We start from the raw sequence: 115,343 nt of genomic DNA, 5'->3' as shown, positions 1-115,343 counted from the left end.
GTACCCCAGGTACGACGGCCACAACGCCCCGAGGCCCGGCAGGAGCCGTCCGAAGTCCTTCGGCGGTTGGATCTCCAGCACGAGAAGCGTGACGGCGATGGCGAAGACACCGTCGCTGAAGGCGACCAGCCGCCCCGGCCGGCGCGTGAGCCGAGGAGCGCCAGGGCTGGACGACATGCCCTCCAGTATCCGATCGGAAGACGATTCGTTACCGCAAAATCCGTAATCAGCGGGGCCGGGTCGCCTGCAAGGAGTTAAAACAAAATTAAGGCTGCGTGGGCGAAAAACTGTTATCCGAAGCCGGGACGACGGCTACCAGGAGACCTGCCCACCGCCCTCCTTAATTCTTTTTCCGCACGTTGATGCAGGCTCTGGACGTGCACATACTTCACCCGACAGGAGCGTTATCGCCGACTAGAAGGAAACCACTGGTAATGCGGACTCCCCCCGCGCATGTCGCACTGCCGGACCGGGCGCGAAAGCGCCGTCGCCTCGCCCGCGTCACGCTCGCCTGCGCGGTCGTCGCCGCGTTGGGCGGCAGTGGCATCTACCTCGCCGGCGCCCAGGCCGAGGAGGTCGCCGTGCACGGCCGGGTCCAGGCGGAGGCCTTCGCGGCGCAGTCCGGTGCGCAGACCGAGAGCACCGGCGACGCCGACGGCGGCAGGAACGTCGGCTGGCTCGCCAACGGCGACTGGCTGCGGTACGACGGCGTCTCGATAACCGGCGCGGAGCTGACGGCCCGGGTCGCCGCGCACAACACCGACGGCGGGGCCGTCGAACTGCGCCTCGGCACGCAGACCGGCACGCTGCTGGCCAGTTTCCCGGTCGCCCACACCGGCGGCTGGCAGAAGTGGACGACCGTCACGGCCAGGGCGTCGAGCGCGCCGGCCGGCCCGCAGACCGTCTTCGCCGTCATGAAGAGCACGTCGACGTCGGACTTCGTGAACCTGAACTGGTTCACGTTCGGCCCCCCGACGGCGACGTCGCCGAGCGCGTCGGCGGCACCGACCACGCCGTCGGCACCAAGTTCCACTCCGTCGGCGTCCCCCTCCGCGTCCGCGTCGGTTCCTCCGAGCGCGCCGGCCGGCGGCTGGGTGCCGGTCGACCAGGCCGCGTGGAGCAAGGAGTTGGCCGCCTTCAACGCGATCAAGCCGAAGGCGTGCCGCCGGGCACCACCCGCGTCCCCGAGTTCCACACCGACTGCGAGGTCGCCAACTCCGCCCCGGACGACCCGATCGTCCTGCCCGGCCTGTCGGGCGCCTCGCACCTGCACACCTTCTTCGGCCCCAAGGTCGACGCCTTCACCACGACCGACAAGCTGCTCTCCTCCAAGACCACCTGCAACGCCCCTGGTGACCTGAGCGCCTACTGGGTCCCGGAGTTGCGCAAGGACGGCAAGCCCGTACCGATGAAGAGCTTCCGGGTCTACTACGGCTCCCGGGTCAAGGACCCGTCGACCGTCAAGCCCTTCCCGCCGGGCCTGCGGGTCGTCGAGGGCGACGCCAAGCGGCAGGTGGAGACCCCGAAGAGCAGCGGCAGTAACCAGTTCTGGTGCGCGGGCAGCGCCGAGATCGGCCGCAGCGCAGACGGCAACTGGCCGGTCTGTGCCGCCGGCGGCAACCTGATCTTCCAGCTGGTGTTCAAGGACTGCTGGGACGGCAGGAACATCGACTCGCCCGATCACAAGTCGCACATGGGTGACCCCGTGAACGGCGTCTGCACCGGCAGGTACCCGGTGGCGGTGCCCGATCTCTCCTTCATGGTCAACTACGAGTCGCTGGGCGGGGACGGCCTCAGTCTCTCCTCCGGCAAGCCGTCCTCGATGCACGGCGACTTCATGAACGCCTGGGAGCCCGGCCACCTGGGTGCCCTGGTGAAGTCCTGCCTGAACCAGAACGCCAAGTGCGGAGTGGAACCGACGTTCGCGGGCGGCTGATCCCCGCCGGCGCGCTCCTGGACGGCCCTCTCGCCCCGGCGAGGGGGCCGTCCGCCGTTCACCGCACCGATCGGCTCGGTCCCGGGTGGCCGACACCCGACACCGGAGCACGCGGTAGCCGACTGTGACCATCACGTCACGACAAGCACACTCCTCCCCGACATGTTCCCGTCGAATGGAGGAACACATGCGTCTCCGATCGTTCGTCACCGCCGCGCTTGCCGCCGTCCTGGCCGCCAGCGCGCTCGCACCACCGGCACCGGCCGCCGCGGCCACCGCCGACCGCTGGGGGTTCGCGTACGTGCAGGACCCCACGGTGCCGGTCTGGACCGTGCTGGACACCAGCCGGCAGTGGGGTAGCTGGAAGACCGCGTTCCCGGCCGCCTGGGCGGACGGCGTCAAGCTCGCGCCCGGCCGGTTCCAGGTCCGCTTCCCACAGGTGGGCGCCAGCTCGCGGGGCGTGCCGCACGTGACCCCGGTGAACCGGACCGGGCACTACTGCGAGGTGGTTCGCTGGTTCCAGTCCGGCGCCGACGAGATCGTCGACGTGCAGTGCCACAGGCCCGGCGGCACGCGCGAGGACACCCCGTTCACCGTGCTCTGGACGACCAGTTCGGGCGTACTGCCGGCCGGCCCCTCCCACGCGTACGTGCAGTGGGGCGGCGGCGTCGTGGTGCAGTCGTACAACTCGACGGGCGTGGTGAACACGGTCGGGCCACTGGGGGTCGGGCAGTACCTGGTGCGGCTGCCCGGGGTCGGGCTGGCCGGAGTGCTCGCCGGCGACGTGCAGGTCACCGCCGTACAGCCCAACGCCGGCCCCCGCCGGTGCAAGGTCTACTCCTGGGCCGCGGTCGGCAGCGACGTGCAGGTGTACGTCTTCTGCTACGACCAGGCCGGCGCGCTCACCAACACCGACTTCGCCCTGTCGTACCACCGCCGGCGGCCGGTGATCGGCTCCCTCGCGCCGCCGTCGTACTTCGGTTACCTGGGCACCGCCGTCGGTGGGCCGACCAACGACAACTCGGTGCTCGGCGTCGGCGCGAACACGGTGGCGCCGCTGGTGCCGGCCGGCCGCTACCTGGCTACCTTCCCGCAGATCGGGCTCAAGGAGACCCACGTCCAGGTGGTGGCGCAGGGCGCGGGCAGCAACTACTGCCACCTCACCCAACCGTGGACGTACACCACCAACGCCGACGTCGACGTGATCTGCTTCGACAACGCCGGCGTCGTCACCCCGCACCGCTTCCTGGCCACCTTCACCTCCCGACTCTGACGCCACAACCGCGCCGGCGGTGGCCGCTCGCGGTCGCCGCCGGCAGGATGAAGCCGGCCATCCGCTACCGGGCGGAGAGCAACGGCGCCGACGACCTGCGCCACCTCATCAACGAGGCCTCCGACTGACCCGACGTGCGGTCCCGCGCTGGTCAGTCGGTGCGGTGGCCTGGGCCAGGGTGAGCGAGCCGTCCCGGATCGCCGCGGCTACGGAGCAGACTCGACGGTCTCCCGGCGCTCGTCCCTGCTGACCAGGATCTTTCTGCCCGACCACCGAGCGACGCGGCCACCAGGGCGCAGGCCCACGAAGGCGACCACACCGGAGGCCAGGTACAACGCGGCCTGCACGTTGAGGACGAGCACGACGCTGAGCGCGTCGCCGAGCAGACCGGCCGCCACCATGCCCAGGCCCTGTGCCGCGTTGTAGATCGCGTAGTACGCGCCGAAGGCCCGGCCGAGATCGGTGTCCGGCACGCTCTGCTGAATCTGCGCGAACGCCCCGCTGCTGTAGGCGACGCCCGGCACGCCGACCAGGATGAACAGCAGGACGTACCACCCGGGTTGACGGGTGACCGCCGGCCCGTTCCAGATGACCGCGCTGATCAGGCCGAACGTGGTGGCGCCGAGGCTCATCAGCAGCCGGGAGCTGAGCCGCGTCCCCAGCATGCCGACGATGAGCCCGCTGGCCACACCGCCGATCGCCTGCACGCCACGGAGCACGCCGGTGAGCGTGCCGTCGGCATGCAGCGCGCGGCTGACGAAGACCACGAAGAGCACCACGAACAGGCCCTGCGCGATGCCACCCAGCGCCACGCTCAGCATCGTCACCCGCACGGTGTGGTTGCGCAGCATCGCCGCGAGGCCGGACCGCCAGGTGGCGAAGAACGACGACGTACGCTCCGGTGGGTTCGACGCCGCGACGCCGCGACGCGCGGCCCGGCGGCCGACGACGATCAGGGCTGCCGTGGTCGTGAAGGCCACGACGGCGCCGATGGCGAGGTAACCGGTGCCGGCGCGGGTGATCGCGAACCCACCGAGCGAGCCTCCGATGAGCCGTCCCACACTGATGTTGAGCGCCACCATGCTGTTCGCGCTCACCAGGTGCGCGGGCTCGACGAGGCTGGGCAGCGCCGCGTTGCGGGCGGAGTCGAACGTCTGGGTCAGCACGGCCTGGGCGCCAGCGATCAGGCAAATGATCCACAGATGGTGGCCGGGTTCGGCGAGCAGGGGAAGCACCGCTGCCGCCTGCGCCACGGCGGCGCAGCCCATGAGCCGGAACCTGTCGTAGCGGTCGGCCAGGGCACCGGCGAACGACCCCAGCGTGATGCCGCACAGCAGCTCGACGAGGAAGACGGCGGAGGTGGTGAACGCCGACCCGGTCACACCGAACACGTAGATCGGCAGCCCGGTGAGCAGCAACCAGCTCGCCACGCTCGAGCAGAGCCCCGCGGCCCAGATCACGACGAATCCGCGGTGACGCAACAGCGTCACCATGTCAGACGAATTCCGGTGTGGGGTAGGCCTGCAGGCTGAGGCTGACCGGTCGGGCGTCGCTCGGGGGCGCGTTGCGCAGGGGGCGCAGGTACGGCCGGATGACGGCGTCCAGGGTCAGCGTGAGGTGTCGCAACTCCTCCGGGGTGAGCGACAGCGTGTAGTTGTGGAAGGTCGCGCTCCCCCGCCACTCGTCTGTCAGCTTGTGCTGCCGGTTCTGGTAGCGCTGCAGCGACCGGAACACCTCGTCGAACTCGAGCGCGGTCAGTGCGTCGTTGACCTGCTGTCCGTCGGCGTCGTCGGAGTCGGGGAGGTATTCGAGCCCGGTGGCGGCGGCACGCCAGGGCCGGTCACGTCGGTTGGTCCCCTCGGCGGGGGCCCGTTCGATGAGGCCGTGCCGGGCCAGCTGGTGCAGGTGGTAGCTGCAGTTCGAGCCCGTGTCATCGAGAGCCTCGGCGCACTGGGCGGCGGTTCGCGGGCCGGCGGCCAGCAGGTAGCGCAGCAACCGCAGGCGCAGCGGGTGAGCGAGCGCGCGCAGCGTGGTGGCGTCGCGTACCCGCACGCGACGCTCGGACCCGGTCGGTTCCATGGAGTGACACTCCTAATCGAAAGACTCCTTTCGTTTATACGCCCCTGGAGATAGTTTTCGCAATGAGTGTTTCGCATCAGCGATGGGTCCGTGTCCGCCGCCAGCAGGGCGCGGCCTCGTGGCGGAGATGACGTGGCCGACGACCCGCGCGCATCACCGGATGCGAATAGGTGAGTGCATCGCTACTATGGGTCAGCAATCCAGAGGGAATGGGGTAGTGCCCGCGTGCGAAGTCCCGTCAACGGAACCACGACGATGTCTGCGTCGAGCCGGTCGGCTGCGCCCGTGGCCGGCCGACTGCGCAGGCTCGCCCGGCGGTTGGTGCTGATCGCGGCTGCCGTCGGGGCCGGTTTCCTCCTGGCCGCCCTGTTCCAGGGGCCGGCCGCCGCCGACGGGATACGCAGCGACCCCGGCAACGAGCCTCATCGGCAGATCCGCGCTCTGGTCGAGCCGATCGCACGGCTCACGGTCGCGGAGCGCTCCGCGGGTGAACGCCCGCGCGTCGTGCGGGCCGACGAACCCCGCCCTGATCGGCCCCGCGCCCCGCTGGCCGGGGCCATCGGTAGCGTCGTCACCCCCCGCGACGTGACACCCTCGACGCCGCCTCGCCGGCCCAGGGCCGCGTCGCCCGGGTCCGTGCCGCTGCCTCGAGTCGGCGCAGCCGTCCCGCCCGGCGCTGCCGAGCGCGCGAGGCTCCGGCCCGCGTCCCCAGCGCCCGCGGCTCATCGTCCAACTCGCCATGGGCACCCGTCCCGGCCGGCCGCTGATCCGGCACCGCGGCCGGTCCCCGCCGCGGCCGAGGCACACGCGCTGCCCGTACCGGCCGGTTCTCTCGCGGTGGGCCTGATCACCGCCCCACTGCCGCATGTCGTCGCCATCGTACGGACAGTGCCGATCCAGTCTGTCATCGTGGCGCTTCTCCGTGTCACCGACGCCGTTCTACCGCCCGATCTCAGGGCGGTGATCCCTCCGGCGACACCTCCGCTGACCGCTCCCCCAGCGCCCGGGCCGGCCACCGTGCCGATGACCGACTCGCCTCCCGTGGCGGCCGCGCCGACACCACCGGCGGATTCGGCGGTGTCGCCCGTCCGCGCCGCGCCGGTGGTCGTATGTGCCACGGCAGCGCCGCCTCCCGCCGCGCCGCCGCCGATGTCCGTCGCCGTCCCCACGCGTCCCACGGCCTCGAAGGGGCACCTCGCCGCACGCCCGGCCCCGTTGGCGGTGGCCGCCGAACTTCCCGGCCGACCCGTCGCGCCGGTCGACCAGGAGGCCGCCGGCGTCGACAATGGATCGACGGCGGGGCCGGGTCTGATCCGGCCCGTCGACCGGCAGTCGCCCCTCGCCTCCGGGGTGCCCTGCGAACTCGTGCCACTCCTCGTCGAGAGCCACGCTCCGTCTGCGATCGCCCGCCCGGGCTGAGGCGCGTCGACCGACCCGGATGCCGGCCGACACGCTCGGTCCCATCCGCTGGCCTGGTCGATCAGTGCCCGTGCCCGTCTGCAGTGACGGTGCCGCGGGCCCATGCCTATCCGTCCGTCGCGCACGACCGCCCTGACCAGCCCGTGGACGTTCCGGGATCGGTGGCCGGTGTGACGCGTACCTGAGATCGGAGAAACGTGGTGATCCACGTTGTCGTCGCCGAGGACATGGGTTTACTGCGCGGTGCGCTCTGCGCCGCGCTGTCAGGTGAGGAGGACATGAAGGTGGTCGCCGACGTCGAGGGTGTCGGCGAGTTGTTGACGGTGGTACGCCGGTGCAGACCCCAGGTGGTGGTGCTGGCGCTGACACCGGAGTCGCCCGACCCGGTGGAGATGGTCACCCGGATCAGCGTCGAGGCGCCGCACGCCGCCGTGCTGGCGATGAGCCCTCGGTGGAGCCCCGCCCTGGTGGAGGCCGCGCTGGCGGCCGGCGCACGCGGCCTGCTCGGGAAGGACAGCTCCCTGGTGGAGCTGGTGCGGGCGATCCGCGCGCTCGCCGCCGGGGAGCGGGCGATCGATCCGGCCGCCGCGGTGGCGGTGCTGAGCCCTCCGGAGATCCCGTTGACGCCTCGGGAGATGGACGTGCTGCGGATGGCCGCCGAGGGTCTGCCCCTGAAGGAGATCGCGGCCCGCCTCTATCTGGCACACGGGACGGTGCGCAATCACCTCTCGGTGATCCTGCGCAAGACCGGTGCGCGCAACCGGTTGGAAGCGGTGTGGCGCGCGCGGAGTAACGGCTGGTTGTAGCCGTCGAGGGCGGGGCCGGTGGACGTGTCCGGCCCCGCCCCCGTCGCCGTGCGGGCCCAACGGATGCGTGTTTGAATATCGACGTAGTGTAATCGCCTTCGGAGTGCGGAAAGGTTCATCGTGATCCGTACCCTGCTCGCTTTGGACGGTGCCCTGGTGCTGGGCGCGCTGTCGTTCGTCCTCGCCGCCGAGGACGACATCCGCGTCGTGGCGGAGGTGGATCGCGGCGACGCGGTCTCCGCGGCCGTCCGCGCCCAACGCCCCGACGTGGTGGTGGCCGACCTCGACGTCGTCGAGGGAGTCGACCCGAGCCGCTTCGGTCGGTGCCCCGTCCTGGTGCTGGCCCACCCACATCGGGCACGGCGGCTGCGCGGCATGCTCTGCCCGACCCGGACGGTCGGCATCCTGCGCAGCGACGCGGGCCCCCAGCGGGTCATCGACGGGATCCGCCGGCTCGCTCGCCGGGAGCCGGTGCTCGACGCGGATCTCGTCGTCGCGGCGCTGCGCTCGGACAGCCCGCTGACCAGCCGCGAGACGGAGGTGTTGACGCTGACAGCGGCCGGGGCGCCGGTCGCCGAGGTGGCGGCGACGCTCGGGCTCAGCCGGGGCACCGTCCGCAACCACCTCGGTCGAATCACCCGCAAGGCGGGTGCGCGCACCCGGGTGGAGGCCGTGCGGATGGCAGGCGAGGCAGGCTGGATCTGACGGCGCCGTCGGCTCGGGGCGCGGAGGTCAGCTCAGCCGGGCCCCCGTCCGGGACAGCGCCACCGGATCATCCCAGCAACCGACGAGGGCCCGGTACGTGGCCGATCGGGCCATCAACTGCTCGTGCGTTCCCACCACGGGCTCGTCGCCGTCGAGGACCAGCACCCGATCGGCCCGCAGCGCGGAACTGATCCGGTGCGCGATCACCACGAGACTGCCGTGCCGCCGGGCGAAGGCACTCTCGACGGTCGCCTCCAGCGCCGGGTCCAGGTGACAGGTCGCCTCGTCGAGGACCACCAGCGGGACGGGCGCCAGCCAGGCCCGGACCGCCGCGATGAGCTGCCGTTCACCGGCGGAGAGCAGAGCCGGCACGACCGGCGCGTCCAGACCGCCGAGGCGGGTCGCCAGGGGGCGCGCACCGAGCGCGGCGAGGGTGACCTCCAGCAGGTCGTCGTCGGCGTCCGGCCGCAGGTAGCGGAGGTTGTCGGCGAGGCTGCCGGTGAAGACGTACGCCTCCTGAGGCACCAGCACTCTCATCCGGGCCAGGTCGGCCGGCTCGGCGTCGGCCACCGTCGCGCCGGCCAGGCGGACCGTGCCCGCCTGCGGCGGCACCAGACCGGCGAGCAGGGCGGCCAGTGTGGACTTGCCCACGCCGCTCGGGCCGACCACGGCGAGGTGATCCCCGTCGGCCAGCGTCAGTGCGAAGTTCCGGAGAACGGGCCGGGCGCTCGGGCCGTAGCCGAAGGTCAGTCCGCGGACCTCGACGGCCGGTGAGCCGTCGACCGGACGGGCCGGCGGGCGCGAGCGCGGCGTCCGGGTGGTGGGAGTGGGCAGGTGGGGTCCACCGGACACCGGACCGGCCCGCAGGATGTTCTCCAGGGTGACCGCGTACCGCAGCCCGCCGCCGCCGATGCCCTGCACCAGCGTGTGCAGGGCCGGTTGCAGGCCGGTGGAGACGTAGATCAGCGCCCCCAGCACCGCGCCCGCCGTCAGTCCGCGTTCGACCAGCCACGGAGCGGCCGAGAGCAGCACGACCAGCGGCAACCAGCCGCCGATGCCGAGGCTGAGGCTGCGGATCACCGCCATCCGGGCGAGGGCGCGTTCGGCGGCGGCCTGTGCGGACACCTGCCGTTCCACGTCGGCCGTGACGCGTGCCTGCGCGCCGCAGGCCAGCACGTCACGGTGACCGGCCAGCGCGGCCGACGCCGACTGGCCGAGCTGTTCACCAGCCCGGACGTACGCGCGCTGGTGCCCGGCCATCGCCGGCAACGCGGCGAGGAACACGGCCAGACCGGCGACCAGCGGCGCGGCGGCCAGCGCCGCCACCACCGGCGCCAGGGCGAGCAGGCCGAGCAGGGCCGCGCCGGCGGAGAAGAGGAAACCGCGGGTCACCATCAGCAGGCCCGCGAAGGTGTCGCGGACGATCTCCATCTGGTGGGTCAGCCGGGTCACGGCCGCGCTGTCCGGGCGGCCACCCGCCCGGGTGGCGTCGCGCAGGGCACCCCGGACCACCTGAGCGGCCACCTCGTCACGGAACGGCTCGACCACCGCGCCGAGGCTGCGGTACGTCCGACCGGTCGCCGCCGCGCCGACCAGCACGGTCACGGCGAGTACCCCCAGCCACGCCAGGCCGTTGAGGAGCCGCCCGGCCAGGAAACCGTCGTCGACGGCGCGGGCGACCAGGAGGCCGGCGAGCAGCGCGGGCAGCGACTCGACGAGCGACCAGCCGCAGAGCCGGGCGAGGTCACGCCGGCGGGCCCGCAGCGCCCGCCAGGTCACCCGTCGTACGCTGGGACGGCTCACGGCCCACCGCCGGCCGGCTGGAAGAGAGCACGGTAGTCCGGGTCGGCCCAGAGTCGCCGGTGCGGCGCGAGGCCGCGCAGCCGACCGCCGTCCAGCCAGGCGACGAGGTCGGCCGCGGCGGCGGCAGCGGTCCGGTGGGTGACCACCAGTCGGGTGCGCTCGCCGCCGCGTCCGAGAACCGCCTCGGTGATCCGGTGCTCGGTCGCGGTGTCCAGACTGGACATCGCGTCGTCCAGGATGAGCAGCCGCTCGGCGGCGAACGCGCGGGCCAGGCCGAGGCGTTGGGTCTCGCCTCCGGACAGCGGCGTGTCCGCCAGTGGGGTGCGGTAGCCGTCGGGCAGACGGTCGATCACGTCGGCGACCGCCGCCCTACGGGCCCCCCAACGGACCGCCGGCGTGGCCGGGCTCCCGTCGGCCGGCGGCGTGGCGGACTCGACCGGCAGCGCCAGGCCGATCGCGTCATGGACGGTCGCGCCGATCAGCACCGGCTGGTCGAACGCATAGCCGACGGCTCGGCGCAGCGTCGCCCCGTCGAGGTCGCGCAGCGGCACACCGTCCAGTAGCACCTCACCGCCGTCGGGGTCGTGCAGCCGTCCCGCCACGGCGGCCAGGGTCGACTTGCCGGCACCGGACGCGCCGACGACGGCCACGATCGCGCCGGCCGGTACGTCCAGGTCGATGCCGTCCAGGATGGGCCGGCCGTCGTCGGCGTGCACGCGTACCCGGTGCAGTCGCAGGGCCCCGCCGCCGGGTGGAAGGGGTCGCGCGCCCGCCGGTGCGGCGGGCTGTTCCAGCAGCTCGGCGACCCGGTGTGCCCCGGCGCGGCTGCGGACCAGGTGGTTCAGGGTGGCGAGCACCCCACCGAGGCCGGCGCCCATGGCCGCGTACCGGACGGCGGCGACCAGTTGGCCCGGCGTGAGCCAGCCCGCGGTCAGGGCGTACCCGCCGACCGCGATGACGCTCAGGTGCAGCAGCGGCGCCACGGCGGAGGTACGCGCACTCGCCCGGGCCAGCAGTTCCCACGCGCGCCGGCCGTGCAGGCCCAGCTCCGGCAGGGCCGCCAGCACCCGGTCCTCCTCGCGGCGGACGGTTGCGGCGGCGGCGATGGTCCGGGCACCGGTCAGCGACTCCAGCAGTCGGCCGGCGATGGCCCCGAGCACCCGCTGGTATCCGGCGGTCGCGGCCGAGGCGTCGGCCACGAAGGCGCGCATGAGGACGGCGAGCAGGCCGAGGCCGGCGAGCAGGGTGATCCCCAGGACCGGTTCCATGATGGCGAGCGCGACGACGCTGCCGAGTGGTGGAAGCACCGCCACGATGGCCAGGACGACTGCGTTGCCGGCCTGTCCCGCGTCGGCGGCCTGGCCGACCAACCGGCCGACGAGATCACCCACCGGATAGCGGCGTGTGGTGCGGACATCCACGGCGAACAGGTGACGCAGCAGCCGCCGGCGCAGTCCCGCGGTGGCGCGTGCGGCACCGAATCCGCTGGCCAGGTCGGTGAGGGTGTCGACGCAGACGAGGACGACGACCAGGGCACCGGCGGACACCGCCCACCAGCCGGAGCCGCCGGCGAGGGCGGCGTCGACGGCACGGCCGAGGGCCGCGGGCAGCAGCAGTTCAGCGGCCGCGCCGAGCAGCGCGACCGCCGCGAGTCCTCCGGTCCAGCCGCCGCCGGCCAGAACCGTCCGCCTCAGCAGCCGGTCCCCCGCCTCGAACGTCGGCATCGGTCCTCCCAGTGCTACGCGGTCGCCCTGGGTGGGCACGTCTGCCCGCCCAGGGCGACCGCGTTCTGCGATGGATCAGTTGCAGGTCGTGACGGAGAGCGAGCTGTCGCCGCAGAGCAGCAGGCTCGCCCGGCTACCGCCACCCGTGCGGTCGGCCGGAGCCATCTCCAGGCCCTGGAGGTCCAGAAGCGCCATGTCGTTCACCTCCCTTCCATCCGTTCGTCGATCCGGTCGCCCCCGCTGTCGCGAGGGAGTCTCTGCGCGCCCGACAGGGGCGCGAGGAAGGGCAGCACCGGCGGCTCGTCGTGTCGCGCACAGGCCAGCGCGTAGAGCACGCCGGCGGTGCCGGTGCCGAAGTCCATGGAGAGCCGCAGCAACTGCTCGCCGGGGAACGCGGTCCCGTCCCGGTACGGCAGCGCGTGCCAGGCCAGCCGGTCCACCTGTGCGGCGAGTTCCCGGCGGTCGGCATCGTGGGCCGAGGCGGCGAGGTAGGCGATGATGCCGGCACGGCCGGCGAAGAGCCCGGACTGTGCGTAGAACGGTGACCGCGCCGCGCGGCGGATCCCCGCGCTGGCCTCGGCGAACCGGTCGTCGGCCCGGTGGCGCAGGTACGCATCGAGGACCAGCCCGATACCGACGCTGCCGTGCGCCAGGTACGGCATCGTCCGCCAGCCCTCGTTGACCTCCAGGGCGCCGTCCGGCCGCAGCACACACCGGCGCAGATCCTGGCGCAGTGCCGTGGCGGCGTGTCCCAGCAGTTCGTCGTCACCGCTGAGCTCGTAGAGCCGCAGCAACATCAGCGCCGGTCCGGTCCGGCCGCGCAGCAGCCCGGCGTACGGATTGCGTCCGCCGCTGACGTCCGGGCCGGGGTCGTCGGCCAGTTGCCCGATCACCCGCTCGGCGGCCCGCCAGGCGGCGTCGCGCAACGACGCCTCCCCGGTGCGCCCGGCCAGCTCGGCCAGGTTGAGCGCGATCCCGGACAACCCGCTCGCCAGGCTGTGGTCGAGCCCATCCAGGGGCTCGCGCAGGCAGATGTCGAGCACGTCCAGCGCGTCCTGGCGGCGTCCGAGGTGATCGAGGGCGTACGCCACGCCATGCAGGCCGTCGTAGAAGCCGCAGCGGGTGCCGGACGGTGGCGCTGTCGCCCGCCGCACCAGCCAGTCCTCGTGCTCGGGCCACCGCCCGGCGCCGCTCTTGTCGAGCGCGTACAGCACTCCGGCCGCCCCGTGGGCGAGGTTGAGGCCGCCGCTGCGGAACTGCTCGATGTCGCCGGGGAAGAGCCGGTCGTCGCGCTCGGGGGTGGCGCTCGCCAGGGTCGCCGTGGTCAGTCGGTCCCGCGTGGTGGGCCACTCATCCGCGCCGAGAGCCCCGTGCGGGTCGGCGGCGGCCTGGGGGCCACCGGTGATCTCCTCGACGGCCGGGTCGAGGAAGGACCTCGGCACCGGGAAGTTCGCGGCGATGATGTCGGCCAGGTGAGCCGCCTTCGCCGGCGCGAGCCGCACCAGCTGGGTCAGTGGGAGGAACAGCGCCAACCGCAGGCACGCCAGGGCGTACCGGTCGACGGCCGGGCCGGTTCGGTCCCGCGGTGCCGCAAAGCCCTGGTTGCGCAGTCCGGGCCGGCGGTGCCCGGCGATCGGGGCGGCCACCTCGAAGTCGACCAGGGCGACCCGGTCGTCCGGCCGGATCATGATGTTGAACAGATGCAGGTCACCGTAGACCAGGCCGCGCTCGTGGATCGCCGCGACGAGGGACTCGACCTGCTCGTGGATGTGCCGGGCCCAGCGGGCGTACTCCGCCCGGTCGTCGTCGGTCGCGTCGGCGTCGATCAGCGGGTACCGGTCGACCAGCACCTTGTTCAGCGGCCGACCCTCGATGAACTCGAGCGCGAGGAACCGGTGCTCGCCGAGGGCGAACTCGTCGTGCACCCGCGGCACCTGCGGCAGGTCGGCCAGTTGCCGCAGGGCCTCGGCCTCGCGGGCCAGCCGGGCGACGGCGTCGGTGCCATCCGCGTCCAGGCCGGCGTGCGGTCGGGCCTCCTTCAGCACCACCTGGGTGTCGGTACGCAGATCCCGGCCCACGTACAGCCCACCGCCGTTGGAGAAGTGGATCACCCGTTCGATGCGGTACGGCACCTGGTTGGTGCTGGTGTCGTTGCGGGCGGCCAGGTGCGGGCCGAGGAAGTCGGGCAGGGTGATCCAGGGCGGTACGTAAAAGACCGGCTCACGGCGATCCGGCACCAACGTGCCGGAGTCGTCCTCGATCGCCGGCACCACCTGACCGTCGGGCGAGTGGCAGTAGCGGGCGGCGAAGCCGCCGTAGCGCACGTGGACCGGGCCGTCGCCGTAGCGGAGATCGCTGAGGATGTACGGTCCGGTCTCGCCGGTGAGCAGCTCGTCGAGCTCCTTGCAGACCAGCTCCAGCTCCGCGTCGTCGCGCGGGTAGACCGTGATGAACTTGCCGCTGGCGGCCCGCGCGGCGTATTTGGAGTTGCGCAGCAGCAGCGTGCGGGGCCCGCGGAGGAACTTGAAGGACAGGCCGCGGGGGACGCAGTAGTTCCAGACGGCGTCCAGCACCCGCTCGGCGTTCGCCAGGCCCGCCGACACGTGGATCTTCCAGCCCTGCTGCGGCAGCGAACCGCCGTCCGGCGCGTAGATCAGCCAGTCGTCGAGCGGCTCGCGGCGCCAGCCGGTCGGGATGGGGCGCTCGGCGGCCGGGAAGACGGGCTGCGCGACGGCGCTGCCGAGCGAGTCGTAGAACAGCCGATCCGCCGCGCAGTAGCTGTCGTAGCGTTCGTCCACCGTCCCGCCTCCTCTCGAACTCGGCCGGCTGTTGTTCCGGCGTTGAATCGAGTTTCGTCGACGGGAGGCGGTGGGCCCCAGTGCGCTTAGTCACGGACTTCGATGCAGGGCGCATCGGTACTCATGACATTAGTCAGGCCCATGGCGCCGGCTCCACGGATCACCGCCCACCGGCCCGCACCCGAGGCCGCCCGCGAACCTCGTCGGCGCTGTTGCGGCTTGACGAGCCCCTGACCTGGGACTATTCCGACCGGATCGGTGAGGCAGCGCGTTCTTCCGCTCACCGACGTGCTCGTTCTTGGCCCCTCGAGCGGGCGGAACCCAGACCCCGGTGATCGCTGGGTTAACAGTGACGTCACTCAATCGAAATCGGAGAGGTCATCGCCACCGGAGCCACCGTCACTCTCGGTAGCGACGCCTGGCCCGAGGCGCTCGACGTGGGCGAGCACGCTGAGGGGCCCGGCCACGCGACCCGCGCGAGCTCAGCCGGGTGGCTGCTCCTTCGTCAGGTGGAGCAGCCACCCCTCGCCGGTGCGGATGAGCGCGTACCGCCGGCGGCCGGTACGCCCGTGCAGCGTGAACAGCATCCGGCGGTCGGTGCGGTCGTGCTCCTCCCACGTGCCGATGTCGGCAATCGACTTGTCGGCATCCTCGTAGGTGAGGTGATCAAGGTGGTGATCGGGCACCGCGATCGCGAGCCGGTTGTCGCCGGGACTGTCCGGCAGACCACGGGGAACCGCCCACGAGCGCAGCACACCGTCCTCCTCGAGCCGCAGGTCGAAGTGCGGTCGGGGCTTGCGGTGGTGGTGCAGGACGAAGGCGGGGTCCACCCTTGCCATTGTCGACGACCTCCGCCCCCGGCCGCCGGTCAAGCGCCCGTGAGCAGGAAACCGTGCAGGCCTCGCAGGTCAGCCCAGGTACTTCTCCCACGGGCCGGTGATGGCCAGGGTGAGGCCGGGGTCCTGCATGTTGACGAAGAGCACCTTGCCGTCGGCGGTGAAGGTCGGCCCGCAGAATTCCGAATCGTTGAGCTGGTTGCGGGCGATCGCGTACGTCGGCCCGCCCGGAACCGTGCTGAGCACGTGGGAGGCGCCGGCGCCGTCCTCGGCGAGCACCAGGCTTCCCCACGGGGTGACTGTCACGTTGTCCGGGCCGTCGAAGGTGAGGTCGGTGTACTTGACCGGCGCCCCCTCCTCGGACTGGGTCTGGTGCGGGAAGTACGTCACCAGCTGGATGGTCTGGTCCTTGAAGTTGTAGAACCAGACCATGCCGTCGTGCGGCGCCGCGTCCGCCGGCAGGTCACCCTCGTCCCAGGCGTACGAGTTGACCACGTACACGCCCTCGTCGGTGGCCCACACACCCTCAAACTTGCGTCCCCGGGTGACCTGGCCGTCGGCGAACTGCTCGCGTACGGACGTGGTGCGCGCGTCGCGGTCCGGCACCTCGATCCACCGCACCGGGAAGGGGCGGCCCAGCTGAGCGGAGGTCAGGTAGGCGACGTCCGGCAGCACGGAGCCGTCGTCCATGATGATCTGCATCGCGGCGAGGACGCCGGCGTTCGGCGCGAGGCGGGTCAGCACGCCGGGGCCCAGCTTGACCCCGGCCGGGGCCGCCCAGCGGTAGAAGAGACCGTTGGGCTCGTCCGCGTCCTCGGAGAGGTAGACGTGGGTCCGGTCCTTGTCGACCGCCAGGGCCTCGTGGGAGTAGCGGCCCAGGCACTTGATCGGCCGCGGGTCCGCGCTGCCGTCGGCCCAGACCTCGAAGACGTACCCGTGGTCCTTCTGGAAGGCGCCGGTGCGGCCACCCTCCTCCCACTCATCGCCGGCCCGGTCCTCGGTCTCCTCGCAGGTCAGCCAGGTCCCCCACGGGGTTGGCCCGCCGGCGCAGTTGGAGACGGTGCCGGAGAGGGCGACGAACTCGCCCAGGTTGCGGCCCGCACGGTCCGTCGTGATGACTGTGCAGCCACCGGCGTCGACGGCACCCGTGTCGTAGACCGTTCCCTTGACGTGCGGCACGCCGAACTCGGCGCCCGGGTCGATTTCGTGGTTCTGGATCAGGGTGTAGCGCCCGTGGCCGGCGTCGTAGACGGCCATGCCGTCGTGGTCCGACGGGGTCGTGCCCTGGCCGCGGTCGAGTCGGGTGACGCCGGTCCGGGTGACCACGGTGTAGCTGAAGCCCGCGGGCAGGGCCAGGATCCCCCTGGGGTCGTCCACGAGCGGCGGGAAGGGCACGGGACCGCCCAAGCCCTGCGAGTGGGGCCGACCGGGGCTGGCCTGCGCCAGGGACGGCAGGCCACCGGCGACGGCAAGGCCCACACCGGCGGCGGCGCCGCCAGCGAGGAAGGTACGACGGGAGGAAGGCACGCGTATCAGCTCCTGGTCAAGGCAAGTGCGACGGCTGACAGCCAACTCCGGCCGACGGACACGAACACGTCACCCGGGGGGTCGCGTGGTGACATCGGAGTGAAGAATCAGGGCCGCGCGCCACCCCGCCGAGCCGACGGTGCGGTCCCTCGCCCTACCGGGCCCGCCGCGGCGATGTCCAGCCCTGCTGGTGCAGCCGTTCGATGCCGTCGAGCAGCAGGTCCAAAGCGAACTCGAACTCGAACTGGTCATCGCAGCCCTGCCCCACGACCGACTGGTCGTCGTGGGACGCCGCCCCGGCGATCTCCGCCAGGTGCGGGAACTGGGCGGCGAACTCCGGCGGTAGGGCGGCGGGCGGCTCGGGGCTGGTGGCTCCGGACCGACCGGCCTGGCGGGAGGCGTCGAACAGTTCCTGGCTGAAGCCCAGAACCCGGCTGCCCATCGTGTGCATCACGTGGTGGGCGAGGTTGGCGGAGAACCCGCCGGCCTTGAAGGTCGCGACCACCGAGTCGAGATAGGCGAGGACGGCAGGCGTCGCCATGCTCCGGGACTCGATCGCGAGCGGCGCCCAGGGGTGCCGGCGCAGCACCTCCCGCGCCGAGAGGATGCGCCGGCGGATGGCGTCCTTCCAGTGGGTGTCGGACGCGGGCGGGTCGATCTGGCTGACGATCACGTCGATCATGCCGTCGAGGAGTTCGTCCTTGTTGGCCACGTGCTTGTAGAGCGCCATCGGCACGACGCCCAGATCCTGGGCGAGGTTGCGCATGCTGAGGGATTCGATACCGGCCTCGTCGGCGAGCGCCACGGCGGCACGCAGGACGCGATCCCTGCTCAGCGGCGTCCGGCGCAGCGTCTCAGCCTGCTCAGCCATCTCGTCCTCGTCCTGTCCGGCGGTTGTTGAACCATAACCGCCTTGACAGGTGTACGGCGTACACCTACCGTCAGTGTACGCCGTACACCCTCGGGAGGGATCATGAAGGCGATCGTTCAGGACCGATACGGCCCACCGGAAACCCTCGCGCTCGCCGAGGTCGCCACGCCGACGCCCGCCCCGGGCGACGTGCTCGTACGGGTCGAGGCGGCCTCGCTCAACGCGTACGACTGGCATGCCATGCGGGGTGATCCCCGGATGGCGCGGTTGGTGATGGGCCGGACGCGGCCCCGGGCGCGCATCCGTGGCCGCGACTTCGCGGGCCGGGTCGAGGCCGTCGGCGCCGACGTCCGGCAGGTACGGCCGGGCGACGCGGTGTTCGGCGACCTCGGCGAGGCCAACGGGGCGTTCGCCGAGTACGTGTGCGTGCCCGAGACGTTGGTCGCGGCGATGCCGGCGAACCTGACCCCGCAGCAGGCGGCGGCCCTGCCGCTGGCTGGCATCACGGCGCTCATGGGGCTGCGCGACGCCGGGGGCGTCGAGCCCGGCCACCGCGTCCTCATCAACGGCGCCTCGGGCGGCGTCGGCACTCTCGCCGTGCAACTGGCCAAGGCGCTCGGCGCCACCGTGACCGGGGTGTGCAGCACCCGCAACGTCGATCTGGTCCGCTCACTCGGCGCCGACCACGTCGTCGACTACCACCGCGACGACTTCACCCGCGGCACAGACCGCCACGACGTCGTGTTCGACCTGGTCGGCAACCGCTCACTCAGCGAGCTGCGGCGGGCGCTGACACCGACCGGGACGCTGGTGCTCTCCGGTGGCGGCGTGTACGACGGCGGCAGCCTCCTCGGACCGGTCAGGCTGATCGCGCGCGGACGGCTGCTGGCCCCGCTGGTCCGACACCGCATCGTCACGCTCACGACGACACCGGGCCGGCAACACCTCGACACGCTCCGCGGCCACGTCGAGGCCGGCCGTCTCACCCCGGTCATCGACCGTACGTATCCCCTCCACGAGGTGCCCGCGGCCATCCGGTATCTCGAAGGCGAGCACGCGCGGGCAAAGGTCGTCATCACCATCTGACGGCCGGCATCGCCGGCGGATCGCTGCTCGGCGGCGCCCTCCTGCCCACCTCGGGGCACGCCCGCTGGCACTCATCGGTGGATTGCTGACGCTGGCCGCCCTCACACTGCTCGCCGTGGACACGCGGCTGCGCCACAGTGGCGGGTCCGCCCCGACCATGGCCCGTCCCCCGGCCAGCCCCGCGGTTACGCCGTAGCCGGACCGCAGTAGTTCCTCCGCTGTCACCACTGACGGGTCTCTTGCGTCGTGTGCCCGATTGTCCGCAGTGACCGCCGCCTATACCGTGATCCCCGTGTTCGGGGAGGCCGTACAGGAGCTTCGGCGTCACAGCGCGCTGACGCAGGAGGATCTGGCCGCGAAGACAGGGCTGTCGGTTCGGCATCTCCGGGATCTGGAGGCGGGGCGGATCGCGCGGCCGCGACCCGCGACGATGCTGTTGCTGGCCGACGCCTTCGGCCTGCAGGGGGCGAAGCGGGACCGGTTCCTCGCCGGGGCACCGACGCCGGTCGCCTCGAACGGTGTTCCGGCGCAGCTGCCCGCGGACGGCTTCGGCTTCGTCGGTCGCGCCGACGCGCTGGCCCGCCTCGACGGGATCCTGGTCCGAGCGGCGGATCAGCCGACCGCGATGGGTCTCGCGATCGTCTCCGGCACCGCCGGGGTGGGCAAGACCGCGCTCGCGGTGCACTGGGCTCATCGCGTCGCCGCGCACTTTCCCGACGGCCAGCTCTACGTCAACCTGCGCGGCTTCGACCCGGGCGGCGTCCCGGTCAGCCCGAGCACGGCGCTCGCCGGATTCGTCAACGCGCTCGCGGGACCGGGCGCCCGTCCGCCGACCGCACTGGATGAGCAGGTCGCTCGATATCGCAGTCTGCTGGGCGGCCGGCGGGTGCTTGTCGTCCTCGACAACGCCGGCGACGCCGACCAGGTACGCCCGCTGCTGCCGGGCGCGCCGGGCTGCTTCGTCCTCGTCACCAGTCGGGACCAGTTCCTGGGCCTGGTCAGCGTGAACGGCGCTGATCCGATCACCCTGGACGTCATGTCCGGGGCCGACTCCCGTGAACTGCTTATCCGACGCCTCGGCGCGGAACGCGTCACCGCCGAGCCCGAGGCCGTCGACGCCATCGTCAGCGCCTCCGCCGGGCTGCCCCTGGCGCTGTCCGTCGTCGCCGCCCGGGCGGCCATCCACAGTGGGTTCCGCCTGATGGACCTGGCGGCGAGTCTGCGCCCGGTGGCCGGGCGCCTGGATGCCTTCGACGGCGGCGAACCGGTCACCGACCTGCGGCTGGTCATGTCGTGGTCGTACCGGACCCTCGAGGGGCCCACCGCCCGGCTGTTCCGTCTGCTGAGCGTCCATCCGGGCCCGGACTTCGCCGTCGCGGCGGCGGCCAGCCTCGCGGGGATCACGCTCGCGCAGGCCCACCGCCACCTGGCCGAGCTGACTCGGGCACACCTGCTCACCGAACACCGTCCCGGGCGGTACACGTACCACGATCTGCTGCGCGCGTACGCCGCTGAGCTGACGGCGGCGGAGGACAGCGACGCGAGCCGTCACGCCGCCCGGTCCCGCCTGCTCGACCACTACCTCCTGGTCGCGTACGCCGCCGACGAGCTGGTCTATCCGCAGCGGGACCGGCTGCCGATCGACCCGCCGGGGCCCGGGGTCGCGCCGGTGGCGCTGGCCGATCGCGACGCGGCCCTGTGGTGGTTCACCGACGAGCACCCGGTGCTGCTCTCGGCCCTGCGGCTGGCGGCCAGCCACGGGTTCGACCGCCACACGTGTCACCTCGCCTGGGCGATCACCACCTACCTCAACCAGCGCGGCTACTTCCAGGACTGGACCAGCAGCCTGCGGGCGGCGCTGTCGGCGGCCGTCCGGCTGGCCGATGACCGGGCCGAGGCGTACGCCCACGGGGTGCTCGGCTTCGCCGACATCGCGCTCCAGCAGTACGCCGACGCGCAGCGCCACCTGGAGCTGGCGTACGACCGGTACCGGCGGCTGGGCGACCTTGCCGGGCAGGCCCGGGTCGAACTCAACCTCGGGTGGATCTGCGACCGGACCGAGCAGCCCGAGCAGGCCCTCGCCCACGCCCTGGAGGCGCTACGCCTGCACCGGCAGGCCGGACACGTCACCGGCCAGGCCTTCGCGCTGAACGCGGTCGGCTGGTCCCACAGCCAGCTCGGTGACCACCACGCCGCGATCGAGAGCTGCGAGCAGGCACTGACCCTGTTCACGTCGGTCGACAACGTCCTCGGCCAGGCGATCACGTGGGCCAGTCTCGGGCACGCCCACCTGCAGCTCGACGCCTTCACGGAGGCGGTCACCTGCCACGAGCACGCCGTCCGTCTGCGCCGCGAGATCGGTCATCGACGGTTGGAGGCGGACGCGTTGGTGAGCCTCGGCGACGCTCACCTGGCCGCAGGCGACGCCGGTTCGGCCCGCGTGGCCTGGCAGCAGGCGCTGGACATCCTCGTGTCGTTGCGGGAGGCCGACACCGGCGCGATCGAGGCCAAGCTCGCCTCGCTGCGCTGAGGGGCCCCGAAGTGCCGGTCAATCTCCGGTCCGGCTCCTGTCCGGGCACCGCGGCGGACGAAACGATGGTGAGGCAAGCCGCGCACCGCAGCGTTGCGCGTGCGACCCACACCTCGACCTGGGGGTTCCCATGCTCCGACGTCTTTCTCGCCTCGGCCTCACCGCCATGCTCGCCGTCACCACCGTGGGCGGCGCGGTGGCGATCTCCTCGCCCGCCCAGGCCGCCCTGCCCCACTGCAACGGCGCGGGCGTCTACACCTCCACCTGGTCCGGCGCCCCCGGGAAGACGGCCTGGATCCCGGCGTACGTCAGCAGCACCATCAACTTCAACTGCCTGCTGATCCGCGGCGACCACAGCTCCGGCGTCGGTGAACTCCAGCGGACGTTGACGGGGATCTACGGGAGGTACCTCGGCCCCAACGGAGTCGACAACGACTTCGGCGGCTACACCCAGAGCGCGTTGCGCAGCGTCCAGGCCGACCTCAGAATCTCCGCCGACGGCGAGTACGGGCCACAGACCCGCGACCACCTCTGCTGGCGGTGGACGGGCAGCGACAACTCCTGCATCTGGCTCAACAACAACCACTGAGGACGCGCGGGGCGCGCCCACGGGGAGCGCCCCGCGACCGACCGCCCCGGCTCCGGCCGGGGCGGTCGCCGTGGCCGAGGTACGACGATCGAGGACAAAACCACGAGCATTGACGATCGGCAATTGACTGAGTGTCCAGGGTGCCTCTATAACGTTGTACGGGTGGTGATGGATGTCAATCGGATCACCATCGCCCGTAGGTGGAGATCCCGCCGACATCCGCCGTCCGCGTTCGAGAAGCCACCCGATGCCCACCGCCCGCGCGCTGCGGGCTCAGCTGCACGGCCCGCGGCGACCCGCCCCTCGGAGACGGCATGACACGTCAGGTCCCCGCCCGCCCCGCCCTGCCCCTACTGCTCATCCTCGCCCTCGTCGTCGGCGTGTTCGCCGCACCGACCCGACCGGTGCGGGCCGCACCGGCCAAGACGCCGCCACTGACCACCCCGTGGACCAGCCAGGCGCTGGCCGGGACGCCCCTGCCGGAGTACCCGCGACCGCAGATGACCCGACCGGACTGGCTCAACCTCAACGGGGAGTGGCAGCTGCGCCAGTCCGGCACCGACGACGCCCCGCAGTTCAACACCGACCTGCCCGAGCGGGTCAACGTGCCGTTTCCCGTGGAGAGCGCCCTCTCCGGTGTCCAGCGGGCCGCCAACGACAACCGCAACTACCTGTTCTACCGACGCACCGTCACCGTCCCGCCGAACTGGTCCGGCCGACGGACCCTGCTGCACTTCGGCGCGGTGGACTGGCAGAGCACGGTCTGGGTCAACGGCGTACGGGTCGGCGCGCACACCGGCGGCTACGACGCCTTCACCTTCGACGTGACCCCGCAGCTCAGCGGCGGCGTGAACGAGATCGTGGTGAAGGTGTGGGACCCGACCGACACCCGGCAGAACGGCAGCCTGCCCCCGATCGGCAAGCAGACCAAGCAGCCCGGCGGGATCTTCTACACGCCCAGCTCCGGAATCTGGCAGACGGTGTGGATGGAGCCGGTGCCCGCGGCGTCGATCAGCAGCGTGGACGTCTACCCGAACCTGGGCACCAACACCCTGCGGATCCGGGTCTTCACCCGGGGCGACGTGAGCGGGCACAGCGTGCTCGCCGAGGCGCTCGACGGCGCTACGGTTGTCGGCTCCGCCACCGGCGGCTTCACCGACTTCAGCGTCCCGGTGCCGAACGCCCGCCGCTGGTCACCCGACGACCCGTTCCTCTACAACCTGCGGGTACGCCTACGCAGCGCCGGCGGCGCGACGGTCGACCAGACCGTCCACTACTTCGGCATGCGGGAGATCACCACCGGCATGGTCAACGGGGTGCTGCGACCGAAGCTCAACGGCCAGTTCGTCTTCCAGGTCGGCACCCTCGACCAGGGCTTCTGGCCGGACGGCCTGTACACCGCGCCGACCGACGCCGCCCTCGCCTTCGACCTGCAGAAGCACAAGGACCTGGGCTTCAACATGGTGCGCAAGCACATCAAGGTCGAACCGCAGCGCTGGTTCTACCACGCCGACCGGCTCGGCCTGCTGGTCTGGCAGGACATCCCGTCGCTGACCGCGCAGAACATCGACCCCACCGATGCCCAGCAGGCGCAGTTCGAGAGCGAGGCACGCGAGATCGTCGACGAGCACCGCAGCTCCCCCGCGGTCGTCGCCTACACGCCCTACAACGAGGGCTGGGGCGAGCGCGCCCTGGCCGACACCCGCCGCGTGGCGCAGAACATCAAGAATCAGGACCCGACCCGGCTGGTCAACCCGCACAGCGGGCACAACTGCTGCCAGTCCCTCGGTGACCCCGGCAACGGCGACATCGACGACTGGCACGTTTACCTGGGTCCGGACTCACCCTCGCCATCGAGCGGCCGGATCGCGGTGCTCGGCGAGTTCGGCGGCCTGGGCCTGCGCACACCGGGCCACGAGTACAGCCCGAACGGGCAGTTCTTCGCCTACGAGTGGCAACCCACCTCCGCTGCCCTCACCGACCGGTACGTGGGGCTGGTGGAGGGTGCGCAGAACCTGATGCTCGGCAAGGGACTCAGCGCCTCGATCTACACCGAGATCGCTGACCAGGAGGGGGAGTTGAACGGCTTCCTCACCTACGACCGGCAGGTGGTCAAGATGGACCAGGCCCGCGTCCGCGCGGCCAACACCGCCCTCGTCAACGCCTCCCGGACGATCGGCAGCTCCGCCCCCGTCGCCCTGCCGGTCAACACCCGGCGTTCACTGCAGGTGACCACCCCCGGCTACACCAACCGGTACCTGCGCCACCAGAACAGCCTGGCGTACACCGAGGTGGTCGACGCGGGCAGCTCGGCGCTGCTCAAGAACGACGCGACGTACACCATCCGGCCCGGCCTGGCCGACAGCGCCTGCTACTCCTTCGAGTCGGTCAACTATCCCGGTCAGTACCTGCGGCACCAGGACTCCCGGGTCCGCAACTCGCCGAACGACGGGTCAGCGCTCCTGCGGGCCGACGCCACCTGGTGCGCCCGGGTGGGGCTGACCGGAAGCGGCGTCTCGCTGGAGTCGTACAACTTCCGCGGGAAGTACCTCCGGCACTACAACTCGGAGGTCTGGCTCAGCAACGGCACGGGCGGTGACGCCTACAACCGGCCCACCCTCTGGGCCGCCGACAGCACCTGGAACATCGCCGCCCCCTGGGCCCCCTGACGGCGGCGGACCGTGCTCTGACCAACGGTGCGGGCCGGCGGAGAGCCGCCGGCCCGCACCGGGTCACTTCTTCCAGTCGTTGACCGGAGTGAGCGGAACCGGTGCCGGCCGCTGCGCCACAGTCGTCAGCTCGATCCGCCGGCCTCCGGCCGCCGAGACGAGCAGCGAGGTCATCGTTTCGAGTACGTGCAGCGCGACGTCGCCGCTGGCGCGGGGCGGGCGCTGGCCGTCGGCGGTGACCAGGTCGATCAGCCCGATGCCGCGGGAGCCCTCGACGTAACCGGCCAGTGGTTCGAGAACGCGCCATTCGGTGCCGCCCAGCGGAAAGACGCGCACGTCCCCGTCGAACATGTTCGGATCGGGTACGGCGAGCGTGCCGGTCTCCCCGTGCACCTCGATCGGCGCGGCCGTCGTCGCGACGCCGTCGAAGCTCGTGGTGATGGTGGAGAGAGCACCGTTGGCATGCTCAAGCACACCGGTCACGTGGGTGTCCACCTCCGCCGGGACGCGCTGGCCGTTTCGCGGGCCCGAGCCGATGACACGCTCGGCGCGCAGGCGGCTGGCGGCTCCGACGACCGCGCGAACCGGCCCCAGCAGGTGGACGAGCGCTGAGATGTAGTACGGCCCCATGTCCAGCAACGGGCCGCCGCCCGGGGCGTAGTAGAAGTCGGGGTGGGGATGCCAGCGCTCGTGTCCCGGTGTGACCATGACGGCCGTCGCCGACAGCGGGCGTCCGATGAGCCCGCCGTCGATCGCCGCCCGTGCCGTCTGCGTACCTGTGCCGAGGACGGTGTCCGGCGCGCACCCGACGTGGACGCCAGCCGCGGAGGCCCGTTCGATGATCGAGCGGCCGTCCGGAAACGTCACGGCCAGTGGCTTCTCGACGTACACGTTCCTGCCCGCCTCGATCGCGCCGAGTGAGATCTCGGCGTGCGCCGCGGGGATCGTGAGATTGAGAACCGTCTGCACCTCCGGACGGGCGAGCAGACCCTCGACGCTCAACGCCTCGCTGCCGGGAATCGTGGCCGCGACCGCGGCCGACCGGGAGGCGTCGAGGTCGGCCAGCGCGACGATGCTCACCGCGGGGTGGTTCGCGAGGGTGTCGAGGTACGCGCGGGAGATGACCCCGAGACCTACGATGCCGACGCGGTGCGGGTCGCCCACACCATCCCCCTCTCGATGACGGTACGGACGTTCGCGTCCTCCAGCACGTCGAGGCTGTGCCCCGGTGTCGTCACGACGATGCGCCCGGCACCCCAGCGTCGCGTCCAGATCGCCGGCGAGGTGACCGGCCGGTGCCATGGATGCCACGCCTGCGTGGGATGGGTGGTGACGGCCAGGATGTCGATCAGGTCGTCGTGCAGCACCCAGTACTGCTCGGTGACCAGGTCGAAGTCCTCGATCCCCGCGGTGATCGGGTGCTCCCGGCCGAGGTCGGTGATGCGCACCGTGTGCGGCAGGAAGTTGTCCTCCGGGCCGCCGTGGCGCTCGCACGGCTCCTTACCCGGGTGGGTCGCGAACTGGCCGCCCACCAGATGCAGGTACTCCGACGACGCGCGGAACGCGTCCACGATCCCGCCGTGCCAGCCGGTGAAACCCGTGCCGGCGATGACCGCGGCGCTCAGGCCCGCCACCTGGTCAGCGGTGATCTCCGACATCGTCATGCACTGCACGACCAGGTCGGTGTCGGCCATCTCGGCGGCATCGGCGTAGATCTGGGTCGACTCCTCGACCCGTACGGCATAGCCGCTTCGTTCGAGGAAGGGGATGAACAACTCCGTCGCCTTGACCGGTTGGTGCCCCTCCCAGCCGCCCCGAACCACGAGTGCTCTCGGCTGCGCCACCCTCGCTCCCCTCCACGCTCCGTCGCCACCGGGCCGGACGTTCCCGCCCCGGCGACATGCCGTCGGTGCCCGTACCTGTCGAGCACAGAAACCGTACCCGTGGTCGCGGGCCGGGGCCGGAGTCGCGGAGCAGTCGCGGGGGGCGGACGGGCGGACGCACGGTCATCGGGGTCGCGCCGGTTCGGCCGGGGCCCCACGTCGGGCCCCGGCCGAACCTCAGATCACGGACGACACGACCACCACCATGGCCGGCAGCAACGCCGTGGCGACCGCCGCGGACTGCACCAGCCGCCGTGGCCCGGGACGCCCCAGGTCACTCACGCTTCCATGACCGGCGAGAATCGCCACGACCAGTGGACCGGTGAACGCGCCACCGAACACCAGCCCACTCCACTGCGGAGTGACGTTGAGCAGCGCCGCCACCAGCAGCACCCAGGTCGTCGCCGACACCCGGAACGTGCTCCACATGAGCCCGGTGTCCAGACCCCAGATCATCGGCGGAACCCACCACGGGATGTTCTCCCGATGGCCCAGTTCCTTGGACGTCTGTCGGCGCAGCCCCGGGGCGTACGAATCCGTCCGGATCGCGTGTACGTCGAAGGCCGCCGCCACCAGTGCCGCCACGAGACACAGCCCCACGGTGAGCTGGGCATCGAGCCGCCCGGCGAACAGGGTGCCGACCTGGTACAGCGACGCGGTGACGAAGCCCGCCATGGCGATGTGCGCGACGGACAGTACGGCGACGAAGCGCAGACCGCTTCGGACGAGACGGGACGAGTCCCCTTGCACGAAGGGGCGGATGACTCCGATGAAGGATTGGCCTCAAGGGCTGAAGAGCTGGGCGAAGCCCGCCACCGCGGCGAGCACGATCGTCCACAGAACTACCATACGTACCAGATCGAGCAGGCGAACGGACCGGACCAGCACGAGGTCTTGCTCTTGCTGCACTCACCGCAGCCGTACGTGCGGCTGCCGCTGGTGCAGGTCCAGAACGTGCGGTAATAGCCCGACGGGCAGGTGTAGCGATCGGGTTCGACCGCGTAGTGGCACCGGGTGCAGCTGGCCAGCGAGCAGCAGGGCGACCCCAGGCAGTCGGCCACCGCCGGGGATGCCTTCAGTACGGTGGCCAGGCCGGCGACGACCGCGGACGCCGCGCCCATGAGCGCGAATCGGCGGCTACGACGGCGGTCGGTGAGCACCGCCGTCTCGGTCGGTGTCACGCACTCCATCTGATTGGTCATAGCCGTACGGTTCCTTCCTTGGCGACGGGCAGGCGGGACGGGACGGTGCGGGCGTTCAACAGCGGTTGCAGTTGCCGGAATGACGGCAGTGTCTGGGCCAGGAAGGCCTCACCCGAGCGGTAGAGGACCACCGACGGGACGGTGTCGATGCCGATCGCCCGCGCGACATTTTCCTCGACATCGATGGTCGCCCGGTCGATTGGTATGTTCAGTCCTTCGAGCCAGGCGCGGCCCTCCTGCTCGGAATGCGCCTGCTGCAGGACGATCCACACCAGTTCCAGGTCTTTGCGGCGCAGGCCCTCCGCGATTGACCGGCAGGTCGTGCAGGACACGGACAGGAAGAGCAGCGCGAGATGCGGCTGCGCGTCGAGCCGTGCCGGGAGCCCGACCAGGGAGGGCCTGATCGAGTCGTCCATCGGGATCGGGATCGGCGACGGGTTGTCTTCGAGCTTGAGGGACGTACGGATCAGTTCGAGGGTTTGATATTGGTCGATCAGCGCCAACACGCAGATCCCCATCAGCACGCTCAATGCGGCGACGACGACCCAGAGGAAGCCCATTGACTCTCCAACACTTTGAGGTAGCTCCAGCTCCGCAGGGCCAGAGGCAACAGCTGACGGACGACGGTCGCCAGGCACAGCACCAGCGCCGTCACCGCGACGGCGTCCGGGCCGACGAGCAGATCCGATGAGTCGCGGTGCGCCGTCCAGGCGACGGCGAGCCAGATCGGGAGCAGCGCGAGCTGCGTCCAACCCAGCTTCGCCTCGGACGTGCCGCCGAAGCAGGCACAGCGCACCGAGGCGCCCCGTGCCAGAGCGATCGACGCCGCACCTGCGAACGACGCGCCGAGCGCGATCACGAGGCCCGCTGTCACCCAGGCGCGCGGTGCGGTCAGCAGGAGGACCGCGGTGACCAGCTCCACGCCGCTGACCAGCAGGGCCAGGACGCGCGGACGCGGCATCCTGAGCGCGACGAGCGTGCGGCGAAAGGTAATGGGCGCGGCGAGCTTCTGACCCGCCGTGTAGAGCAGGACTGCTGCCGCGACGATCCGCACCGTCGCGTCGATCATCGGCACCAGCTCAGGCCGGGACGACCGCGAGGACCTGGGCGTCGGCCAGTTCCGTGTCCAGGACGCAGACCCGCACCCGCCGTGCAGTCCGCTTGTCGAGCAACGGCGAGGCGACCAGCCGCTGGCCCGCGACCGCATAGCCGCTGCCGTCGCGCTTCGGCACTCCGGTCACCCAGTGCACCACCGGCACGGCGGCCACGGCGAGGCCGGGCCACAGGTCGGTCACGGTGACCAGGTCACCCGGTCGTGGGGCGATCCCGTCCGGGAAGCCGGCGAACGGAACCTGCTCCGCCGCACGGATCGCGGTGCGGTTCGCCACCTTCGGCGTACCCACCACGGCGCCGCCGGCCGCCACCGCTGACACGCGGGCCAGCTCACCGCGCGAGCCGGCCTGTGCCGCATCCGTCCCCGGGTCGGCCGATGCCGACTCGCCCGAGACAGCCACCACGGCGACGGTCGATCCCACCACGGCACCAACGCGGAGGATCTGCCGCCGCGATAGTCCCTTTTCCTGGTTCATGCGTACTCCTCGGATCTGGTCCATGAGGACGATCTACCGGTATCGGCGCCCGAATCGAGCGAGAACCCGCGGGTCCGGAGCGACGCCGCGGCGGACTGGGGCTGCTCGGTCGACCACCCCGCGGGGGTCGCCTCGACCGTGCTGCTGATCGACCCCCGGCGCGCCCCAGTGCGCTCCGGATGGTCCTGACACGACGGTGCCTCCCGAGGTGGTGACGACGGCGTCCGGACGATGGAGAGCATCGATGTGTCTCCGGACATCGACGCTGCTCTGGATCACTCCCATCACCGTTTCAAGAGAACAATTCAGGGGTCCAGGTCCCAGCGATGTTCTTGAACAGATCTTGACCGAAGCAGCCACGACAAGTGACGGCCGCACCGCGCCGGGCTTGTCCGTTGTGGACTCCAGGTCCCGGAGGGCGTTGAGACGCCTCGGCAGGAGCGTGACCGACGACACGGACGGCTGATTCAGGGGTGGGCGCCGATGGGCTGCCGGGGGCATGTCGATGGTGAGATCATTTCCAGCGTCGTGGATTCCTACGGATCGGACCGGGCGTGGACCAAGTGGAGGACGGCCTGCAGATCCGGCTGCTGGGTCCGGTCGGCGTGTGGCACGGCACCCGTTGGCTGGGCCCGTCGGCCGCGCAGCAGCGCACCGTGCTGGCCATGCTGGCGTTGGAGTGCGGAAACATCGTTCCCATCGACCGCCTGGTGACGGCACTGTGGGGCACGGCACCGCCCGCATCGGCTCGTAACGCGGTACAGGGCTGCGTCTCCCGACTACGGGCCCTGCTCAACTCGGTTGACCCGCCGCCACGCACAGCCGAGCTGGTGGGGGTGGGGACCGGCTATCGGCTCGCCGTCGACCGGTCCGCGGTGGATCTGCACGACTTTCGGGACCTACTGCGGTCCGCGCGCACGTGCGAGCCGCAGCAGGCTCGTGAGCTGGTCGACCGCGCTCTGCGCCGATGGCGGGGGCCGGCGTTGGCGGACGTCGCCGGCCCGTGGCTGGACGAACTCGTCGCCCCGCAGCTGAACGAGGAGCGGTTCGCGGCGGTTGAGCTGCGAGCCGACCTCGACCTCCGGCTGGGCCGGTACGGTGACATCGTCGACGATCTGTCCGACCTCATAGCCGACAACCCGGCCCGGGAGCGTCTGGCGCTGGCGGTGCTCATCGCGCTGCACCGGTGCGGCCGTCGGGTCGACGCGCTGACCCTGTTCCGTCGGGTCCGCGAGAACCTGGTCGAGAGGCTCGGCATCGAGCCGGGCGAGGAGCTCCAGCGGGCCTATCGCGCAATGCTCGCCGGCGCCGAGCCCGCCGCGGAACCCGCGGGGCAGCGGGTGCGGGATCCGACGGGCGTGGTGCCGCGGCAACTGCCGGCGGCCACCCCCGGCTTCGTCGGCCGCCGACGCGAACTGGCCCTCCTCGACGAGGTGCTGAAGGAGCGGGCGGCACCGGTCGCCGTCGTCTGCGGCCCAGCGGGGGCAGGGAAGACCAGCCTGGCGGTGCGGTGGGCCCACGACGTCCACCACCATTTCCCCGACGGACATCTGTTCGTGGACATGCGCGGGTTCCACAGTCGTCCACGCCGGACCCCCGGTGAGGCGCTGCCGCTGCTTCTGGACGCGCTGGGCGTCACCGCCGACCGGATACCGGCCGAGCCGGACGCGCAGGTCGCGCTGTACCGTTCGACGCTCGCCGGTCGACGCGTTCTGCTCGTACTGGACAACGTCGCCGACGCCGACCAGGTGCGGCCACTCATTCCGGGCGGCCCGGACTGCCTGGTGGTGGTGACCAGCCGGGACCGGCTCAGCGGCCTGGTCGCCCGGGACGGTGCCGCTCGGCTCACTCTCGACGTCCTGCCTGCCGCCGACGCGGTGGAACTGCTCGTCGGCACCGCGGGGGCCGAGCGGATCAACGCCGACCCGGCCGCTGCTCGGGAGTTGGCCGAAATCTGCGGGCACCTGCCGCTGGCCCTGCGCATCGCCGGCGCCCGCCTGGCCGACCGGGCGCACGTGAGCGTGCGCAGGCACCTCGACGAGCTGATCGCGCGGGGCCGGGTCGCGCAGCTGCGGGTCGAGGGTGACGACAGCACCGCCGTCCGGGCCGCGTTCGAGCTGTCGTACCAGGCGCTCCCGGCCCCAGCGGGTCGGGTGTTCCGGCTGCTCGGACTGGTGCCGGCACCGTCCGGCCTCGCCGTACCCGCGGCCGCGGCGTTGACCGGCCTGCCCTGCGACGATCTCGAACCGCTCATCGACACCCTCGCCCGACTGCACCTGATCCGAATCACCCGGGCAGCCCGGATCGTCAGCCACGACCTGCTGCTCGAGTACGGAGCGCAGCTCGCCGCCGAACATGGCGACGCGGCCGACAATGCCGCCGCCGTGCACCGGCTGCTGCACTTCTACCTGCATGCTGTCGCCCGGGCCAGCGCCGCGCTGAACGGCCCGTCGCGGCTACGGCTGCCGCCGGATCCACCGCCGACCGGCGTACGGATCCCTGAGCTCGACGATCAGGCACCCGCCCGCGAATGGCTCGGTGCGGAAACGGCGAATCTGGTGGCGGCGCTGGAACACGCGGCTGCCGACGGCCGAGACCGGATGGCGTGGCAACTCGCCCACGCCCTGTACGACTTCCTCCGCATGCGGACGCCGCTGAGCCAGTGGCGGTCGATCGCCCGGACCGGGCTCAAGGCGGCCCGCCGCGACGGCGACCTTCGCGGCGAGGCCGTGATGCGACAAAGCCTGGGACTGCTGAACTGGCGTACCGGCGATCTGCGCGCCGCCCGCGCCGAGTACGAGGCGGTCGCGGCGCTCGCCGCCCGAGCCGATTGGCAGGTCGGCGCCTCGGCGGCACACTGCAGCATCGGTATCGCACTGGCTCAGCTGGGCCGGCCCCGGGCCGCGATCAGCCGGTTCGAGCAGGCCCTCGTCATCGATCGGGAGATCGGCGACCGCCGAGCCGAGGCCGGCACACTGGCAAACCTGGCGGCCGCCTGCGAGGAGGTGGGCGAGCTGGCTGCGGCCGCACGGCACGGCGAACTGGCGATGGGGTTGCTGCGGGCGACCGGCCAACATCTGGGCGCCGCCGTGGCCAGCGAGAACCTCGCGCTGGTGGCCAGGGAGCTCGGCCGGCTCGACGAGGCGCGGACGGCAGCGGAGGAGGCGGTGCGCGTCGGCCGGACGATCGGCGCCCGGCACGAGGAGGCCGCTTCGCTCACCACGCTCGGCCGCGTGCACGGTGACGCGGGACGCTACGCGGAGGCCGAGGAGGTGCTCCACCTCGGCCTCGACATCGTCCAGGGACTGCCGGACGGCCGACTGGAGGTGGTCACCCAGACCGCGCTCGCCGAGGTACTGCTGCGGCAGAGCCGACTGGCGGAGGCGGGCCGCCGGCTCGATCTGGTGCTTGACCTGGCGGATCGGACCGGCAACGAGCGCGCCCGGGTCGAGGCGCTGATGCTGCTCTCCGATCTCAGCGCGGCCCGCAAGGAGTTCGACAGCGCCCACGAGCACGCCACCGGTGCGATGGCGGCGGCCCGCGCCGGTGGGTACCGGCTGGTGGCCGGTCAGGCGCGCAGCCGCCTCGCCGCCGCGAGACTGGGCCTCGGCGATCCCGCGGGGTGCCTCGTCGAGGGCCGTCCGGCGCTGCGCGTCCAACGCCGGGCAGGGCAACGTCTCGCGTACGCCCGCACGTTGATGACCGTCGGCGGCGCGTACGCGGCGCTGGGCCGTCCGTCGGCGGCTCAGACCCGATGGCGGGCGGCACACGAGCTGTTCCGGGAGATCGGCGCCGCCGAGGCGGCACCGCTCGGCTAGCCGGGACGCCGGTCAAGACTCTCTCAAGTTCGATCGCGACGCCTCGACCGCGAGTCCCTCACCGACCAGTATTCCGGGCGGAGCAACCATGCCTCGCGCCCTCGACGTCCGCCCGTCCGATCGCCGCCTCAGCCAGAAATGGTCACCGAACGGGGCGAGGAGCGCGGCGGCATCGTCGGCCTGCGGATGGGCGCCGACGACTACGTCGTCAGGCCGTTCGCGATGGACGAGCTTCAGGCGCGCATCGAGGCGTTGCTGCGGCGAACAGCACGGCAGGGTCGGCGACCGTCCGACGTCATCGACGTCGGAGGGTTGCGGATCGACCTCTCGGCCCGCACGGTCCACGTGGACGCCCGGCCGGTGTCGTTGACCCGCAAGGAATTCGACATCCTGGCCTCGCTCGCCCGTCGACCCGGTCTCGCGCTCACGCGCGAGCGCATCATGCTGGACGTGTGGCAGACCACCTGGTCGGGCCGGCACACCCTGGCGGTCCACGTGGCGGCGCTGCGCGCCAAACTGGGTCGGCCCGAGTTGATTCAGACGGTACGGGGACTCGGCTATCGCCTCCCCGCCGAGTGAGGCCGACCGGTCACCGAGGATCGGGAGTTACCCGATCGTCGGGTGAGTTGGGCACCGGCGACCATTAGTTTGCGTGGCACGCATATTTGCGTGGCGCGCAACTAGTGCTAGGGTGGTGGCATGACGGGGCTGCGGGAGCGCAAGAAGGCCGAGACGCGGGCGGCGCTCGGCTGGGCCGCGATCCACCTCACCGCGGAGCGCGGTTACGACAACGTCCGCGTCGAGGACATCGCCGAGGCTGCCGGCGTCTCGCCGCGCACCTTCAACAACTACTTCTCCAGCAAGGCCGAGGCGATCGCCTCCCGCCACCTCGACCGCAGCCTGCGCACCGCCGCCGCGCTGCGCGAACGCCCCGCCGACGAGCCGCTCTGGGCGGCGCTCACCCAGGCCTCGCTGGAGCAATTCACCCGCGGCCCCGAGGTCGACGCCATGCCGTCCCCCGCGCACCCCCAGTGGGTGGCCGGCGTACGCACCATGCTCGCCGAGCCTGCCCTGCAGGGCGAGCGGCTGCGCGCCGTCGCGATCGCCGAGGCCGAGTTGGCCGCCGCGGTCGCCGAGCGCACGGGCACCGACCTCGCCACCGACATGTATCCGAGGCTCGTCGCGGCCGCCGCCAGCGCCGCGGTCGCCGTCGCCATGCAGCACTATCTCGACAGCCCCGACCCGCCCACCCCGATCGAGCGCCTCATCACCGACGCGTTCACCCAGGTCGCCGCCGGCCTCCCCGCGCCGCCCCGCTGAGGCCCGCCCCTCGCTCACGGCACCACCCCAGCCACTTCTTGTCCGCGTCACACCCCACGGCGGGCCGGCCGCGTTCCGCGCCTGCCGCGGCGATGACGCACACCCCGAAGGGATCACGATCGTGATCGATGTGCTCATCGTCGGAGCCGGCCCCAACGGCCTCATGCTCGCCTGCGAACTCGCTCTGGCCGGCGTCCACCCCGTCGTCCTCGAACGCCACGCCGCGCCCGGAGGCGAGCCCCGCGCCAACGGCCTCGTCGGCCAGGTCGTCCGCCTGCTCGACCGGCGCGGCCTCTACGCGCGGCTCAGCGGCGAGAGCACCCCGCCGTCCCCCCAACCAGCCTTCACCTTCGGCGCGTTCCCGCTGGATCTCACGGTGCTCGCGGAGAATCCGCACTACGTGCTCGGCGTGCCGCAGGCCCAGCTGGAGGCCACCCTCGCCGCCCGCGCCGTCGAGCTCGGCGTCGACCTGCGCCGCGGCCACGAGGTCGTCGACCTCCGCCAACGCCCCGACGCGGTCGAGGTTCACCTCGCCGACGGTACGCAGCTCACGTCCCGTTTCCTCGTCGGCGCCGACGGCGGTCGCAGCGCGGTGCGCCGCCTCGCCGGCATCGACTTTCCCGGCGCCACGTTCGACCGGTCGGTCTCCCGCACCGCCACCGTGACCGTCCCCGCGTCATCCCTCGACCCGGAGACCGGCGGGCTGTGCGCCCCCGGCTACGGCGTCGTCCCGCCGTTCCAGCACACCCGCACCCCGCGCGGCCTGATCGCCTGGGCGCCGTTCCCCGGCCGGCCGGCGATCCTGAGCACGACGGAGTGGCCAGACGCGCCGACGAGCGACGAGACCCCCATGACCCTGGCGGAGCTACGCGCCAGCGTCGCCCGGGTGCTCGGCGTCGACGTCCCCTTCGGCCCACCCGACGGCCCCGGCCTGCTGCGGCGGCTGACCGGTCGCAACACCCGCATCGCCGCCCGCTACCGCGCCGACCGGGTGCTGCTGGTCGGCGACGCCGCGCACGTGCACCCCGCGATCGGCGGCCCCGGCCTCAACCTCGGCCTGCAGGACGCCGTCAACCTGGGTTGGAAGCTGGCCGCCACGGTGCGCGGGTGGGCGCCGCAGGGCCTGCTCGACACGTACGAGACCGAGCGCCGTCCCGTAGCCGAACGGGTCGTCATGTCCACCCAGGCGCAGTCGGCGCTCATCGGGCCTGGCGACGAGATCACCGGCCTGCGGGAACTCTTCGCCGAACTGCTGCGCATCACGGAGGTGACCGGGCACATCGCGGCGCTGATGTCCGGCGCGGACATCCACTACCCCGCCGACCCCGCCGACCCGTTGGCCGGCCGGTGCGCCCCCGACGTGGTCGTGCACGCCGACCACGCCGCGGTACGCCTCGCCGAGCTGACCCGCACCGCCCGGCCGTTGCTACTGGACTCCACAGGTGTCTACGCCGAGGTGGCCGCGCCCTGGCGAGACCGGGTCGACGTCGTCAGCGGCGCGTTGCGGGGCACGACCGCGACCGCGTTGCTCGTACGCCCCGACTGCTTCGTCGCCTGGTCCGCCGGGGATGCGGACACCCTGCGCGCCTCGCTCACCCACCACTTCGGGCCGCCCCGGTGACCGGAGGCGTCTCGTGGACGCCGCTGGCGTCCGTCGCGTCCGTCCATCGACGAGTCCCTGATGGACCCCGCAAGGTGGGACATGGCCGGGTGCCGGCAACACTGTCGGGCACTGGTTGCCGGCCACCGACCACACCGACGAAGAATCAGTCGGTGATCACCGGCCAGGCGTAGGCGAGCAGGGCGCAGGCGGCGCCCAGCAGCGCGAACGAGACACCCCGAGTGGGCAGTGGCAGTGCGGCGAGCACGATCAGGATGACCGCGATGACGTAGAGAAATGCCTGGACCGACATGGGACTCTCCTCAATCAGGGAATTGATGGGAACCGACGTTGACCGCCGGGGTGACACCCCGCTCATGCGCGAACGCCGCACGCGCGGGTCGGGCGCGCGGGCTTGATCAGCCGTCCGGCGTGAAGAGCCCCTGAATACCGACGACGATCGCGATGAGACCGAAGATCGCGAGCAACAGGCGGACTCCGGTCGCGCCGTCCGACCGCTCCTCGCGCGACGCCGGCCGACCGGTCAGCCGGCTCCACAACAGGGCGAGCCCCACACCGATCCCCACCACCTCGAAGTGGAACACCCGGGGGCCGGACACCAGGTGGACGATGAGGTGGTAGCCGCCGGTCACGAGCGCCACGAGGCCGACCACCCACGCGATCGGGGCCGCCCGACCGGCGAGGCGGCCCAGGTCGTCACCGACGCGTGGCAACAGCCGCAGCACCGAGCCTGCGAGCAGGAAACCCCCGACGATGTTGGCGAGGTCGAGCAGCAGAGCCATGATCACGAGGGTCTCCGTCGATCGGATGATCAGCCGGTGGGAGCGTACCCACGGAGCCGGTCGGTTGAAACGAGATCTGGCGGCCGATGGCGCGCCGTCGGCTGTCTGCGGTCGAGGGATCCGCGGCGAAAGGCCCCGGTACGATGGGTTCCGGTGCGCCGGGAAGTCTGGTCGGCAGATGGTTCCGACCCGTCTTTCGAAAGTTGGCCTGCTTGTGACGTCGAACCCTCAGTCGCCTCCTCGTGTTCTCGGCCGTGGTTCCTGGGCTGAGGCACGTCGCATCGCCGACGTACTGCGCAAGGAGACGATCGGCGGCGCGTTGCTGCTGGTCGGTGCCGTCGTGGCGCTGATCTGGGCGAACTCGCCGTGGGCGCACCGCTACCAGGCGATGACGGCGCTCACCGTCGGGCCCCACGCGCTGCACCTTGACCTGTCGCTGGCGACGTGGGCGGCTGACGGGCTGCTGGCGATCTTCTTCTTCGTCGCCGGTCTCGAACTCAAGCGCGAGTTCGTCGCCGGTGATCTGCGTGATCCCCGCCGGGCCGCGGTCCCGGTCGCCGCCGCGGTCGGCGGCGTACTCGTGCCGGCCCTGCTGTACGCGGTGGTGAACTGGGGCGGCGCGGTGAAGGGCTGGGCGGTTCCGACCGCCACCGACATCGCGTTCGCCCTCGCCGTGCTGGCGGTGATCGGCCGGCATCTGCCGAGCGCGCTGCGCACCTTCCTGCTGACCCTGGCGGTGGTGGACGACCTGCTGGCGATCGTCATCATCGCGGTCTTCTACACCGCCCACCTGTCGCTGCTGCCACTGCTGGCCGCGGTGGTGCCGCTGGGCCTGTTCACGCTGCTGGTGCAGCGTCGGGTGCGCTCATGGTGGCTGCTCCTGCCGCTGGCGTTCGCGACCTGGGCGCTGGTGCACGCCTCCGGCGTGCACGCCACAGTCGCCGGGGTGCTGCTCGCCTTCGCCGTCCCGGTGCCGCGCTCCACAGGGGCCGGCCCCGGACCCGGCCTGGCCGAGCACTTCGAGCACCGATTCCGGCCGATCTCCGCCGGTGTTGCGGTGCCGCTGTTCGCGCTGATGGCCGCCGGGGTGGCCGTCGGCGGGCTGGACGGCCTGACGCAGGCGCTCACCGACCCGATCGCCGTGGGCATCATGCTCGGCCTGGTCGTCGGCAAGCCGATCGGCATCCTGCTGGCAACCTGGCTCGTCGCGCGGTTCACCCGGGCCCGACTGGACTCGGGGCTGGCCTGGATCGACGTGGTCGGCCTGGCCGTGCTGTCCGGCATCGGGTTCACCGTCTCGCTGCTGATCGGCGAACTCGCCTTCGGTGTCGGCACCGACGCCAACGGCCGGGTCAAGATCGCCGTGCTGGCAGGCTCCGTGATCGCCGCCGCGCTCGCCACGACCATCCTGCGGGCACGCAATCGCGTGTACCGGCAGATCTACGAGGCCGAGCACGTCGACCATGACGGTGACGACGTTCCCGACGTCTACCAGAACCAGGGCGTGGACGGGCTGCCGCGCCGCACCGACGACAACTGACGTGGGGCGGCGACCCGGAACGTCGTAAGAGTGCCGAAAGGGTTGGCGACCCGTTCGACGGCTGCGGGGCTCGTACGCTGCGGGGGTGGGAAAATGGATCTTCCGGTCGCGAGTGGCCTGGGCCGGTCTCGCCTCCGCTGTCCTCGTGACGGCTCTGGCCCTCTACTGGTTCCAACCGTGGAAGCTGTTCACCGACACGTACGTCGACGAGGCGGTTCCCCCCGTGGTGACGACGTCGACCGCGCCCACTCCCGCGTCCGCGGTTCCGGTGGCGACACCAGCCGGGAACGCGATCCTGACCGCCGGCGAGTTCGTCACCCATGAGCACCGGACGACCGGCAGGGCCGAGATCCACCGGCTCGCCGACGGGCGCCACCAGCTCGTCATCCGGGACCTGAATACGTCGAGCGGGCCGGACCTGCGAGTGTGGCTGACCGACCAACCGGTCACCCTCGGCAAGGCCGGGTGGCGGGTGTTCGATGACGGCGAATGGGTCGAACTGGCCAGGCTCAAGGGCAATCAGGGCAACCAGGTGTACGAGATACCGGCATCGGTTGACCCCCGCGACTTCCGGAGCGTCTCCATCTGGTGCAAGCGATTCGCCGTCTCCTTCGGCGCGGCCGACCTCAAGGCCGTCTGACGTCGCCGGGCTGCCCGTTGCGACGCCGGCATAGGCGGCGTCGCAACGGCGCACACCCCCGGCGCCGGTCACCAGCTCGGTACCGGGAGGTGCGGGCCACCGTGGATCGGTCGTCGCGGCGAGACGAGCGTCAAACGGCCGTGCGCGACCACTGCTGGTTGGCGCCGGTGTTGCACGGATACTGCTTGAGGATCGCACCGTCCGCCGTCGACGCGGCCGGTACGTCCACGCACTTGCCGCTGTGGCGGGCGCGGAGTTGGAAGTAGCTGCCGTTGGTGACCATCTGGAACTGCTGGTTGGTGCCGGTGCCGCAGGTGTACTGGACGAGTTCGGCGCCGTCGGCGGTCGAAGCGCTCACCACATCGAGGCACTTTCCGCTGTGTCGGCTGATGATGCGCCAGTAGCCACTGCCGGCGTCCTGGAACTGCCACTGCTGCCACGCGTTGCCGCCGTACGTGTACTGGCCGACCCGCGCGCCGTTGTCGGTGTTCGGTTGCTGGACGTCCATGGCCTTGCCACTGTGCCGCACGGTGATCCGGTAGAACGTTCCCGTCGTGGGCGGAGGCGTCGTCGGACCACCGCCGATGGTGTCGCCCCACCCGTACCGGATCCGGTCGGCGCCGGAGGTGTTGCGAACGGTCAGGCTGAGGTTGGTGCCGCTGCCGCCGAGGGCGAACATCGAGTACCAGTCGTATCCGATGGTGCCCGGCTTGCCGCCGAGGGCGGGCCAGTAGGTGCCGCCCATCTGGTTGTCGCGCATGACCTGGGCCATCGCGCGGATGTAGCGCACGAAGTTGTCGGTGCTGCCCGCGTCGGCGTAGTTGCGGCCGTCGTTCATGGGAGCGCCGAACTCGGTCGCGACCGCGCGGGAGGCGCAGTTGCCCAGGCGGGTCTGGATGTGGCTGCGGAAGGCGTCGTAGGTCATCGCGCCGTAGAAGAACGCGTAGTAGTGGAAGGACAGCAGGGTCGAGTTGAAGCGGGTGTCGTTGCAGATGTCCCGCAGATCCTGGCTGAAGCCGGTGCCGCCGATGAGCACCCGGCCGGGCATCGCCGAGTAGTGGTAGCTCAGCCAGTTCGCCGCGACGTCGCGCCACTCCGCCGAGCTGTAGCCGTGCGGCTCGTTCATCGGCTCGAAGTAGACGTTGGTGTTCGAGCCGTACGTGTTGGTCACCGTGGACCACATCGCGTTCCACGCGGCGAGGTTCGTGATCCTGCCGCCGGAGGCCGCACCGTCCTCCCAGTAGGCGAGGATGACTTTGAATCCGCGGGCGGTCGCGGCGTCGATGGCGCCGCGGTACGCCTCCCACCACGCCGTCCCCACCGTGTGGGTGTTGATGGGCAGCCGGACGGTGTTGACCCCCATGGTGGAAGCCATGGTGTCGTAGAGGGCATTGGCCTTGGCCCGCACTGTCGCGTTGCTGTCGGACGAGCTGAGGCCCTGCACGACGAGCGGGCCGGTGCTGAAGTTGTCACCCAGCACGGCCCAGTTCATGCCGCGGAACTGGCTGGTGGCGGCAGTGGCCGGCGACGGCGTGACGACGACGATGCCAACCAGCGCGGTCATCGCGCTCACCAGAGCGATCACGAGTCGGCGCAGCGACCGGGCGCTTTCCGATCCGTGGCCGTGCGACAGCCTTTTCCGTTTCATGACGGGTCCAATCGGTGTGGGGAGACAGTCGGCGTTCAGTTGGTCACGCGGAAGGTGGCGTCGGCACGGCTCTGCGCATCGGAGAGCGGATCGAGCCGGAGCAGGTAGTTGTAGTGCCGGATGTAGCGGTCCGGGTGGCTGTACGCCTGGAAGGACGTCCACGAGGAGTTGGCGACGCCGGCGACCTGCCGGAAGGTGGCGTCGGCGGCGAAGGTGGCGGTGCCGTCGTTGGCTTCCAGCCGGAAGTCGAACCCGTAGTGGCGCAGGTAGTAGCCCGGGTAGTTGACCGACTGGATGGAGACCGTGCCGGAGCCGGCCAGACCGGGCACCAGCCGCCACTGACCGTCCTGCGCGGGGCTGACGTTCGGATCGATGCGGACGTCGTAGTCGTAGTGCCGTACGAACCGGTCCTGGAGGTTGTACGACTGGATCCGGTTGACCGCCGTGGTGGGCCAGCGGGCGAGCACGCGGTTCTGCTCGGCGGCGGTCAGGTTGAGGATCGAACCGTGCCGTTTCCTGGTGCCGCCCATGTCGTACGAGCCGGACGCCGGCAGCCGGAAGCTGGCCGGACTCGACGGATTGGTGGTCAGGACGGGCAGGTAGCCGCGCCCGCTGGCGTACTGGTCGAGGTAGAGAACCCACTCGTTGCGAGCGTTGAACTTCATCCACATCGGGCCCTCGACCTGGGAGCCCGTCAGCCCGATGCCCGACAGGTTCCCGATAGTGGTCCAGGTGCCGAGGATGGAGTTGCTGCCTTCGAGGGTGATCTGGCCGTCGCGGGAGGCCCGGACGTAACGGTAGGCGCCCGCACCGGCCGGCACCTCGACGATCTGGGTGTCGATGATCTCCTGGCTGCCGGGCCGGCTGAGGTAGACCTGCGGCGTGGTGGTGCTGCGGAAGTCCGCCGTGCGCGCGTAGTAGATGCGGTGCTTGGTCACCCCGTTGAGCGGGACGTTCGTCGCCCAGTAGAGGACGTAGTCGCCGGTGGCCGGGTTCCAGATCGCCTCCGGAGCCCAGGCGTTGCGTCCGTCCGGAATCGGGCCGGCGACGTTCAGCAGCCACGGCGCGGACCAGGTGACCAGGTCGGTGGACTCCCACACGACGAGGTTGCGGCTGCCGTTGTTGACCGCGGTCGACCAGTCCTGGCCGCAGCCGATGCACAGGTCGGTGGCGATGATCCAGTACCGGTCACCGGCGGGCGAGCGAACCAGGGCGGGGTCGCGGACGCCGCGGGTGCCGACGGTGGATCGCAGCACGAGCCCACCGTTGTTGAGGTCCGTCCAACGTAGGCCGTCGGCGCTGTGGGCGAGGTAGATCTGTTGACCGGTCGAGGACTCGCCGGTGAAGTGCGCCATCAGGTAACCGACGGCCGGGTCGAGCGCGACCGCTGCCTTCGGCATCGCCACCGACCAGGTGGTGAAGAGCAGGCACGCGGCGAGCGACACCGCGTAGAGCCGGGCGAGGACTCTCGACATGGGTCCTTCTCCTTCGCGGAGGGGCATACGACTCAGCTACCGGGTCGGTGGGTGTTGCGGGCGACGACACCGAGTCGATCTCACATGTGAGCGTTAACAGCACTGGGTAGGCGCATCCCCGGGTTGCATGGTTGTGGGCGGTGGGCGGCGTGCCGCACCGGTGTCGACGGCGAGCCGAAACCCATGTGTCCAGCTCATTAAGTACGGGTTGCGGACAAGTGTTAGCGATCGCATCTGGAGTGTCAAGGCATCGACGATGCTCGTTCGGCTTGGCCGACCTGGGCACCCCCGGAGCGCGGACCGACTCCGCAGGCCTGCGCCGCTGAGCAAGGACGTCATACGTCAGATGATGATGCTAGTCTATGTCCCTCGCGACTCACCCCCGGTCGCCGGCTCGACAACCAGAGACCGGACTACGGGGCAGTGCGGCTCCACTGTGGGCCCCGCCAGCAGCAACGTCAATGGATCTTCATTCACCGTAAGGAGGCTCAGCTGTGCCACTTCGCAAACTCTCCAGCCCCTGGACAGGGGCGGCCATGGCGGTCATGGTTCTCGTCGCCGTCGGGGCGTACGTCATCATGGCTGGCGGATCGGCGACCGCCGCCACCACCGCCGGCTGCGGCAGGGCGCCCGGACTGAGCAGCGGCACCCACACCATCCAGAGCAGCGGAAAGAGCCGCAGCTTCATCCTTCGGCTGCCCGACAGCTACAACAACACCTATGCCCACCGGCTGGCCTTCGGGTTCCACTGGCTGGGAGGCACCGCCGATCAGGTCGCGTCGGGCGGCACCGACGGAGCCGCGTGGGCCTACTACGGCATGCTCTCCCAGTCGAACAACACCACGATCTTCGTTGCCCCGCAGGGCATCGGTAACGGCTGGGGTAATTCCAACGGCGAGGATGTGACCTTCACCGACGACATGGTCCGCGTCATCGAGAACGCTCTCTGTGTCGACACGACACAACTCTTCTCGGTGGGGTTCAGCTACGGCGGCGCGATGAGCTACTCGTTGGCGTGTTCCCGGCCGACCGTGTTCCGTGCGGTAGCGGCGATCGCGGCCCCCGGGGCGATCAGCGGCTGCAGCGGCGGCACCCAGCCAGTGGCCTACCTGGGGATTCACGGCATCAACGACAACATCCCGAACGGACGGGCGCTCCGCGACAGGTTCGTCCGGAACAACGGTTGCGCCGCGCAGAACCCGCCCGAGCCGGCACCGGGTAGCCGGACCCACATCACCACCGCCTACTCGTGTCAGGCCGGATATCCGGTGGTCTGGGCCGCGTTCGACGGCGGCCACCAGCAAGGTCCGGTGGACGGGTGTGCCGGCTGCGAGAGCGGCGCGCGGAGCTGGGTCAAGCAGGAGGTGTGGAGGTTCTTCACCCAGTTCGGTTCGACTGTGCCGCCCACCACTCCCCCGCCCACCACCGCCCCGCCCACCACTGCCCCGCCATCGAGCCCGCCGCCCGGCCAGCAGAACGTGCTGATCGTGGGTGGCCAGTCCGGCCGTTGCATCGACATCCCCAACTCCAGCACCGCCAACGGGACCCGCGCGCAGCTGTGGGACTGTCACGGTCGCACCAACCAGCGCTGGACCCACACCGCCAGCCGCACCCTGACCGTCTACGGCAACAAGTGCCTGGACGCCAGCGGGGCGGGAAGCAGCAACGGCACCGCGGTCATCATCTGGGACTGCAACGGCCAACCCAACCAGCAGTGGAACCTGAACTCCAACGGCACCATCACCGGAGTCCAGTCGGGGCTCTGCCTCGACGCCGTCAGCTCCGGTACGGCCAATGGGACGCAACTTCACCTCTGGGCCTGCCACGGCGGTGCCAACCAGCAGTGGAGCACGCGCACCTAGTACCGCATCACGCACCGTTCAGCCTGCCGAAGACGCGCCGCTCGGGTCCTGCCCCGAGCGGCGCGTGGCTTTGTGTGACCTCAACGGTCCACCTTCTGATCCGTAACAGGTCCGAAACTACCGGTTGAAAAACCTGGAACTTTCTGCCAGCCTGAGAGCCATCGATCACTGTGAACGTTAACATGATCCACTCAGCTGGAGGCGCCGCACGCGACCGTCAGACCTACCCATCGCCAGGCCGCCAGGTCCGCCACCGGGAGAGCCCCGCACCCCGCCACCACCTCCCGGCGGGCGGCCGGGACCACTCATCCCAACCCTTCACCCGCTGGTCAGGCGGCCCCAGCCGAAGCGCCTGCGGAGCGAACGCCGGAGCTGAGTCCCGGCCCGCCCGGGCGGACTCGGCACCATGGCCCACCGCTGCCGAGCGGGGCCTCCCCTCGAACGGCGACCGAGATCTCCCCACCCCACCATCGAAGGATCAGCATGATTTCCCGGAACCGTCCCACCGGGCGTACTCGACTCCGAACACTCACAATTTCCGGAACAGCTGCGATAGTTGCGGCTCTGGTCGTCTCGCTGCTGCCCAATCTCGCCCAGGCCGCCGAGACGACCCTCGGCGCCGCCGCCGCCCAGTCCGGCCGGTACTTCGGTGCCGCCGTCGCGGCGAACAAGCTCAGCGACAGCGCCTACACGACGATCCTGAACCGCGAGTTCAACGCTGTCACTCCCGAGAACGAAATGAAGATCGACGCGACCGAGCCGCAGCAGAACAACTTCACCTTCAGCAACGCGGACCGGATCGTGAACCACGCCCTCTCCCGGGGCTGGAAGGTCCGCGGCCACACCTTGGCCTGGTACTCGCAGCAGCCGGGCTGGATGCAGAGCATGGAGGGCACCGCGCTGCGCAACGCGATGCTCAACCACATCAACCGGGTGGCCGGTAACTACCGGGGAAAGATCTACTCCTGGGACGTGGTGAACGAGGCGTTCGAGGACGGCAACAGCGGCGCCCGTCGTAACTCGAACCTCCAGCGCACCGGCAACGACTGGATCGAGGCGGCGTTCCGCGCCGCCGACTCGGCGGACCCGGACGCGAAGCTCTGCTACAACGACTACAACACCGACAACTGGACCTGGGCCAAGACGCAGGCCGTGTACAACATGGTGCGCGACTTCAAGTCCCGTGGAGTGCCGATCGACTGCGTCGGGTTCCAGTCGCACTTCAACGCCAACTCGCCGTACAACAGCAACTACCGCACGACGCTGTCCAGCTTCGCCGCCCTCGGGGTGGACGTGCAGATCACCGAGCTGGACATCGAGGGTTCCGGTACCACGCAGGCCAACACCTACCGCAGCGTGGTCAACGACTGCCTTGCCGTGGCTCGCTGCAACGGGCTCACCGTGTGGGGGGTGCGGGACTGTGACTCGTGGCGCTCCAGCGGCACGCCGCTGCTCTTCGACTGCAGCGGCAACAAGAAGGCCGCCTACACGGCCGCCCTGGAGGCGCTGAACAGCGCCGGCCCCGGGACCACTCCCACGCCCACCACGCCGGGTCCGACTCCCACTGTCACGCCTACCGCCCCACCCGGCTCCGCCAGCGAGATCGTCGGCACGCAGTCCGGCCGGTGCATCGACGTACCCAACGCCTCGACCACCAACGGCACCCGCGTGCAGCTCTACGACTGCAACAAGCAGAGCAACCAGGCGTGGACCTACACCTCGGGCAAACAACTACAGGTGTACGGCACCATGTGCCTCGACGCGGCAGGCACCGGTAACGGCGCGGCGGTCCAGATCTACAGCTGCAACAACCAGACCAACCAGCAGTGGAACGTCAACTCCAACGGCACCATCAGCAGCGTCCAGTCCGGACGATGCCTGGACGTCTGGAGCACCGCCAACGGCGCCCAGATCCAGCTCTACGACTGCCACGGACAGACCAACCAGCAGTTCCGACTCGCCTCCCTCGGTGGTTCCACCCCGACCCCGACGCCGACCGGGACCGGGACGCCGACCCCGACGCCGACCCCGACCGGCGGTACGTGTGATCTTCCGTCGTCGTACCGGTGGTCGTCGACGGGCGCGCTGGCACAGCCGAGGTCGGGCTGGGTGTCGCTGAAGGACTTCACCCACGCGCCGTACAACGGGCAGCAGTTGGTCTACGCGACGACGCACGACACCGGTACGACGTGGGGCTCGATGAACTTCGGCCTCTTCTCGAACTGGAACCAGATGGGGTCGGCGTCGCAGAACCAGATGCCGTTCGCCGCGGTGGCGCCGTCGTTGTTCTACTTCGCGCCGCGCAACCTGTGGGTGCTGGCCTATCAGTGGGGTGGACCGGCCTTCTCGTACCGGACGTCGACCGATCCGACCAATGTGAACAGTTGGTCGGCGGCGCAGACGCTGTTCACCGGAAGCATCTCCAACTCCGGGACCGGCCCGATCGACCAGGCGCTCATCGGTGACGACCAGAACATGTACCTGTTCTTCGCCGGGGACAACGGCCGGATCTACCGGGCCAGCATGCCCATCGGGAACTTCCCGGGCAGCTTCGGCTCGAACTACACGACGATCATGACCGACTCGACGAACAACCTCTTCGAGGCCGTGCAGGTCTACAAGCTCCAGGGCCTGAACAAGTACCTCATGATCGTCGAAGCGATCGGCGCGAACGGACGCTACTTCCGCTCGTTCACCGCCAGCAGCCTGGGTGGCACGTGGACGCCGCAGGCCACGTCCGAGAGCAACCCGTTCGCGGGCAAGGCCAACAGCGGTGCCACCTGGACCAACGACATCAGCCACGGTGAGTTGCTGCGGACCAACGCCGATCAGACCATGACCGTCGACGCCTGCAACCTGCAACTGCTCTACCAGGGCCGTTCCCCCAGCTCCGGCGGCGACTACGGGCTCCTGCCGTACCGGCCGGGTCTGCTGACGCTGCAACGCTGACGATCGGACAGCGTCGGGGCGGGCAGGTTCGGCACACGACCGGGCCCGCCCGCCCCGCACTCATCCACCACCAGGAGGTACCGACAGTGCGAGGACCCGCAGACCACCCCCCGCCCTCGGGCGACACCCATGCCGACCGAGTGTCCTTCCGTTCTCGCGGACGGCTGCTCAAGCTCGCCGCGGCCGGGATCGCCGCCGCGGTCGGTTTGTTCACCATGACTGTGGCGACCGGGTCGGCGTCGGCCGCCGACAACCCGTACCAGCGGGGCCCGGACCCCACGGCGGCCAGCGTCACCGCCGTGAACGGCCCCTTCGCCAACACCTCGGTCAGCGTCCCGACCGGGTACGGCTTCAACGGCGGCCGGATCTACTACCCGACCGACACGAGCCAGGGCACCTTCGGGGCCATCGCGATCTCGCCGGGTTACACCGCGTTGTTCTCCGCCGAGCTGGCCTGGATGGGACCGTGGCTGGCCTCCCACGGCTTCGTCGTGATCGGCATCGAGACCAACAGCCGCAACGACTTCGACACGGCCCGCGGCACCCAGTTGCTCGCCGCGCTGGACTACCTGACGCAGCAGAGCCCGGTACGCGACCGGGTCGACCCCAACCGGTTGGCGGTCGCCGGTCACTCCATGGGCGGCGGTGGCGCGCTGAGCGCGGCCAGCCGGCGCCCGTCGTTGAAGGCCGTGGTCGGCATCGCGCCCTACTCGCCGTCGTCGAACCTGGCCAACGACCGGGTGCCCACCATGATCTTCGCTGGGCAGGCGGACACGGTGGTCACCCCGTCCTACGCCACCGGCCTCTACAACAGCCGTCCGACCACGACGGAGAGCGTCTACGTGGAGGTCGCCGGCGCGGACCACGGGTTCATGGTCGGACGGTCGAACCCGGTGATGGTCCGGACCATGCTGCCGTTCGTCAAGATGTTCCTCGACAACGACGCCCGGTACAGCCAGTTCCTCTGCCCGCTGCTGGACTCCAGCGGCGTGGTCACCTACCGCAGCACCTGCCCGCTGCTGCCCACGACGCCGACCAGCCCGACGCCGACCACCACTGGAACGAGCACCCCGACACCGACGCCCACCGTCACGCCCACCCTCCCACCCGGCTCGGCCAGCCAGATCGTCGGCACGCAGTCGGGTCGTTGCATAGACGTACCGAACGCCTCCCGCACCAACGGCACGCGGGTGCAGCTCTACGACTGCAACAGGCAGACCAACCAGGCGTGGACCTACACCTCAGGCAAACAACTACAGGTGTACGGCACCATGTGCCTGGACGCGGCGGGCACCGGTAACGGCGCGGCGGTCCAGATCTACAGCTGCCACAGCCAGACCAACCAGCAGTGGACCGTCAACTCCAACGGCACCATCAGCAGCGTCCAGTCCGGACGATGCCTGGACGTCTGGAGCACCGCCAACGGCGCCCAGATCCAGCTCTACGACTGCCACGGACAGACCAACCAGCAGTTCCGGCTCGTCGCCCTGGCGTAACCCGCACCGGGCGGGCTCGGCGTCACGCCGGGCCCGCCCCGGCCATGCGGCGTCCGTGGCTCACGTACCGGTCAGCGGCGCCGTGCTCTGACGCACCACGAGCTGGGGGACGACCAACGGCAGTGGCTGCGGCGCCGTGTCGTCGATGGCCTGGGTGACGGCCGTGATGGCCCGTTGACCGACCGCGCCGAAGTCCTGCTGGATCGTGGTCAACGGCGGAATCAGGTACGCCGCCTCGGGGACGTCGTCGAATCCGACGACGGAGATGTCCTGTGGCACTCGCCGTCCACGCTCGTGCAGTGCGCGCAGCACACCGATGGCCATCTGGTCGTTGGCGGCGAAGACCGCGGTGGTCCCGGGCATCTCGCAGATCCGCAGCCCGGCGACGTAGCCGCTGTGGGCCATCCAGTCACCCTGGACCGGCTCGGGCGGGCGTAGGCCCGCCGCACTCATCGCCGCCCGCCAGCCGTCGCGGCGGGCGCGGGCCTCCGCCCAGTTGAGCGGACCGGACACATGCACGATCTCCTGGTGCCCGAGGCCGAGCAATTGGTCGGTCGCCATCCGGGCGCCGAGCACCTGGTCGACACCGACGGTGACGCTGGCCCGGGACAGATCGCCCTCCACCACCACGAAGGGCACGCCGGATCGGGTCATCCGCACCACTTCGAGAGCCTCGTCGTTGCCGGCGATCATCACGACGCCCTCCACGCCGACGCGCATGAGGTGTTCGGTGGCGTCGCTGAGCGCCCGTACCGTCACCTCCGAAAGGCTCACCGAGGTGGCGAAGTAGCCGGCGGCCCGGGCGGCATCCTCGACGCTGCGGTGGATGCTCGTCGGACCGAACAGCGTCCTGGCCGTGCCGATGATGCCGATCATCCCGGAGCGTCCGCGGACCAGCGCTCGGGCGGCGGTGTTGGGGCGGTAGTCGAGCCGTCGGATGGCCTCGAGAACCCGCTCCCGCGTCTCGCGCCTGATGGCGGGCGCCCCGTTGATGACCCGGGACACCGTCTGGTGCGACACGCCCGCCAGGCGGGCGACGTCCGCCATCACCGGTGGCCGATGGGCGGCGGTCACCGCTTTTTCCGCGTGAACTCGCACTGGCGGGCCGTCCGTTCTTCCATCAGTCGCTTCCTCGTACGTTCCGGGGCCGTCAGTGTGAGTGACGGGGCACTGCGCTGCCACTGCCACCGACGAGGAAGTCGAGGTCCGCGCCGCTGTCGGCCTGGAGAACATGCTCGCTGTACAGCCGCGTCCAACCTCGGTCGGCCACCGGTTGTGGTGGTTCCCAGGCGGAACGGCGCTCGGCGAGTTCCGCGTCGTCGACCAGGAGGTCCAGGCGGCGCGTGGTGACGTCGACGCGGACCAGGTCGCCGGTGCGCACCAGCGCGAGAGGTCCGCCCACGGACGCCTCCGGCGCCACGTGCAGGACGCACGTGCCGTAGCCGGTGCCGCTCATGCGGGCGTCCGAGATCCGCACCATGTCCGTGATGCCGTCGGCGAGCAACCGGCGGGGCATGGGCACGTTGCCCACCTCCGGGAAGCCGGGGTAGCCGCGTGGTCCGGCATTGCGGACGACGATCACCGTGTCGGCTGTGACATCGAGGTCCGGGTCGTCGGCGGCGACGACGTACTCCTCGATCCGGTCGAAGACGAGCGCCGGGCCGGTGTGCGTGAGGAGGTGGGGGGAGGCGGCGGAGACCTTCAGCACCGCCCCGGACGGCGCGAGCGACCCGCGCAGCACGACGGTGCCCGAGCCTGCGGGCTGGAACGGCTCCTCCAGGGTGGCGATGACGTCCCGGTTCCAGCACTGGGCGCCGTCGACGTTCTCCGCCACGCTCCTGCCGCTGACGGTGATGTGGTCCGTGTGCAGCAGCGGGGCGAGCTCCTTCATCACCACCGGAAGACCGCCCGCGTAGGCGAAGTCCTCCATCAGGTACGCCCCGGACGGCATGAGGTTGACGAGCAGGGGCACGTCGGCGGTGAGGGTGTCGAAGTCCTCCAACGACAGGGGCACGCCGAGGCGTCCGGCGATCGCGAGCAGGTGCACGACGGCGTTCGTGGAGCCACCGATCGCGGCGTTGACCCGGATCGCGTTCTCGAACGCCTCCCGGGTGAGCACCGAGGACAGCCGCTGGTCCTCGCCGACCATGGCGACGATCCGGCGCCCGGCGGCCTGCGCGAGCGCGTACCGCCGGGAGTCGACCGCCGGCACGGCGGCGGCCCCCGGCAGTTGTACGCCCAGCGCCTCGGTCACGCACGCCATGGTGGAGGCGGTGCCCATGGTCATACAGTGGCCCCGGCTGCGGGACATGCCGACCTCCGCCTCGGCGCAGTCGGCCGCGGTCATCCGGCCGGCCCGCATCTCCTCGGTGAAGCGCCAGACGACGGTGCCCGAGCCGATGTCCTGGCCGCGGAACTTGCCGTTGAGCATCGGGCCGCCGGTCATCATCAGCGTCGGCAGGTCGACGCTCGCCGCCCCCATCAGCAGGCCGGGAGTGGTCTTGTCGCAGCCGGAGAGCAGGACCACCCCGTCGAGCGGGTTGGCGCGGACCGACTCCTCCAACTCCATCGCCAGCAGGTTGCGGTAGAGCATGGTGGTGGGTCGCATGAGCGGCTCGCCCAGGCTCATCGCCGGGAACTCCAGCGGCAGACCGCCGCTCTCCCACACGCCCCGCTTCACCGATTCGGCCAGGTCGCGCAGGTGAGCGTTGCAGGGCGTCAGCTCCGACCAGGTGGTGGCGATGCCGATCACCGGGCGGCCGTCGAAGACGTCGTCCGCGAAACCCTGGTTGCGCATCCAGGACCGATGGATGAACCCGTTACGGCCTTCCGCGCCGAACCACTGCCCGCTGCGCAGCGATCGATTCGTCGTCGACATCAGCACACCTTTCTGTTCATCCGCCCGGATAGCTGGTGGGAAGGGCGGCTTACCGGAGGCCGCCGACGGACAGTCCGCCGCGCCAGTGTCGTTGCAGACTGAAGATCCCCTGCCAGAGGCCGAGGCCGACGGTCACCGGGAAGAGCCGGTTGTCCGAGAGCATGGCCAGGGGCAGGAAGTAGGTGTTCCAGGACGCCACGGCCGACCGGAGCAGCACAGTGACCACCGCGGGGCGCATCAGGGGAACAGCGATCTAAATGAACGTCCGCACCTCCCCCGCGCCGTCAAGGAATTCGCGTGCCGGCCGCGGGTGACCCACAAAGGCACCCGAAGGAGACCGGCAGACGCCGTTAATCGGCCGCTGACACCAACCTCCCGCCGACTCGCCGAGGAATGGCGGTGTACTCGTCGCGCAACTCCTCGGGAAGGACCCAGGCCGGGGCGTCCTGCCACGCCAGCGGGCGCAGGAAGCGTCGGATCGAGGTGGCGCCCACAGACGTGTGCACGGCGTTCGTCGACGGCCAGGGTCCACCGTGGTGCTGGGCCCACGACACCCGGACGCCGGTGGGATAGCCGTCGAAGACGATGCGACCCGCGCGGGCGGCGAGCACGTCGACCAGCCGGCGTACGACGTCGGCGTCGTCACCCGAGCCACGATGGACCGAGCCGGTCAGCGACGGGGGAACGGCGTCCAGCGCGGCGTCGAGGTCGGCAGCGTCGTGATACCGGACCACGACCATGAGCGGACCGAAGCACTCGTCGGCGATCTCGGCGGTCAGCCCCGGCAGATCCACCTCCAGGAGCCTCGGCGCGGCGGTGAAGCCCGCGCCGGGGTCGACCTGGGCCCGTGCCGAGACCCGAGCACCGGCCCGCTCGAACTCCGTGGCCCGACTCTCGTACGCGTCCCGGATGCGCTCGTTGAGCAGGACCGTGCCGCCCGAGTTGGCGACCTTCTCCCGCAGGACGTCGACCAGCTGGTCACCACCCCGGTCCGCCGGGATGAACGCCAGGCCGGGCTTGGTGCACAGTTGACCGCCCGAGGCGGTGAAGGAGGCGAACAGACCCTCGGCGATCTGGTCACCCCGGTCGGCGGCCGCGGCGGGCAGGACGACGATCGGGTTCACGCTGCTCAGTTCGGCGTACAGGGGAATGGGGTCGGGTCGTTCGTCGATGGCCGCCTGGATGGCGCGGGCGGCGTTGACCGAGCCGGTCAGGGCGGCCGCGCGGATCGCGGGGTGACGCACCAGCGAGCGGCCCGCCTGCTCCCCGTACACGGTCGCGATGACACCCTCGGGCCCGCCCAGCTCGCGGACGGCCGAGGAGATCGCGGCGGCGGAGGCGTGCGACGTCAACGGGTGCGACGGGTGGGCCTTCAGGACCGCGGGGCAGCCGGCGGCCAGCGCGGCGGCCGTGTCACCGCCGGCGACCGAGAAGGCGAACGGGAAGTTGCTGGCGCCGAAGACGGCGACCGGCCCGAGGGGTACGAGCATCCGCCGCACGTCCGGGCCGCGTCCGAGCGGTGTGTCGGCGGCGTGGTCGATGGCCGCCTCGACGTACGCCCCGTCGCGCAGCACATCGCCGAACATCCGGAACTGGACCGCGGCCCGGGTGAGTTCCCCGTCGAGGCGCGCGTGGCTCAGCCCGGTCTCCGCCTCGGCGGCCGCGACCAGATCCACCCGGTGGGACTGGAGGGATGCGGCGATCGCGTCCAGCAGCTCGGCCCGGCCACGCCTCCCGAGGTCGGCCAACCAGCGCGTCGCCGGGGACGTCTGACCGACGATCGTCTCCAGCCGAGACTCGTCGGTCTCGGTGAGATCCGTCGCGCGACGCTTGCCGTCGCGCGGATCGACCGTGATGACCACGTTCACAGCAGTCCTCTCCTTACCAGATTGCCCATGAGATCGCGGACGCCGAAGTGCCAGGGTTCGCACTCCTGGGCGTGCCGCACCCGGTTGACCAGGGTGCCGAGTGCCGGACAGCTGATCCGTACCACGTCGTCGACCTTGTGGGTGAAGCCCTCACCGGGGCGGTCCCGGTCCTGGATGGGCGCGAACATGGTGCCGAGCATCAGGGCGGCCCCATCGGGATAGTGGTGGTGCGGGCCGATCAACTGCCGCACCAACTCCTCCGGGGCGCGCGACATCCGGGTCATCTCCGAGACCGCCTCCAGCAGGAAGCCGTCCCCACCGTGGACCTCCAGGCGCACCTCGAGTTCGCGTACCCGCTCCATCCCGAACCGGTCGTCGAAGAGCCGGATCAGGGGGCCGAGCGCGCAGGAGGCGTTGTTGTCCTTCGCCAGGGGAAGCAGGAGCGCCGAGCGGCCCTCGATGTCGCGCAGGTTCACGTCGTTGCCGAGGGTGGCGCCGACGATCCGGCCGCTGGACTGGACGATGAGGGTGATCTCGGGTTCCGGGTTGTTCCAGGTCGACGCGGCGAGCACGCCGACCGGAACGCCGGTGCCGACGGCGGAGAGGATCTGCCCCTTGGTGAAGATCTCGGCGTCCGGGCCGATCCCCACCTCCAGGTACTGGCTCCACATGCCCTCGGCGACCAGCAGGCTCTTGAGCCGGTCCGCCTCGGCCGAGCCCGCCTCCAGGTTGTGCAGGTCGACACCGATGTCGGCGAACATCCGTTGCCGGATGTCCGCCGCGAGCGCCAGGTCTCCCCGTGCCCGCTCCTCGATGACGCGTTCGATCATCGAGATGGGGAAGGTCACGCCCGCGGCCTTGAGCGCCTGGAGGTCCACCGGGGCGAGCAGCCAGGGCCGGCCAGGGTCCCGGGTCGCGGCCGCCGTGTTAGCCAGGATCTCCCCGAAGTCGCCCACCCGCGCCCCGTCGAGCCCGGCCACGGTCGCGGCGGGGTCGGGCAGCTCGCAGATGTCCCGTACGGTCGGGAACCGGTGGCTGAGGTCGATGACCTCGCCGTTGCGGACGGCCACGGGCGTGGGGCCGTCGACGGACGGGTCCCAGATCCGGCCGATCAGAACAGCGTCCGCATCGTCCGGCAACGCCTCGGCGGCGGACCCGACCCAGTCCGCGCCGGCGGCGCCTGCGCGGGGCCGTGGGACCGTCATGATCCGCTCTCCGCGATCCCGCCGGCGTGCGCGCGCTGCTTACCCATCGCTACTCCAGTGGTACGAGTTGGCATCGAGGGAATTAAATTGCAACGATCGTAGCGACATGTGCAACGGTGTCAAGAGGCGGTTGCGCATGACGCCAACTTCATTGCGTATTGTGCAATGGCAGCGACGGTGTCGTACCGTCGCCCCGAGGGGAGACAGAGCCTTGGCGCAATCGATTCGCCGCGCGATCGACCTCATCCGTCGGTCGGCCGAGCACCCGCTGTCCCTTACCGAGGCTGCGGACGTGCTCGGCGTCCACAAGTCCACGGCCCTGCGGATCCTGCAGACACTGGAATCGGCGCGCTTCGTCCGCCGGACCGGGGCGGGCACCTACGTGCTCGGCAGTGGACTCATCGAGTTGTCCGAACTCGCGCTTGGCTCGATGGACCTGCGCCAGCCCGCCGCCGCGCACCTCCGGGCGCTGCAACGCGAGACCGGCCACACCGTGCACCTGGCACAGCTGACCGGCGACGAGATCATCTACATCGACAAGGTGGACAGTCCGGCGTTCGACGCCGTCAAGCTGCCCTCGCGGATCGGGCGTGCGGTGTCCATCTATGCGAGCGCGGTGGGAAAGACGATCCTGGCCTACCTACCTCGGGAGGAACGCGACCGTCTCCTCTCCCACGTCGTCTTCGAGAGATTCACCGCGACCACATTCACCGACCACGACGCCCTCGAAGCTGAACTCGCCCGCATCCACGAACGCGGCTGGGCCGTGGACAACGGCGAGCACGACGCCTACGTGATGTGCGTGGCCGCGCCGATCAGGGATTCGCGCGGTCAGGTCATCGCCGCCGCCTCGATCACGGCGATCGAGGTGATCGCAAGCCTCGACCAACTGAAGAGCAACGTTCCGCTCCTCCTGGAGACCGCCAACCAGATCTCGTACGAACTCGGCTACCCGCAGCCCTCCGCGAACCCGGACGGTGACGGCCGGTCCACGACCTGACCGGGCGGGCACGCACCGAGCCGCCGGTGAGCCGGCGGGCGAGGATGCCCAGCCGGCGTCAACCACGATGACCGCGCTTCCCGGACCCATCGACGGGGTTTCAATCCCCCCTCCGCGGGATTGACCCTCGAAGATGGCCGATGTTAACTGCAAGTCAACGATGCAGGTCGATGTTCATCTCGCCGGAACCCGGCGCGTGACAACGATCCGCGCCATCTCACATCGCCCCCGTTTCGGCGGACGTGGGCAGACCGGGGCTCTCCCCGGGGTGTGAGACATCCGCACGACGATCCAGAGGAGATCGTGTCGATGACGATGATGACGCCGCTACGAATCGCGCTCGCTGTCCCGTTCGCCGCTGGTGTCGTCGCCGTCGAACCGGCCGGACCAGCCACCACGGCAACCACGGACGCCGCTTTCGGCACCAGCACCGGGACGTGAACCGGCACGCGACCGGCCCCCGGGAACGTTCGACCTGACCGCCTTCTGACGGCGAGCTGGCCGGTCCGCGACGGGCCCGCCGGCCGGCGTCGCCCCATCGAGCCCGGCGTCGGCGGCCCGGCTTTGTCCATCCGCCCTGGCGTACGCGCACCCACCGGTGCGCGTGTGCCCGACCGTCCAGCCCACCCCGACCCCGGAGTACGCCATGCTCACACCACGTCCGCGCCTCACCGCGGCCGTTGTCCTGGCCATTCTCGCCAGCCTCCTGCCGATCCTGGTGGCGGTCACCGTCGCCGCACCGCCAGCGGCCGCGGCGCCACCCGCGACCACCCAGTTCGAGAAGGTCAAGCTCGACGGTGGGCTCTCCATGGGAGAGCCGATCGAACTGTCCGTCCTGCCCGACGCCAAGGTGCTCTACATCAACCGGGGCACCAGTTCCGGCGGCGGGCAGGTACGTCTCTACAACCCGGCCACCCGCACCACGACTGTGGCGCTGACCCTGCAACTGGACGCCCGATTCGAGGACGGCCTGATCGGCATCACCGCGCACCCGAGGTTCGCCACGAACCGCTGGGTGTACCTGTTCTACTCGCCGGCCACGACGCCGCTGGTCAACCGCATCTCGCGGTTCACCTTCAACCCGAGCACCCTGGTGCTCGACCCGGCGAGCGAGACCCGGCTGATCGAGTGGCCGACCGAGCGCCGGCTCTGCTGCCACTCGGCGGGCTCGATGACGTGGGACAGCAACGAGAACCTCTACTTCGCCGTCGGCGACAACACCAACTCCGGTGGAGACTCGGCGGGCATGGCGCCGATCGACGAGCGGACGAGCCGCGACGCCCAGTACGACGCGCAGCGGACCTCGGGCAACACCAACGACCTCCGCGGCAAGATCAACCGCATCCACCCGGAGGACAACGGCACGTACACCGTTCCGACGGGCAACCTCTTCGCCGCGGGCACCAGCGGCACCCGTGCGGAGATCTACGTGATGGGGGTGCGCAACCCGTACCGCCTGTGGGTGGACCGCAAGAGCAGCAACACGCTCTACTGGGGCGAGGTCGGGCCGGACGCCGGAGCGACGATCGCCAACCGCGGGCCGGCGGCGTACGACGAGTGGAACCGGGCCACGGCGCCGGGCAACCACGGATGGCCGTACTGCGGCGGCCCCAACGTCGCCTACAACGACTGGGACTTCGCCACCAACTCACCGCGCGGCTGGTTCCCGTGCGGTGGCAGCACCGGCCCGGTGAACAACTCGCCGCGCAACACCGGTCTCCAGCAGTTGCCGCCGACCCGGGGCGCGCTGGTCTGGGAGCAGCACGGCGGCAGCCGGGAGTGGCCGGCCCTGGACAGCCCGGGCGGCTGCGGCTCGCCCAACCACGCCGAGGTTTACCACTACGACCCCAACCTGGCCTCGGACGTGAAGTGGCCGCAGTACTACGACAACAAGCTGGTCATCACCGAGTACTGCCGTAACTGGATCAAGGAGGTCCAGTTCGACAACGGCAACGCGCGTACCGGCAACCCGACCGTCATCGAGCCGGTGCTGGCCGGCATGTCGTTCGTCCACCCGATCGACATGGAGTTCGGGCCGGACGGGTCTCTCTACCTGCTGGAGTACGGCAACGGCTACTTCTCCGGCGATGCCGCCGCCGGCCTCTACAAAATCAACTACGTCGCCGGTGGCCGGTCTCCGACCGCTGTCGCGTCGGCCACCCCGGACAACGGCCTGAGCCCGCTGACGGTCAGCTTCTCCAGCGCCGGCAGCACCGACCCGGACGGCGACCCGCTGACCTACGCGTGGGACTTCGACAGCAACGGCACCGTCGACTCCACCGCCGCGAACCCGACCTACACGTACGCCAGCAACGGCGACAAGCGCGCCCGGCTCACGGTCTCCGACGGCACCGGCCGGTCCGGCACCACCCAGGTGACCGTCGTCGTGGGCAACACCCGGCCCACCGTCGCCCTCAACGGCATTCCCAACGGCGGACTGTTCTCCTGGGACGAGAACCTGACCGCCACCGCCACCGCCGCCGACGCCCAGGACGGCACGATCCCCTGCGCGAACGTGACGATCCGGGCGGCACTCGGCCACCAGGAGCACGCGCACGAGGAGGGCCAGGGCACCGGCTGCGGCTTCACCGTCAACACCGGACCGGTGCACGCCGGGCCGGACTCGGTGCTCTTCTTCCTGCTGCGGGCCGGCTACACCGACCGGGGCGCGGCCGGCACCGTGCCGCTCACCGCCGAGAAGGACGTCACCCTCTGGCCCAAGCAGTGGCAGGCCGAGCACTACGTCTCGTTGCACGGGCCCCAGGTCATCAACGCCGGAGGCGCCGAGGGCGGCCGGCGGCTCGGTGACATCCAGAACGGCGAGTACGTCCGGCACCACGCGGTGAGCCTCAAGGGCATCACCGGCATCCGGGCCCGGGTCTCCTCGGACAAGGCCGGCAACGTCGCCTCCTTCCGGTACGACTCGCCGACCGGTCCCGAGATCGCCCGGGTCACCGTGCCCAACACCGGCGGCTGGGACAACTACACCGAGATCAGCGCGCCGGTCACCAGGCCCGACGACAACACCCACGACCTGTACGTCGTGTTCACCGGCGGCACTGGAGGAGCCCTGCTCGACCTGGACAGCTACACGTTCACCGGAGCCGGGGTGAGCACCCCGGCGAGCGGCCCCCGCACCGGCCCGATCCGGGGAATGGGCAAGTGCGTCGACGTCAACGCCGGCGCGACCGCCGACGGCACCAGCGTCCAGATGTGGGACTGCATCGCCGGCGCGACCAACCAGCAGTGGACGCTGCCCGGCGACGGCACCATCCGCAGCCTGGGCAAATGCCTGGACGTGAAGTCCAGCGGCACCACCAACGGCACCCCGATCCACCTGTGGACCTGCAACGGCACCGGGGCCCAGCAGTGGGTGGCCGGCACCGCGGGCAGTCTGCGCAATCCGCAGGCCAACCGGTGCCTCGACATCCCCGCCTCCACCCCCACCAACGGGCGGCAGCTGCAGATCTACGACTGCAACGGCACCTCCGCGCAGAACTGGACCCTGCCGTGACCCGTCCGCCCGCTCTCCCGCAAGGAGCCCCCATGCGCAGACGCCTCATCGCCGCCGTTGCCGCCGCCGTGGTCGCCGGGCTCACCGTCGCCACCGGCGCGACGGCCGTGGCACCGACCCCGGCCGAGGCCGCACCGCTGAGCAAGGTCCTGGTCTTCTCCAAGACCGCCGGCTTCCGGCACTCCTCCATCCCGAACGGCATCGCCGCCATCCAACAGCTCGGTACGGCGAACGGCTTCACCGTCACCGCCACCGAGGACGCGGCCACCTTCACCACGGCCAACCTCGCCCAGTACCAGGCGGTGGTCTTCCTCAGCACCACCGGCGACGTGCTCGACGCCACCCAGCAGGGCGCGTTCGAGGCGTACATCGCCGCTGGCGGTGGCTTCGTCGGGGTGCACGCCGCCGCCGACACCGAGTACGACTGGCCGTGGTACGGCGGCCTGGTCGGGGCGTACTTCGCCTCGCACCCGGCCAACCAGCAGGCGACCGTCCGGGTCGAGGACCGGGCCAACGCCTCCACCGCACACCTGCCGCCGACCTGGACCCGCACCGACGAGTGGTACAACTACCGGGCCAACCCCCGCTCGGCGGTCAAGGTGCTGGCCAGCCTCGACGAGTCGTCGTACTCCGGTGGGTCGATGGGTGGCGACCACCCGATCACCTGGTGCCACAGCTACGGCGGCGGACGCTCCTGGTACACGGGCCTCGGCCACACCGAGCAGAGCTACACCGATCCGAACTTCACCCGCATGCTGCTCGGCGGCATTCAGGTGGCGGCCGGCGCGGTGGCGGCGGACTGCCGGCCGGAGCCCGGCTACACCCCGCTGTTCGACGGCACCCAGGCCAGCCTCGGGCAGTGGCGGCAGGCCGGGCCGGGCGGCTTCACCCTGGCCGACGGCACCCTCACGTCGAACGGCGGAATGGGGTTGCTCTGGTACCCGGTGCGCACGTTCGCCAACTACTCGCTCAAGGTCGACTGGATGATGCCGGGCGACGACAACGGCGGGGTCTTCATCGGATTCCCCGATCCGCAGGGCGACCCGTGGGGCCCGGTCAACGCCGGTCACGAGATCCAGATCGACGCCACCGACGGCGACCCGACGCGCACCACCGGCAGCGTCTACAGCCTCCAGGCACCCAACCAGGCCGCCCGTGCGGCGGCGCTCAACCCACCCGGCTCCTGGAACACCTACGAGATCGGCGTGCACGGTCAGCGGGTCGAGATCTGGCTCAACGGAATCAAGATCAATGATTACGTCAGCAGCCGGGCCATCGCCAACGGCTACCTCGGGGTGCAGAACGACGGCGCCGGCATGGACATCAACTACCGCAACGTGCGGATCAGGACGGACGGGCCGAGTGAGCCACCCGCCACCGACCTGGCCCGGGGCCGGCCGGTGACGGCGTCCAGTGTCGAGCCGGGCAGCGCGCACGTGGCGGCCAACGCCCTGGACGGCAACACCACCACCCGCTGGGGCAGCGCGTACGCCGACCCACAGTGGATCACCGTCGACCTCGGGGCCACGTACGCGATCAACCGGGTGCGGTTGGCCTGGGAGACCGCCCACGCGCGGGCGTACCAGGTCCAGGTGTCGCCGGACAACGTCACCTGGTCGGCGGTGCACACCACGACCACCGGAGATGGCGGCGTCGACGACCTCACGGTCACCGGCACCGGCCGCTACCTGCGGGTGTACGGCACCCAGCGGGCCACCCAGTGGGGCTACTCGCTGTGGGACGTCAACGTCTACGGCACCGCCGCCGGTGGCACCCTGCTGTCCCGGGGCCGGCCGGTCACCGCGTCCAGCGTGGAGCCGGGCAGCACGCACGTGGCGGCCAACGCCGTGGACGGCAACGCCACCACCCGCTGGGGCAGCGCGTACGCCGACCCGCAGTGGATCACCGTCGACCTCGGGGCTACGTCCGCCATCAACCGGGTACGGCTGACCTGGGAGGCGGCGTACGCGCGGGCGTACCAGGTCCAGGTCTCCCCGGACAACGTCACCTGGTCACCGGTGCACACCACGACCACCGGCGACGGCGGCATGGATGACATCGCCATCTCGGCCACCGGTCGTTACCTGCGTGTCCAAGGCACCCAACGGGCCCTGCCCGCGTACGGCTACTCGCTGTGGGAGCTGGAGGTCCACGGCACTGTCGCCTGACCCGCGCCCGGCAGGTCACCTCGGCATCTCGCTCGCGGTGACCTGCCGGCGCGGCAGCCACTTCGCTGGCGCCACCAGCACGAGCGGCCGGCGAGGAGCCGCCCGCTGGTGCAACCAGTTCGTCGACGGGCACGTCCGGAGGAGCGGCGGGTGATCCCCGCCGCCCCTCCGGGCGACATCACTTCCCGTACAGCTCGAATTCGTAGAGCGAGAAGCCGTACGAGGTGGCCCGCTTTACCCCGTACACCCGCACGTAGCGGGCGGTGACCGGGGCGAAGGTGGCGTTGTCGACGCCGCCGTTGCCGGTGGTGGTGGCGAACACCGGCGTCCAGGAACTGCCGTCGCCGGAGACCTCGATCCGGTACGAGGTGGCGTACGCGGACTCCCACCGCAGCACCGTCCGGCTGACGGTGCGGGCCGCGCCGAGGTCGACCCGCAGCCACTGGTTGTCGTTGTAACTGCTGGCCCACCGGCTGCCGAGGCTGCCGTCGACCGCCTTGTCCGGGGTGTAGCTGGTCAGGAACTGGGTGCTCGACGCGGTGGCCGGACGACCCTGCGCCAGGTTCGCGACGTCGTCGCCCCGACGTGCCGGGAACGAGACGACCTGCTGGTAGGTGGGACGGTTCTGCCAGGCGATCAGGGGGTGGGTGATGCCGCCGAGCCCGGACTGGGCGATCGAGTCGGCGCACCACTGGTCGCCGGCCCCACAGGACTTGTCTCCGGGGTAGACGGTGGTGGCCGGCACCGCGGCGGCCTGGCCGAGCGCGTCGAGCAGGGCCTGCCGGCACGTGCCGAGGTTGCCGTTGCCGCAGTACGTGCGGCCCAGCCCACCGGCCACCGGCTCGCCGAGGACGGTGCGCAGGTCCTTGTCGACGTAGCCCCACCAGCCGTACTGGAACGACGAGCCCTTGTGCGCCTGCCCCTGCAGGGCCCAGCTCGCAGTGCCGTCGCGCGCGCCATTCTGGCCGCCCGACGGCGCCTCGTTCACCTCGATGGCGTCGACAAGCGCGGCGTAGAGGTCCGGCCCGAGGCCGGGGCGGAACTCCGCCGAGGCCAGCAGCGGCCACCAGGCGTCGAAGATCCGGATCGCGTCGGCGTGCTGGTAGACCTTGGAGCCGGGGGACGTCTCCACCCGCCGGGTGCCGGCCTGCTGCCAGGCCCGCAGCTTGCCCACCGCGTCGGCAAGCGCCGGATCCGTGACCGGCGTGCTGTCCAGCACCCGCAGCAGGTCGCCGAGAACCTGCTGGCCCCGCAGGTCGGTCACCGCCGCGTCCGCCATGATCTTGACGACGTCGGCGCGCCCGAGCTTGCGCTGGGCGATCGCGGCGCGCACCGGACCGTCGAGCAACTGAGCCCGGTGTACGGAGCCGAAACTGAAGTTGCCGTCCGCGGCCCCGAAGTCCCGCGCCTGCTTGTTGTTCCAGCTCACGTAGTAGTCCTGGTTGACCGACTGCGGGTGTGCCGCCGCCGGGGTGTAGCTGGCGTCGTTGGTGTCCGGGTTCCAGCCGGCCCACTCGTACGCCGGTTCGGCCTTGGTGGGCAGGTTCGGGTCGGCGGTGGCCGGACGGACCGGGTTCGAGCCGGAGTTGAAGTACGCCGCCTCGGTCGAGTTGACGTAGAACCAGTTGAACGCGTACCCGACGCTGGCCGCGGACGCCTGGAACGCCGCCGCGCTGCCCATCGCCGACGGGTCGTTGTAGGCCTGGAAGCCGATCGCCGAGTCGGCCTCGTGCCGGTAGGTGGACCGGAGCTTGGTGAACGCGGTCGGCTGCCCGTTCACCAGCCCCCGGTACGCGACCAGCCCGTACTTGGTGCGCAGCGCGCGCAGGGTGTACGACCCGGCCGGGGTGGAGTCGGCAAGCGTCGGGGACCAGGAGTTGCGCTTCTCCAGCGCCTCCATGGCGAGGCACTGCCCGTGGTAGAGGTAGCGGTTGGTGCGCAGCGTCGGGGCGCTGCCGTCGGTGGTGCACAGCGGCACCGCGTACGTGTCGGTGAGGTCCTGTGCGGCGGAGGTCGCGCTCCACGCGTAGTCCTGGCCCCGGCCGAGCAGCACGTAGAGGTTGAGCCCGGCGAACGCGGCGCCGCGCGCGCTGATTCCCGGACCCTGCAGCTCCTGGAGCATCAGCAACTGCGGCGCGAAGTAGCCGGTCTGGGGCCCGAACACGGCGACCGGGTTACCGGTGGTGGTGTGCCGCCCGGAGACCACTACCGCGTTGGACATGCCGTGCGCGCGCAGGTTGGACACACCGCCGAGCAGCCCCTGGGTGGCGGTGCTGGCGCCGGTGCGGGCGGCGGCCCCGCCGCTGGCGTCGTAGGCGAGGGGCTCGGCGACCACCGTGCCGGCGTCGGGGAGCACCGCGCTGGTCGCGCCCGGCGGCGTCGCCCCGTACGGGAAGCTCTGCCCGTCGTGCAGGGTGAGTACGGTCTCCGGGTCGTTCTGCGACCGGAACGCCGCCCAGACCCGGTCCCCCTCGGTGGTGCCGTACTTGGCCCGGGCGGCCACCCGGACCAGCGCGGACTGGATCTCGCTGCCCCCTCCCCCGCCGAAGAGCCCGCCGACCACACCGGCGGTGGCGATCAGGTCGGTCATGGTGAAGTGCGTCGGCTTGCCGGCGCCCGCGAGCACGTACTCGCCCGGGTAGTTGTCGTCGGCGATCGACTTGTCGATGTAGGCGTTGATGCCGGCGATGTAGTCGACCACGTCGGTGTAGAGCTGCTGACCCCGGGCGCCCTTGGTGCGCAGCGCGTCCACCTGGGCCTGGAGGTCCGCCTCGGAGTAGGGCGAGTTGGCCCAGATGCTCTGCTCCAGCTCCCGGTTGCCGGGCGCGCCGCCGGCGAACGAGGTGAGCGTGCCGCGACCCGCGTGGCGCAGCAGGTCCATCACCCAGAGCCGGTCCTGGGCCCCGGCGTAGCCCGCGCCGAACATCGTGCCGGCGCGGGTGGTGCCGGTGACGTGCGGCACGCCGGTGGCCTTGTCCCGCACGATGGTGACGTCCGCGCGCGGCGAGACGGTGCTCTCCACCTGCGCGGCCGGGACGCCGAACGAGGCGTCGTTGTAGAAGTGGGCGATCTGCTCGTCGGTCAGCCCGGCGTAGTTGTAGACCAGGTTCGCGTACTCGTCGAGCTGGTCGCTGGAGTGCGCCGGGCGGGTGCCGAGCGCCTGGTGCGCCAGGATGGCGACCAGCGTGGCGTTGCCGTTCTCCCCAGGGGGCAGGATGTCGGCGCACTGGCCGAGGCAGTAGTCGTTGGCGGCGAACGTGCTGGCGGCGAGCGCCGGTGAGGGCGGGGTCACCGTCAGGACGCTCGCGGTCAGGGCGGCGGCGGTGAACGCCGCGAGCCGGTTACGGAGAGCGGGACGAGGCATGGCGATCCTCCGGGGACGCGGAGTCGGGCCGTTCGGTACGCCCGGCTTCCGGTGCCGACGTCTCGCCCTCCGCGCCCGGGCGTTACACCAGGAGGTGAGAGTGACTCATGTCTATCTCCGGGCAATGATCGACGCAGGAGCCCCGTTCCGGATAGCCGTCGTTCACCACGCGCCAATGCCGACGTTTCGCCGCCTATCACGACGGAAACAGGCACGGCGGCACCGCGGGTCGATGGCGTGCGGCACGACCGCCAGTGAGCACGTCGAACCCAGCTCCAACCACCTCGGGCGCCCTGGTCGCCCTCAGCGACAGCGGTTGCCAGCGGATCTCCGCGGCGTTACGTTGGGATTTCATCGACAAACGTCTACACATAGGTACGGGGGCCACATGTCCACGTCTGTCACTCGCCGCAGCGTCCTGGCAGGTGGCGCCGGTGCGGCCATCGGCCTGGCGCTCCCCGGCCCCGCCGCCCACGCCGGTGGCCACCCCAGCGCCAGCGTGAGCTTCACCCTCGACGCGAGAACGCTCGACGGCGGTGAGCAGGTCACCTCGGTCACCCTCGACACCAGCGGGCTCGGGCCGATCGACCCCGCCGGGCTCACCCCCGGCACGTTCACCGTGCATGCCAAGGCCACCAGCCCGATCCCGATCGCTCCCGGTGACCTGATCTTCAGCGAGTACGACCTGGACCGCACGGTGACCGCGGCCCGGCTGGACCGGCACGGGAACGTGGTGCTGGAGCTCAGCACCGCCGAAGGTCAACTCGGCGGTGGCACCCTCGGCTACATCGTGAGCAGGGGCCGTAACGTCCGACTGGACCTCGTCTACACCATCACGCAGAACACCCCGCTGGTCCGGCGACACGGCCCGCCGGTCACCATCACGCGCTTCGCGCAGGGGCGGCTGTCGAACCCCGAGGTGGACGCCTTCAGCCACCACGTCTCGGGCTCGGGCCTGAAGTACCGGTTGTACTCCCCCAAGCGATCACCCCGGCACGATCGGCTGCCACTGATCCTCTGGCTGCACGGCGGCGGCGAGGGCGCCTCGCTGCCCGACGACTACTACGACAACGAGACCACGCTGCGCGCCAACCGCGGCGCGCTGGGCTTCGCCACGCCGGAGGCTCAACGGATCTTCTCCGGCGCGTACGTCGTCGCTCCGCAGAGCACCTCCTACTGGATGGAGGACGGCCCCCGGTTCGCCCCGCTGATCCGTGAGATCGTCCAGGACCTCGTACGCCGCGAGCGGGTCGACCCCGACCGGATCTACGTGGTCGGTTGCAGCAACGGCGGCTACATGTCCCTGGAGATGACCGTCGCCTATCCCGACCTGTTCGCCGCGTCGGTGCCGATCTGCGGGGTCGTCGAGCCGCTCGGCGGGGAGGGCCCGCCGCTGATCACCGACGCGGAGCTGTCGAGGATCCACACCCCGACCTGGCTGGTCGCCTCGCGCGACGACGACACCGTGCCACCCGAGACCAACACGATCCACGCCCACGACCTCATCGGCGGATCACTGATCACCCTGTACGACCACGTCGTCTGGAACGGCTACCAGTTCCCCGGTCACTGGTCCTGGATCTACGTGGCCCGCAACGACCCGAGCCGCAACGGCACCCACATCTGGCAGTGGATGGCCCGCCGCCGTCGGTGATCCGCCGTACGAACACCCGTCCGCCACGTGGTCGGTTGCCTGGTGTACCTCGCGCGCTAGGTGCGGCACCCCGTGCAGCAGCAGGGACAACCTCAGGCCCCGGGCCGGCAACGCTATCTGAGAGTGTCGCGGGTGCGTGCCGCGATGCGGATGGTGGTGCCTGCGGGCCCGCTGTCGACGAGGACGTAGTCGGCCATTCGCCCGACCACCCACAGGCCCATTCCTCCCGCGTCGGACAGAGGCGGTCGTTGGGCGCAGGGAACGTAACGAGCAGTGTTGAAGCCCGGCCCCTGGTCGGTGACTTCACAGGTGAGCTGCCCCTCCAGGAGCAGGCGTAGCCCACCCCTGCCACCCCCGTGCCGAATCACGTTGATCATCAGCTCGTTGACCGCGATAACCCAGTTCTCAACCTCGTCACGGTCGAGGCCGCACCGGCGACTGACTGCCTCCACCTCGTGTCGAACCCGGGTCAAATCCACGACGGTGAACGACGACGAAAACAAGGCCTTCCCCGCGCCAGGGGCATGCTGGTTCAACGGTGGATTAGCCACTGCTTCCCCTCCCTGTCGGACGTGGAGCCGGTGACCTTACCGGTGGCACGAAGGCGGACAGCCTTCCAGAACGGACTCGCCGGACGATGAGCGCGTCGATGTGACATCAGAAGGTACCCCACGTCAAAGGCGGGATACTCCTGCTCTCCTCCGGATGTGCCATCGACGACGTGCCAGCGTTTAGGCTGCCTGGGTGGCCGATCCCGAGCTGATGACGAACGACGAGCGGCTGCGACGTATCGAGGCGATCACCGACGCCGCCCTATCCGGGCTGAACATCACCGAGTTACTCGACGAGCTACTCGACCGGGTCCGGGACCTACTCGAGGTCGATACCGCCACCATCCTCCTGCTGGACGACCACACCGGCGAACTCGTCGCGACAGCGGCCAAGGGCCTGGAGGAGGAAGTGCGGCGCGGTTTCCGCATCCGGGTCGGACGCGGCTTCGCCGGCCGAGTGGCGGCGACACGCGCGCCGGTCACGATTCACAACGTCACGCCCGACGACGTAGTCAACCCCATCCTGCTCGCCACCGGCATACGAGCCCTGCTGGGCGTGCCCATGCTCGCCAACGGCAACCTCGTCGGCGTACTACACGTCGGTTCCCTGGCCCTGCGCCAGTTCGGCCCCGACGACGTGCAGCTGTTGCAGCTCGTTGCCGATCGTGCCAGCCTCGCAGGACAGGCCCGAGCGCAGGCCCTCGACCGGCAGGCAGCGCTGGCCCTGCAACACAGCCTGCTACCAGGCAAGCTACCCGACATCCCCGGCCTCGACTTGGCCGCCCGGTACGTACCCGGGCACGACCTGGGCATCGGCGGCGACTGGTACGACGTGTTCACGTTGCCCTCCGGCTGGGTCGGCGCCGTCATCGGCGACGTTTCCGGCCACGGGCTGCCATCCGCCGTCGTCATGGGACGCATCCGCAGCGCGCTACGTGCCTACGCCCTCGATTCCGACGATCCCGCCCAGGCACTGACCTCCCTCGACCGCAAGATCCACCACTTCGAAGCGGGCAACCTCACCACCGCCGTCTACGCCCTGATCGCACCGGACGGCACGCGGGTGCACCTCTCCTCCGCAGGCCATCTACCGCCGCTGCTGGCTGTCCCCGGCCAACCCACCCAGCCCGTCAACCTGACGGTAGACCGGCCACTCGGTGTGGGCCGACCGTCAACCAACCGCCGCACCACCGTTGTGGACCTACCGCCGGGCGCGGCGCTCGTCTTTTACACCGACGGACTGGTCGAACGCCGCAGCGAACTGATCGACACCGGCATCGAGCGCCTCTCCGACGCTGTGCGGTCCAGGCCAGCCGAGGCGTTGTGCGACCACATCATGGCCACGACCGCGGAGGAGCACCCTAACGACGACATCGCCCTCCTGGTCATCCGCCGCCAACCACCACCGGAATAGGCCGGACAGGCAGCTAATTCGGGATCTACCGCACGAACGGATGGCAATCGCTCCGTTGCCAATGAACGCCTGCCGGTTCCAGCGATGGGCCGGTCGCCGACGCCAAGGCAGGCGGCGCTCATTCGGCTGTGGCGCTGGTCGTCGACGAAGCAGCGGGTTACGGAAACGCCTACGACGCGCGCCGTGGCTTTCTGGACCCGTGCGGACGCTGTTCATCCGCAGTTCACGCCCCCGGCTGCTGCCACCGAGGCAGTCGCTCCGCACTAGGCGCGACTCACGTTCACCTTCGACCCGCGCGTGGAGGCGGTGGCGGCCGTGGAAACTGGCCACACCGTCGGGAAGCTGGTGCTTCCCCTCTCGGCCTGACCCGCCCGGCGACGCCGCTGCCGGGGTGCGGTAGCAAAGCCGCACCCCGGCAGGGACGCTCATCGGAACTGGCATCGCGACAACATGTGTCGAGAGCCGCCGAGCCAGCCGAGGGCAACAGGTCAGCAGCCGAGCCGCTTACTCGAAAGGGCGATGTCGTCGATCCAGAGGTCGAACTCGCCCGGTGTCGTGCCGCCCTGGTAGAGCTGCCAGCCGATCTTCACCGTGTCGACCGTCGGCAGGACGAAGGGAACGTCGTTGCCACCGTGGTCGCTCGTGGAGGCGGTCAGCTCCGGGTTCGCCACGCCGTCGATCCACACCGCGACGCGGTTGTCCGCCGCGTCGATCTTCCACTCGAAGCACTGCCAGGTGTCCTCGGCGACCGGGGCGGACTCCCGCCAGTTGGTCCAGTCGCCGGTCGGACCGCCGTCGGCGCCGATACCCCAGAAGGTTCCGGGGACCGTGGGCGCGTACTGGCCACCGATCGGACGGACGACCTCCGCGCTGCCGGTGCCGGTCGCTTCCACAAGTGTGAAGTGCGCCCAGTCCGGGGCGGTGGGGAAGGCATCGACGCGCAGACGCATCCGGCCGTAGAAGCGGTTGCCCGGCGCGGCGAAGTCGTCGACGCGCAGAAAGGCGCGTCCGTTGTCGACCGTGTGGATGTGCAGCACCTGGTTGCCGTGACGGGCACGTTCGACGGTGAGCGTGCCGTGGCGGGTGTCGACGCCCCAGTTCAACGTGCTGGGGCCTCCGGGGGCCAGTCGCTCGAAGTCCTCACAGAAGAGCAGGCCGCGGGGGCACGAGGGCGGGGAGGCGCCCGACGCGCCGGCCGGAACGCTGCCGACTGCGGCGCCGAGGATCAGGGTGGCGCTGAGCGCCGCGAGGAAATTGCGCATGGTCATCCTCCAGGACGGCTGGTCCCCCACCACACGGGCCGGGCCAGCAGGCACTTTCCGGCCATCCGATGCTGCCGTGCTTCCGCTCGCACCGCTGCGCGGTTGCCCGCGCCACGGCGATTCGAGCTGTTCCGGCACGGCCGCATCAGCTCCGGCTAGATAGATACATATCGGTGTACGCGAAGTGGTCCGCTTCAGTCGGCCGGCAGTGGATTCCCACCAGCGGGTCCCGAGACGAGGCAGGAGCATCGGCAAGCGTCCGACCGGCAGCCGGTCGACCGGCGTAGACCGGGTCCGACCCGACCACGACGGCACCCGGGCCCGGAGCCGGTGGCTCCGGGCCGGGTCAGCGTCCTGAGGCGGCGGGTTGGTGCGTGTCGCCGGTCAGGGGCTGGTGCAGGAGAGGCCGCCGGGCGCCGCGTTGCTGCTGCCGTTGACCAGGAAGCCGAAGGTGGTCGAGGCGTTCGCGCCGAGGGACCCGTTGTAGTCGGCGTTACGCACGCTGACCGTCCCGCTGGTGCCGGTGTTGATGCCGTTCCAGACGTTGGCGATGGTCTGCCCGCTGGCCAGCGTCAGCCGTACGGTCCAGCCGCTGAGGGCGGCGGCCCCGTTGTTGGCCACGGTGACCTCGCCCTGGAAGCCGCCGCTCCAGCTGTTGACCATGCGGTACGTCGCGGTACAGGCACCCGGCGGCGGCGTGGTCGGCGGAGCAGTCGTCGGCGGAGCGGTGGTCGGCGGAGCGGTCGTTGGCGGAGCGGTGGTCGGTGGAGCGGTGGTCGGCGGAGCAGTCGTCGGCGGAGCGGTGGTCGGCGGGGTCGTGGTCGGCGGCGTGCCCGGCACGGTGGTGGAGGCGGCGTTGAGAGCGTTGAGGACGGCGGTGTACGCCGCCTTGGGGTTGCTGTTGCGGTCGAACAGCAGCGGGTTCTCGCTGCCGCGCCAGGAGTCGCTGTCCCGGATGCCCCACGTCGTGATGCCGACGCAGCGGGGGACGTTCATGCAGGCCTGAGTCAGGCCCTGGTACTGGCTGGTCGAGGCGTTGGTGACGTCGGCCTCGGTCAACGCCACGTCGACCCCGAGGGCCGCGAAGCTGGACAGCGTCTGCTGGAAGTTGCCCGGCAGCGAACTGCCACCGGTGAAGTGGGTCTGGAGACCGACGCAGTCGACCGGGACGCCCCGGGACTTGAAGTCCCTGATCATGTTGTAGACGCCCTGCGTCTTGGCGTACGTCCAGTTCTCGATGTTGTAGTCGTTGTAGCACAGCTTCACGCTCGGGTCCGCGGCGCGCGCGGTCCGGAACGCCACCTCGATCCAGTCGTTCCCGGTGGACTGCAGGTTCGACGACCGCCGGCTGCCGTTCTCGGCGAAGGCCTCGTTCACCACGTCCCAGTAGGCGAGCTTGCCCTTGTAGTGGGCCATCACGCCGTTGATGTGGCTGATCATCGCGGACCGCAGGGCGCTGCCGCTGAGGCTCCCCCAGAATCTCGGCTGCTGAGCGTGCCAGGCCAGGGTGTGACCGCGGACCCGCATGCCGTGCTGGGTGGCCCAGTTGTAGATCGCGTCACCGTTACGGAAGTCGAACTGACCCTGGTTGGGCTCGGTCGCGTCGGGCTTCATCTCGTTGACGGCCGTCATCATGTCGAACTCGCGGTCCGCGATGGCCAGGAAGCCCGAGTCGTTGAGACGGTCCGCCCCCATGGCAGCGCCGAAGTACCGGCCGCTGCGCTCGGCGGCGGCCTGCAGTGTGGTCCCGGGCGGGCCGCTGAGATCGGCTTGGGCGAAGGTCGCCATGGCCATCGAGGACACGGTGACCGCCAGGGCGCAGGCCCCGCCCAGAAGCAGCCTGGCGGCACCTCTGGTTCGGTGTTTCGGTCGAGCGGGTAGGTCGTTCATCTGCGTTTCTCCTCGGTGTGACCACCGGCCGCTGCCCGGATCGCCCGGTGGATGAAGTGCATTGGCGTCGTACGCCCGTGCGGAGTGACCCTGCCCTGCCGCGATGTTATATCGAATCAATTCGATTTGCGCGTCCGGCGGCCGATAGTGTTGGGCCAGCGACGAGCGCGACACCGACGGTGACGTGACGAGATCGCCTCGGTAATGGCGATGCGGCGGAACCTGCTGGTGCCCCACACTTCCCCCGTATGGCCACGTCACTGAGCAGTGTCGCCGAGCTGACCGGCGAGATGCGTTCGGGCGCCCGGGTTAAGTTCCTGTTCTTCTGGGGCCACCAGCCGCAACGCGACGGCGCCATCGGGGCTGGCTGCCTGAGTCAGTGGTGGCCGGCGCCGTTCACCATCGACGGGCTGCGCTTCCCCACGACCGAGCACTACATGATGTGGCGCAAGGCGACCCTGTTCGGTGACCAGGCGACGGCCGCCCAGATCCTGACGGTGAGGCACCCGCACGCGGCGAAGACCCTCGGCCGGCAGGTCGCCAGCTTCGACCAGCAGGTATGGGAGCAGCACCGGTACGACGTCGTGGTGACCGGCAGCGCGGCGAAGTTCGGCCAGCATCCTGCGCTGCGCACCTACCTGCTGGGCACCCGCGAGCGGGTGCTCGTGGAGGCCAGTCCGCTCGACCGGGTCTGGGGCATCGGCCTGACCGCCGACCACCCGCACGCCGCCGACCCCGCACGGTGGCGAGGACTGAACCTGCTCGGCTTCGCACTCATGCAGACCCGCGCGACCCTGCGCGAGCAGGAACCAACCGATGGGTAAGCCTTCGGCGCCGCTCCGGACCTGACCGGCCGCGGGGCGCCAGCGCGGCCGAGCGTCGGCGCCGGCATCCGAGCCGTCGCGCACCGCGACGCCCGGTCGGCGCATCACCGCCGCCCCGCCCGCCCGGGGTCGAATCCGCACTGACGCTTGTCAATGTTGCCAGAGTGGACGCAGACGTGCTGGAATGGCTCATATCGCCGCAGCACGGGGGCAACCGTGCTGAGAACGGCCAGCACGGGAGCATCGCAGGGCCAGCAGCGCGTCGCCGTGACAGACGCGCGCAGGCCCATCGCCGGGCCATCGCCAGGACGGCGGGCACTCCGCCGGGTGGGCATTCCCCCGCCACACGTATCCCCCGGCACGCGGCCCCGATGGCCGACGCGCTCGACCGCTGACATGCCGGGGCATCCGAATCGGTCTGCCAACGCACCAGAAACCGGCAACGAGGTGAGAAGCGATCATGGATTCCCGAGAGAGTTTCGCGGAGCGGTACGGCCGTCGCCCGCTCTGGGCGGCGGTGATCCTGCTGGCGGTGTCGGTCGGCGCGGTCGTACTGCTCAACCGGGCCGATCCGGAGGCGGAGCCGGCGGATCTGCAAGCGCAGATCGTGGCCCGGATGCGGACCACGCTCGAACAGGCGGACCCGGGGCAGCACAACCACGCCGGACACAGCGCCCAGCAGGGGAACAGCACCGAGAAGCCGCCAGTGATCTGCGGGGTTCGCGTCTACGGCTACGAGCCGGCAGAAGCCACCGCCCTCGCCGACGTCCAGAAGGTCTACGGCTTTCACCTCTGCGGAGTCGCCGAGCAGAAGCGTCCCTGGGACGTGGCGGTCAAGCTGGCCGGCCCTCTGATCATGGACCTGTCCACCGACCCTCCGGGCATCCAGGTCGTCGAGGCGACAGCCGACGTCAGGTTCGTTGATCGGCTGCGGGAGATGTTCCCGGCCAAGTACGCGACGTTGGCGCAGGAGGAGGCGCTGACCGCTACGGAGATGGCCGACCAGCGCCGCCGGTACGACGCCGCAGCCGGGCTCTGACCACGCCGGGCCGCCGAGCAGAGTCCGTGGACCCGTCACCGATCCGGCGATCCCGGACAGCTTGCTTCACATCCACCTATAGATAGATCAGCATTGATATTTAAGTTGATAGATGCAACAGTGGCTTTGGGAGCGTTCCCATGCTGATCTCTCGTACCGAGGAACGGAGGATGAACAGTGCGTTCACACAGGTCCGACCAATCCGGCGGACGACCCCGGTCAACCGTCCGGCGGTCCCTCCAGGCGCTCGTCCTGATGTTCGCCATGGTGGTCGGCACGCTGCCCTGGACCGGCGCAGCCCAGGCCCACGGCACCGTCATCAGTCCGGCGACTCGCGCGTACCAGTGCTGGAAGACCTGGGGCAACCAGCACACGAACCCGGCCATGCAGCAGCAGGACCCGATGTGCTGGCAAGCGTTCCAGGCGAACCCCGACACCATGTGGAACTGGATGAGTCAACTGCGGGACGGCCTCGCTGGCCAGTACCAGGCCCGCACGCCCGATGGGCAGCTGTGCAGCAACGCCCTCTCCAGGAACGACGCGGTGAACAAGCCCGGGGCATGGAAGACGACCACCGTCAGCCGCAACCTCACGGTCCAGATGTACGACCAGGCCAGCCACGGCGCTGACTACTTCCAGGTCTACGTCACCAAACAGGGGTTCAACCCGGCCACCCAGCGGCTCGGGTGGGGCAACCTCGACCTGATCGCCACGACCGGGCGCTACGCGCCAGCGCAGAACATCTCGTTCAACGTCTCGCTCCCCGCACGCAGCGGGAACCAGATCCTGTTCGTGATCTGGAGGGCGTCACACCTGGACCAGACCTACATGTGGTGCAGCGACATCACCATCACCTGATCGGCAGGTCCGACGGCACGGCACCACTCCGGCCCAGGGCGCGTTGGCACCCTGGGCCGGATTGTCCTTCCGGTATCCGCCGACACCGCGCCCCCACCCACCTGCTCGAGGAGCTGAACATGCAGCGACGGCGTTATCGCCCGGCCACCATGCTGGCCGGGCTGCTCATCCTGACCCTGTCCGCGCTTCTGGTGCCACCGGCGCCGGTGGCCAGCACTGCGACAGCCGGCCCATCGCACACCCGTGCGGCGCCACTCGCCGAGCTGACCGTGGTATCCGAACGGGTGGCGTTCGGCCTGCAGCGTCCGATCGCGCTCACCGGACTGCCGGACGGTCGGATACTGATTGCGGAGAAGAGCGGCACCGTCCGCGCGTACCACCCCGATACCGGCTTGGCGGCAGAGCCGGTGCTCGACCTGACCGCCCGGATCGACACGTCGGACAACGAGCGCGGCCTCCTCGGCATTACGCCTGCGCCGAACTTCGCGCGGACCGGGATCCTCTACGTGGCCTACACGAGCCTGCCGGCCGGCACGCTGACCCTGGCGCGGGTGCCCCTCGGCGCTCCCGACCGGCTGCAGGTGCTGCTCACCCAGGAGCACGCCGAGTTCGGCAACCATAACGGCGGACAGGTGGCCTTCGGCCGCGACGGCTACCTGTACTGGTCACTCGGCGACGGCGGCAACGCGAACGACCCCTTCAAGAGCGGTCAGAACCTCGGCACCCTGCTCGGCAAGATTCTGCGGATCGACGTCAACCGCACCTGCGCGGGTAAGCCCTACTGCGTACCCTCGGACAACCCGTTCGTCCGCACGCCTGGCGCGCGGCCGGAGATCTGGGTCTACGGGCTGCGCAACCCGTGGAAGTTCTCCATCGACCCGGTCGACAACTCGCTGTGGATCGGCGACGTCGGCCAGGGCCTGGTCGAGGAGATCGACCACATCCGCCCGTCGCAGCGGGGAGCGAACCTCGGGTGGTCCTGCCGAGAGGGCACGCCGGTCTTCGACCAGACGCAGTGCCGGCCGGGCGTGCGGCTTACCGACCCGGTCTTCGAGTACGACCACTACATGACGGAGAACTGCTCGGTGATCGGCGGCGTGGTGTACCGAGGGTCCGCCACCCCGGAGGCATACGGGACCTACATCGCGAGCGACTACTGCTCGACCCTCGCGTTCGCCGTCCGCCCCAAGCCCACGGGTGGCTACGAGTCCGCCACGATCGGCAACTTCCCCACCCAGCCGACCGCGATCGGCCCCGATGTGCACGGCGAGCTGTACGTGCTCAGTGACCTCCCGGGATGGCTGAGCCGGGTACGGTTCGAGCGGGTCCCGCCAGCCTCTGCCAGCGGGGTGACGAACCGCTGAACCTGGGAACAGTCCCTCCGCATTCGTGACACCACTGTGGACGGCCGCTTACCGGGCGGCCGTCCACGCCGGGCCCGGCCCCCACCGCTTCGCCTACCGCCCCGCCCGGGTCCGCCAGGGAGATCATTGGCGCGCGCCCAACGCTCGCGCGCTGGGTTCTCACCGGAGTGCGTGGGCAGAGCCTCCGCGACCAGAGCAGACGTCCCCGAGAAGCGCGCTACCGGAGCGGCAGTCGCTCGCCAGGATGATCGCGGTACTGACCCGGGCGCCCACGGATGGGCGGCGATCGCGCAGCGCGTCGCGGAGGAACAGTCGTGGCAGGCCGAGAACGGCGCGATCAGCAGTCCGGCGTCATGAGACTCCTGCGCAAACCGCCCTTAAGGGTCGCAACGGTCTGCGAGGATGTGAACGCCAGAATTGGCATGGCTCATCGGTGAGCGAATTCTTCACGGGGGAAACAGATGAAGGCTGTCGTGTACGAGGGACCCAGGACTGTCAGCGTCAAGGAGGTTCCGGACGCGAGAATCGAGAGACCGACTGATGCGCTGATCCGGATTACGACGACGAACATCTGCGGCTCGGACCTGCACATGTACGAAGGACGCACGGACATGGAGTCTGGACGCGTGCTCGGGCACGAGAACATGGGTGAGGTGATCGAGGTCGGCGAAGGGGTCGATCTGGTCAAGGTCGGCGACATGGTGTGCCTGCCGTTCAACGTGGCGTGCGGGTCCTGCGCCAACTGCAACCAGGGTCTGACCGCGTTCTGTCTGGTGGCCAACCCGGCGCCGGGCATGGCCGGCGCGGCCTACGGGTTCGCCGACATGGGTCCCTACAACGGCGGTCAGGCCGAGTTGTTGCGGGTGCCATGGGCGGACTTCAACTGTCTGGTCCTGCCGCCGGACGCCCGGGACATGAGCAGGCAGAAGGACTACGTCATGCTGTCGGACATCTTCCCGACCGGCTGGCACGCCACCGAGCTCGCCTGTGTACGGCCCGGCGACAGTGTGGCGGTCTACGGTGGCGGACCGGTCGGCCTGCTCGCCGCGTACTCCGCGATCATCAAGGGCGCCAACAAGGTGATGGTGGTCGACCGCCATCCGGACCGGCTGCGCCTGGCGGAGCAGATCGGCGCGATCCCGATCGACGATTCGAAGGGATCACCGGTCGACCAGATCCTGGAGCAGACCGGCGGGATGGGCGCGGACCGCGGCTGTGAGGCCGTCGGTTACCAGGCGCACGACCCGGGTGGCCAGGAGAAGGCGGGGCTGACGGTGAACAACCTCGTGCACTCCGTGCGGTTCGGCGGCACGATCGGCGTGGTCGGCGTGTACGTGCCTCAGGACCCGGGAGCGCCGGACCCGCTACAGAAGCAGGGCAAGGTGCCGTTCGACTTCGGCATGTTCTGGTTCAAGGGGCAGACCATGGCAACCGGGCAGTGCAACGTGAAGAACTACAATCGGCAGCTGCTGAACCTCATCGCTACCGGCAAGGCCCACCCGTCGTTCTTGGTGTCCCACGAACTCACGCTGGACGAGGCGCCCACGGGGTACCAGAACTTCGATGCCCGCACCGACGGCTGGACCAAGGTTCTGCTGCACCCGGACGGTCGACACTAGAAACCGGCAACCTGCAGGTGTTTTTCAGCGTGGCCAGGCTGCCTACGCCACCGCGGGGGCCGACAGCAGCCTGGCTCCGCCTGCCTACGCCAGAGCCGGCACTGGCCGATGGACGGCGGCGGGCCCGGCTGGCCGGTGAGGAGCACCGATGACCGACAGCGAACAGGACCGCCCGGAGATCGTCGTCGGACTGGTGGCGACCCCGCCGGACCACCCGGCCCGGGTGGCAGCTCGGCTCACCGCCGAGCTGGCCGGCCGGCTCGCCGAGCGGGTGAACGCGGACGTGCGGTGGACCATCCGGGAAGGCTGGGGTGAGGTGGCGCCGCGCCGTGACGGTGGCGTTGAGGCGCTGCTCGAGGATCTGGCCCAACGGCGTGCCGACGACCGGTGGGACGTCGCGATCTGTCTGACCGACCTGCCGCTGAACGCCGAACGGGTGCCGCTGGTCGCGCAGACCTCGGCTCGCCGTGCAGTGGCGATGGTGTCCCTGCCCGCGCTGGGACTGCCTCAGCTGCGAGCGGCCCGCGCGGTCGTTCCGGATCTGGTGAGCCGACTGCTGACCGATGCTTCCGACGAGCGGGTGCCGCCGGCAGGCTGGGCACCAGCCGAAATGACACGTCGGATTCCCGCCGTCCACCGGGTGGTCGACGAGGCCGACGGGGATCTGGGGTACGTCGCCTCCGGGCTGATCGGCCGGGTGCGGCTGTTGACCGGAATGGTCCGCGCCAACCGCCCGGGGCGCGCCCTGCTGGGCCTGTCCAAGCTGCTCGTCGGCGCGTTCGGCACGGCGGCGTTCGCGCTCACCACGGACACCATCTGGCAGATGGGCGATGCGCTCGGAGGACTCCGGCTCGCTGTGATCATGTTGCTCGGGCTGACCGCGTTGGTGGCCTGGCTGATCGTCGCGCACGACCTGTGGGAGAAGCCAGACCGCGAGACACCGGCTGAGCTGGCCCGGCTGTTCAACCTGGGTACGATCCTCACCCTCGCCCTGGCCACGACAGTGTCCTACGTGGTGCTGTTTGCTGGCACGGTGCTCGTCGGGGCGCTGCTGATCGACACATCCGTGCTGGAACAGACCTTGCAGCGACCGGTCAGTTTCACCGACTATCTGACGCTCGCCTGGATCACCAGCTCGCTGGCCACCGTCGGCGGCGCGATCGGCTCCGGGCTGGAGAACGAGGAAACGGTACGGGCCGCCGCGTACGGCTACCATCCCCAACCCGGCGGCTCGCGGGACGAGACGGCTAGCCCATCGCGGGCGGGATGAGCGGGCACGCACGAGCGAACCGCTGGTGATCCGCGGCCGTGACGTCGCGCTGCGCAGTGGGAGCGGGGCCGGTGCGCGCCGGGCAGGCTTTTCGGGCGCTCGCCGACCGGTTGCCGCGACGAAGTCCGCCGACGCCGTCTGGACGGCCCGGACCGGGAGGGTGATCTTGATGCGGCGGCCGATCAGCGGGTTCAGGTGGTTCCCGGGGGGTAACCGGGCCCCAATGAGTCGTGCCCCGGGTCGCCGTGAGCCGGGCTGCCCGGGCGGGTGCGACCGGATACGGAGGACTACCCGTGACTCGACTGGCAACCCGAGAGGCAGCCAAGGCCAGGCAGGACGAGGTGCAGCGGCGGGGGCGCGGGCTCGGCTGGATGAGCCTCGGCCTGGGCGTGGCACAACTGGCGGCACCGGACACGGTGCGCCGGATCAGCGGAGTGGACGACTCTTCGACGTCCCGGGCGATGGTGCCACTCGTCGGGGCGCGGGAGCTGATACACGCGGCCGGGCTCCTGACGAGCCGGCGCAAGAGCATGTGGGCGTGGACCCGGGTCGCGGGCGACGCGATGGACCTGGCCTCGCTCGGACTGGCCATCGCCCACCGGGGCGGGCGCCGCCGGCGGCGGCTCCTCGTTGTCACCGGCGCCATCGTCGGGATCACGGTGGTGGACCTGTTGACCGCCGTACAGGCCACCCGGGCGAAGGAGATGGGCTCAGCGCCGGCGGTACGAGGCATCCGCACAGGAGGACCCATGGAGCTGACAGCCACGACAACCATTCGCAAACCGCCGCCTAAGGTCTACGCGTTCTGGCGCGAACTGGACAATCTCCCGACGTTCATGGCTCATCTCGAGGAGATCCGCTCCACCGGTAGCCGTACGAGCCACTGGTCCGCCAGCGCCCCGTTCGGCACGAACGTCGAGTGGGACGCGGAGATCGTCAACGACTCGCCCGGCGAGAAGATCGCGTGGCGGTCGACCGGCAACGCCGACGTGCCGAACGCCGGTACGGTCCGCTTTGTGCCCGCCCCGGATGGTGTGAGCACCGAGGTGCACGTCGTCCTGTCGTACGACATCCCGGGCGGCGCGATCGGCAAGGCGGTCGCCAGGTACTTCGGCGAGGAGCCGCACCAGCAGCTCGACGACGACCTGCGTCGGCTCAAGCAGGTGCTGGAGACCGGCGAGGTGGTCCGGTCCGACGGCGCCCCGTGGGGCAAACGGGCCCGCAAGGAGTTCCCGCAGCGTCCGGCGCAGCCGCTGTCGGATGCCGAGTTCGCGAAGGGGGCCCAGGCATGAGGGCGAACACCTGGGCGGGCCGCAACAAGGTCAAGGTCCGTGACGTGCCGGACCCGAGGATCCTGAACGAGCGCGATGCCATCGTACGGATCACGTCCACCGCTATCTGTGGCTCGGACCTGCACCTGGTCGATGGGTATGTGCCCACGATGCAGAACGGCGACGTCATGGGTCACGAGTTCATGGGTGAGGTGATCGAGGTCGGCCGGGGCGTCGATCCAGGTCGGCTGCGCGTCGGGGACCGGGTCGTGGTGCCGTTCCCGATCGCCTGCGGCGCGTGCGGCGCCTGCGCCGCCCAGCTGTACTCCTGCTGCGAGAACTCCAACCCCAACGCCGGGATCGCGGAGAAGATGTTCGGTCACCCGGTCGCCGGGATCTTCGGCTATTCGCATCTGACCGGCGGCTTCGCGGGCGGTCAGGCGCAGTACGCGCGGGTGCCGTTCGCCGACGTCGGTCCGCTGAAGATCGAGTCCGACCTGACCGACGAGCAGGTGCTGTTCCTCTCGGACATCCTTCCCACCGGCTACATGGGTGCCGACATGTGCGACATCCAGTCCACCGACGTGGTGGCGGTGTGGGGCGCCGGCCCGGTCGGCCAGTTCGCGATGGACAGCGCCCGGGTGCTCGGCGCCGCGAAGGTCATCGCCATCGACAAGGAGCCGTACCGGCTGCAGATGGCCGAACGGGCGGGCTACACGCCGGTGAACTTCGAGGAGGTGGACGTGCGGTCCCGGCTGCTGGAACTGACCGGTGGGCGGGGACCGGACAAGTGCATTGACGCGGTTGGCCTGGAGGCCACGCACGGCAGCGCGGCCCTCTACGCCTATGACCGGGTCAAGCAGGCGGTCCGCTCGGAGTCCGAGCGTCCGCACGCGCTGCGGCAGGCCATTCTCTCCTGCCGCAGCGGTGGCATCGTGTCGGTGATCGGCGTGTACGGCGGTCTGCTGGACAAGTTTCCCGCCGGCGCGTGGATGAACCGGGCGCTGACCCTGCGTACCGGCCAGTGCCACGTGCAGCGCTACATGAAGCCGCTGCTGCAGCGCATCGAGCGTGGGGAGATCGATCCGACCCGGGTCATCACCCACACCCTGTCGCTGGACGAGGCAGAACGCGGCTTCGAGATGTTCAAGAACAAGCAGGACAACTGCGAGAAGGTTGTCCTCAAACCCTGACGGATCACTTGCATCCGGCCGCCGCGCGCACGGCGGCCGGATGCGGCGTCCTCCCGGTGTGGAGCGTCGTGCCCGGCCGTTTGCGGTCGACGACACCGGGTAGGCGCGCATGGTGAGCGGGCCAGACACGGAGCTGAGCACCCGGTCGGATACCAGCCGTGCCGTGGCCTTCAGCGATGCCATCTTCGCCATCATCATCACACTGCTGGTCCTGGACCTCCGGGTACCGGACGTCCCACCCGGCCACCTCCTGTCCGGCCTGCTCAGCCAGTGGCCGTCGTATGGCGCGTATCTCGCGTCCTACTCGTACGTCGCCGTCGTCTGGCTCAATCACAAGGCGGCGTTCAACCGCATTCAGCAGACAGATCGCGGCCTGCACTGGGTGAACCTGTTCGTGCTGTTCAGCACGGCCCTGCTACCGTTTCCGACCGCCGTCGTGTCGCACGCGCTGCAGGAGCACAACAACGCGGACCAGCGCGTGGCCGTCGCCTTTTACGCGTTGATCGGTGCGTTGCTGTGCGCAAGCTGGCTGGCGTTCTACCACTACCTGGCCCGGAGCCCCGACTTGCTGAAGGACCAGGTCAGGGACGGCTTCTTTCACGTCGAGCGATTCCGGGCCCTCGCCGGGGTCGTCCTGTACGTCCTCGCGGGGGTAGTCGGCTACCTGGTGGCGCCGTTGCTCGGCCTCGCCATATTTCTCCTTCTGCCCGTCTTCTACGCGATCACCAGCGCTGGCCTGTACCAGTTCGGGGTGGTTCGCCGGATCATTCGCCGACCTGGCCGACGAAGAGGCTGAAGGCGGCGGGCCAGCCGCGGTTCTACCCGGCGGGCGCGAGCACCCGCCGGGTTCCGGGTTCGAGGGCATTCCCACAAGCCCACCCTCAGTCGGAGGTTGGTGACGCTACAAGATCTCGAGCGGTTGCGGGCCGGTCGGCGGCGGGAACGCGGTGTCGAGTGCCGCTACGTCCTCCTCCGTCAGCTGCAGGTCTCGCGCTTCCGCGTTCTCCCGGGTGTGTTCGGGGTTGGACGATCGGGGGATGGCCGCCACCGTTTCCTGCCGCAGCACCCAGGCCAGCGCCACCTGGGCCGGGGTGGCCTCGTGCCGGGCGGCGATCTCCGCGATCTGGGAGTGGCCGAGCAGTCGACCCTGCTCGATCGGCGAGTAGGCCATCACCGGGATCCGGTGCTCGCGTAGCCACGGCAGCAGGTCATATTCCGGACCGCGGCGGGTGAGGTTGTACAGGATCTGATTGGTCGCGCAGTCTTGCCCGCCCGCCGTCTCGAGTAGCTCCGTCATGTCGGAAAGATCGAAGTTGCTCACGCCCCACTGCCCGATGTCACCGGCGTCGACGAGTTCCGCGAACGCCTCGATGGTCTCCGCGAGTGGATGCGAGCCGCGCCAGTGCAGCAGGTAGAGGTCGATGTGGTCGACGCCGAGTCGTTGCAGGCTGCGGCGGCAGGCCTGCACGGTTCCCCGTCGGCTGGCGTTGGACGGCAGCACCTTGTCGACCAGAAAGACGTCGTCGCGTCGTCCGGTGATCGCCTCGCCGACGAGTTCCTCGGAAGCGCCGTCACCGTACATCTCCGCAGTGTCGATCATGGTCAAGCCCAGGTCGAGCCCGGTGTGTAGGGCGGCGATCTCGTCCCGCCGCTTTGCGGGGCGCTCACCCAGGTACCAGGTTCCCTGGCCGAGCACGGGCATGGTTTGGCCGGACGGCAGCTCGATCATTTGTCGACCTTCCTGAGCCTGAATACGAGTAGGTTGCCTGCGTTACCCGCTGCGACAGGCAGCACACCCACGGGCGGCGTTCGCTGGCCCGTTTGTGGGTGCCCGCACCGGGAAGGCGACCCGGGAGTGAGCGATGCGCCGCCGACGGGGTGGCGCCGCGAAGGGGAGGCAGCAGAATGGCGCAGAGCCAGCAGCCACTGACCGGCAAGCGAGTTGCTTGCCTCGCCGCTGACGGGGTGGAGGACGTGGAATACACCCAGTCCCGGGCCGCCGCAGAGCAGGCCGGAGCCGAGGTCCACCTGATCTCGTTGCAATCCGGCGAGATCCAGTCGATGAACCAGGACATCAATCCGGCCAACCGATATCACGTGGACCGGACCGTGAACGAGGCCGATGCGGCCGACTATGACGCCCTGTTGCTGCCAGGCGGGACTGTCAACCCCGACCGGCTCCGGATGAACCCGCAGGCGATGGACTTCGTCCGAGCGTTCTTTCAGCAGAATAAGCCGGTGGCGGCGATCTGCCACGGCCCCTGGTCGCTGGTCGAGACCGGAATGGTCAACGGTCGGACCGTCACCTCGTTCCCCAGCCTGCGCACCGACATCCGCAACGCTGGCGGAAACTGGGTGGACCAACAGGTGCAGGTCGACAACGGCCTGGTCACCAGCCGCAACCCCAGCGACCTCCCAGCCTTCTGCTCGAAAATGGTCGAGGAGTTCGCCGAGGGCAAACACGTCCGCCAGATGTCGACAGCCTGACTCGATGGGGCTCAGGGCCGGGAGGATCAGCCCGGCCCCGAGCGCTGCCCGGCGGCTGACCCAGCGCAACGGCGGGGCCGAAAGAGACCCGCCGGTCACGGCTGGTACTGGTTGCGGGTGCGGGGCAACCACTGGGGGTGCTGGTCACGCAGATAGCGGATCAGTCCCTCGCGTAGGTCGCAGCTCAGGTCCCAGGCGCTGGCGCCGTCCGCAGCTGAGGCCTGCACCTGGATGATCACGGTCTGCGCGGTGGCGTCGACCATCTGGAGCACCCACTGGCTGCGATCCCACAGCGGTGCGGACTCGACCAGTCGGCGTACCTCCCGGCGCAGGTCGTTAAGGTCCGCGGTGTGGTCGACATGGATCTGGATCTTGCCGATCACCCGCGACTCGTTGCGGGTCCAGTTCTGAAACGGCCGCTCGGTGAAGTACGTGGTCGGCAGGATGAGTATCCGTTCGTCCCAGAGCCGGATCACCACGTTGGTCAGCTTCACCTCCTCGACCCGGCCCCATTCGCCTTCCACCACCAACACGTCGCCGACGTGCAGCCCGTCGGCGAAGGCGACCTGGATGCCGGCGAACGCATTGGCGAGCGCGGTTCGGGCGGAGAGGCCGATCACCGCGCCGACCACCCCGGCCGAGGTCAGAATGGAGACGCCGAAGAGGCGTACCGGCCGGAAGGTGATCAGGATCAGGCCGATCGCAACGATCGTGACGACGACCACCGTGAGCCGCCGCACCGGACGGATCTGGGTCCGGGCCCGCCGGGCCCGCCGGCTCCTGGTCACATCATTCGGCAGTCGACTGAACACGACCGCCTCGGCCACCTGCAACACCCTGACCACCAGCCACGCACCGACGGCGATCAGGGTCAGCAGGATGGCGTGCCGCAGATAACGCTGCCACCCGGTCAGTCCGGGCGGCAGCGCGTAGTACACCACCCAGACCAGCAGGACCGCGGCCGCCGGGCGGCGGCAGGCGAGCCGCAGCGGCTCCAGCAGCCACTTGTAGCGGCCACGGGCAACCCGGCGAGCCAGCACGCCGGAGACCAGGTCCACGACCACGGCCGCCGCCAGCGCGGCCAACACGATCAACGCGGTACGCATCAGTTGCCGTTCACCGTGATCCTGATGCCACCTTCCCCTGGCTCGCTGCCCAGTCCACGGGCCCAGGGTGCCATCCGGTCCGGTGGCGGGCGGCGAACATCGACAAACAACCGCCGAACGGGCCTGCGTCAGCCGCCCGACGGTGGCTTCCGGGTTGCCGGCCTGGCAGCGCCGATCCGCCACCGCCTACGGGCGGGTGACCGTGGAGCGGGGCGTCGGCCATGCGCGGCATTCGGCGGCCCGCCGCGAACGCAACTGGAACTGGCTGCGATGGAGGTGACCACGTTCGGGCACACGGGTCAGTCGAGGCGGAAGCTTGCGAGGGCCAGTCGTTGCAGAGGCTCCGTCGCGGTCCACTGGCTGTCCTGGGTCATCCAGGACAGGCTGTGGGCACGGGTCCTGCTGTCATTGACCAGCAGCCGCCGGACGTGCAGCCGCACACCGCCGGCCTGGTCGCAGGTGTACTCCCACTCCGCGGCGCCACCCACGCGGATGACCGGCCCGATGCTGATCTTCTGGTAGCCGGAAAGCGCCCCGGTCTTCACCGCCTCGCGCTCTGCGGCGGCCCACTGCTTCGAGGATGTGGGGGAAGCTTCGGCGGTGAGGTCGACAGCGATGGCTCGCACCTCGGCGGGGTCGCGGAAGCAGACAGTTTCGCCCTCGGTGTGCCGGGTCCATCCGTGCGGAACTGCCACCAGGAAGCGGGCCGGGTCCTGGTGCCAAGCCCATCCGTCGGGCAGCGCGTACGGGAGCGGTGCGGTGGGTTCCCGCAGAGGCTCGGCTTCGCTGGAGGCGTCATCGTCCAGGCAGAGGTGGGCGGGCACTTCCGCACTGGTCGACTCCATCGCGCCGGCCGCCGCACCGCCCGGGTCGACGGCCGGCACGCCGTCCTGGCCGCGCAGGCCGCCGAGCACGGCACCGGCTGCCGTGACAATGATGGCCACGACCGTCAACAGTCCCAACACTGCGCCAGCGAACGCCCAGCCGGTCGTCCGGTCGCGGGTGTTCGACGCCCTCGCTGTGATGACCGTGGTGTCGATCGCGTCCTCGGCGATCGGCACCGGCGGCGTGGTGGTCCGCGACCGCCGCGGCGGTCGGGTGGACATCCGCCACCGGCGGCGCGCCCGGGGCACCGGCACGGGCTCGATCGGTACGGTCGCCTCGGCCACCTGCTCCAGCAGGGCGCGGGCCTCGTACGCGGACAGACGCTGACGGGGATTGCGCAGCAGGAGTCCAGTGATCGCCGGTTCGAGTGGCAGGACGCTCATCCGGTCGGGCGCCTCGGTGGCCAGAGCGGCGAGTGTGGCCAGGGTCGAGGGCCGGGTCCACGGTGGGCGGCCCTCCGCGGCCAGGTAGAGCGTCGCGCCGAGAGCCCACAGGTCCGAGGCGGGGGTGGCCCTGCCATCGCGAGCGCGCTCCGGCGCGACGTACTGGTTCCTCGACAGGTTCGCCGCACTGACGGTCGCCGGGCTGTGGCTGTCGAAGATCGACAGGCCGAACCCGCCGAGCATGACGCGCCCGTCGTCGCCGAGTAGCACGTTCTGCGGACAGAGCTCCCGATGCACCACACCCATCTCGTGTGCGGCGTTCAGTGCGGCGAGCAGGTGCAGCCCGACCCGCGCCACCTCGGCCGGCGGCAGCGGGCCGTCGGCGGCAACCACCTCGGGCAGGGACCGGGAGGGCACGTACTCCATGACAAGCCACAGGTGCCCGTCGGCGCTCAGCACGTCCCACATCCCCATCACGCTCGGGTGGTCCAGCCCGGCCAGTCCACGAACCTCGGCCAGCGTCCGCTCGTGCAACCGGGACCGTTCCGCGTCGCTCGCCCATCCCGGCACGGCGATCTGCTTGAGCGCGACGTCTCGGTCGAGCACCTCGTCGCGGGCCAGCCAGACCCGTCCCGGAGTGGCAGCGTCCTCGATCGGCAGGAGCCTGCGGTACCGGCCGGCGAGCAGCTCGTCATCCATGCTGGTGATTCGGAGCGGTCCACCGCTCGGATGGGTGGATGAGCGGGAAGCACATCGGCCGTCGGTGCGGACCGGCTGGACCGGCTGACGGTGTGACCGCAGCCGGCCCGTGCTCAGCTCAGCTCAGCTCGACCGTACCCACGATTCGCGTGGGGGCGACGGAGCCGCCCGCGGGCTCGTTGGAAACGCCGAAGGTTGCCGCCTCGGCGACCGGGCCGATGACCGTGGTCGACGCCCTGGCACCCTCGGCTAGTCGCCCCACCTTGCGGGGTTCGCTGCCGCGGATGAGCCAGAGCTCGTAGATCCGCCCGGGGCCGGGTTCCGGCAGGTCGCGCAGCAGCACCACCCCTCGGTCTCGGTCGCGGGAGACCACCACGGTCGCGGAGCCGCCGGGCTGCAGCGACCGCTCGAACACCCGGGCGTCCGGGGCGTCCAGGACGGCGGCGATCTGCCGAGCCTGGTCGCTGCTGGCCTGCTCGTCGCTGATCCGATCGTTGCTCACGGTCCAGGTGACCGCGCTCGCGCCGCCGGCCACGAGGACGGCCGCGGCGGCAGCCACGGTGATCCGTCGCCACCTGCTTACCTGCCGTCTGGCGCTGTCTCCTGCGGCAGCCGAGCGCAACTGCGGGGTGCGCGCCGCCTGGGTGAGGGTGCGCTCCCGTAACCCCGGGGGTGTGGCCTCGACGACGGTGTCGTCGGCGAGCCGTGCAACCGTCTCCCGTAATTCGGTCACCTCCAGGCGGCACGACTCGCAGTCCGCCAGGTGCCGCTCGAACGCCGCCCTCTCGAGGTCGTCGACCGCGTTCAGGGCGTACGCGCCGGCGAGGGTGTGGATGTCGGCGCTCATGCCCGTCCCTCCATTTCGATTCCCAGGCAGTCGCGCATCCGGATCAGTCCGTCGCGCATCCGCGTCTTCACCGTCGGCAGCGGTGTCTTCAGCTTTTCGGCGACCTCCCGGTAGGTGTGGCCGCCGTAGTAGGCCAGGGCCACCGCCTCCCGTTGGACCGGCGTCAGCCGACCCAGGCACCGGCGAACCTGTTCCCGCTCCAACCGGGCGGTGACGTCCTCGACAACCTCGTCATAGGGGACATGCGTCTCGGCCGCGGCGACCTGCAGGGTGCGGTTGGTGTGGGCCTGCTCGGAACGCACTCGATCCACCGCCCGGCGGTGCGCCATGGTCAGAATCCAGGCTGAGGCTGAGCCACGACCGGCCTCGAAGCGGCCAGCGGTGCGCCACACCTCGACCATCACCTCCTGCGTCACCTCCTCGGCCTGCGCCGGGTCGCGCACGACGCGGCGGGTCAGCCCGAGGACCCGGCCCGCCATCGTGTCGTACAGCGCCGCGAACGCCGCCTCGTCGCCCCGTGCCACCCGAGTCAGCAGCTCGTCGGCGCTCGGTGGCGTCGGGGTGTCCGGCAGCACCGAACGTAGCCGCCGCGCCTGTTCCGGGTCACCGCTCATTCTCGGCATGTCCTCTCCTGTGCTGGCGGCCGTTCCGGGTGCCGCCGCGTACTCGGGTGCTAGGCGACATGAGCGTGAGCGAGGCGCGCGTAAACGATGACATTGTCGCGGTAGTGCTGAGTGGCGTCGTCGAACGCGCCGCCGCAGGTGATCAGACGTAGCGCCGAATGGTCGGTAGCCCCGTACACCTCATCGGTGGGAAAGTCGTCCTTGGGATACTGCTCGACCTTGCTGACGGTGAACATCGCGGTACTGCCGTCCTGACGGTTGACCGTTATCCCGGCGCCGACGGACAGCTTGCCCAGATCGAAGAACGTTCCACGACGGCCCTTCCAGTTGACGTGCCCGGCCAGCACGGCCGGACCGAGGGCCCCTGGCGTCGGTGCCTTGGTGAACCAGCCCACGTCGGTGGCGCTGTCCGGGACCTCCATCGCCCCATCCGCCCGCAGGCCGAGGGCGACAATCGCGGCGGTGGCCTTCAGCGACGGGATCGACACCCGCGTTGGGGGCGAACTGGCCATCAGTGGTCCCGAGGTCAATTCACCCGGCTTGGTCGCCCGAGCGGGCGACGCCGTCGCGGCTGGGGCGGCAGCGGAGGCGTCGGGCCGAGGTGGCTTCCCAGCCCGGTCGGTAACCGCGAAGCCGATCGACACGGCCGCCGTTCCGGTGAGGATGCCGGCCACCGCCAGGAGCGCGAAGCGCCCCCGGCGGCGTCCGGCCGGCACTGGTGCGTCGCCGTTGTCCATCACGAACGATTCCGGCTCAGCGCTCGCCGGCGAGCCGGCGTCGCGCGACGACCGCACCCGCGGCGCCGAGCAGCGCGAGGCCACCCACGGTGTACATCATCATCGGCGATCCACCGGAGGTGCTGCCATCGCCGGTGGCGACACCCCCGGCGGGTACGGACCCGGCGGCGGCGCCGCTGACCATGCCGCACGTCGCGGGGTCGGTGGCCTCGGCGGGGATGCCGTTGACGCCGATGGACTTGGCGAACGTCGACTCCCCGAGAGCTTCCATGTCGTACTTACCGTTCTTGTTGGCGTCGATGCCGTGTTGCACGAGGTGCAGGTCCTTGAGGTGCTCGATGGTGCCCTTGGGCAGGTCGGCAGCGGGGATGGTGCGCTCGTAGCTGAGGTTGCCCTGCGCGTCGGCCTTCGGCATCCGGTCCACCGCCAAACCGCTGGCCTTGGTCGTGTCCCCGGTGGTGGTCAGCGAGATGAAGATGTCCCCGTACATCTTCAGGCCCTCCTCCGTGCTGACGAAGCCGTTGCCGTTGGTGTCGGCGGACTTGTCCGGGCAGTGGAAGTCCATACCGTTGGCCGCGCCGTGCACGTGCTGGGCGTGCGGCGAGTTCGGCGTCATGCCCTTCGACCGGATCATGACCTTCAGGTCGCCGCCACTCGTCGCGGTCAACGTCGCGGTACCGGTGGCACCGGTCTCGTTGAGGTCCTGCAGCTGGACCTGCACGCTCTCGTCGGCCTGCGCGACGCCCGGGAACGCGAGGACCAGCACGGCCGCTGGTAGGGCGAGCAGGGCTCGGGACAGTCTCACAACAGATCTCCGTCTCCGCCTGGGTACGGCGTTGATACTCACGTGCGGTCAGGAGGGATTCGTGGCGTGGTGGTCGCCGGATTGGTGCCGGACGGGGTTCTTTTCGGCCCGGGAGGTCAGGTGATGGTGACGGTGGTGCTGTGCCAGCCGGTCGCGCCGTCGGGGAAGGGCGCGGCCCGCTGGTCGGTCTGGGTCGCACCGGTGGCATCGGTGGCCCGTACCCGCAGCGTGTGGCTGCCAGGGGTGGCGTCCCAGCGGTAGGTCCACTGCCGCCACAGGTCCGGCGATGGGCCGTCGGCGAGGCGGGCCTGCCGCCACGGCCCGTCGTCGATCTGCACCTCGACGGCGGTGATCCCGCGCCGTTGCGCCCAGGCGACACCGGCGATCATGACGGGTCCGACGCGACGTTGGGCGAAGGGTTTCGGAGTGTCGATGCGAGATGCGGTCTTGACGGGTGCGTCGGCTGCCCACCCGCGTTGGACCCAGTAGGGGTCGAACGCGTCAAAGGTGGTCACCTTCATCGAGGTGAGCCATTTGCAGGCGCCGACGTAACCGTAGAGGCCGGGCACGAGCATGCGGACGGGGAAGCCGTGTTCCAGGGGCAGGGGTTCGCCGTTCATGGCCACGGCCAGGAGCGCGTCGCGCCCGTCGAGGATCGCCTCGATCGGGGTGCCGATGGTCATGCCCTCCACCGAGCGGCTGACGAGCTGGTTCTGCCCGGGGCGTACGCCCGCTTCGCGTAGCAGCGGTGCGAGGGGAACGCCGGTCCAGCGGGCTGTGTCGATGTAGGGACCACCGACCTCGTTCGAGACACAGTTGAGCGTGATGTCACGCTCCACGAGGCCACGGGCGAGAAGATCCTCGAATCTCCAGGTACGAGGGCGATCGACCGCTCCGTCGAGAGTCAACCGCCAGGTTTCAAGGTCGACCTGCGGGACGGTGAGAGCGGTGTCGACCCGGTAAAAGTCCCGGTTGGGGGTGACGAACGCCGAGGCCCCGTCCACGCCAACGAGACACCGCCGGGTAGCGGCGGCGCCGGTCGCACTGGCGGCGGAATCCGAACGCCGGCGCGGGAACGGGCACCCACCGCGCTGCCGCGACCGACAGCCTGGCCGATCGCGGCCGCGACGCCGGCGGTCAGCGCTGCCCCCGTCGCCGTGGCCAGGAATTGACGGCGGTTGAGCAGCCGCGGCCGGCTCGACGCGGTGACCCTGACCGTCCGAGCGGCGCGCACCAACACCAGCATCGCCGCCATCCCGATGCCGACGCCCGCCAGGACCGGCAGGACGTCCGACGACGTCGCCCCCGGGCGGGACAGGATGGCGGCGACACCGACAGCAGCGAACACGGCGAGGCCAGCCAGACCGTAGCGGCGTCGTCGTAGCGCCGCCGCGCCGAGCAGAACCGCGGTCAGGGCGAGCAGGGCGTAGACGCCGACAAGGAGAGCGATCTTGTCGTTGGCGCCGAAGGTGCGGATGGCGAATGCCTTGACGCTCTGCGGTGCCAGGTCGATAGCGACGCCACCGACTGCCAGCACCGGGTCGGCGGCTGGATCGACCAGCGCCGCGAGGAGATGAGCCACGGCGAGGGCCACCCCGGCGGTCAACACGCCGACGACGAGGCCGCGAACGGCGGTCATGCTGAGGGACGGCCCCGGCCGGCGGTTCGCCGGCCGGGGCTCGATGTCGGTCGACGCCATCAGCTCTTGGGCATCAGAACGGTGTCAACGATGTACACGGTGGCGTTGGCCGTCGAGACATTCCCGCAGACCACCATCGAGGTGCCATTGACGGTGAACGACGAGCCGCTGCCGGTCACCACGAGCTCGCCGCCCTGCAACGTCTTGTGGGTGCCTGTCGGTACCGCCGCAGGCGGACAGGGCCAGCACCGCGATTACGCCAACCGTGGCAAACAGGCGCCGCTTCATACGAACTCCTCAGATGCTTGTACGTCATTGCTGCTGTCATGAGGCATTCGAGGCCGCCCTAGAGACGGATGGGCGCAAGGTGGAGAAATTTGACGCGCTCGACCGCCATGCCGGCGCGTGATGCCGGCGGGGCGTCGGCGATGCTGTGAGCGTGGAGTACGTGTCCAGAGTGCCGCGACCGCCGCTCGACGGGCTGATCGACGACCTTTACTACCTGGAGGGTACGCCGCCGTACGCCCGGCTGACGCTGCCGCCGATGCCGGCGGCGTTGCTCATCGTCAATCTCGGACCGCCGTTCCGCATCCGCGCCGGCACAGACATCGAGACGGCTGAGTACGCCGACGGCTGCGTGGTCACCACGCCCACCCGCGCGTTCGAGTTCGGCTATCCACTCCGGACCCGGTCCGTCGGCGTGCACGTCAAGCCGTGGGGGCTGGCGCCGTTCCTGCCGATGCCCGCGGCCGAGCTGTGTGACCGGCCGGTGACGCTGGAGCAGGTCTGGGGCCGGCCCGCCGTCGCCGAGCTGCGAGACCGGCTGGCCACGGCGGACGGACCCCACGAGATGCTGACGCTGCTCGAGGAGGAGCTGATGCGACGGCTGTGCGAGACCGCCGGCCTGGGGCTGGTCCGCCACACGAGCAGCGTCATCGCGGCGACCAGCGGGGCGGTGGCGATCGGCGACCTGAGTGTCGCAGCCGGTGTCAGCAGCACCCATCTGGCGCAGCGGTTCAAGGAGCTCATCGGCGTCACGCCGAAGCGGCTGGCCCGCACCCACCGCTTCACCGCCACCGTGTTCGCGATCAACCCCGCCGGACCGATCGACTGGGGCGAGCTCGCCGGTGCTGCGGGCTACTTCGACCAGGCCCACTTCGGCCACGAGTTCCGGGCGTTCACCGGGCTCACTCCGACCCGGTACCTCGAAGTCCGGCGGCGGTTCCTGCGCGAACATCCCGGCCACGCGATGGACGGCTGGCCACTGCCGGCCGATTGATTTCCTACAAGAGCGACAGCTCACGGCGCGCTAACTTGAGGGCACCCCGAAGTAGAGGAGAGCCCCGTGGGCACAGTGGTCATGTACAGCTCGGTGTCCGTGGATGGCTTCATCGCGGACGAGAATGACCAGCCCGGGCCGCTGTTCGACTGGTTGACCAGCGGTGACGTCCCGTTGGACGAGGGCGGCGGGCTCAAGGTGTCGCAGACGTCCTACGACTACACCCGGCCGTACTGGGACCAGATCGGGGTGACAGTCGTCGGCCGCCACGTCTTCGACATGACGGACGGCTGGGACGGGAAGCCTCCGGGCGGGATCGACCACGTGGTCGTCGTGACGCACCGGCCGGCGCCCGAGGGCTGGGATCCCGAGGCGCCGTTCCACTTCGTCGACGGCGTCGAGGCAGCCATGGCCAAGGCACAGGAGCTTGCGGGTGACCGAGTGGTCGAGGTCGCCGCTGGCGACGTCGGTGGCCAGGTGCTTGCCGCGGGCCTGATCGACGAGGTGCGCACGGACGTCGTACCCGTCGTGTTCGGGTCCGGCAAGCGCTACTTCGGGTCGGTCCACGCGCAGCACCTGTTGGAGGATCCTGACGTGGTGATTCACGGCAACCGGGTGCTTCACCTGCGCTATCGGGTGCGCCGCTGACCGATCTGACCGTGTGGCACTCCGGGGGCGCTTCAACACTTTGCTCTTGCGCTAAGTATCGCTGCGGGCTATACTTAGCCGCATGGCACAGTATTCGGCGCAGCTCGACGGCGTGTTCGTCGCCCTTGCCGACCCGACCCGGCGCGGGGTCATCCGGCGCCTCGGCCACGGCCCGACGAGCGTCGGCGATCTCGCCCGCGAGTTCCCGATGACCCTTCCCTCGTTCATGAAGCACGTACGGACGCTCGAATCCAACGGGCTGATCCGCACGACCAAGTCCGGCCGGGTACGCACCTGCGCGCTCAACCGCGAGTGCCTCGCCCTCGTCGACGACTGGCTCGGGGAGCAGCGCCGAATCTGGGAAGCGCGCACCGATCGCCTCGAACGCCTCGTCACCGACCCCGAGGAGAACCAACAGTGAATCCGGATCTGGACCTGACCGTGAAGCGGGTCATCCGCGCCTCCCGCGCCGCAGTTTGGCGCGCGTGGACGGATCCGTCCCGCTTCGAGAAGTGGTGGCTCCCGGCTCCGACCCTGTGCCGCGTCGACCGCCTGGACGTCCGGCCCGGTGGCGCGCTCGTGACCCGACTCAGCGATGACGGGGTGAAATTCGTCCCGCACCTTGACGCAACCTTCCTCGTCGTCGAGGAACTGGAGCGGATTGTGCTCACGAACGCGATTGACAGCGCCTGGCGGCCCACGAACCCGACCCCGGTCCCCATGACCGCCGAGATCACCCTGAGCGATCATCCGGACGGCACGGACTACCGGGTCATCGTCCGTCATGGTGATCCCGCCGCTCGCGCCCGTCACGAGGAACTCGGCTTCTTCGACGGCTGGGGCTCGGTCACCAAGCAACTGGCCGGGGTCGTCGAAGGCGAGGATGCACGATGAAGATCACCCTTACCGAGTTCGTAACCCTTGATGGGGTCAGCCAGGGTCCCGGCTCGCCCACCGAAGATACAAGCGAGGGCTTCACCCAGGGCGGCTGGCTCGTGCCTTACCTGGACAAGCTCTTCGTCCAGCGCACCTCTGACTGGCTAGCTCTCGCTGACGGTCTGCTACTGGGGCGGCGGACCTACGAGGCCTTCGCCCGCGACTGGCCGCAGATCACCGACCCGAACGACCCGTTCACCGAACGGATGAACTCACTACCGAAGTACGTCGTGACCAACACCCGCACGGAAGGTAGCTGGCACCCGACGACGCTGCTCCACGGCGACCCGATCCACACCGTCGGGAAACTCAAGGCGCAACCAGGACGAGAACTTCAGATCCACGGGAGCGCACGACTCGGCAAGGCCCTGTTGTCGGCCGGCCTCGTCGACACACTCCGACTCGTCGTCGCCCCCACCGTGACCGGTTCCGGGCGGCGGCTGCTTGACCACCCGAGCGCACCCGTCGGCCTGCGACTCGTTCGCCACGAGGCAACGGCGAACGGCCTACTGCTGCTCGAGTACGAGCATGTCGGCGCCGCCCCGGTGGCGGAATACGAGGGCGTCACGGCCCTCATCTGATCACCGCGCCCGGGATGTGTTGCCGGCCGCTGCCTGATCCCCTCAGCGGTCCTGCCTGGACGGCCTTACGCGCCGGACGGGATGTCTGCACATCAGCGACATGATCTTCTGGCCCGCCGGCCGCTCCCGGACAGCCGAGGACATCGTCGACCACGCTTGGTCCTGCACGCCGATCAGCCTGTAACAACCCCTACGACGAGCGGGCGGAGGTCCGGGCGGTGCTCCAGCGGGATCGGAGGAGCTGGATTCCGATCGGCAGGACGGAGACCACGACGATGCCGATCAGGATGATCTCGATGTTGGCCTTGACGAACGCGACCTGGCCGAGGAAGTAGCCCAGGACGGTTACGCCGACGCCCCAGAGCGCCCCGCCGATGATGTTGTAGGCGAGGAACGTCCGGTAGCGCATGTGGCTGACTCCGGCGACAACTGGGGTGAACGTCCGCACAATCGGCACGAACCGGGCCAGCACCACGGACCGGGCTCCATGGCGGTCGAAGAAGTCGTTGGCCCGGTGCACGTTCTCCTGCTTGAACAGGCGGGAGTTGGGTCGGCGGAACAGGCTCGGGCCGACTCGCCTGCCGAACAGGTACCCCACCTGATCCCCGGCGATCGCGGCCACGGCCACCAGCAGGCAGAGCAGCCAGAGCGGTTGGTGCAGGTAGTGGCCGTCGGCGACGAGAAGCCCGGCGGTGAACAGCAGCGAGTCACCCGGCAGGAAGAACCCGATCAGCAGCCCTGACTCGGCGAACACGATCGCGAGGATGCCGATCAGCCCGAAGGTGGAGATCAACCACTCCGGGTCGAGGAAGCTGGGCCCCGCAGCCGCCGAAGCGAGGGACGTTGACACGAAATAACCTCCGAGGGGTGTGGTGCTTAATCGGGCGGTGCGGGCGGGCAAAAGTGCTCAGAAATTGCTGGCCGCGGCCCGTGGACGGTGTTGGTGGGCGCGCCAACCGAGGACGCGTGCGGCAAGCGCGATGATCAGGACAGCTCCCCCGCCGATGACCGCACCGGCGAGGATGTCGGCTGGATAGTGCACGCCCGCCCAGACTCGGGCGAAGCCGATGACAGCGGCCAGCACCGAGAGCAGTAGCCCCCAGCGCCAGGACAGGAACACCCCGACGGCGAAGGCCACCGCGAAAGCCGCCGTGGCGTGGTCGCTGGGCAGCGACCCTCCTGGGTCGTGTGGGATCAGCTGATGCACGGGATGCGTCTGAAACGGGCGGGCCTCATTGCTGGCACGTGCGACTACCTGACCGGCGGCGAACGCCAAGGCCAGCGACGCCCCGACGCGGACGAGTAGCGGCCAACCACGCGATCTCAGGCCGAGCAGCAGCGCGACCGTCGCCACGGCGCCGAGGGGGTAGATCAGCCAGACAGCGCACCACTCCAGCACGTCGTCGAGCGGATCATGATGTCCGGCAGCTGCGTTGATGAGGTGAAACAGGTGATAGTTCATCGGGCGTCCGATCCCGTCGCCGACCCGGCTCCCGTCGACCGGCTGGGCCCAGCCAATCTGTTCGCGACTGAGAGGACCCTGAAAGGCGAGGACACCGGCAGTCGCACACGCCCTGGGGGTCAGTCGCCCGGTTCGCTGTCGCCGGTCAGCGGCAGACGGATCTGGATCGTCATTCCGGGGCCAGGCAGCACCCGCACGGTCCCGCCGTGCGCCGCAACGATCTCCCGGGTGATCGGCAGGCCCAGACCACTTCCGCCGTCGGCGCGGGCCCTGCTCTCATCGAGCCGGACGAACCGTTCGAAGATCCGTTCCCGCTGGGCGACCGGCACGCCCGGCCCATCGTCGGTGACCTCCAGGCATCCCCACCCGTCCTCGGCCCCGACCCGTAGGAGCACCTCGTGGCGTGCGTGGTGAGCGGCGTTGTCAGCGAGGTTGCGCAGCGCCCGCCCGAGGTCGTGGGCGTCGCCGGTCACCCGCACCGCGGTGAGCTGGGTTCGGACGGTCAGGTCCGGTCGGCGGGCGGAGAGGTGCTCTCGCTCGGTGTAGGCCAGGTCGTCGAGGTCGACGTCCTCACGGCGCAGGGTGAGCCCGTGTTCGTCGATACGGGCGAGGAGCAGCAGGTCGGCGACCAGCCTGCCCAGTCGCTGCGACTCTCGGCGCATCAGTCGGACCAGGTCGTCGTTCGCGCCAGGCAGGGGCGTCATCGTAAGGCGGTCGAGGCCGGCCTGCAGGGTTGCCAGCGGGCTGCGCAGTTCGTGGCTGGCGTCGGCGATGAACCGCCGTTGACTGGTCGCCGCCGTCTGCAGTCGGTCGAGCATGCTGTTCATCGTCTGCGCGAGTGCCGCCACCTCGTCGTGCGCTTGGGGCACCGGCACCCGGGCGTGCAGATCTCGGGCGGTGATGCCCGCTACCCGACGGCGAATCGCCTCCACCGGACGCAGCGACCGGCCAACGAACAGGAACACGGCCGCGCCGATCAGCAGCAACATCGCCGGCAACCCGATGACCAGGATCGCGGCGATCACCTCGGTGCTCTCGTGGACTGGTCGCAACGACTGGGCCACCAGCACCGTCCGGGTGCCCGAGCTGGTGCCGACACCAATCGCGACCACCCGATAGGCGTCATCGTCCGCGAAGGGCAGCGTCCGCTGTTCCCGCAGCGTCTGGCCGGCAGCGGGACGCAGCCGGGACAGTGGCACGGCACCGTCGAGCGTCGGCGACGCCGCCTGCACCACACCCGACGGCGCCAGCACCTGCACCAGACTCTGCTCCCCCGGACGGGGCTTCAGCGTCTGGGCGATGGCACCGGAGTCACCGCCAGCTACCGCCGTGGCCACCTCGGCGGCGCGCTGCCGGGCGGCCGCGTCCACGTTGCGGACCAGGTTGGCCCGGGCCAGGTAGACGAAGACGGCCGCGCCAATCCCGAAGACCACCGCCACCACCATGGTGGCGGCCAGCGCCGAACTCAGCCGCACGCCCAGGCGGCGGCCTGCCCACCGGGCCGGGGCCCGCAACGAGGTGAGCATCGTGGCCATATCCGCAGCCTAGGGTCCTCGGGGCTGAGAAGGCGCTGAGAGACCGCCAGGGTGGTGCGACTGCGCCACTTGGGGCACTGTCATCCGCCGTCGGCGGCCAGCCGGTATCCCATGCCCCGTTCCGTCTGGATGGCCCGCCTGCCAAACGGATGGTCGATCTTGCGGCGCAGGTAGCCGACATACACCTCGACGATGTTGGGGTCCCCGTCGAAGTGGGCGTCCCAGACGTTGTCGATGATCTGCCGCTTGGACACCACGTCGCCACGATGACGCATGAGGAACTCCAGCAGCGCGAACTCCCGGGCGGTCACCCGGATCGGTTGCCCAGCGCGGGTGACCTGCCGCCGGGCCGGGTCCACTGCCAGGTCACCGGCGGTCAGGATCACCGGTCGGGCCGGGGCGCCCCGGCGGATCAGTGCCCGCAGGCGGGCCACCAGCACCACGAACGAGAACGGCTTGATCAAATAGTCGTCGGCGCCGAGGTCGAACGCGTCGGCCTGGTCGTACTCGCCGTCCTTGGCGGTCAACATCAGCACCGGCGTCCACACGTCCCGCGAGCGCAACTGGCGGCACACCTCGTAGCCGTTGAGGCCGGGCAGCATGATGTCGAGCACCACCGCGTCGTACGGGTTCTCGGTGGCTGCCCACAGCCCGTCAATCCCGTTGTGCTGCACATCGACGGTGAATCCCTCGTCGGTCAGGCCGGCGCGGATCACCTCCGCCAGGGCGGTCTCGTCCTCGACGACCAGCACGCGCACGCCGCTCGTTCCTTCCCGCGCCCGTAGTCCCCGGCGGGCCCGGCCGGGTCCGCGTCACCTCCGATCATCGCGCGCGAAGGGGCGGAGGCGGCCGAGTCAGGATATAGGCGACCCAAAAGGCCAAGATCGGGCTCAGCCAGGACCGTGAGGACGCCGCCGCGACCACGAGCCCAGTACACCCACGGCACATATGCCCACACGTCAGCGACGGCTCGGCTGGGGTTTCGGCGTGGCGGGTTGGAGACGGCTGCGGGCCACCAGTTCGACGGTGAGGACGACGGCGACGGCCTCTACGGCGAGGAGCCCGACGAGGACGACCAACTGCGTCACTCCGGCGGCGAGCGGGCTCGCTCCGCCGAGCAGCACACCGACGAAGGCGCCGGGCAGGGTCACCAGGCCAACCGTCCGGGTCTGGTCAAGCGCCGGGACCAACGCCTGTCCCGCCGCCGGACGGCACACCAGCAGCACCGCGTCGCGGGGCAGCAAGCCCAGGGCCAGGCCGGCCTCCACCTCACCGCGCCTGCTGGTCAGCTCGTCGAGCGCGCGCCGCCCGGCCAGCGACGTCGCGGTCATCGCCCCGCCGATCAGGATCCCCGCGACCGGGATGATCGCGATGCCGCGCATCGGCACCAGGCCCGCCGACAGCAGCCCCGCCACCACAGCCATGCTTCCCACCACGATCGGCGCGCCGGCCCACCACCCCCGACCGCCGCCCGTGACACGCCGACCGGACGTGCCCGCCGCCACCGCACACATAAGGACAACAAACGCAGCTGTGGCCCACAGCGACACCGCGATGCCCGCGATCAGCAGCGACACGGCACCCAGTTGGATCGCGGCACGGACGGCGGCGACCATCACCTGCCGACCGTGACCCAGCTTTCCGAAGGTCACGACGACCGCCGCTACAAGGGTCAGGACAACCAGCGCGACACCGAGCTTCGGGCCAACCACGAGCATGGTCGAGGACATGCCGACAGTCTCCCGCCACGCCCGGCCCTCGCGGTCGCGGCGGACATGCCGCGCTGTCGAATGATCACCCTGGCCTGGCGGGAGCGTCGAGCAGCCAGCGGGACGACGTCTAACCCCCTACGCGAGTTCGCTTGGCGCGAACTCCCCCAACTTGTCGCGGACTTCACCCCGTCACAATTCGCCGAGCGTAGGACGCTGGAGACGGGCGCCCGGGTACGTGCTCCTCCGGGCACCCGCCCCCTGCGGGGTTGGTCAGCCGCGTCGCCACTTCTGGTTGGCGCCGCCGTTGCAGGTCCACAACTGCAGGACCGCGTCGTTGTTCGGGTCCCAGTCCTTGATGTCGACGCACTTGTTGGCCTGCGGATTGACCAGATCACCGGCGCCGCTGAGCACGAACTGCTGCGCGGGGTTGCCCGAACAGGTGGCGATCTGGATGGCAGCGCCGTCGGCAGTGGAACCCCAGGCCACGTCCATGCACTTGTTGTTCTGGGTACGCAACGTGCCGCCGACAAACTCCCAGCGCTGGTTCGTGCCGTCGGTGCAGTTCCAGACGATCAGGCGTTGACCATCGTTGAAGTTCCAGTTCGGTACGTCGATGCACTTGTTGTGCCAGTTGCTGACGATCCGGCTGGAGTCGCCAGCGGTGGTGGTCAGGGACAGCCCGTAGCGCTGAAGGATCGGTGTGATTGGCTGGTAGAAGAAGTTGCCTCCGGCGTCGCAGTTGCCGGTGGTCCCGGAGGTGACGCCTTGCGCCTGGTTGCCTGAGATGACCGCGCCTCCGGAGTCGCCGGGCTGCGCGCAGGCGCTGCTGCGCACCAGGCCCACGACCGCACCCTGGGCGTAGTTGACGGTGACGTTCTTGGCGGTGATGGTGCCGCACCGCCAGCCGGTGGTGCGTCCCGAGCGGCAGACCGAGCTGCCTTGGACGGCCTCACCAGAGCCGGCGACCAACACGTTGCCGCCGGCGTAGTTGTTCACCCACGGCTGGGAGGCCCAGGAGCCGTTGGTACGAACCCAGCCGTAGTCGTTGCCGGGGAACACCGACTCGGCGACGGTGCCCTGATCGACGTTGTTGAAGCCGCGGGTGGGCGCTCCCGCCCCACCGCAGTGACCGGCGGTGACGAAGCCGCCGGCGACCGCAAAGCCGACCGAGCACAGCGTTCCGGCACCGATGGCGTACTGGTCGCCGCCCCGGATGTCGAAGACCGGCCGTGGCGTTTCGGTGGTGACCCGGACGGTCACCTCGTCCGGGTCGGCAGTACTGCCCCGGACGAACGCGAGACCGGCGGATCGGGACGTGGCTGCGACGACAACCGTGTTGGTGACCGGGTCGACGTACCAGGTGCGCACCGCGTCCGCGGCGCCGGCCGCCACCGAGTCCAACGCCGACTTGGTGGCATTCAGCTGTCGCTCGGAGCGGGTCACGACCCTCGGTGTCGCGCCGGCGGCCCGTACCGCGGCGGCATCCGCGGCCCGGGTGACGCCCACAAGCAGTTCGGTGCCGTCGACCCAGGCGCCGGCATACCGCTGGCCCAGCGCGCTACGGAGACGTTCGGCGGTCGGTGTCGCGGCGGCCTCCATCCGGAGGCGGACCTGGACCTGAGCGTCGGACAGATGGAGGTCTCGGCGCATCGCCTCGGTCATGGACACTGCGGAGTCGTGCGGCGGGGAGATCGGGTCGGACGGCGGCGCGGCGGCGGCGCCCTGGGACGGTACGGCGAGTGTCGCGCCGGCGATGACGGCGACGGCGGCGGAGCGCCATGTGGTCTGGTTCACGGGGGTGTCCTCTATTGCATGGTGGGGTTCAGCGTGGGTGCTCGAGCCGTCCGGGCATCCGTTCGGGGGGACGGATGCCGGCAGCGGCGGGTGGGACGTGGTTCGGGGGTTGGTCAGCCGCGTCGCCACTTCTGGTTGGCGCCGCCGTTGCAGGTCCACAACTGCAGGACCGCGTCGTTGTTCGGGTCCCAGTCCTTGATGTCGACGCACTTGTTGGCCTGCGGATTGACCAGATCACCGGCGCCGCTGAGCACGAACTGCTGCGCGGGGTTGCCCGAACAGGTGGCGATCTGGATAGCAGCGCCGTCAGCAGTGGAACCCCAGGCCACGTCCATGCACTTGTTGTTCTGGGTACGCAACGTGCCGCCGACAAACTCCCAGCGCTGGTTCGTGCCGTCGGTGCAGTTCCAGACGATCAGGCGTTGACCATCGTTGAAGTTCCAGTTCGGTACGTCGATGCACTTGTTGTGCCAGTTGCTGACGATCCGGCTGGAGTCGGTGGCCGGGGGCGGCGTGGTGGGCGGCGGGTTGCCGCCGGTGAACGGCGAGAGGATGATCGCCGCCGAGCGGGGGTCACCGTGGTGCACCAGCGACTCGAAGCCACCGACGTCGTCGTAGGCGAAGCCGTACGCCTTGCCGTCGGCCATGTTCGCGTGGACGATCCGCGAGTAGTGGTTGGGCGAGCTGTTGCGGTAGAACTGGTTCGCATCCAGCACCGGCTCCTGCGACGAGGTGCCCAGGGTGCCTCGGTTCAGCGCCGTGCACAGCGTCCGCTTTATCTCCGGCTCGATGAACGGTGGCGTGTTCGGGGCGTTGAACACTCCGTCGCAGCCCCAGACGTTGGCCGTGCTGGGCTTGGCCACCGTGGCGACCTGAGCGCCGGCAGAGTCGGTGAAGACCATGGTGTTGCCGTTGGTCCGGCCGAAGAACCGCCGGTTCGGCTCGTTGACCCGGGGCACGACGGTGAGGGTTCGGCCCGTGTAGGCGTTCCACGCCGAGGTGATGTATCCGTCCAGGTAATTCGGGCTCATCAGGCCGGCGTCCATCGCCTTGCCGGGTGCGAGGACCCGCAGGACGGTGCCGTCGGAGCGGGTGTACACGGAACGGGCGAAGTCGCCGTTGGCCCGGATCTGGTTGATCACGTTCTCCCGGCCGTTGGCGACCGGGTCGCCGGTGCGGATCGTCTGTCCGTCGGCACCGGTGACGCTCACGCCGTGCGGGACGGCGAACATGTCCACCTGGGAACTGTTCAGCCACAGACCCGAGTCGTTGTAGGTGAACTCGGACCAGTCGAACAGGATGTCCCGGTTCGGGTCACCGCCGGCCCACGGAGCGGGTTGGACAAGCCCGTCGGGGCTGAGACGGAGGTCCAACTTCCGGCCGAAGGAGAAATAGATCCGGCCCGAGATGAACCGCGGGACGCGTACGGTGACGCTGCCTCCATTGCCTGGGCCCGAGATCGCGACGTCCGGCGCGGGGGTCGGTGGCAGGCCACCAGCGGGCCAGGCCGAGAACTGTCCGGCGGCATTGACGTAGCCGAGCCGGCCGCCGGGGCGGATATCCTGCCCCAGGATGTAGAGGAACACGGCCTCGCCGCGGCCGGAGTTGTTCGTGACGGTGACGGGTAGGACATCAGGCCCCACCGCGTCGGCCGGCTGCGGCATGACGGTGACCATCGGAACAGCGGTGATAAGGACCGCCGCAGCGGCGCCGAGAGCCACCCTGAGGCGGCCTAGCATCGACAAGCTCTTGTTCAACCGGAACCTCCTGACATCGGCCTGGCCCGTCCTGACGGCCAGGACGAGTCCGAGAGAGCGCTCTCACAGCCTGATAATCATCGATGGCAAAGTCAACAGCAATCGTTAACTTTGTTGCCTGTGATTCGGAGGTCATCAGGTCCCGGATAACCCGGGAGCACGATGAGGCAGCGTCAACGGGCGGGCATCGTGGACGGCCCACCCTCTCGGTGTCGGCGCCCCGGGCCGGCTCGGCGGTCAGGCACTCTGGGTTGAACCCCAGGGTTCAGCGGATGCCCACGAAGAACCGGGTCTGGTCGCTGCGGTGCAACGCGTAGTAGGCCTCGAAACGGGTGCCGTCGGGCAACCAGGCCACGGATTCGATGCCGAGCAGAGGCGTTGAGGTCGCCACCTCGAGCAGCGCGGCGTCGTCGGGCTCCGGGAAGACCGCTTCGATCCAACGGTCGGCTGCGGCGGCCTCCAGCCCGTAGCGGCGTCGCAGGACGTCGTACAGCGACTGGTTCTCGAGCACGGCGCGCTCCAGGCCGGGCACCAGGCGGGCCGGCAGAGCGGTATCGACGAGCAGCCACGGCTGTCCATCGACCCGTCGGAGTCTGCGCATCCGTACGACCTGCTCGCCGTGCGGGATCTGCAGCAGCTCGGCTTCGCGCTGGTCCGCCTCGCCGAGGCTCTGGCTGATCGTGTGGGTGGCCACCCTGCGGCCGGCCTCCCGCAGATCGTGGGCGGATCCGGACACCGAGCCGACGAAGTGCAGCTCCGTCTTACGTGGAGCGACGAAGGCGCCCCGCCCTTTGACCTTGTAGATCATCCGCTGCTGGACGAGCTCACGCAGCGCTTCCCGCACCACGGTCCGAGAGACGCCGAAGATGTCGCTCAACTCCGCCTCGGAGGGCAGCGGCTGGTCCGGGCCGACCTCACCCGACTCGATCTGACTGCGCAGCGCTCGCATCAGCTGCATCCACAGCGGTTCGACCCCGTCACGGGTCAACCGCCGGTAGGTCATCGTCATGGATCCCCTTCTCATCGATCGCGTACAGCATGCCATGCCGCTAATGCTGTCGTTACAGGTTGCACGGATTTCTGAGGCGGGATCGCGGATGGCGGGAACCACCGTCGGGAAATCCCCTGGTCGTTACGCCCCTGTTACCAGAAACACTGTGACGTGCAACACGTTCTTAACGCAGATCTAGCGCACCTGTCACTACAGGTCTGTAATAACTGGACCTCGCCCCACCCCCGTGGTGGCCAGGCAACCTGCGCACACCGTGTCCCGCTCCGGCGGGGCCGCTCTTCCTGGAGGCCCCCACCATGCGCGTCCACCACACATCCCGGCGCTGGCGCGCCGCAGCGTCAGCCTCGCTCGCGGCCGCAATCGCGGTAACGGCGTCCGGTTGCGGCTCCGGCTCGAACGACGGCGGAGGGAGCGCAGGCGGCGACAAGCCGTTCATCGCGCTCAGCAACGGCTTCATCGGCAACGGCTGGCGGCAGACGATGATCGCCAAGTTCGAGGCCTCCGCCGCCAAGGCGCAGAGCGACGGGCTGATCGGCAAGTTCAAGGTCGTCAACGCCCCCGGCGAGAACTCGGCCACCGAGCAGGTCGCCCAGATCAAGAGCCTGCTGCTGCAGAAGCCGGACGCCCTGCTCATCGACCCGGCCTCGCCGACCGCGCTCAAGCCGGTCATCCAGCAGGCCTGCGACGCCGGCATCAAGGTCGTGGTCTTCGACTCGGCGATCGACGCCCCCTGCGCCCACGTGCTGCTCAACAGCTTCAAGGACTGGGCGACGGCCGCAGCCGAGCCGCTGGTCAAGGGCATCGGCGGCAAGGGAACGGTCATCGTCAGCCGCGGCGTGGTCGGGTCCCAGCCCGAGGAGGAGATGTACAAGACCACGCAGGAGATCCTGACCGCCAACCCGAATGTCAAGGTCGCCGCGACCGTCAACGGGATGTGCGACGGCGCCAAGGCGCAGAAGGCCGTGCTCGGCGTGCTGTCCAGCGTGCCGAAGGTGGACGGCGTCATCGGCTGCGGCGACGGCTACGGCGTCGCCCAGGCCTTCACCACGGCCGGCAAGCCGATCCCGGCGCTCACCTTCGAGACCAACGGCCGCGCGCTGAAGTACTGGCAGGACAGCAAGCTCGACAACGGCTCGGTCGCGGTCATGTCCGACCCGGGCCAGTCGGTGGCCGCCCTCTGGGAGGCGATCGACCTGCTCGACGGCAAGGACATCCCGAAGGAACTGACCTTCCCGATCGTGCTGGTGGAGCAGAAGGACGTCGCCGCCTGGGCCGGCGCGCTCAAGCCCGACGAGTACGCCGCCTGGCCGTGGACCCAGGACCTCTTCCGCAAGCAGGTCGAGGCCGTGAAGACCGGTGGCGCGCCGGTCCAGCCGCCGATCCCGACGGCCGCCGGCTGACCGGGACATCCCAAAGGAGCGGATCATGCACGTCAACAACCTGCCGGTGGGGTCGCTCGCGGCCCCGCCGGCGGGCGACCGGGAGGCCGCCCCGGCCCAGCCGGTCGTCACCGCACGGCAGGTGACCAGGACGTACGGACGTACCCGGGCGCTCACCGGCGTGGACCTCGAGGTCCGCGCCGGGGAGGTGCTCGGCCTCGTCGGCCACAACGGCGCCGGCAAGAGCACGCTGATGCGCGTCCTCGCCGGGCTGGAGGCGTGCGACGAGGGCGTGGTCACCGTCCGCGGGCAGGAGGTGCCGCGCGACGTCGGGCCGGGGGCTGCGGAGTTCCGCGCCGTACGGATGGCCTACCAGGAGACGTCGCTCTGCCCCGACCTCACCGTCGCGGAGAACATCTGGATCTCCTCCCGATCCTGCCTGCCCCGACTGCGGTGGCGGCGGGCGGCCAGCGTGGCGGTCCAGCGCCGGCTCGACGAGATGTTCCCGGGTCACGGGGTGGCGCCACGGGACCGGGTGGAGGACCTCACCCTGGCCCGACGACAGATGGTGGAGATCGCCCGGGCGAGCCTGGTCGACCGCCTCGACCTGCTGATCCTCGACGAGCCGACCGAGTCCCTCGGCCCGGACGCCGCCCGCTCCCTGTACGACCACGTCCGTACCCTCACCGCGCAGGGCTCGGCCGTGCTGCTCATCTCGCACCGCATCCGCGAGGTGCTGTCGGTGGCCGACCGGGTCGCCGTGATGCGCGACGGGGCGGTCGTGGCGGACAAGCCGGCGGCCGGGCTCAGCGAGGCCGACGTCCTCGTCCTGATGGGGGCCGAGGTGGCCGCCCCGGCCAACCCCGACCCGGTGCCGGCAGCCGTACCGGCCGGTGACCGGCCGGTCATGGCCGAGCTGCGCGGCGCCAGCGGCCAGGGCCTGCACGACGTCTCGGTCCGCATCGGCGCGGGCGAGGTCGTGGGCCTCGCCGGACTGGCCGGCCAGGGCCAGCAGGAGGTGCTCGAACGGCTGTGGCGCCCGGTCCGCAAGGACACCACGGTGCACGGCACCCGCGCGTACGTGCCGGGCGACCGGCAGCGCTCCGGCGTGTTCCCGCTGTGGTCCGTGGCGGAGAACCTGATCGTCACCGCGCAGCGCGGACTGGCCCGGTACGGCCTCCGCCGCCGGGCCGAGGAAGGCGCGGCGGTGCGGAGCTGGGTCGACCGGCTGGCCATCCGCGGCGGCGCCGACGCGGGCATGACCGAGCTCAGCGGCGGCAACCAGCAGAAGGTCATCGTGGCCCGGGCGTTCGCCTCGACGGCCGACCTGGTCCTGCTCGACGACCCGTTCCGCGGGGTGGACGTGCACACCAAGACCGACCTCTACGCGCTCATCCGCGCGGAGGCTGCCAACGGCCGCAGCGTCGTCTGGTACTCGAGCGAGAACGCCGAGATGGCGCACTGCGACCGGGTCTACGTGCTGCGCGCCGGCCGGGTCGTCGCCGAACTGACCGGCGAGGAGATCTCGGAGGAACGGATCATCGCCGTCTCCTTCGCCGAGTCGACGGGAGCACCGCGATGACCAACCTCGTCGTGGCGGCCGTGCCGCCACGAGCCCGACTGCGCCGCCTCGCACCGGCCATGGTCAGCACGATCGCCATGTTCGCGATGGTCGTCGTCTGCGCGTCGCTGCAGTCGGACGTGCTGACCGTCACCGGCCTCACCCTGATCCTCTCGGCCACCGTTCCGCTGGTCATCGCGGCCCAGGCCCAGATGATCCTCATGTCGGTCGGCGACATCGACCTCGGCATCGGCAACTTCGTCGGCCTGGTCACCGTCCTCACCGCCACCAAACTGGTGTCCTCGCCGGGCACCGGCGTCCTGCTCCTGGTCGGCCTCGTCGCGGCGTACGCCCTGCTGGGCGCGCTGATCCACCTGCGCCAGGTGCCCTCGCTGATCGCCACCCTCGGCACCTCGTTCGTCTGGCTGGGGCTGGGCCTGTTCGTCCTGCCCACCCCCGGTGGCAGCACGCCGGAGTGGCTGGCCACGTTCGGATCGTGGGCGCCGGCCGGATTCCCGGCGCCGCTGCTGCCGATCCTCGTGGTGTCCGCGCTGGTCTGGCTGATCGCCACCCGCGGCTCCGTCGGGGTCCGGGTCCGCGCCTTCGGCAGCAACCCGGTCGCGCTGCGCCGGGCCGGCCTGAGCCCGTTGGCCGCGCGGGTCGTTGCGTACGGGATGGCCGGCGCGCTCGGCGTGCTCGCCGGTCTCCTGCTGGCCTCACAGACCGGCGGCGGCGACGTCTCGTCCGCCTCCAGCTACACCCTGATCACGATCGCCGCGGTGATCCTCGGCGGTGGCTCCTTCCGGGGCGGCACCGCCGTGCCGTGGGGCGTCGCCATCGGCGGAGTGACGCTCGGCCTGGTCAGCGTCGTCCTCAGCCTCCTCGACGTGCCGTCCAACATGCAGTCGGCCGTCCAGGGCGCGATCGTGCTGGCCGTGCTCGCCGGCCGCGTCGTGGTCGGAAAGGTGCTCCGATGACCCTCCGTACGCTCGCCCGCCCCTGGATCTGGGGCTTCGCCGCCGCCACGCTGGTCTGGGTCCTCATCCTGGCCATCTCCAACCAGGGCGGCGGGCAGACGGTGTCGCTCGCCCTGTCCCTGGCCCCCTACCTGGTCATCGTGGGCCTGGGCCAGATGCTCGTGATCACCGCCGGCCCGGGCAACATCGACGTCTCGGTGGCGCCGATCATCTCGCTCGCCGGGTTCGTCGCGGTCGCGGCGACCGCGTCGACCGGATCGGTGGCGGTCGGCATCCTGGCGGGAGTCGGGGCCGGCCTGGCCGTCGCCGCGATCAGCGTGCTGGCCATCCTCGGCCTGTCCATTCCCCCGATCATCGCCACCCTGGCGTCCGGGCTGATCGCCTCGTCGCTGACCCTGTCGCTGGCCGACGGCTTCACCGCGATGCCCGACGACGGGCTGCGCCGGCTGCTCAACCTGCGCCCCGCGGGCGTACCGGTGCTCGCGGTCGCCGTGGCCGTACTCACCGCGCTTATCGTCGCCCTGCTCAGCCGTACGACGTACGGGCGGTCGCTGCTCGCCGTCGGCCAGAGCCGGCCGGCCGCGGAACGGGCCGGCATCCCGGTCGCCCGGATCATCGGCGCCACGTACCTGGCCAGCGGCGCCCTCGCCGGACTGGCCGGCGCCCTGCTGGCGGCGTACATCGCACCCTCGCCCGACCTGGGCACCCGGTACCTGCTCGACTCGGTCGCCGTGGTCGTGATCGGCGGGACGCTCATCTCGGGCGGTCGCGCCGTACCGGTGGGCATCTGGGGCAGCGCGCTCTTCTTCATCCTGCTCGACGGCCTGGTGAACCTGGTCGGCTGGAGCACCGCCGCGCAGAACCTGCTCAAGGGCGGCCTGGTGCTCTTCGTCCTCTTCCTGGCCGGTGGCGGTACGCGCCGCGACGCCACCACCTCCCGACCCCGGCGACGGGCGCGTCCCGCGACCGTCGCCACCGCCGCAACGACTACAGGAGACAACACCCATGGCTGACACCGACGGTCTGCTCGATGCCCGGGACTTCGGCGGGAGCGAGCGCCCGGCCACCGGCTTCCATGTCAAGGGCGCTCACGCACAGGACTGGGGACTGCAGAACCGGCTCGCCCGGATCTTCCGCCCCGACAACGGCCGTACCGTGATGCTGGCCTTCGACCACGGCTACTTCCTCGGCCCGATGGCCGGCCTGGAGCGGATCGACACCAACATCGCCCCGCTGGTGCCGCAGGCCGACGCGATCATGATGACCCGGGGCGCGCTGCGCACCAGCATCCCGTCGCACAGCACCGCCGGCGTGGTGCTGCGCGCCAGCGGCGGCCCGAGCGTGCTGCGGGACCTCTCCGACGAGCACCTCGCGCTCGACATCGAGGACGCGGTCCGGCTCAACGCGGCGGCCCTGGCGATCCAGGTGTTCATCGGCGGCGAGCACGAGTCGCGGTCGGTGGCGAACCTGGCCAAGCTGGTCGACGCCGGGCAGCGGCACGGCATCGCCGTCCTTGGTGTGACCGCGGTCGGCAAGGAGATGGTCCGCGACGCCCGCTACTTCCGGCTCGCCACCCGGATCAGCGCGGAGATGGGTGCGCACATCGTCAAGACGTACTACGTCAACGAGGGCTTCGAGACGGTGACCGCCAGCTGCCCGGTGCCGATCATCGTCGCCGGCGGTAAGAAGCTTCCCGAGCTCGACGCGCTGACCATGGCGTACCGGTCGATGCAGGAAGGCGCCGCGGGCGTCGACATGGGCCGCAACATCTTCCAGAGCGAGCACCCGGCGGCGATGCTCGCCGCCGTCCGCGCCGTGGTGCACGACGACGCGAAGCCCGAGGAGGCCCACGAGCTCTTCCGCGAGCGGTCGGCCGGTTCCGCAGCATCCTGACCCACCCCCAGGGGTGCGGGTCCCGGCACGCAGCCGCGGACCCGCACCCCACACCCCCGGGAGCCTTCATGTCGCAGCCACAGACCGGACCCGATGACGTCGTCGACCTCGTCATCGTCGGCGCCGGCATCAACGGCCTTGCCATCGCCAGAGACGCCGCCGACCGCGGCCTGAGTGTGGTCGTCGTGGACCGGGGCGACGTCGGCGCCGGTACGACGAGCACGTCGAGCCGGCTCATCCACGGTGGCCTGAAGTACCTCGAACGCTACGACTTCACTCTGGTGAACGAGTCCATCCGCGAACGCCACCTGCTGTTCCGCACCGCCCCGCACCTGGTGCACGACTACCCGATGCTCATCCCGTCCTACGCCCGCGACAGCCGACCGGGACCGCTGGTCCGGCTCGGCCTGGCGGCCTTTGACGTGCTGGCCGCCCGCCGCGGGCGCGGGATCAGCCGGGGCCTGTCCGCCCGCCGGATCGGTCAGCGCTGGCCGCAGCTGTCGCGCGACGGGCTGCGCGGCGGGGTGCTCTTCCGCGACGCGCAGGTGCCGTGGGCCGAGCGGCTCTGCGTCGAGCTGCTGCTCGACGCGGAACGGCTGGGCGCGCGGGTGCTGACCTACACCACGGTGACCGGGCTCATCGTCGAAGACGGCCGGGTGCTCGGGGTGCGGACCACGGACAACCGGTCCGGTCAGCAGGGGCGGATCCGAGCCCGGCTCACCGTGAACGCCGCCGGGCCGTGGATCGACCAGATCCTACGCGGACAGGTCGAGAGCCGGCGGCTCAACGGCGGCACCAAGGGCAGCCACGTCATCCTCGACCCGTTCCCCGGCGCCCCGGACACCTGCATCTTCTTCGAGGCCGCCGCCGACCAGCGGCCGATCTTCATCTTCCCGTGGGCGGGTCGCTACATCCTGGGCAGCACCGACCTCACCTACGACGGGGACCTCGACGAGGTCGTCGCCAGCGACGCCGAGATCGAGTACCTGCTCAACGAGACCAACCGGATCATTCCGCAGGCCAAGCTCACCCCGGCCGACGTGCTCTACAGCGTCGCCGGGATCCGCCCGCTGCCACACACGGCCGGCGTCTCGGACAACGCCAAGATCAGCCGTGGGCACACAGTGCTCGACCACGCGCCGGCGTACGCCGGACTGCTGTCGATCATCGGCGGCAAGCTGACCACCCACCGGGCGCTCGCCGAGGACGCCACCGACGCGGCGCTGAAGGTGCTCGGCCGGCCCCGCGGACGGTGCACCACCCGTACGCGGCCGCTGCCCGGCGCCGACACCGCCGACTGGCGTACGTTCCGCGCGGAGTTCCAGCGCTCGGCGACCCCGTTCACCGGCGACCAGCGGGCCCGGCTGCTCGACCTGTACGGGGTGCGGGCGCGCCGCGTGCGCGAACTCGTCGTCACCGATCCATCACTCGCCGAGGTCGTCGACGAGCAGAGCGGCGCGGTCGCCGCCGAGATCGTCATGGCGTTCCGCGAGGAGAGGGCCGTGACGTTGGCAGACGTCCTGCTGCGTCGTACCCTGATCGGCCTCGGCCCGGACATGGCGCTGTCGACCGCCGTGACCTGCGCGGACGTCGCCGTCCGGCATCTCGGCTGGGACGACGAACGGGCCCGCGCCGAGGTGGCCGCCTACCACGCCGAGCTGCGACGCTTCCGCCCGCGCGCGCTGAACCTCTCGGCGGCAACCCCGAACAGCGACAGGAGGACGTCATGACGACACCGCACATCTGCTACCTCGGGGTCGACGTCGGGCTCACCGCCACCAAGGCGGCCGCCTTCGACATCGAGGGCCGCGAGCTCGCCGTCGTGCACGCCCGCACGCCGCGCACCAGCGTGACCGCCCACCGCCACGACGTGGGCATGCCCGCGCTGGCCGACACGGTGATGTCACTGCTCGGCGAGATCACCGGCAAGCTGGCCGCCGACGGGTACGCCCCGGCCGGCATCGGGGTGGCCGCCCACGGCAACGGCCTCTACCCGGTCGACGAGGCGCTGCGCCCGGTGGGGCCGGCCATCGCCTCCTCGGACAGCCGCGCCCAGCGGATCGTCCAGGCCATCCCACCGGAGGGGGCACGCCGGCTGGCCGAGGAGACCGGGTCGATTCCCTGGGCCGCCCAGCCCAGCGTCCTGCTGCGCTGGCTGCGGGACAACGACGCCGACGCCTACGCGGCCACCCGGTGGGCCCTCTCCTGCAAGGACTGGGTCACCTCGCAGCTCACCGGCGTGGCCAGCGCCGACTACAGCGACGCCAGCGCCTCCGGCATGGTCGCGCTCGGCACCCGCGCCTACACCGCCACGGCGCTCGAACTCGTCGGGCTGCCGGCCACCGACCTCGACCGGTTCCCGCCGCTGCGGCGCTCCGACGCGGTGGTCGCCGGGCTGAGCGCCGCCGCCGCGGCCCGCAGCGGGCTCCCCGAGGGCCTGCCGGTCATCGCGGGTTGCATGGACTGCGTGGCGGCGACCCTCGGCGCCGGGGGCCGGGAGGTCGGGGACGGGACGATCATCGTCGGCACCTGGGCGATCAACGGCGTCGTCGTCCCCGCGCGTGCGCCCGCCCCCGAGGTAACCCTCAGCGCGTTCATGCCCGACCCGGCCACGATGCTGGCCATGGAGGTCGCGCCGACCTCCGCGGCGAACCTGGAGTGGCTCGCCTGCGCCGGGGTCGCGCACGACCAGGTCGGCAGCGTCGCCGCGGCGGAACTCCTGCGGGAAGCGGCCACCGTGCCACCCGGCGCGGACGGTCTGCTGTTCCTACCGTTCGTCAACGGCTCGCCCGAGCACCCGTCGGCGTCCGGCACCTTCCTCGGCATCTCCAGCAATCACCGCCGCGGGCACCTCACCCGAGCGGTCATCGAGGGGGTCGCCCAGTACCACCGGGTGCAGCTGGACCGGGTGTTGGCCAGCGGCGCGGACGTCGGGGACCGCCCCTGGCGGCTGGCCGGCGGAGGCGCCCGGTCAACGGTCTGGGCGCAGATCTTCGCCGACGTGCTGGGGCGACCCGTCCGGCGCCAGCTCACCAGCGAGCTGGGAGCCCGCGGAGTCGCCTCCCTGCTACCCGGCGCCCTTGCCCACGACGTGCCGCCGTGGACCGTCAACGACGAGGACGACCTGTGCGTGTACCCGGGACCCGACCGGGCCGCATACCTTGCGCACTCCCAGGTGTTCGACCGCTGTCTCGCCGGCATGTCCTCCGTTTGGTCGGAGGTCGAGCGCTACAGCACGACCTGACGTGCGCCCAGGGGTTGCAGGTCACCGGAGCCCGCTACGGGGCGGCCCCCGCGTGCGAGACGCCGAATCGGCCAACCCTCCTCCCCCTGCGGGTCCGATCCGGAGTTCGCTGTCGACCGGCGGTCAGCGGTCTACCCTGAAGATCTACCCGACACTTCAGGTGACGCTCCGACGGCGACTCCGGAAGGGCCCGACGTGACCGCAGAGACCTCCGGCGGCTCAGGTGCACTGATGCCCGCCGCGTTCATCGGCCATGGCAACCCCATGAACGCTCTCGAGGTCAACCGATACACCACCTCGTGGAGGGCGTTCGGCGCCGCGGTGCCGCGGCCCCGTGTCATCCTGGTCATCAGCGCGCATTGGTACACCAACGCCACCGCCGTCACCGCGATGCCCCGGCCGCGGACCATCCACGACTTCTACGGCTTTCCGCAGGCGTTGTTCGAGGTGGAGTACCCCGCGCCGGGGCTGCCCGACCTGGTTACGGAGATCAGCGACACTGTTCACCCGACCTGGGTCGGCGCCGACCTCGACAGCTGGGGCATTGACCACGGCACCTGGTCGGTCTTGACGCACGCTTTCCCGGACGCCTCGGTCCCGGTCGTACAGCTCAGCATCAACGCCGACAAGCCCTTGGACTACCATTTCCAGCTCGGCGCCAAACTCGCTCCACTGAGACAACGCGGAGTGCTCATCATCGCCAGCGGCAACGTCGTGCACAACCTACGCGGCATGGACTGGAAGCTGACCGACGACGGCTACGACTGGGCCCAGCGCTTCGACGAGGACGCCAAGACCCGCATGTTGACCGATCCGGGCGAATTCGCGACGCTCGACACCCACCGCGACTTCCGCCACGCGGTGCCGACACCGGATCACTTCATTCCCGCGCTCTACCTCGCCGGTCTGGCCGCCACCGCCGACGCGCCGGACACCGACGTCCTCGTGGACGGCTACGCCTACGGATCGTTGTCGATGACGGCTTACACCCTCGGGCTGCCCTGCCCCGACGCAGCTGGCGAAGGCGGATCCCCACAGCCGCCCGACGACCTGCCGGCCGACGGCTCGAACATCTAGGGTTGCGCGCGACCTGACGGAAGGTGGCCCCGCAGAGCTGACAACGCCGCGACCTGCGGCCGGAGAGCGTCCGGAACCGCAGGCCGCGGCGCGATCGTGCGAAGGCGTACGACCGGATCAGCCGCCGCTGTTGGAGCGGGTGGGGGCGGGCGCCGACCCGCCGGCCACCGCTCCCGGGTGCGGAGTGGCCGTGACCGTGGGCCTCAGCCCGACCGGTACGGCCAGCGCACTGCCCTTGGCGAACTCGTCCCAGCCGACATTCCAGGCCGTCCAGCCGTTGCCCGGATCCAGCGCCACCTCGGTGCCCTTGACCGTCACCAGGTCGCCGACCTGTGTGATCCCCATCAGCCAGTCGGCGTTCTCGTTGGAGACGTTGGTGCAGCCGTGCGAGACGTTGGTGTTGCCCTGATCCCCCACCGACCACGGTGCGGCGTGGATGAACTCGCCGCCGTTGGTGAGCCGCTGGGCGTCCTCGACGTCGACGATGTAACCGCCATTCGGGTCGCCCATAGTGTTGAAGGTCGTGTAGTCGAACTTCTCCATGACCACCATGGTGCCGCTGGAGCTCGGTGTGCTCGGCTTGCCGAGACTGACCGGAATCTTGCGCAGCAGCTTGCCGTCCCGGTAGACCGCCATCTGCTTGGTGGCGTTGTCGATGTCCAGCGACACCTGCCGGCCGATCTTCGAGGTGCCCGACCGGTCCGCGTCGCCGATGGCGTCCTTACCGATCGGCAGCCCTTCCAGCGCGCTCCGCACGCTGATCTTCGTGCCCGGCTTCCAGAAGTCGGGCGCCCGGTACTCGACCTGCTTGCCGTCGTCCAGCCAGGACCAGGTCCCCGGCTGGGGTGGATCCGTCTTCACGAACAACCGCCGCTGCACGTCCGCCCGGGCCTCCTTCGGAATCGCCGGGTCGAACGTGACCACCACCGGCATGGCCGTCCCGTACGTCTGGTCTGCGGCGAAATTCAGGACGGTGGTCACGGCCTGTCTGTTGCCCGGTTTCGCCATTGTCCTGAACGTCGTTCTCTGCGTGGTCGTCCGGCCCTTGCCACCGGTCGCGGTCACCTCCGCCGTGTACGTCCGCGAATTCTGCAACGGCTTGGCCGGCACCCAGCTCGACCCGTCCTCCCGCGGCTCCGCCGGCACCTGCGCACCCTTGTCGTCGGTCAACCGCACCGAGGTGATCTTTCCGTCCTTGACGGTGGCCCCCACCTCCGCGCTGACCGGCACGTCCCCCGCGTGGTCGCCGGGTGTCACGGTCAGTTGCGGCGGTGCCGTATTCGCTTGTCGGGCTCCCGGCAGGCGGTCGGCGGTGCATCCCGCCAGGACCAACGGCGTGGCCGCGATGGTCACCGACAGCAGCCTCAATCGCTGCCTCAGCTCCATATTGTCCCCCCGTTCATGGCTTTCCCTCTGCCCACATTTTCACCACGGCGGAGAGATGTCGGCGGCGATTTCAGCGGAACCGTCGCGCAAGGCTCCGGAAACCTTTCCCCACGCATTCCCTTATGGCGTGAACCGGCCCGGTCATTTCCGTTCGTGACCGTTCCGACAAAATGAGTACGCCACTGCTCGCCCATCCCGTCCCGGCCGCGTTGCGCCG

92 protein-coding genes and 3 pseudogenes (1 of these 95 cut by a window edge) are annotated in these 115,343 nt (G+C 70.4%); 47 read left to right on the top strand and 48 right to left on the bottom strand.

The features are described 5' to 3' along the window. On the bottom strand, positions 1 to 177 hold the 5' portion of the coding sequence (locus ABZT87_RS24835) for a TMEM175 family protein (RefSeq protein ID WP_355138450.1). The gene continues 474 nt to the left of window position 1, outside the view; the window shows 177 of its 651 coding nt (coding positions 1-177); its start codon is at positions 175 to 177; the stop codon falls past the left edge of the window. A gap of 185 nt (positions 178 to 362) precedes the next feature. On the opposite strand from ABZT87_RS24835, the pseudogene ABZT87_RS24830 reads away from it, so the two are divergent. The 3 genes and pseudogenes from ABZT87_RS24830 to ABZT87_RS24820 form a co-directional block, all read left to right on the top strand. After that, positions 363 to 908 (top strand): annotated as a pseudogene (locus ABZT87_RS24830) (carbohydrate-binding protein); the annotation flags it as partial. 251 nt (positions 909 to 1,159) lie between these two features. Next, on the top strand, positions 1,160 to 1,936 hold the full coding sequence (locus tag ABZT87_RS24825) for a DUF1996 domain-containing protein (protein WP_355138448.1): 777 nt from the start codon (positions 1,160 to 1,162) through the stop codon (positions 1,934 to 1,936). A 187-nt stretch (positions 1,937 to 2,123) separates the two neighbouring features. After that, positions 2,124 to 3,209, top strand: a complete 1,086-nt coding sequence (locus ABZT87_RS24820) for a hypothetical protein (RefSeq protein ID WP_355138446.1) — start codon at positions 2,124 to 2,126, stop codon at positions 3,207 to 3,209. Between the two features lie 206 nt (positions 3,210 to 3,415). On the opposite strand, the gene ABZT87_RS24815 is transcribed toward ABZT87_RS24820, so the two are convergent. Both ABZT87_RS24815 and ABZT87_RS24810 read right to left on the bottom strand, forming a co-directional pair. After that, complete coding sequence (locus tag ABZT87_RS24815; RefSeq protein WP_355138444.1) at positions 3,416 to 4,669, bottom strand: MFS transporter; 1,254 nt, start codon at positions 4,667 to 4,669, stop codon at positions 3,416 to 3,418. Between the two features lie 34 nt (positions 4,670 to 4,703). After that, the gene (locus ABZT87_RS24810; protein ID WP_354855506.1) at positions 4,704 to 5,288 is read right to left on the bottom strand and encodes a winged helix-turn-helix domain-containing protein; all 585 of its coding nucleotides are present in this window, start codon (positions 5,286 to 5,288) and stop codon (positions 4,704 to 4,706) included. Between the two features lie 909 nt (positions 5,289 to 6,197). On the opposite strand from ABZT87_RS24810, the gene ABZT87_RS24805 reads away from it, so the two are divergent. The 3 genes from ABZT87_RS24805 to ABZT87_RS24795 all read left to right on the top strand — a co-directional run bounded on the left by ABZT87_RS24805 (position 6,198) and on the right by ABZT87_RS24795 (position 8,218). Further along, positions 6,198 to 6,707: a hypothetical protein gene (locus tag ABZT87_RS24805; protein WP_355066544.1), complete on the top strand. Its 510-nt coding sequence runs from the start codon at positions 6,198 to 6,200 to the stop codon at positions 6,705 to 6,707. A gap of 200 nt (positions 6,708 to 6,907) precedes the next feature. Next, positions 6,908 to 7,513: a response regulator transcription factor gene (locus ABZT87_RS24800; protein WP_355138442.1), complete on the top strand. Its 606-nt coding sequence runs from the start codon at positions 6,908 to 6,910 to the stop codon at positions 7,511 to 7,513. 120 nt (positions 7,514 to 7,633) lie between these two features. Beyond that, the gene (locus ABZT87_RS24795) at positions 7,634 to 8,218 is read left to right on the top strand and encodes a response regulator transcription factor (RefSeq protein WP_354855509.1); all 585 of its coding nucleotides are present in this window, start codon (positions 7,634 to 7,636) and stop codon (positions 8,216 to 8,218) included. A 27-nt stretch (positions 8,219 to 8,245) separates the two neighbouring features. Here the strand turns inward: ABZT87_RS24795 and ABZT87_RS24790 are convergent, their stop codons facing one another. The 7 genes from ABZT87_RS24790 to ABZT87_RS24760 form a co-directional block, all read right to left on the bottom strand. Further along, a complete protein-coding gene (locus ABZT87_RS24790) occupies positions 8,246 to 10,021 on the bottom strand; it encodes an ABC transporter ATP-binding protein (RefSeq protein WP_355138440.1) in 1,776 nt (591 codons plus the stop codon). Then, on the bottom strand, positions 10,018 to 11,745 hold the full coding sequence (locus ABZT87_RS24785) for an ABC transporter ATP-binding protein (protein ID WP_355138438.1): 1,728 nt from the start codon (positions 11,743 to 11,745) through the stop codon (positions 10,018 to 10,020). The genes ABZT87_RS24790 and ABZT87_RS24785 overlap by 4 nt, the downstream gene beginning before the upstream one ends. A 75-nt stretch (positions 11,746 to 11,820) precedes the next feature. Then, a complete protein-coding gene (locus ABZT87_RS24780; RefSeq protein ID WP_013734295.1) occupies positions 11,821 to 11,940 on the bottom strand; it encodes a SapB/AmfS family lanthipeptide in 120 nt (39 codons plus the stop codon). A gap of 5 nt (positions 11,941 to 11,945) precedes the next feature. After that, positions 11,946 to 14,543 carry a class III lanthionine synthetase LanKC gene (gene lanKC / locus ABZT87_RS24775; protein WP_355138436.1) on the bottom strand — a complete coding sequence of 866 codons (2,598 nt, stop codon included), beginning with the start codon at positions 14,541 to 14,543 and terminating at the stop codon, positions 11,946 to 11,948. A gap of 482 nt (positions 14,544 to 15,025) precedes the next feature. Further along, complete coding sequence (locus tag ABZT87_RS24770) at positions 15,026 to 15,382, bottom strand: DNA polymerase ligase N-terminal domain-containing protein (RefSeq protein ID WP_355138434.1); 357 nt, start codon at positions 15,380 to 15,382, stop codon at positions 15,026 to 15,028. A 69-nt stretch (positions 15,383 to 15,451) separates the two neighbouring features. Continuing rightward, the gene (locus tag ABZT87_RS24765) at positions 15,452 to 16,906 is read right to left on the bottom strand and encodes an alkaline phosphatase PhoX (protein ID WP_355138432.1); all 1,455 of its coding nucleotides are present in this window, start codon (positions 16,904 to 16,906) and stop codon (positions 15,452 to 15,454) included. Positions 16,907 to 17,060: 154 nt separating this feature from the next. Continuing rightward, the gene (locus tag ABZT87_RS24760; RefSeq protein ID WP_354855515.1) at positions 17,061 to 17,777 is read right to left on the bottom strand and encodes a TetR/AcrR family transcriptional regulator C-terminal domain-containing protein; all 717 of its coding nucleotides are present in this window, start codon (positions 17,775 to 17,777) and stop codon (positions 17,061 to 17,063) included. Positions 17,778 to 17,879: 102 nt separating this feature from the next. Between ABZT87_RS24760 and ABZT87_RS24755 the strand changes: the two genes are divergently transcribed. The 4 genes from ABZT87_RS24755 (at position 17,880) to ABZT87_RS24740 (ending at position 24,651) form a co-directional block, all read left to right on the top strand. Continuing rightward, positions 17,880 to 18,863 (top strand): NAD(P)-dependent alcohol dehydrogenase, encoded by a 984-nt coding sequence (locus ABZT87_RS24755; RefSeq protein ID WP_355138430.1) that lies wholly within the window; start codon positions 17,880 to 17,882, stop codon positions 18,861 to 18,863. Positions 18,864 to 19,155: 292 nt separating this feature from the next. Further along, positions 19,156 to 21,393, top strand: a complete 2,238-nt coding sequence (locus ABZT87_RS24750; RefSeq protein WP_355138428.1) for a tetratricopeptide repeat protein — start codon at positions 19,156 to 19,158, stop codon at positions 21,391 to 21,393. Between the two features lie 130 nt (positions 21,394 to 21,523). After that, complete coding sequence (locus ABZT87_RS24745) at positions 21,524 to 21,982, top strand: peptidoglycan-binding domain-containing protein (protein ID WP_355138426.1); 459 nt, start codon at positions 21,524 to 21,526, stop codon at positions 21,980 to 21,982. 314 nt (positions 21,983 to 22,296) lie between these two features. Then, a complete protein-coding gene (locus ABZT87_RS24740; RefSeq protein WP_355138424.1) occupies positions 22,297 to 24,651 on the top strand; it encodes an AbfB domain-containing protein in 2,355 nt (784 codons plus the stop codon). Between the two features lie 63 nt (positions 24,652 to 24,714). Here ABZT87_RS24740 and ABZT87_RS24735 read toward each other — a convergent pair whose 3' ends face one another. The 7 genes from ABZT87_RS24735 to ABZT87_RS24705 form a co-directional block, all read right to left on the bottom strand. Further along, on the bottom strand, positions 24,715 to 25,815 hold the full coding sequence (locus tag ABZT87_RS24735) for a Gfo/Idh/MocA family oxidoreductase (protein ID WP_355138422.1): 1,101 nt from the start codon (positions 25,813 to 25,815) through the stop codon (positions 24,715 to 24,717). Continuing rightward, positions 25,785 to 26,495, bottom strand: coding sequence for a ThuA domain-containing protein (locus tag ABZT87_RS24730; RefSeq protein ID WP_354855521.1), 711 nt, complete (start codon positions 26,493 to 26,495; stop codon positions 25,785 to 25,787). The genes ABZT87_RS24735 and ABZT87_RS24730 overlap by 31 nt, the downstream gene beginning before the upstream one ends. Before the next feature lie 216 nt (positions 26,496 to 26,711). Beyond that, positions 26,712 to 27,284 carry a hypothetical protein gene (locus ABZT87_RS24725; RefSeq protein WP_355138420.1) on the bottom strand — a complete coding sequence of 191 codons (573 nt, stop codon included), beginning with the start codon at positions 27,282 to 27,284 and terminating at the stop codon, positions 26,712 to 26,714. 92 nt (positions 27,285 to 27,376) lie between these two features. Beyond that, positions 27,377 to 27,736 (bottom strand): hypothetical protein, encoded by a 360-nt coding sequence (locus tag ABZT87_RS24720; protein ID WP_354855523.1) that lies wholly within the window; start codon positions 27,734 to 27,736, stop codon positions 27,377 to 27,379. After that, complete coding sequence (locus ABZT87_RS24715; RefSeq protein WP_354855524.1) at positions 27,733 to 28,296, bottom strand: hypothetical protein; 564 nt, start codon at positions 28,294 to 28,296, stop codon at positions 27,733 to 27,735. Before ABZT87_RS24715 ends, ABZT87_RS24720 begins: the two co-directional genes overlap by 4 nt. Further along, entirely contained in the window at positions 28,263 to 28,805 is a 543-nt protein-coding gene (locus ABZT87_RS24710) for a MauE/DoxX family redox-associated membrane protein (protein WP_355138418.1), read from the bottom strand. The genes ABZT87_RS24715 and ABZT87_RS24710 overlap by 34 nt, the downstream gene beginning before the upstream one ends. 10 nt (positions 28,806 to 28,815) lie before the next feature. After that, positions 28,816 to 29,325 (bottom strand): hypothetical protein, encoded by a 510-nt coding sequence (locus tag ABZT87_RS24705; RefSeq protein WP_355138416.1) that lies wholly within the window; start codon positions 29,323 to 29,325, stop codon positions 28,816 to 28,818. A gap of 554 nt (positions 29,326 to 29,879) precedes the next feature. On the opposite strand from ABZT87_RS24705, the gene ABZT87_RS24700 reads away from it, so the two are divergent. The 4 genes and pseudogenes from ABZT87_RS24700 (at position 29,880) to ABZT87_RS24685 (ending at position 36,084) form a co-directional block, all read left to right on the top strand. Next, positions 29,880 to 33,143 (top strand): BTAD domain-containing putative transcriptional regulator, encoded by a 3,264-nt coding sequence (locus tag ABZT87_RS24700; protein WP_355138414.1) that lies wholly within the window; start codon positions 29,880 to 29,882, stop codon positions 33,141 to 33,143. Between the two features lie 141 nt (positions 33,144 to 33,284). Continuing rightward, positions 33,285 to 33,722, top strand: a pseudogene (locus tag ABZT87_RS24695) (response regulator transcription factor); the annotation flags it as partial. Between the two features lie 120 nt (positions 33,723 to 33,842). Beyond that, on the top strand, positions 33,843 to 34,463 hold the full coding sequence (locus ABZT87_RS24690; protein WP_355138412.1) for a TetR family transcriptional regulator: 621 nt from the start codon (positions 33,843 to 33,845) through the stop codon (positions 34,461 to 34,463). Positions 34,464 to 34,584: 121 nt separating this feature from the next. After that, positions 34,585 to 36,084 carry an FAD-dependent monooxygenase gene (locus tag ABZT87_RS24685; protein WP_355138410.1) on the top strand — a complete coding sequence of 500 codons (1,500 nt, stop codon included), beginning with the start codon at positions 34,585 to 34,587 and terminating at the stop codon, positions 36,082 to 36,084. 145 nt (positions 36,085 to 36,229) lie between these two features. On the opposite strand, the gene ABZT87_RS24680 is transcribed toward ABZT87_RS24685, so the two are convergent. Beyond that, a complete protein-coding gene (locus tag ABZT87_RS24680; RefSeq protein ID WP_272616708.1) occupies positions 36,230 to 36,376 on the bottom strand; it encodes a hypothetical protein in 147 nt (48 codons plus the stop codon). A gap of 106 nt (positions 36,377 to 36,482) precedes the next feature. Next, on the bottom strand, positions 36,483 to 36,866 hold the full coding sequence (locus tag ABZT87_RS24675; RefSeq protein ID WP_355138748.1) for a hypothetical protein: 384 nt from the start codon (positions 36,864 to 36,866) through the stop codon (positions 36,483 to 36,485). A 214-nt stretch (positions 36,867 to 37,080) separates the two neighbouring features. Between ABZT87_RS24675 and nhaA the strand changes: the two genes are divergently transcribed. Beyond that, on the top strand, positions 37,081 to 38,406 hold the full coding sequence (gene nhaA, locus ABZT87_RS24670) for a Na+/H+ antiporter NhaA (RefSeq protein ID WP_355138408.1): 1,326 nt from the start codon (positions 37,081 to 37,083) through the stop codon (positions 38,404 to 38,406). A gap of 112 nt (positions 38,407 to 38,518) precedes the next feature. Then, positions 38,519 to 39,046, top strand: a complete 528-nt coding sequence (locus ABZT87_RS24665) for a DM13 domain-containing protein (RefSeq protein WP_355138746.1) — start codon at positions 38,519 to 38,521, stop codon at positions 39,044 to 39,046. Positions 39,047 to 39,176: 130 nt separating this feature from the next. On the opposite strand, the gene ABZT87_RS24660 is transcribed toward ABZT87_RS24665, so the two are convergent. Beyond that, positions 39,177 to 40,610 carry an RICIN domain-containing protein gene (locus tag ABZT87_RS24660; protein ID WP_355138406.1) on the bottom strand — a complete coding sequence of 478 codons (1,434 nt, stop codon included), beginning with the start codon at positions 40,608 to 40,610 and terminating at the stop codon, positions 39,177 to 39,179. Positions 40,611 to 40,729: 119 nt separating this feature from the next. After that, positions 40,730 to 42,169 (bottom strand): glycoside hydrolase family 43 protein, encoded by a 1,440-nt coding sequence (locus ABZT87_RS24655; protein ID WP_355138404.1) that lies wholly within the window; start codon positions 42,167 to 42,169, stop codon positions 40,730 to 40,732. 545 nt (positions 42,170 to 42,714) lie between these two features. On the opposite strand from ABZT87_RS24655, the gene ABZT87_RS24650 reads away from it, so the two are divergent. The 3 genes from ABZT87_RS24650 to ABZT87_RS24640 all read left to right on the top strand — a co-directional run bounded on the left by ABZT87_RS24650 (position 42,715) and on the right by ABZT87_RS24640 (position 48,476). Next, positions 42,715 to 44,031: a ricin-type beta-trefoil lectin domain protein gene (locus ABZT87_RS24650; protein WP_355138744.1), complete on the top strand. Its 1,317-nt coding sequence runs from the start codon at positions 42,715 to 42,717 to the stop codon at positions 44,029 to 44,031. A gap of 483 nt (positions 44,032 to 44,514) precedes the next feature. Then, positions 44,515 to 46,980: a non-reducing end alpha-L-arabinofuranosidase family hydrolase gene (locus ABZT87_RS24645; protein ID WP_355138402.1), complete on the top strand. Its 2,466-nt coding sequence runs from the start codon at positions 44,515 to 44,517 to the stop codon at positions 46,978 to 46,980. A gap of 86 nt (positions 46,981 to 47,066) precedes the next feature. After that, positions 47,067 to 48,476: a ricin-type beta-trefoil lectin domain protein gene (locus ABZT87_RS24640; protein WP_355138400.1), complete on the top strand. Its 1,410-nt coding sequence runs from the start codon at positions 47,067 to 47,069 to the stop codon at positions 48,474 to 48,476. Positions 48,477 to 48,536: 60 nt separating this feature from the next. Here ABZT87_RS24640 and ABZT87_RS24635 read toward each other — a convergent pair whose 3' ends face one another. From ABZT87_RS24635 to ABZT87_RS24615, 5 genes are all read right to left on the bottom strand, one after another. Beyond that, positions 48,537 to 49,550 carry a LacI family DNA-binding transcriptional regulator gene (locus ABZT87_RS24635; RefSeq protein WP_355138398.1) on the bottom strand — a complete coding sequence of 338 codons (1,014 nt, stop codon included), beginning with the start codon at positions 49,548 to 49,550 and terminating at the stop codon, positions 48,537 to 48,539. A 76-nt stretch (positions 49,551 to 49,626) separates the two neighbouring features. Continuing rightward, entirely contained in the window at positions 49,627 to 51,354 is a 1,728-nt protein-coding gene (locus ABZT87_RS24630) for an IlvD/Edd family dehydratase (RefSeq protein WP_355138396.1), read from the bottom strand. A gap of 49 nt (positions 51,355 to 51,403) precedes the next feature. Further along, positions 51,404 to 51,571, bottom strand: coding sequence for a hypothetical protein (locus ABZT87_RS24625; RefSeq protein WP_354857696.1), 168 nt, complete (start codon positions 51,569 to 51,571; stop codon positions 51,404 to 51,406). 133 nt (positions 51,572 to 51,704) lie between these two features. After that, positions 51,705 to 53,222 carry an aldehyde dehydrogenase family protein gene (locus ABZT87_RS24620; RefSeq protein WP_355138394.1) on the bottom strand — a complete coding sequence of 506 codons (1,518 nt, stop codon included), beginning with the start codon at positions 53,220 to 53,222 and terminating at the stop codon, positions 51,705 to 51,707. Next, entirely contained in the window at positions 53,219 to 54,427 is a 1,209-nt protein-coding gene (locus tag ABZT87_RS24615) for a fumarylacetoacetate hydrolase family protein (protein ID WP_354857700.1), read from the bottom strand. Before ABZT87_RS24615 ends, ABZT87_RS24620 begins: the two co-directional genes overlap by 4 nt. Positions 54,428 to 54,533: 106 nt before the next feature. On the opposite strand from ABZT87_RS24615, the gene ABZT87_RS24610 reads away from it, so the two are divergent. The 3 genes from ABZT87_RS24610 (at position 54,534) to ABZT87_RS24600 (ending at position 61,109) form a co-directional block, all read left to right on the top strand. After that, positions 54,534 to 55,427, top strand: coding sequence for an IclR family transcriptional regulator (locus ABZT87_RS24610; RefSeq protein WP_355138392.1), 894 nt, complete (start codon positions 54,534 to 54,536; stop codon positions 55,425 to 55,427). A gap of 646 nt (positions 55,428 to 56,073) precedes the next feature. Beyond that, complete coding sequence (locus tag ABZT87_RS24605) at positions 56,074 to 58,941, top strand: ricin-type beta-trefoil lectin domain protein (RefSeq protein ID WP_355138390.1); 2,868 nt, start codon at positions 56,074 to 56,076, stop codon at positions 58,939 to 58,941. A 32-nt stretch (positions 58,942 to 58,973) separates the two neighbouring features. Beyond that, complete coding sequence (locus ABZT87_RS24600; RefSeq protein ID WP_355138388.1) at positions 58,974 to 61,109, top strand: ThuA domain-containing protein; 2,136 nt, start codon at positions 58,974 to 58,976, stop codon at positions 61,107 to 61,109. Positions 61,110 to 61,287: 178 nt separating this feature from the next. Here the strand turns inward: ABZT87_RS24600 and ABZT87_RS24595 are convergent, their stop codons facing one another. Further along, entirely contained in the window at positions 61,288 to 64,473 is a 3,186-nt protein-coding gene (locus tag ABZT87_RS24595) for a penicillin acylase family protein (protein WP_355138386.1), read from the bottom strand. A gap of 388 nt (positions 64,474 to 64,861) precedes the next feature. Between ABZT87_RS24595 and ABZT87_RS24590 the strand changes: the two genes are divergently transcribed. After that, positions 64,862 to 66,127 carry a PHB depolymerase family esterase gene (locus ABZT87_RS24590; protein WP_355138384.1) on the top strand — a complete coding sequence of 422 codons (1,266 nt, stop codon included), beginning with the start codon at positions 64,862 to 64,864 and terminating at the stop codon, positions 66,125 to 66,127. 113 nt (positions 66,128 to 66,240) lie between these two features. Here ABZT87_RS24590 and ABZT87_RS24585 read toward each other — a convergent pair whose 3' ends face one another. Beyond that, entirely contained in the window at positions 66,241 to 66,678 is a 438-nt protein-coding gene (locus tag ABZT87_RS24585; protein ID WP_355066576.1) for an ATP-binding protein, read from the bottom strand. 193 nt (positions 66,679 to 66,871) lie between these two features. On the opposite strand from ABZT87_RS24585, the gene ABZT87_RS24580 reads away from it, so the two are divergent. Continuing rightward, on the top strand, positions 66,872 to 68,092 hold the full coding sequence (locus ABZT87_RS24580) for a GAF domain-containing SpoIIE family protein phosphatase (RefSeq protein WP_355138382.1): 1,221 nt from the start codon (positions 66,872 to 66,874) through the stop codon (positions 68,090 to 68,092). 488 nt (positions 68,093 to 68,580) lie between these two features. Here the strand turns inward: ABZT87_RS24580 and ABZT87_RS24575 are convergent, their stop codons facing one another. Then, a complete protein-coding gene (locus tag ABZT87_RS24575; RefSeq protein WP_355138380.1) occupies positions 68,581 to 69,354 on the bottom strand; it encodes a hypothetical protein in 774 nt (257 codons plus the stop codon). A gap of 384 nt (positions 69,355 to 69,738) precedes the next feature. Then, positions 69,739 to 71,148, bottom strand: coding sequence for an endo-1,4-beta-xylanase (locus tag ABZT87_RS24570; RefSeq protein WP_355138378.1), 1,410 nt, complete (start codon positions 71,146 to 71,148; stop codon positions 69,739 to 69,741). A gap of 344 nt (positions 71,149 to 71,492) precedes the next feature. Between ABZT87_RS24570 and ABZT87_RS24565 the strand changes: the two genes are divergently transcribed. The 9 genes from ABZT87_RS24565 (at position 71,493) to ABZT87_RS24525 (ending at position 81,478) form a co-directional block, all read left to right on the top strand. Then, positions 71,493 to 72,068 carry an NADAR family protein gene (locus tag ABZT87_RS24565; RefSeq protein ID WP_355138376.1) on the top strand — a complete coding sequence of 192 codons (576 nt, stop codon included), beginning with the start codon at positions 71,493 to 71,495 and terminating at the stop codon, positions 72,066 to 72,068. Positions 72,069 to 72,528: 460 nt separating this feature from the next. Then, positions 72,529 to 73,107 carry a hypothetical protein gene (locus tag ABZT87_RS24560; protein ID WP_355138374.1) on the top strand — a complete coding sequence of 193 codons (579 nt, stop codon included), beginning with the start codon at positions 72,529 to 72,531 and terminating at the stop codon, positions 73,105 to 73,107. A gap of 255 nt (positions 73,108 to 73,362) precedes the next feature. After that, complete coding sequence (locus ABZT87_RS24555) at positions 73,363 to 73,965, top strand: lytic polysaccharide monooxygenase (protein WP_354857725.1); 603 nt, start codon at positions 73,363 to 73,365, stop codon at positions 73,963 to 73,965. A 119-nt stretch (positions 73,966 to 74,084) separates the two neighbouring features. Further along, complete coding sequence (locus ABZT87_RS24550) at positions 74,085 to 75,329, top strand: PQQ-dependent sugar dehydrogenase (protein WP_355138372.1); 1,245 nt, start codon at positions 74,085 to 74,087, stop codon at positions 75,327 to 75,329. A 461-nt stretch (positions 75,330 to 75,790) separates the two neighbouring features. Continuing rightward, complete coding sequence (locus ABZT87_RS24545; protein ID WP_354857730.1) at positions 75,791 to 76,948, top strand: glutathione-independent formaldehyde dehydrogenase; 1,158 nt, start codon at positions 75,791 to 75,793, stop codon at positions 76,946 to 76,948. A gap of 148 nt (positions 76,949 to 77,096) precedes the next feature. Next, complete coding sequence (locus ABZT87_RS24540; RefSeq protein WP_355138370.1) at positions 77,097 to 78,218, top strand: hypothetical protein; 1,122 nt, start codon at positions 77,097 to 77,099, stop codon at positions 78,216 to 78,218. A gap of 293 nt (positions 78,219 to 78,511) precedes the next feature. Then, positions 78,512 to 79,510 carry an SRPBCC family protein gene (locus tag ABZT87_RS24535; RefSeq protein WP_355138368.1) on the top strand — a complete coding sequence of 333 codons (999 nt, stop codon included), beginning with the start codon at positions 78,512 to 78,514 and terminating at the stop codon, positions 79,508 to 79,510. Further along, positions 79,507 to 80,682: a zinc-dependent alcohol dehydrogenase gene (locus ABZT87_RS24530; protein WP_355138366.1), complete on the top strand. Its 1,176-nt coding sequence runs from the start codon at positions 79,507 to 79,509 to the stop codon at positions 80,680 to 80,682. The genes ABZT87_RS24535 and ABZT87_RS24530 overlap by 4 nt, the downstream gene beginning before the upstream one ends. A 163-nt stretch (positions 80,683 to 80,845) precedes the next feature. After that, complete coding sequence (locus ABZT87_RS24525) at positions 80,846 to 81,478, top strand: TMEM175 family protein (RefSeq protein ID WP_355138364.1); 633 nt, start codon at positions 80,846 to 80,848, stop codon at positions 81,476 to 81,478. Positions 81,479 to 81,583: 105 nt separating this feature from the next. Here the strand turns inward: ABZT87_RS24525 and ABZT87_RS24520 are convergent, their stop codons facing one another. Continuing rightward, positions 81,584 to 82,411 carry an aldo/keto reductase gene (locus ABZT87_RS24520; RefSeq protein WP_355138362.1) on the bottom strand — a complete coding sequence of 276 codons (828 nt, stop codon included), beginning with the start codon at positions 82,409 to 82,411 and terminating at the stop codon, positions 81,584 to 81,586. 176 nt (positions 82,412 to 82,587) lie between these two features. Here ABZT87_RS24520 and ABZT87_RS24515 point away from each other — a divergent pair, with 176 nt between their 5' ends. Continuing rightward, positions 82,588 to 83,169, top strand: coding sequence for a type 1 glutamine amidotransferase domain-containing protein (locus ABZT87_RS24515; protein WP_354857744.1), 582 nt, complete (start codon positions 82,588 to 82,590; stop codon positions 83,167 to 83,169). A gap of 95 nt (positions 83,170 to 83,264) precedes the next feature. Here the strand turns inward: ABZT87_RS24515 and ABZT87_RS24510 are convergent, their stop codons facing one another. The 8 genes and pseudogenes from ABZT87_RS24510 to ABZT87_RS24475 form a co-directional block, all read right to left on the bottom strand. Then, a complete protein-coding gene (locus ABZT87_RS24510; RefSeq protein WP_354857747.1) occupies positions 83,265 to 84,275 on the bottom strand; it encodes a mechanosensitive ion channel domain-containing protein in 1,011 nt (336 codons plus the stop codon). Positions 84,276 to 84,574: 299 nt separating this feature from the next. After that, positions 84,575 to 86,242, bottom strand: coding sequence for a serine/threonine-protein kinase (locus ABZT87_RS24505; RefSeq protein ID WP_355138360.1), 1,668 nt, complete (start codon positions 86,240 to 86,242; stop codon positions 84,575 to 84,577). Positions 86,243 to 86,360: 118 nt separating this feature from the next. Continuing rightward, on the bottom strand, positions 86,361 to 87,089 hold the full coding sequence (locus tag ABZT87_RS24500) for an anti-sigma factor (protein ID WP_355066588.1): 729 nt from the start codon (positions 87,087 to 87,089) through the stop codon (positions 86,361 to 86,363). Further along, a complete protein-coding gene (gene sigK / locus ABZT87_RS24495) occupies positions 87,086 to 87,703 on the bottom strand; it encodes an ECF RNA polymerase sigma factor SigK (protein ID WP_355138742.1) in 618 nt (205 codons plus the stop codon). Before sigK ends, ABZT87_RS24500 begins: the two co-directional genes overlap by 4 nt. 59 nt (positions 87,704 to 87,762) lie before the next feature. Then, a complete protein-coding gene (locus tag ABZT87_RS24490) occupies positions 87,763 to 88,449 on the bottom strand; it encodes a class F sortase (RefSeq protein WP_355138358.1) in 687 nt (228 codons plus the stop codon). Between the two features lie 16 nt (positions 88,450 to 88,465). Then, on the bottom strand, positions 88,466 to 89,254 hold the full coding sequence (locus ABZT87_RS24485; protein WP_354857757.1) for a hypothetical protein: 789 nt from the start codon (positions 89,252 to 89,254) through the stop codon (positions 88,466 to 88,468). 116 nt (positions 89,255 to 89,370) lie between these two features. Next, a pseudogene (locus tag ABZT87_RS24480) lies at positions 89,371 to 90,893 on the bottom strand (molybdopterin-dependent oxidoreductase). A gap of 59 nt (positions 90,894 to 90,952) precedes the next feature. Beyond that, positions 90,953 to 91,072, bottom strand: coding sequence for a fasciclin domain-containing protein (locus ABZT87_RS24475; RefSeq protein ID WP_355138740.1), 120 nt, complete (start codon positions 91,070 to 91,072; stop codon positions 90,953 to 90,955). 269 nt (positions 91,073 to 91,341) lie between these two features. Here ABZT87_RS24475 and ABZT87_RS24470 point away from each other — a divergent pair, with 269 nt between their 5' ends. The 5 genes from ABZT87_RS24470 to ABZT87_RS24450 all read left to right on the top strand — a co-directional run bounded on the left by ABZT87_RS24470 (position 91,342) and on the right by ABZT87_RS24450 (position 94,337). Beyond that, the gene (locus tag ABZT87_RS24470; RefSeq protein ID WP_355066593.1) at positions 91,342 to 92,172 is read left to right on the top strand and encodes a helix-turn-helix domain-containing protein; all 831 of its coding nucleotides are present in this window, start codon (positions 91,342 to 91,344) and stop codon (positions 92,170 to 92,172) included. 66 nt (positions 92,173 to 92,238) lie between these two features. Beyond that, entirely contained in the window at positions 92,239 to 92,820 is a 582-nt protein-coding gene (locus tag ABZT87_RS24465; RefSeq protein ID WP_355138356.1) for a dihydrofolate reductase family protein, read from the top strand. A gap of 82 nt (positions 92,821 to 92,902) precedes the next feature. Further along, on the top strand, positions 92,903 to 93,241 hold the full coding sequence (locus ABZT87_RS24460; RefSeq protein ID WP_355066595.1) for a metalloregulator ArsR/SmtB family transcription factor: 339 nt from the start codon (positions 92,903 to 92,905) through the stop codon (positions 93,239 to 93,241). After that, positions 93,238 to 93,714 (top strand): SRPBCC domain-containing protein, encoded by a 477-nt coding sequence (locus ABZT87_RS24455; protein ID WP_355138354.1) that lies wholly within the window; start codon positions 93,238 to 93,240, stop codon positions 93,712 to 93,714. The genes ABZT87_RS24460 and ABZT87_RS24455 overlap by 4 nt, the downstream gene beginning before the upstream one ends. Then, positions 93,711 to 94,337, top strand: a complete 627-nt coding sequence (locus ABZT87_RS24450; protein ID WP_355138352.1) for a dihydrofolate reductase family protein — start codon at positions 93,711 to 93,713, stop codon at positions 94,335 to 94,337. The genes ABZT87_RS24455 and ABZT87_RS24450 overlap by 4 nt, the downstream gene beginning before the upstream one ends. 190 nt (positions 94,338 to 94,527) lie before the next feature. Here ABZT87_RS24450 and ABZT87_RS24445 read toward each other — a convergent pair whose 3' ends face one another. From ABZT87_RS24445 to ABZT87_RS24410, 8 genes are all read right to left on the bottom strand, one after another. After that, positions 94,528 to 95,187: a VTT domain-containing protein gene (locus ABZT87_RS24445; protein ID WP_355138350.1), complete on the bottom strand. Its 660-nt coding sequence runs from the start codon at positions 95,185 to 95,187 to the stop codon at positions 94,528 to 94,530. Positions 95,188 to 95,244: 57 nt separating this feature from the next. Beyond that, entirely contained in the window at positions 95,245 to 95,799 is a 555-nt protein-coding gene (locus tag ABZT87_RS24440; protein ID WP_355138348.1) for a phosphatase PAP2 family protein, read from the bottom strand. Positions 95,800 to 95,918: 119 nt separating this feature from the next. After that, positions 95,919 to 97,334 (bottom strand): HAMP domain-containing sensor histidine kinase, encoded by a 1,416-nt coding sequence (locus ABZT87_RS24435; protein ID WP_355138346.1) that lies wholly within the window; start codon positions 97,332 to 97,334, stop codon positions 95,919 to 95,921. Between the two features lie 80 nt (positions 97,335 to 97,414). Continuing rightward, complete coding sequence (locus ABZT87_RS24430; RefSeq protein ID WP_354857778.1) at positions 97,415 to 98,092, bottom strand: response regulator transcription factor; 678 nt, start codon at positions 98,090 to 98,092, stop codon at positions 97,415 to 97,417. A 201-nt stretch (positions 98,093 to 98,293) separates the two neighbouring features. Beyond that, entirely contained in the window at positions 98,294 to 99,064 is a 771-nt protein-coding gene (locus tag ABZT87_RS24425) for an ABC transporter permease (RefSeq protein ID WP_355138344.1), read from the bottom strand. Between the two features lie 252 nt (positions 99,065 to 99,316). Beyond that, positions 99,317 to 100,840, bottom strand: coding sequence for a ricin-type beta-trefoil lectin domain protein (locus ABZT87_RS24420; protein ID WP_355138342.1), 1,524 nt, complete (start codon positions 100,838 to 100,840; stop codon positions 99,317 to 99,319). 113 nt (positions 100,841 to 100,953) lie between these two features. Continuing rightward, a complete protein-coding gene (locus ABZT87_RS24415) occupies positions 100,954 to 102,504 on the bottom strand; it encodes a beta-1,3-glucanase family protein (RefSeq protein WP_355138340.1) in 1,551 nt (516 codons plus the stop codon). A gap of 358 nt (positions 102,505 to 102,862) precedes the next feature. After that, positions 102,863 to 103,606, bottom strand: a complete 744-nt coding sequence (locus tag ABZT87_RS24410; protein WP_355067968.1) for a GntR family transcriptional regulator — start codon at positions 103,604 to 103,606, stop codon at positions 102,863 to 102,865. A 299-nt stretch (positions 103,607 to 103,905) separates the two neighbouring features. Between ABZT87_RS24410 and ABZT87_RS24405 the strand changes: the two genes are divergently transcribed. The 8 genes from ABZT87_RS24405 (at position 103,906) to ygiD (ending at position 113,740) form a co-directional block, all read left to right on the top strand. Next, positions 103,906 to 105,009, top strand: a complete 1,104-nt coding sequence (locus ABZT87_RS24405; protein WP_355138338.1) for an ABC transporter substrate-binding protein — start codon at positions 103,906 to 103,908, stop codon at positions 105,007 to 105,009. A 25-nt stretch (positions 105,010 to 105,034) separates the two neighbouring features. After that, positions 105,035 to 106,570, top strand: coding sequence for a sugar ABC transporter ATP-binding protein (locus ABZT87_RS24400; protein WP_355138336.1), 1,536 nt, complete (start codon positions 105,035 to 105,037; stop codon positions 106,568 to 106,570). Then, positions 106,567 to 107,526: an ABC transporter permease gene (locus ABZT87_RS24395; protein WP_355067963.1), complete on the top strand. Its 960-nt coding sequence runs from the start codon at positions 106,567 to 106,569 to the stop codon at positions 107,524 to 107,526. The genes ABZT87_RS24400 and ABZT87_RS24395 overlap by 4 nt, the downstream gene beginning before the upstream one ends. After that, positions 107,523 to 108,539, top strand: coding sequence for an ABC transporter permease (locus tag ABZT87_RS24390; protein ID WP_355138334.1), 1,017 nt, complete (start codon positions 107,523 to 107,525; stop codon positions 108,537 to 108,539). The genes ABZT87_RS24395 and ABZT87_RS24390 overlap by 4 nt, the downstream gene beginning before the upstream one ends. After that, the gene (gene lsrF, locus ABZT87_RS24385) at positions 108,532 to 109,419 is read left to right on the top strand and encodes a 3-hydroxy-5-phosphonooxypentane-2,4-dione thiolase (protein ID WP_354863282.1); all 888 of its coding nucleotides are present in this window, start codon (positions 108,532 to 108,534) and stop codon (positions 109,417 to 109,419) included. Before ABZT87_RS24390 ends, lsrF begins: the two co-directional genes overlap by 8 nt. A gap of 68 nt (positions 109,420 to 109,487) precedes the next feature. After that, on the top strand, positions 109,488 to 111,149 hold the full coding sequence (locus ABZT87_RS24380; protein WP_355067959.1) for a glycerol-3-phosphate dehydrogenase/oxidase: 1,662 nt from the start codon (positions 109,488 to 109,490) through the stop codon (positions 111,147 to 111,149). Further along, positions 111,146 to 112,663: an FGGY family carbohydrate kinase gene (locus ABZT87_RS24375; RefSeq protein ID WP_355138332.1), complete on the top strand. Its 1,518-nt coding sequence runs from the start codon at positions 111,146 to 111,148 to the stop codon at positions 112,661 to 112,663. The genes ABZT87_RS24380 and ABZT87_RS24375 overlap by 4 nt, the downstream gene beginning before the upstream one ends. 195 nt (positions 112,664 to 112,858) lie before the next feature. Then, positions 112,859 to 113,740 (top strand): 4,5-DOPA dioxygenase extradiol, encoded by an 882-nt coding sequence (gene ygiD / locus ABZT87_RS24370; protein ID WP_354860313.1) that lies wholly within the window; start codon positions 112,859 to 112,861, stop codon positions 113,738 to 113,740. 117 nt (positions 113,741 to 113,857) lie between these two features. Here ygiD and ABZT87_RS24365 read toward each other — a convergent pair whose 3' ends face one another. Further along, on the bottom strand, positions 113,858 to 115,126 hold the full coding sequence (locus tag ABZT87_RS24365; protein WP_355067955.1) for an Ig-like domain-containing protein: 1,269 nt from the start codon (positions 115,124 to 115,126) through the stop codon (positions 113,858 to 113,860). Positions 115,127 to 115,343 lie beyond the last annotated feature (217 nt).

The sequence above is a fragment of the Micromonospora sp. NPDC005237 genome, assembly GCF_040607775.1.
In the GTDB taxonomy this organism is placed as follows: domain Bacteria; phylum Actinomycetota; class Actinomycetes; order Mycobacteriales; family Micromonosporaceae; genus Micromonospora.
Note: the sequence above shows the minus strand (reverse complement) of the source record. Positions and strands in the feature narration are given on the sequence as shown.

Coding starts and splice junctions, on each gene's coding strand:
- ABZT87_RS24820 (WP_355138446.1), top strand. CDS start 2,124: ATGCGTCTCCGATCGTTCGTCACCGCCGCGCTTGCCGCCGTCCTGGCC.
- ABZT87_RS24810 (WP_354855506.1), bottom strand. CDS start 5,288: ATGGAACCGACCGGGTCCGAGCGTCGCGTGCGGGTACGCGACGCCACC.
- ABZT87_RS24785 (WP_355138438.1), bottom strand. CDS start 11,745: ATGCCGACGTTCGAGGCGGGGGACCGGCTGCTGAGGCGGACGGTTCTG.
- ABZT87_RS24780 (WP_013734295.1), bottom strand. CDS start 11,940: ATGGCGCTTCTGGACCTCCAGGGCCTGGAGATGGCTCCGGCCGACCGC.
- ABZT87_RS24770 (WP_355138434.1), bottom strand. CDS start 15,382: ATGGCAAGGGTGGACCCCGCCTTCGTCCTGCACCACCACCGCAAGCCC.
- ABZT87_RS24760 (WP_354855515.1), bottom strand. CDS start 17,777: ATGGCTGAGCAGGCTGAGACGCTGCGCCGGACGCCGCTGAGCAGGGAT.
- ABZT87_RS24755 (WP_355138430.1), top strand. CDS start 17,880: ATGAAGGCGATCGTTCAGGACCGATACGGCCCACCGGAAACCCTCGCG.
- ABZT87_RS24745 (WP_355138426.1), top strand. CDS start 21,524: ATGCTCCGACGTCTTTCTCGCCTCGGCCTCACCGCCATGCTCGCCGTC.
- ABZT87_RS24740 (WP_355138424.1), top strand. CDS start 22,297: ATGACACGTCAGGTCCCCGCCCGCCCCGCCCTGCCCCTACTGCTCATC.
- ABZT87_RS24720 (WP_354855523.1), bottom strand. CDS start 27,736: ATGACCAATCAGATGGAGTGCGTGACACCGACCGAGACGGCGGTGCTC.
- ABZT87_RS24715 (WP_354855524.1), bottom strand. CDS start 28,296: ATGGGCTTCCTCTGGGTCGTCGTCGCCGCATTGAGCGTGCTGATGGGG.
- ABZT87_RS24710 (WP_355138418.1), bottom strand. CDS start 28,805: ATGATCGACGCGACGGTGCGGATCGTCGCGGCAGCAGTCCTGCTCTAC.
- ABZT87_RS24705 (WP_355138416.1), bottom strand. CDS start 29,325: ATGAACCAGGAAAAGGGACTATCGCGGCGGCAGATCCTCCGCGTTGGT.
- ABZT87_RS24690 (WP_355138412.1), top strand. CDS start 33,843: ATGACGGGGCTGCGGGAGCGCAAGAAGGCCGAGACGCGGGCGGCGCTC.
- ABZT87_RS24680 (WP_272616708.1), bottom strand. CDS start 36,376: ATGTCGGTCCAGGCATTTCTCTACGTCATCGCGGTCATCCTGATCGTG.
- ABZT87_RS24675 (WP_355138748.1), bottom strand. CDS start 36,866: ATGGCTCTGCTGCTCGACCTCGCCAACATCGTCGGGGGTTTCCTGCTC.
- ABZT87_RS24660 (WP_355138406.1), bottom strand. CDS start 40,610: ATGACCGCGCTGGTTGGCATCGTCGTCGTCACGCCGTCGCCGGCCACT.
- ABZT87_RS24655 (WP_355138404.1), bottom strand. CDS start 42,169: ATGTCGAGAGTCCTCGCCCGGCTCTACGCGGTGTCGCTCGCCGCGTGC.
- ABZT87_RS24650 (WP_355138744.1), top strand. CDS start 42,715: ATGGTTCTCGTCGCCGTCGGGGCGTACGTCATCATGGCTGGCGGATCG.
- ABZT87_RS24645 (WP_355138402.1), top strand. CDS start 44,515: ATGATTTCCCGGAACCGTCCCACCGGGCGTACTCGACTCCGAACACTC.
- ABZT87_RS24630 (WP_355138396.1), bottom strand. CDS start 51,354: ATGTCGACGACGAATCGATCGCTGCGCAGCGGGCAGTGGTTCGGCGCG.
- ABZT87_RS24615 (WP_354857700.1), bottom strand. CDS start 54,427: ATGACGGTCCCACGGCCCCGCGCAGGCGCCGCCGGCGCGGACTGGGTC.
- ABZT87_RS24610 (WP_355138392.1), top strand. CDS start 54,534: ATGTGCAACGGTGTCAAGAGGCGGTTGCGCATGACGCCAACTTCATTG.
- ABZT87_RS24605 (WP_355138390.1), top strand. CDS start 56,074: ATGCTCACACCACGTCCGCGCCTCACCGCGGCCGTTGTCCTGGCCATT.
- ABZT87_RS24600 (WP_355138388.1), top strand. CDS start 58,974: ATGCGCAGACGCCTCATCGCCGCCGTTGCCGCCGCCGTGGTCGCCGGG.
- ABZT87_RS24595 (WP_355138386.1), bottom strand. CDS start 64,473: ATGCCTCGTCCCGCTCTCCGTAACCGGCTCGCGGCGTTCACCGCCGCC.
- ABZT87_RS24590 (WP_355138384.1), top strand. CDS start 64,862: ATGTCCACGTCTGTCACTCGCCGCAGCGTCCTGGCAGGTGGCGCCGGT.
- ABZT87_RS24575 (WP_355138380.1), bottom strand. CDS start 69,354: ATGCGCAATTTCCTCGCGGCGCTCAGCGCCACCCTGATCCTCGGCGCC.
- ABZT87_RS24570 (WP_355138378.1), bottom strand. CDS start 71,148: ATGGCCATGGCGACCTTCGCCCAAGCCGATCTCAGCGGCCCGCCCGGG.
- ABZT87_RS24565 (WP_355138376.1), top strand. CDS start 71,493: ATGGCCACGTCACTGAGCAGTGTCGCCGAGCTGACCGGCGAGATGCGT.
- ABZT87_RS24560 (WP_355138374.1), top strand. CDS start 72,529: ATGGATTCCCGAGAGAGTTTCGCGGAGCGGTACGGCCGTCGCCCGCTC.
- ABZT87_RS24555 (WP_354857725.1), top strand. CDS start 73,363: ATGTTCGCCATGGTGGTCGGCACGCTGCCCTGGACCGGCGCAGCCCAG.
- ABZT87_RS24550 (WP_355138372.1), top strand. CDS start 74,085: ATGCAGCGACGGCGTTATCGCCCGGCCACCATGCTGGCCGGGCTGCTC.
- ABZT87_RS24545 (WP_354857730.1), top strand. CDS start 75,791: ATGAAGGCTGTCGTGTACGAGGGACCCAGGACTGTCAGCGTCAAGGAG.
- ABZT87_RS24540 (WP_355138370.1), top strand. CDS start 77,097: ATGACCGACAGCGAACAGGACCGCCCGGAGATCGTCGTCGGACTGGTG.
- ABZT87_RS24530 (WP_355138366.1), top strand. CDS start 79,507: ATGAGGGCGAACACCTGGGCGGGCCGCAACAAGGTCAAGGTCCGTGAC.
- ABZT87_RS24520 (WP_355138362.1), bottom strand. CDS start 82,411: ATGATCGAGCTGCCGTCCGGCCAAACCATGCCCGTGCTCGGCCAGGGA.
- ABZT87_RS24515 (WP_354857744.1), top strand. CDS start 82,588: ATGGCGCAGAGCCAGCAGCCACTGACCGGCAAGCGAGTTGCTTGCCTC.
- ABZT87_RS24510 (WP_354857747.1), bottom strand. CDS start 84,275: ATGCGTACCGCGTTGATCGTGTTGGCCGCGCTGGCGGCGGCCGTGGTC.
- ABZT87_RS24505 (WP_355138360.1), bottom strand. CDS start 86,242: ATGGATGACGAGCTGCTCGCCGGCCGGTACCGCAGGCTCCTGCCGATC.
- ABZT87_RS24500 (WP_355066588.1), bottom strand. CDS start 87,089: ATGAGCGCCGACATCCACACCCTCGCCGGCGCGTACGCCCTGAACGCG.
- sigK (WP_355138742.1), bottom strand. CDS start 87,703: ATGAGCGGTGACCCGGAACAGGCGCGGCGGCTACGTTCGGTGCTGCCG.
- ABZT87_RS24490 (WP_355138358.1), bottom strand. CDS start 88,449: ATGGACAACGGCGACGCACCAGTGCCGGCCGGACGCCGCCGGGGGCGC.
- ABZT87_RS24460 (WP_355066595.1), top strand. CDS start 92,903: ATGGCACAGTATTCGGCGCAGCTCGACGGCGTGTTCGTCGCCCTTGCC.
- ABZT87_RS24450 (WP_355138352.1), top strand. CDS start 93,711: ATGAAGATCACCCTTACCGAGTTCGTAACCCTTGATGGGGTCAGCCAG.
- ABZT87_RS24440 (WP_355138348.1), bottom strand. CDS start 95,799: ATGAACTATCACCTGTTTCACCTCATCAACGCAGCTGCCGGACATCAT.
- ABZT87_RS24435 (WP_355138346.1), bottom strand. CDS start 97,334: ATGGCCACGATGCTCACCTCGTTGCGGGCCCCGGCCCGGTGGGCAGGC.
- ABZT87_RS24425 (WP_355138344.1), bottom strand. CDS start 99,064: ATGTCCTCGACCATGCTCGTGGTTGGCCCGAAGCTCGGTGTCGCGCTG.
- ABZT87_RS24415 (WP_355138340.1), bottom strand. CDS start 102,504: ATGCCGCAGCCGGCCGACGCGGTGGGGCCTGATGTCCTACCCGTCACC.
- ABZT87_RS24410 (WP_355067968.1), bottom strand. CDS start 103,606: ATGACGATGACCTACCGGCGGTTGACCCGTGACGGGGTCGAACCGCTG.
- ABZT87_RS24405 (WP_355138338.1), top strand. CDS start 103,906: ATGCGCGTCCACCACACATCCCGGCGCTGGCGCGCCGCAGCGTCAGCC.
- ABZT87_RS24400 (WP_355138336.1), top strand. CDS start 105,035: ATGCACGTCAACAACCTGCCGGTGGGGTCGCTCGCGGCCCCGCCGGCG.
- ABZT87_RS24395 (WP_355067963.1), top strand. CDS start 106,567: ATGACCAACCTCGTCGTGGCGGCCGTGCCGCCACGAGCCCGACTGCGC.
- ABZT87_RS24390 (WP_355138334.1), top strand. CDS start 107,523: ATGACCCTCCGTACGCTCGCCCGCCCCTGGATCTGGGGCTTCGCCGCC.
- lsrF (WP_354863282.1), top strand. CDS start 108,532: ATGGCTGACACCGACGGTCTGCTCGATGCCCGGGACTTCGGCGGGAGC.
- ABZT87_RS24380 (WP_355067959.1), top strand. CDS start 109,488: ATGTCGCAGCCACAGACCGGACCCGATGACGTCGTCGACCTCGTCATC.
- ABZT87_RS24375 (WP_355138332.1), top strand. CDS start 111,146: ATGACGACACCGCACATCTGCTACCTCGGGGTCGACGTCGGGCTCACC.
- ABZT87_RS24365 (WP_355067955.1), bottom strand. CDS start 115,126: ATGGAGCTGAGGCAGCGATTGAGGCTGCTGTCGGTGACCATCGCGGCC.